Here is a 106037-nt window from a genome sequence, read left to right on the forward strand (position 1 = left end):
CTGCTGCCGTGGAACTACCGGCCCGTTTGAGGTGACGCCGTCACCGGACGCTTACTCTGCGCCGCGGTGGCGAGCGACTTCGGCTTCGATCCCTTGTGGCTGCGCCTCGCGATCGGGGCGGCGCTGATGTGGAACCTGGAAGTCGCGCTCGCCGCCTACGCGACATTGGGTGCCATCGTCCTAATCAGCCGGTTGGCCGCCCCGGATATGCGCGCTGACGCGCCGGTGGAAGCACCGGCGGCGGTGACCGCCGCATCGCAGCAGGACAATGCGACGATCGAGCTCCAGCGTGCCGCCTGAGCGGCGTTTAGGCCTCGAGCTGGTGGATCAGCGTGCGCACCGCACCGTCGACATCGCGGTCGGTGTCGCGCAGCTCCTCGATCCGGCGAACGGCGTGGATCACCGTGCTGTGGTCGCGCCCGCCGAACTTGCGGCCGATCTCGGGCAGCGAGCGCGTCGTCATCCGCTTGGCGAGGTACATTGCGATCTGGCGCGGGCGCGCGACCGCGCGGGCGCGGCGGGCGGAGAGCAGGTCGATCTGCTTGATGTCGAAATGTTCGGACACGAGCTTCTGGATCTCATCGATCGTCACGCGCCGCTGCGCGCCGCGCAGCGTATCGCCGAGCACGCTCTGTGCGAAGCCGAGGTCGATGACCTCGCCGGTCAGCGAGGCATAGGCGACGACGCGGTTGAGCGCGCCTTCGACCTCACGGATCGACGAGGCGATGCGGCACGCGATCATATCGACCACCTCGGCCGGAACGACCGCGTCGGGAAGTTCGGCGAGTCGCTGCGCCAGCACCGCGCGCCGCAATTCCAGCGTCGAGCCCTTCACGTCGGCCACCAGCCCTGCGCTCATGCGGCCGAGGATGCGCGTTTCGACCCCGTCGAGCGCCTGCGGCGCGCGGTCGGCGGAGATCACCAGCCGCTTGCCCGCGGCCATGATCTCGTTGATCGTGTGGAAGAACTCCTCCTGCGTCGCATCCTTGCCCGCGATGAACTGGAGATCGTCGATCAGCAGCAGGTCGCAGCCGCGCAGACGCGACTTGAACGCGTGGGTGTCGCGCGCGCGCATCGCGGCGACGAAGTCGAACATGAACCGCTCCGCCGACATGCACAGCACGCGCGCGTGGGGGCGTGCGTCGAGGAAGGCGTGGCCGATCGCGTGCATCAGGTGCGACTTGCCCTGTCCGGTTCCGCCGTGAATGAACAACGGGCTGAACCGCACCGGACCCGGTTCGGCGAGCGCGCGCGCCGCGTTGAGCGCGACGAGGTTCGACGGATCGGCCACGAAGCGATCAAAGGTGTAGCGCGGATCGAGCGGTGGGCGCTCGATGGGCGGCACCGCGTCAGATACGGCGGGGCGCGGGGGCGCTGCGGCTGGTCGCGCCGCGAGATCGAGCAACGGCGCGGCAGGCGCAGCGACGGTGCGCGGAGCGGATGTCGTGGAAGCGAGCGGGGCTGCCGCGATCGCCACGACCTCCGGTGCCGCACTGGCGCGGCGGGTCTCGATGGTCACGCTGCGCACGCGGGGCAGCAACGCACGGAATTCGTGCACCAGCCGCTCGGCGTAATGGTTGCGGACCCAGTCGGTCATGAACGCGGACGGCAGCGCCAGGCGCACGTCCTCGCCATCGCACGGCTCGACCAGCGACATCGGAGCGAGCCATTGATCGAACAAGCGCGCACCGGCGGACAGACGCAGGTTGGCGCGGACGCGGGCCCACGCCCGGCCCGTGTCGCTCAACCCCGTCTGATCACCGCCTTGCAGCACGCACACGTCTCCCGTTGCCGCAAACAGCCCGTTCACGGCGCACCATCTTCAAAGGTCAGAACTGCCCTACGCGGTCCCCACCACGTCGGGTCGCCAAGCTGATCCGTTTGCCCCAACCGAACGATCGTCGGCCTGGAGCGACAGGATTAGGAACATGGGCGTGAGTCGATCAAGCCCGCGCGCGGACACAAAAACGAAATAAAGCGGATTGACACGGATTTCGGCGCTGAAACGCGTCGAAAATCTTATAAGTCGTTGTCTCTACACGCTTTTACTTTGTCGTTTTGTGCCCGGCCGAACACGAATCGCGGACTTAACTGGCTTTTTCAAACCGAGCCAACAGCGTCGGCATTTATGTTGCTCAAGGTTCCCGCTGATCGGCGTCGGGCATGAAAAAAGGCCCGCCGGATTACCTCCGGCGAGCCTTTAACAGCGCGTAAACGATGCGTCAGGCGAGCGCGGACAAACGCTTAGTCAGGCGCGAGAACTTGCGCGACGCGGTGTTCTTGTGGAGCACGCCCTTGGCAACGCCACGCGCCAGCTCGGGCTGCACCGCCGCGAGCGCCGTCGTCGCCGCCGCCTTGTCGCCCGACGCGAGCGCTGCCTCGACCTTCTTCACGAAGGTGCGAATGCGGCTGACGCGGGCACCGTTCACTTCGGCCCGACGCTCGTTGCGGCGGATGCGCTTCTTGGCTTGCGGCGTGTTCGCCATGTAGGTCCTCTGATCTGCTGAAAACGTTGACAAAGGGCGCGGGAACAGCCCGCCACCCTCTTGAAGGTGACGCGCATAGCGATGCGGAGACGAAGCGTCAACTCTTGCGGCGACCCGGGCGCGGTCGGCCTTCCTGACACGCGGGGCACCAGAAGGTCGAACGGCCCCCTTCGGCATAGCGCGCAACAGTGCCGCCGCATCCGCACGGCTCGCCCTCGCGGCCGTAAACCGCGAACTGCTTGGAGAAATAGCCGAGCTCGCCATCGGGCCGCGCGTAATCGCGCAGCGTCGATCCGCCCGCCTCGATCGCTGCATGGAGAACGAGTCGGATCGCATCGACCAGCCGCGCCAGATGCACGACACCGATCTCGCCCGCCGCGCGATGCGGGTCGATACGGGCGTCGTACAGCGCTTCGCACACGTAGATGTTGCCAAGGCCCGCGACCACGCGCTGATCGAGAAGCGCGAGTTTGATCGACGTGCGTTTGCCCGCAAGCGCGGCGTGCAGATAAGCGGCATCGAATGAAAAATCGAGCGGCTCGGGTCCGAGCGACTGGAACGCGGGAAACGACGCCAGCGTGTCGGTCGCGACCAGGTCGACCGAGCCGAACCGACGCGCATCGTTGAGCGCCAGGCGCCTTCCCTCACCCGTCTCGATCACCAAATGGTCGTGGAGGTGCAGTTCCTCCGGATCGACCCGCCAGCGCCCCGACATGCCCAGATGAAAGATCATCGTGTCGCCGCGATCGGTCCCGATCAGCCCGTATTTGGCGCGACGGTCGAGATCGGTCACGCGCGCGCCGGTCAGCCGCTGGCGCAGATCGTCGGGAAAGGCGCGGCGCAGGTTCGCGCGGCGCGTCTCGATCGATGCGATCACTAGGCCTTGGAGGACAGGGCGCAGACCCCGCACGGTTGTCTCAACTTCGGGAAGCTCTGGCACGTCTGGCGAGCTAGGTTGGGTTTGCTCGCCCGGCAAGGCTTGGCTAGAGCGGCGACGCCTCCCCTGCCCCGCGCTGGGGCCGTGCGCTTGCCCGGACCGTCCGGGCGCCGCGGGTGATGAACGGAAGTGAAACGTTGAGCGAGCAAGAAACCGTCTCCTTCGGCTACGAAGACGTATCCCCGACCGAGAAGACGCAGCGCGTGCGCGGCGTGTTCTCCAACGTGGCGAGCCGCTACGACCTGATGAACGACGCGATGTCGGCTGGCATGCACCGGTTATGGAAGGATCGCTTCGTGCGTCGCGTGAAGCCGCGTTCGGGCGAGCAGATCCTCGACATGGCGGGCGGCACCGGCGACATCGCGTTCCGCATGGCTCCATCAGGCGCGGCGATCACGGTGGCGGACATCAACCCCGAGATGCTGGGTGTCGGCATGAAGCGTGCGCAGGAGCGCGGGCTGACCGGATTGGTGTGGACGGAGGCGAATGCCGAGACGCTGACCTTTCCGGACAAGTTCTTCGACGCCTACACGATCGCATTCGGCATCAGGAACGTGACCGACATTCCGAAGGCGCTGCGCGAAGCACATCGCGTGCTACGGCGCGGCGGGCGGTTCTTCTGCCTCGAATTCTCCACCACCACCTGGCCGGGCTTCGGCGAGGTGTATGACGCCTACTCGCACAAGGTCGTGCCGCAGCTCGGCAAGCTCCTGGCAAACGATCCCGACAGCTACCGCTACCTGATCGAGTCGATCCGGCGCTTCCCCGACATGCCCGCATTCGAGCGGATGATCGGTGAAGCCGGCTTCGTGCGCACACAGGTCGAGCCGATGCTGGGCGGACTGGTCGCGATCCACAGCGGCTGGAAGATTTGACCTCCGCACTCGTCCACACCTGGCGCCTGCTGACGTGGGGCCGCACGCTGGCACGACACGGCGCGTTGCGCGGGATCGAGCGTGATCCCAACACGCCCGCGCGGTTACGCCGGCTGCTCCGTCTCGCGCGGTTCGGTGCACGCGTGCCCGAGCAGCCGCGTTACGCGGACGCGTTCGAAGCGCTCGGGCCGGCGGCGATCAAGTTAGGCCAAACGCTCGCCACCCGGCCCGACATCGTCGGCGAGGATGCCGCAAACGGACTGCTGCGCTTGCAGGACGCGGTGCCGCCGATTCCCTTCTCGGTCGTGTGCGCGCAGATGAAGGCGAGTTTTGGCCGCCCGCTCGACCAATTGTTCAGCGAGATCGAGGAAGTGCCCGTCGGCGCCGCGTCGATCGCGCAGGTGCACCGCGCGCTGACCACCGACGGGCGCCGCGTCGCGGTCAAGGTGCTTCGACCGAACGTCGAGGAAGACTTCGCGCGCGCGATCGATACCTATGAATGGGCGGCGGCGCAGATCGAGCCGATGGGCGGCGAACTCGCGCGACTGCAGCCGCGGCTGGTGATCGAGACGTTCAAGCGCTGGACCGCGCGCGAACTCGATCTCAGGCGCGAGGCGGCATCGTCGTCCGAACTCGCGGAGAACATGTCGGCCGAACCCGGCTTCCTGGTGCCTGCGATCGACTGGCAGCGCACCACCGGCAAGGTGCTGACCAGCGAGTGGATCGACGGGATCAAGCTGTCGAACCGTGCGGCGCTGATCTCGGCGGGCTACGACCTACCCGGGCTGGCGCGCGTGCTGATCCACGCCTTTCTGCGTCAGGCGATCGCCGATGGCTTCTTCCACGCCGACATGCACCAGGGAAACCTGTTCGCGGTGCCGGGCAACCGCGTCGTTGCGATCGATTTTGGCATCATGGGACGGATCGACCGGCGCGCGCGGGTGTGGCTGGCGGAGATCCTCTACGGTCTGATTACGGGCAATTACCGCCGCGTGGCGGAGATCCATTTCGAGGCGGGCTACGTGCCGTCGCACCACGACGTGGGCGAATTCGCGACGGCGCTGCGCGCGGTAGGCGAGCCGATGCGCGGATTGCCGGTCAAGGAGATGTCGATCGGGATGATGCTCGATTCGCTCTTCTCGATCACGCGCGACTTCGACATGATCACGCAGCCGCACCTGCTGCTGCTGCAAAAGACGATGGTGATGGTGGAGGGCGTCGCCACCAGCCTCGATCCCGACATCAACCTGTGGGAAACGGCGGGGCCGTTCGTCGAGGAATGGATCCGCACCGAACTCGGGCCCGAGGCCGCGGTGGCGGACCGGATCGTCGCCGATGTGCGCACGCTCGCGCGCCTGCCCGACCTCGTTCGACGGATCGAGGCGCGTTACCCGGCACCCGGCGGCGCGCCACCTGCTCCGCCGCTGCCGCAGATCGAGGTGGTGCGGATCGGGTCGAGCTGGCGTTACGTCGCGGTCGCGGTGGTCAGTGCGGCGCTGGCGGTCGGCGCCACGTTGATCGGAACGGCGTGGTAGCAGTGGGCGAGCGCCGCTGGCTGCGCGTGGCCACGCGGGTCGCCTCGGTGCGGCGCACGACCGCGCGAGCGCTGCTGCTCGCCCTGGTGGTGCTGATGATCGCCGCTGCGCTGATCGCCGGTCCGCCCGTGGCGCTCGGCGATCAGGATCACGTCGCGTTGGTGGCAGCCATGCGCAACGGCAGCGATTATTACGGCCTGGTCGGCGGCATCGTACCCGCGGGTGCTTTTGCCGGGCGATTGATCCCGCTGCCGACCCTGGCGTTGATCGAGACCCGGATAGGCGTGCTCGGGATGATGATCCTGTTGTGCGGGGTGCTCGCGTCGATCCTGCTGAGCGGCTGGAACCGGATCGGTGAAACACTGACCGAAGTTCCGGCGCGGATCGGCGGTGCGCTGCTGCTGCTCGGCGGCGCGGCGGCGGGCGCCCTGCTGACGATCGTCGAACCTCATGCCGGCTGGATAGCGCTGCTCGCCGGCTGGTCGCTGCTGCTGCGGCAGCGCGGGCGCTGGATCGAGGCAGCGGCGATCGCCGCGGTGGCGGCGACGATCGATCCTGCGGCGCTGGTTCTCACCATCGTCATGGCCGCGGCAGCGCTGCGCGACGGCGACACGCCGGAGGCCGTGGGCTGGATTGCGGCAGCGGCGCTCGGTCTGGTGACGTGGCTCGCACACCGCATCGCGCTGTCGAGCATGGGCGTGGCTGCAATCGGGATCGGACCTGCGGCTTCGCCGATCGACGCGGCGGTGGCGGCGCTGCTGCCCGGCGTTTCCGCGCCGCTCGCCGCCGCCGTCTGGCTGCTCGCCATAGCAGGGTGGGCCTTCGGGCGTGGCGACCGGGCCGCGCGCATCGCCATCGCTTCGATCGCAGGCACAGCGACCGCATTCGTGCCGGGCATGCAGTCCGCCGCGACGCTCGCCATCGTGCTGCTCCCGCTGGGGCTGATGTTCGCGGTGGATGCAGTCGCATCGCTGACCCGCCACGCGACGAGTCGACGGCGGATCACGGTGACGCGGGTGGCGCGGTGAGGGCGATGACGGGTAGAACAACGACGTGAGCCGTATATTGCTGATCGTCGGCGGCGGGATCGCTGCCTACAAGGCCTGCGAGATCGTGCGCACCTTGCGCAAGCGCGGTCATTCGGTGCGCTGCGTGATGACCGAGGCGGCGTCGCATTTCGTCACCCCGATGACGCTCGCGGCGCTGTCCGAGGACAAGGTCTACACGACCTTGTGGGATTTGAAGGACGAGGCGGAGATGGGCCACATCCAGCTCAGCCGGGAGGCGGACCTGGTCGTCGTCGCGCCGGCCTCGGCCGATCTGCTGGCGCGCATGGCGAGCGGGATCGCCAACGATCTCGCAACGACCCTGCTGCTCGCGACCGACAAGCCCGTGCTCGCCGCCCCTGCGATGAACGTGCGGATGTGGCATCACGCCGCGACGCAGCGCAACGTCGCGCAACTGCGCGCCGACGGGGTCACCGTCATGGCGCCCGATGAAGGCGCAATGGCGTGCGGCGAATGGGGAGCAGGTCGCCTGCCGGAGCCCGACGCCATCGTCGCGGCGATCGAAGCGGCGTTGGCACCCTCCGGTGACCGGCCGCTCGCGGGCAAGCGCGTGATCGTCACCGCGGGGCCGACGCACGAGCCGATCGATCCGGTGCGCTACATCGCCAACCGATCCTCGGGCAAGCAGGGCTTCGCCATTGCGGCGGCACTCGCGACGCTGGGTGCCGAGGTGCGGCTGATTGCGGGTCCGGTCACGCTGCCGACACCGCCGGGCGTCACCCGCGTCGACGTGGAGACCGCGCGCGAGATGGCACAGGCCGTTGCCTCCGCCCTGCCCGCCGATGCGGCGGTGATGGTTGCGGCAGTCGCCGATTGGCGCGTCGACGCCAGCGCGGAACAGAAGATCAAGAAAGGCGACCGGCAACCCGCACTGACACTGGTCGAGAACCCTGACCTCCTCGCCGACCTCGCGCGCAGCGAGCATCGCCCGACGCTGCTGGTCGGCTTCGCTGCCGAAACCGAGCGCGTGGTCGAGCACGCATCGGCCAAGCTCACGCGCAAGGGGGCAGACTGGATCGTCGCCAACGATGTTTCGGGCGACGTGATGGGCGGCGACGCGAACACGGTCCATCTCGTGACCCGCGCGGGCGTGGAGAGCTGGACCAGATTGCCCAAGCATGATGTCGCGCTGCGGCTCGCACGAAAGATCGCCAATGCGCTTTGATCCTGTTCGCATTGCCGTGCAGCGCCTCGCGCATGGTGCCGGTCTCCCCCTTCCCGCCTACGCGACCACCGGCGCAGCCGGAATGGACGTCGTGGCGGCCGAGGATGCGGTGCTCGCGCCCGGCGCGCGTGCGGCGATCGCCACCGGTTTTGCGCTGGCGATCCCGGACGGCTATGAAGTGCAGGTGCGCCCACGATCCGGCCTCGCGCTGAAACACGGCATCACGTGCCTGAACACGCCGGGCACGATCGACAGCGACTATCGCGGCGAGGTGAAGGTTATCCTCGCCAATCTGGGTGCCGAACCGTTCGCGGTACGCCGGGGTGAACGGATCGCGCAGTTGGTACCCGCGCCGGTGCTCCGCGCCGAACTGAACGAGGTCGAGCATCTGGACGAAACCGCACGCGGCACCGGCGGGTTCGGCTCGACCGGGCGCTGATGCTGTTCGCGTTCGCCTTGCAGGTCGCGGCGACGATCGCCAGCCCACCCGCCGACTGGCGCGCGCTACCGCCGCTGCGTGCGCCGACGACGCCGGCGAGCGAACTCGTCTCGAACTATGTGCGCGACGAAGTGGAGGCCGGTCGCTGCGCGGCGCCGCGTCCCGGTGCGCTGTCGGTCGAGCTCGCGGTCTATGTCGCCGAGAACGGACGCGTGCGCCGGATCGTGCCGCGCGCGATCAATTGTCCGACTGTCGAGCAATATGCCTCGGGCGTGGCGCTTCGCAGCCTGCGCGGCCAGGTGGAACCGCCCGAAGTGGTCGGGTGGCACCGCATGACGATCTCATTCGCGTGGCAGTGACGCTGTCGACGGACGAGCTCGCGCGCTACGCGCGCCACGTCATCCTGCCCGAGGTTGGCGGCGGGGGGCAGATGCGGCTCAAACGCGCGCAGGTAACGGTGATCGGCGCCGGCGGTATCGGATCGCCCGCATTGCAATATCTCGCAGGCGCGGGCTTCGGGCGCGTCATCGTCATCGACGACGACCGCATTGACACCTCCAACCTGCACCGGCAAACCCTGTTCTCCGGCGACGAGCGCGGCGCGCCGAAGGCGGAACGCGCGGTCGCGGCGATCAGGCGGATCAACCCCCACGTCGACGCACGGGCAAGTGTGGCACGTATCGATGCCGATAATGCCGCCCAGCTGCTCGCCGACGCCAACGTGGTGATCGACGGCAGCGACAATTTCGCGACCCGCTTTGCGGTCGCCGATGCGACGCTCGCCAGACGCATACCGCTCGTGTCCTCGGCCGTAAGCCGATTCGAGGGACAGGTCGCCGTGTTTCGCGGCTGGGAAGCCGACAAGCCGTGCTACCGCTGCTTCGTCGGGAGTGATCCGGCGCGCGAGGGTTTGACGTGCGCGGAGGAAGGCGTGCTCGGCCCCGTCACCGGCGTGCTCGGCAGCATGGCGGCGTTGGAGGCGATCCGCGCAGTCACTCCGTTCGGTGAGGACAGCGCGGGCACGCTGCTCCTGATCGATCTGCTCGCACTGCGTTTCCGCACATTACGGCTGCCAAAGGACCCGGGTTGCCCGGCGTGCGGCGGCGCGATCGGGCGCGCCGCCTGACGCGTCAGCGCAGCAGCGTTTCCGCGAAGCTGCGCACCGCCGGGCCGATGTCGTCACGCGCGAGCGCGAGCGCCAGGTTCGCTTGGATGAAGCCGGCCTTGTCGCCGCAGTCGTAGCGTTCGCCATCGAAGGTAAAGCCGTGGAACGGCTGCTCGCCGATCAGCTGCGCCATCGCGTCGGTCAGCTGGATCTCGCCGCCTGCACCCTTTTCCTTACGATCGAGGATGCGCATGACCTCAGGCTGGAGAATGTAGCGGCCTGGGATCATCAGATTCGAGGGCGACGTGCCCTTTGCCGGCTTCTCGACCAGCGCGGTCACCTCGGTCAGGCGACCCTCGACCTTGCCCGGCGAGATGATGCCGTATTTGCTCGTTTCCTCGTCGGCGACCTCGAGCGCGCCGATGACGTTGCCGCCGACCTGGTTGTACGCTTCCACCATCTGCGCGGTGAAGTTGGGGCGGCCGACCATCAGTTCGTCGGGCAAGAGCACCGCGAACGGCTCGTCACCGACGATCTCGCGCGCGCACCACACTGCGTGACCCAACCCCAGCGGCTCCTGCTGGCGCACGTAGACGGGCGAGCCCGGCTGCTGGCGGATGCCGTCGATCAGCGACAGGCTCTTGCCGCGCTCGCGCATCGTCGCCTCGAGCTCGTAGGAGATGTCGAAATGATCCTCGAGCGCACCCTTGCCGCGCCCGGTGACGAAGATGATCTGCTCGATCCCCGCCTCCAGCGCTTCCTCGACCGCATACTGGATCAGCGGCTTGTCGACGACCGTCAGCATCTCCTTCGGCATCGCCTTGGTCGCCGGCAGGAAGCGCGTCCCCAGCCCCGCCACCGGGAACACCGCCTTGCGCACCTTCTTGATCGTCATCCGTGCCCCTCTCGGAAATCTGATCGGGGCGCTCTACCGACACGGCTCGCACCGGGCAAACGCGATATCATACAAAGTGATGCGCGCTGACGCTCGGGCTTGCTGATCGGTGCGGCAGCGACTAATCGCCTCCGCTTCGCCATCATGCTTCGTAAACTCTTCCGCGGCGCCCGCTCGACGGCTGCCACTCCGCCACCGATGATCCCGCCGGGCGAGCGCGTGTACGCGATCGGTGACGTGCACGGATGCGCGGCGCAGCTGGAACGCCTGCTGGCGATGATCGCCGACGACGAGGCTGGGCGCGGCCCCGCCGAGACGACCATCATCCTGCTGGGCGATCTCGTCGACCGCGGTCCGGCCTCGGCTCAGGCGATCGAGCAATTGATCGCGCTTCGTCATCGCGCGCCGAACACCCGCTTCATCGCCGGCAATCACGAAGAGGTATTCCTGCACGCGATCGACGGTGACGAGCAGGCATTGCGCATGTTCTGCCGTATCGGCGGACGCGAGACGATCATGAGCTACGGCGTGACCGGGCCCGAGTATGAGCGGCTGGATTACGCCGAACTCGCCGCGGAACTGGAGCGGATCGTCCCGGCAACCCACGTCGATTTCCTGAGGTCGTTCGAGGACGTGGTAACGGTAGGCGACTATGCCTTCGTCCACGCGGGCATCCGGCCCAATATTGCGCTTGCCTTGCAGAAGACCTCCGATCTGCGTTGGATTCGCGGCACGTTCCTCGATTTCGCTGGCCGGCACGAGAAGATGATCGTGCACGGTCACACGATCACGCCCGAGGTCGAGCGCAAGGCGGGACGCATCGGTATCGATACCGGTGCCTATGCCGGCGGCCCGTTGACCGCACTTGGTCTGGAAGGCGACGAGAGCTGGGTGTTGCAGGCGAGCGCCTGATCCTTTTTAGCCACGCCTATGTGCGAAATGTCACACCCACTGTCGTTGCGCTTGATTTCCGCGGATTGGCGCTATATCGGCGGGCGGGAAGCAAAGGGAGTTTCACATGCGTATTGCCAAGTACATGCTCGCCGCCGCTGCGGCGTCGGTTTCGGTTGCTCCGGCCATCGCCGCTCCGGTGAACGCCGCCAGCAGCCTGTCGGTCGCGCGCGCTACTGCGCCGTCGGCGAAGAAGAACGAGCTGGCCGGTGGCGGCTTCATCGTCGCGATCATCGCGGCGGCTGCCGTGATCGCGGGCATCATCGTTGTCGCCGACAACGACGACTCGCCCGACAGCAACTAAGTTCGGCGAACGCTGAAAAGAGATAGCGGCCTTCGGGCCGCTATTTTTTTGTCCGGGCTACGCTGTCCGGTGTCCTCCCAGCTCTGCAAACGCCATCAACACCGCCAGCAAGGGGCGGTGTGTCGCTAGGCCAAATGTTTGTTGCGCCTGGTGAACAAAGAAAAAGGGCAGAGTCGACATCGTCGACCCTGCCCTTTTCTGTACCAGTCGTTGCTGTGGCGGAGATCAGCGCCCCTGCGGTTCGCCTCCGGGGACGGCAGTGCCGCCGGGCATGCCGCCTTGCTGCTGCATCATCATCTGCTGCATGGCGCGGATCTGCGCCTCGGACATGAACTCGATCAGCTCGACATCGAACTGCAGCGTCGAATTGGCGGGGATCGGTCCCTTGTCCTCGGCGCCGTAAGCGAGCTCGGGCTTGATCCAGAAGCGGTATTTCGCGCCCTTGCTCATCAGCTTAAGCCCCTCGGTGAAACCGGGGATCATGCGCGCGACGGGAAGCGGGGTGGGCTGTTCCGATTTGTCGAAGACGGTGCCGTTCATCAGCCGGCCCTCGTACCGCACCAACGCCACGTCGCTGTCGGTCGGGTGCGGGCCGGTGCCCTGTTTCATGACCTTGTAGCGCAAGCCGCTGGGTGTCGTCTGAATGCCGGTTGAGCCAACCTTTGCAAGCGCGACACCCGCGACGAGCGCGAACGCCAGACCGAGCCACAGCCACAGAACATAGGCACGCTTGATCGGTGCGATCGGAACGGCGGTGACGGTCGACATGGATCAGCACACCTGCATTTGGCGCGGCCACACAGCGACCGCCATCACCCGTGGAAAATCACTAAAGTCACATCCCCAACGCGTACGCGCACGAGGGGGTGTGACCGGTACGCTTACCGTGCGCCGTCGCGCTCGGCACGCTTGCGCTCCAGCTTGCGCGCGCGGCGGACAGCGGCTGCACGCTCGCGTGCACGCTTCTCCGACGGCTTCTCGTAATGACGACGCAGCTTCATCTCGCGGTACACGCCCTCGCGCTGCAGCTTCTTCTTGAGCGCGCGAAGGGCCTGGTCGACGTTGTTGTCGCGAACGATGATCTGCATAAAACCAATGAACTCCGGGAAAACAGCTACAGCGGCGGCAGGCAGGCCTGCGCCGAACGCGACGCGTCTATCAGCTAGGTTGCTACTCCGCAAGCCGCGAAGGCGCGCCAATCAGGATGTTACGTGCACCGCACCGATCGCGCGACGGTGGCTGAGCGCCGGCACCCGCGCCTGCACGCGCGCGATCAGCCTGAGGTCGAGATCGACGTAGCCGAGCCCGGCACTCTCCCCCATGTCGAGCAGCACCTCACCCCAAGGATCGATGACGAGCGAATGGCCGTAGGTCTTACGTCCGTCGGCGTGACTCCCGGTTTGCGCCGCTGCGATCACGAAGGCACCGGCCTCGATCGCGCGGGCCCGCAACAGCACGTGCCAGTGCGCGGCGCCCGTCGGGCGGGTGAAGGCTGCAGGCACCGACAGGATGCGCGCCCCGGCATCGCTGAGTGCGCGGAACAGGTCGGGAAAGCGCAGATCGTAGCAGATCGTCATGCCCAGCCGGCCGAGCGGCGTGTCGATCGCCACCGCCCGCTCACCCGCGGCATAACTAGCCGACTCGCGCCAGCGTTCGCCGGTGGGCAGATCGACGTCGAACAGGTGCATCTTGTCATAGCGCGCGCGGACGTCGCCGTTCGCGTCGATCATTAAACCGCGATTGGCGAGCATGCCATCGGCGCGGCGAAGCGCGAGCGAGCCGAGATGAACCCAGATCCCGGCCGCGCGCGCCGCATCGGCAACCGCGGCGAGCACCGGATCATCCTGCTCGGCATGGATGTTCGATGCGGCACGTGCGCGGTCGCGGTCGAGCAGCCCCGACATTTCGGGCGTGAACAGCATCGCCGCCCCCGCCCGTCCCGCTTCCGTGATCGCTGTGACGAGCCCGTTGGCGTTGGCCGTGGGGTCGATCCCGGTGGTGGTCTGAGCGATGGCGATCTTCATGGCGTGCTTGTGCCACGCCGCGCGGGCGAACGCGCGCGCTTTCGTGCTTGAGCGTTCCCAGGCGAGTGGCTTGGCGCGCGCGCGCGGCTGCGGTTAAGAGGCCGCATGACCGGCGCTCCCCTCACCCTCTACAACAGCCTGACGCGTACGACCGAGCGGTTCGTGCCGATCGATCCCGACAACGTGCGCGTCTATTCGTGCGGGCCGACCGTCTACCATTATGCCCATATCGGTAATTTGCGCGCTTATGTGTTCACCGACACGCTATCGCGCGCGCTGACGTGGAAGGGCTGGTCGCTGACGCACGTCATCAACATCACCAACGTCGGCCATCTCACCTCGGACGCGGACGCCGGTGACGACAAGATGGAGGCAGCGGCGCGCGCGAGCGGACGCGACATCTGGGAGATCTCGCGGCACTACACGCAAGCGTTCAAGCGCAACCTGACCGACCTCAACATCCGCGAGCCGAGCCGCTTCCCGCTCGCGACCGATCACGTCGCCGAGATGATCGAATGGGGCGAAGCGATCGAGGCAAAGCATTGCTACCGCCTCGCCGACGGGCTCTACTTCGACGTGACGACGGTACCCGATTACGGCGCACTGGCAGGCGCGGCCGACGACGCGGCCGCCGGCCGAATCGACGCGGTCGCGGGCAAGCGGCACCCACAGGATTTCGCGATCTGGCGTACGACGCCTGCCGGCGAGACGCGGCAGATGGAGTGGGACTCGCCTTGGGGACGCGGTGCGCCGGGCTGGCACCTCGAATGTTCGGTGATGAGCCAAAAGTATCTCGGCGCGTCGTTCGACATCCACACCGGCGGGATCGACCATCGCGAGATCCACCATCCCAACGAGATCGCGCAGAACCAGGCTTACTGCGGCTGCGCCGACACTGGTGCGACCTTCTGGATGCACAACAACTTCCTCGTCGATCGCACGGGGAAGATGAGCAAATCGTCCGGCGAGACGCTGACGCTCGACGTGCTGGTCGCGCGGGGGTTTCATCCGTTGGCGTACCGGATGATGTGTTTGCAGGCACATTATCGCTCGGAGCTGGAATTCTCCTGGGACAATCTGGCGGCCGCGCAGGTGCGGTTGAAACGGCTGGTTCACGCGGTCGGTGCCCTGCGGGGCCGACCTGCGCAGGCGGGCGGCGCGTCGACCGACACGTACCGCGAGCAGCTCGACGCCGCGGTGTCGGACGATCTGAACACCGCGCGCGCGCTGCCGGTGCTCGACGCGCTTCTGGCTGACAAAAAGGTGTCGCCTGCCAATCGTCTGGCGGCGCTCGCCGACTTCGACGCGGTGCTGGGGCTCGGTTTGACCGACCTGACACGCGAGGCGTTGCGCGTGCGTCCTGCCGCTGCCACGATCGGGCCGGACGAGATCGAGGCGCGCTTGGCCGATCGACACGAGGCGCGCGCAGCGAAGGACTTTCCGCGATCGGACGCAATCCGCGACGAGTTGGCGGCGGCTGGGGTCGAGGTGATGGACGGCGATCCACTGGGTTGGGATTGGAAGGTGACGCTATGAAAGCCGTTCTGCCCGCGATCGCGCGACCGCTGCTCGAGGCCCGGTTGCCGAGCGACCTCGAGGTAAGCTGGTTCACCTCGCCCCAAGAGGCCAAGGCGATGATCGCCGATGCGGAGATCGCCTGGGTCGACATGCAGCCGACCGAGCATGTCGCGGATGCGATCCGCGCCGCCGGGCCCGAGCTCAAATGGGTGTCGACGATCTACGCCGGGCTTGATGCCTTCCCGCTCGACCTGCTGCGTGCGCGCGGCGTTACGCTGACCAACGGTGTCGGCATCAACGCGATCGCGGTGGCGGAATATGCCGTGATGGGCGTGCTGGTTGCGGCAAAACGCTACGACGAGGTCCTGCGGGCACAGGATCGGCGCGAATGGCCGAAGGATGCGCCCGGCAAGATCGAGCTCGCCGACACGCGCGCTTTGATCGTCGGGCTGGGCGCGATCGGTCGACTGATCGCGGATCGGCTCGGCGCGTTCGGGGTCGCGGTGACCGGCGTGACACGCTCGGGTCGCGACCGCACGCTAACGCCGGATGCGTGGCGCGCGCGGCTGGGCGAGTTCGATTGGGTGATTCTCGCCGCGCCCTCAACCGACGACACCAAGGCGATGATCGGCGCGGACGAGCTGGCGGCGATGAAGCGGGCCGCGTGGCTGATCAACATCGCGCGCGGTGACATGGTCGACGACGACGCGCTGCTCGCCGCGCTAAACGACCGGCGGATCGCGGGCGCGTTCCTCGATCCGACCAATCCCGAGCCGCTGCCATCGGATCACCCGTTGTGGAGCGCGCCCAATTGCATGATCACCATGCACCTGTCGGGCCGCAGCCAGACCAAGATGTTTCAGCGCGCCGCGGCGTTGTTCCTCGACAATCTGGCGGCGTATCGCGCTGGTCGCGCGCTGAAGAATGTCGCCGATCTCGATGCGGGCTATTGATTTCCCGCGGGCGGCAAACCGATTTTTCGATGCGACCGAAGGTTGATCGCTGATGAACGAACGCGCTTAGGTGATTGCGGCGCGCCAGTAATTTCCTTACCACGTTCTGGCTTTGAACCGGGAGTTTGGAGTTGGAAGCAAGATTGATGCTGGCTTACGGCCTGATCGCGGCGATCGCGCTGGTCGGAAGCGTGGTTGGGTTGGTGTGGTCAAAGAAGCGCAAGGCGCGCAAGCGGCGACTGCGTGGGATCAAATCCTATACGCCGGTCAGCGGTCGCTCCGCCGTGCAGTGAACGGCGCGGCACAGGAACGTTGAGCAGCACCGCATGGACCTGAACCTTCGCGGGCGAACGGCGATCGTCTGCGCATCGAGCCAGGGGCTCGGTCGCGGGTGTGCGCTGGCGCTGGCCGAGGCGGGCTGCACGGTCGTGCTGAATGGGCGCGACGAGGCAGCGCTGGCGCAGACCGCGGACGCGATCCGTGGCGCGACCGGCGGGCGTGTCGAACTGGTGGCGGGCGACATCGCCGAGGACATGACGCAGCAGGCGCTGGTCGCGGCGGCGGGCGGCGCGCCCGACATCCTGGTCAACAACAATGCCGGACCACCGCTGCGCGACTTTCGCGCGCTCGGCCGTGACGATCTGCACGCCGGGTTGGAAGCCAACATGGTTACGCCGATCCGGATGGTGCAGCGCGTGATCGACGGCATGGTGGAGCGTCGCTTCGGGCGGATCGTCTGCATCACCTCCGCGGCGGTCAAGGCTCCGGTCGGAGGGCTCGATCTGTCGAGCGGCGCGCGGGTCGGCCTGACCGGTTTTCTGGCCGGGGTGGCGCGTTCGGTCGCGCACGCCAATGTCACGATCAACTTCCTCTTGCCCGGCCTGTTCGAGACGCGGCGGCTCGCGGGCGTCCACGCCTTTGCGGCCAAGGCGCAGGGTGTGGACGTCGAGGAAGCGGCGCGACGCGCGCGCGAGCGGATACCGGCGCGCCGCTTCGGCGATCCCGACGAGTTCGGCGCTGCCTGCGCCTTTCTATGCTCGGACAAGGCAGGCTTCATCACGGGGCAGAGCCTGTTGATGGACGGCGGCGCGTTTCCCGGCGTGCTCTGACCGTTCCGGACGCTCGAACACTCTCGCCTCTACACTCGGTGTGCCAGGATCGGCTCATCACCCATTCAGCCGCGCCCCGATAGCGCCATGCACGCCGGGACGAGGAAGCGGGTGGTACATGCAGCGTCGCTGGCATTGGTTCGTCTTGTGGTTATTCTGTGCCGCCGGCTGGGCGCTGGCGATCGCCTATGTCGTGCAGGACGTGCGCGGCGGCGCGCTGGATCTGTTCTGATCGATTGTTCGAGCGGGGCGAACAGCGCAACATGGATTGCAAGGTTTCCTTCGTTGCGCGGAATGGCTAACGCGCGCACGGATTGTTGCTTCTGCTAGTTGATGGAATTTACCATGGCCGCTCACTGGGCCCCCGATAGCTGGACCCGCCACGAGGCGCGTCAGCTACCCACCTACCCCGATGCCGCAGCCTTGAAGGGCGCGACCGATCGCCTGTCGAGCTTTCCCCCGCTGGTGTTCGCGGGCGAGGCGCGCAATCTGACGACCGACCTCGCGCGCGTCGCCGAGGGCAAGGCGTTCCTGCTGCAAGGCGGCGACTGCGCGGAAAGCTTTGCCGAGTTCCACCCCAACAACATCCGCGATACCTTCCGCGTCCTCCTGCAGATGGCGGTGGTGCTGACGTTCGCCTCCAAGCTGCCGGTGGTGAAACTGGGGCGCATGGCGGGGCAATTCGCCAAGCCGCGCTCCGCCGATACCGAGACGATCAACGGCGTCGAACTGCCGAGCTACCGCGGCGACAACGTCAACGACATCGCGTTCACGTCCGAATCGCGCGTGCCCGATCCCGAGCGTATGGTGCGCGCCTATGCGCAGTCGGCGGCGACGCTCAACCTGTTGCGCGCGTTCGCGCAAGGGGGATACGCGAACCTGCATCAGGTCCATCGCTGGACGCACGACTTCATGGGCCGCAGTCCATGGGCGAAGAAATACGCCGAAACCGCCGACCGCATCGGCGAGGCGCTCGACTTCATGGAAGCGTGCGGGATCAGCCCGGATACGGTGCCGCAATTGTCGCAGACGACCTTCTACACCAGCCATGAGGCGCTGCTGCTGCCGTTCGAGCAGGCGATGGCGCGGCAGGACTCGCTGACCGGCGACTGGTACGACACCTCCGCACATTTCCTGTGGATCGGCGATCGCACGCGATTCGAAGGGTCGGCGCACGTCGAGTTCCTGCGCGGGATCGGCAATCCGATCGGGGTCAAGTGCGGACCGAGCCTGGAGCCCGACGCGCTGCTTCGCATGCTCGACACGCTCAACCCAGGTCGCGTGCCCGGGCGCATGACGCTGATCACGCGCTACGGCCACGACAAGATCGAGGTGCACCTGCCCCGACTCGTTCGCGCCGTGACGCGCGCGGGGCACCCGGTGATCTGGTCGTGCGACCCGATGCACGGCAATGTCGTGAAAGCGGCGAACGGCTACAAGACGCGGCCGTTCGACCGCATCCTGGCCGAAGTGCGCGGCTTCTTCGCGGTCCACCGTGCCGAGGGAACGCACGCGGGCGGCATCCATGCCGAGATGACCGGGCAGAACGTCACCGAATGTACCGGCGGCGCGATCGACGTGACCGAGCAGAGCCTGGCCGATCGCTACCACACCCATTGCGATCCGCGGCTAAACGCGGGGCAGAGCCTGGAACTCGCGTTTCTGCTCGCCGAGATGCTCAACACCGAGATGGCGGAGCGTCGCAAGGCAGCCTGAGGGGAGCAAGCGCGGGCCGGCTGCGCCGCAACCGGCCCGAAAACGCGGTAACGGCGACGATATCGTGCTTGACGCCGCACGCCCGGCCTCGTACCAGCGCGCCTCACACCGCACACGGCCCCTTCGTCTAGCGGTTAGGACGTCGCCCTCTCACGGCGAAAACACGAGTTCGATTCTCGTAGGGGTCACCAGGCGCTATATTCGCCTTCGTGCATGGTATGCCCACCAGCCACCTAGCGCTCTCCTTGCTCTGACGGGTTCATTCGGCTGCGGATTTTATCGCAGGAGCCGAATAGCGCAACTGTCAGCGGACCAAGCGAATATTGGCGATGGCCGGCGCATTTTGCGGTAGCTCGGCGACATGACCGATCTCGCCATCCTGTACGAACATCCGCAGTGGTTCGCGCCCTTGTTCGCCGCGCTCGACCGGCGCGGTGTCGATTACCGCGCCATTCATGCCGATGGTCTCGTCGTCGATCCCGCCGCGAGCGAGCCGCCCGCGCGCGTCGTGTTCAATCGTGTCGCGATGTCGAGCTTCCTGCGCGCACCAGAACACCCGATCTTTTTCGCCGCAGCAGCGCTGGCGCAGTGGCAGGCGTGCGGCGCGACCGTACTGAACGGAGCGAGCGCATTGGCGCTTGATGCCTCCAAGGCGCGGCAGCTCGCGCTCATCGCGCGACTTGGCCTGGGCATTCCAGCCACTCGCGTGGTGCATCGCGCCGCCGATCTGATCGCCGCCGCACGTACGCTGAGCTTCCCGATCATCGTCAAGGCCAACATCGGCGGATCGGGTGCCGGGATCGTCCGCTATGACGACTTGGGATCGCTCGGCGCCGCGGTGGCGGACGGGCTCGTTCCCGACAGCATCGACCGCGTATTGCTGGTGCAGGAATATGTGCAACCGCGCGACGGGACAATCACGCGGATCGAGACGCTCGGCGGACGCTATCTCTACGCGTTGGAGGTCGATGGCGGCGGCAGTTTCGACCTTTGTCCGGCCGATGCGTGTGCGCTTCCGGGCCGCCCGACGATCACGATGAAGGCAGTCGAGCCCGCACCGGCGCTGATCGCGGGCGCGGAGGCGATCGTCGCCGCGGCTGGCATCGACGTCGGCGGCGTCGAGGTGCTGATCGACCGTGACGGGACGCCGCGCTTCTACGACGTCAATGCCTTATCCAATTTCGTCGCCGATCCGTTGAACGTGCTGGGCTGGGACCCGCACGAGCGGCTGGTCGATTGGCTTCAACTGCGGATCGCGGAGGCACGCGCGTGAGATACGGTTACTGGATGCCCGTCTTCGGCGGCTGGCTGCGCAACGTTCCCGACGAGGGCATGGAAGCGACGTGGGATTACGCCAAGCGCCTGGCGCAGGCGTCCGAGCGCTGGGGCTATGATCTGACGCTGATCGCCGAGTTGAACCTCAACGACATCAAGGGTGTGGAGCAACCCGCGCTCGACGCTTGGTCGACCGCCGCCGCGCTCGCCGCGGTGACCGAGCGGCTGGAGCTGATGGTCGCGGTGCGCCCCAACTTCCACCACCCTGCGCTGTTCGCCAAGGCTGCCGCGAACATCGACCGGATCGCGGGCGGGCGCCTGTCGCTCAACGTCGTGTCGAGCTGGTGGGCGGACGAGGCACGCCAGTACGGATTGCAATTCGACCAGCATGACGATCGCTACGCGCGCACCACCGAATGGCTCGACGTCGTCGACGGCCTCTGGCGCGAGGACCGGTTCAGCTACCAGGGGCGCTTCTACACGACCGAGGACGCAATCTGCGCCCCCAAGCCGAAGAGCCCGCCGATCATCTACGCTGGCGGCGAGAGCGACGCGGCGAAGGCGATGATCGCCGCGCAGTGTGACGCTTACGTGATGCACGGCGACCCCGCCTCGGCGATCGCGCCCAAGATCGCCGACATGCGCCAACGCCGCGCGGCGGCGGGCGGCGCGGCGATGACGTTCGGCATGGCCGCCTACGCGATCGTGCGCGACAGCGAGGCGGAGGCAAAGCGCGAGCTCGAGCGGATCACCACGGTATCCGAACTGCCCGCAGGCTATGCCAATTTCGATCAATGGCTGTCGGGCACGCAATTGGAGCGCGAGCTGAAGCTCCAGGAATATTCGGTGTCGAACCGTGGGCTACGGCCGAATCTCGTCGGCACACCCGAGCAGTTGAAGGAGCGCATCGCCGAATACGAGGCCGCGGGGCTCGACCTGCTGCTGCTGCAGATGAGCCCGCAGGCCGAGGAGATGGAGCGTTTCGCCGCGCAGGTGATGGGAACGCACGTGGCCGAGCCCGCATGAGCGTTGACGACCAGCCCCAATCCTCTCGGCGGCACCCGCACGTGACACCCGCATCGTCGTGGCGGATTGAGCCGCCCGCGCGTTTGGACTAGCGAGCGCGGCATGAGCGCAACGATCGCCCTCGTCGACGACGATCGCAACATCCTGACCTCGGTGTCGATCGCGCTGCAGGCGGAGGGTTTCCTGACGCGGCTGTACCCCGATGGTGAGGCCGCATTGAAGGCGCTGATCGAGAACCCGCCCGATCTCGCGATCCTCGACATCAAGATGCCGCGGATGGACGGGCTCGAGCTGCTGCGACGCTTGCGCGAGAAGCAGACTACACCCGTCATCTTCCTGACCAGCAAGGATGACGAACTCGACGAAGCGTTGGGCCTGGCGCTCGGCGCCGACGATTACATCGCCAAACCGTTCAGCCAGCGACTGCTGATCGCGCGCATCCGCGCGATCCTGCGCCGCGCCGAGCTGTCCGCCGGACATGACGCCGACCAGGCCGAGGCAAGCGGGCCGATCGAACGCGGGCGGCTGGTGATGGATCCGGCGCGACACCGCGTGTCGTGGAACGGGACGCCGGTCACGCTGACCGTCACCGAATTCCTGATCCTGGAAACGCTGGCGCAGCGCCCGGGCATCGTGAAGACGCGCAACCAGTTGATGGATGCGGCCTATCAGGACGACATCTACGTCGACGACCGTACGATCGATTCGCACATCAAGCGCGTGCGCCGTAAATTCCGCGAGGTCGACCGCGACTTCGACTCGATCGAAACGCTGTATGGCGCCGGCTACCGTTTCTCCGAAGAGTGATCCGCTCGACCCGGCGCTGCGCTGGTCCGATCAGGTATCGCTGACCCCGCGTATTCTCGCGGTCAACGTCTTCGCGCTGCTGCTGCTCGGCGGCGGGTTCTTCTATCTCGATTCGTTCCGCACCCGCATCCTCGACAGCCGCGTCATGCAGGTGCGGCGCGAGGCGGGGTTGATGGCGGAAGCGTTGGCCGCGGCGCCGAATGCCGCGCGCCCCGCGCTGCTGACCCGGCTTGCGCGTGACACGGGCGCGCGGCTGCAATTACTCGACTCTCAGGATCAGGTGCTGCTCGACAGCGAGCAACTGGGCGGTCCCGCCTTCACCCTGATCGATCCGCGCACCGACGGGCTGAGCCAACGCGCCGCACGCTGGCTCGACGCCGGCATCGACTTCATCGTTCGAGCCCCCTCCTCGCCCAATTACGATCCGGCGCGCAACCGCATACCACCAGATCCCGATATGGCGCGCCAGACGCTTGCGCTGTCGGCGACGGTGTGGCGCGCGCCCGATCGCACCCCGGTGATCACTGCCGCCGCGGCGTTGCCCGATCGCTCGACCATTCTGTCGACGATCAACGCGCGCGACATCACCGAACGGGTGCGTGTCGAGCGCTATCGGCTCAGCCTCGTCGTGCTGACCGCGCTCGCGATCTCGGTCGCGCTATCACTATTCCTGGCGCGCACCATCGTCGGCCCGCTGCGTCGGCTCGCGCGCGCCGCGGTGCGCGTCCGGCTTGGCCGCGCGCGCGAGGTGGTGGTGCCGCGCCTGCCCGACCGCCGCGACGAGATCGGCATGCTGGCCCGCGCGCTGTCTGACATGAGCCTGGCGCTGCGCGCGCGGATCGACGCGACCGAGGCATTCGCCGCCGACGTGACGCACGAGTTGAAAAACCCGCTCGCCTCGCTGCGCAGCGCGGTCGACGTGCTCGCCCGCGTCGACGACCGGGAGGCGCAGGCGCGGCTGCTCGCGATCGTCGCCGACGACGTGCACCGACTCGACCGGTTGATCAGCGACATCTCGGAAGCATCGCGACTCGACGCTCAATTGAGCCGCGCCAAGTTCGAGCGGATCGATCTGGTCGCGATGATCGAAGGTCTGCTCGCGCAGCGCGCGCAACGCGGATCGACGCGCGGCATTCGTCTCCACCTCGACGTGCTACCAGAGGCGGACGCGCCGGTGATGGCGGAGGGTGCGCGATTGGAGCGGGTGTTCGACAACCTGCTCGACAATGCGCTGTCCTTTTCCCCCGACCGTGGCATCGTCTCGATCGCGGTTCGCCGCGTCGACGGCGACGTCGAGGTACGCGTTGAAGACGAGGGGCCGGGCGTGCCCGAGGAAGCGCGGGAAGCGATCTTCCGCCGCTTTCACTCGGTGCGCCCGCACGAGGAAGCGTTCGGCAAGCATTCCGGTCTCGGCCTCGCGATCGCGCGTACGATCGTCGAGGCGCACCAGGGCAGTATCGCGGTCGAGAGCCGCGAGGATCGGCTGAGCGGGGCGCGCTTCGTGGTGCGCCTGCCGATCGCCGACGATGAGACGCTGGCGTGAGCGATGAACCGACCAGCGCGCGTGTCCACGCGACCACGGTGGCGATCGACGGATGGGGCGTCATGCTGGTCGGCGCGTCGGGCGCGGGCAAGTCCGATCTGGCGTTGCGGCTGATCGATCGCGGGGCGGTGCTGGTCAGCGACGACTATACCGATCTCGCGCAGCGCGGCGACGCGCTGATCGCGACGCCTCCGCCAAACATCGCCGGACGAATGGAGATTCGCGGCCTCGGCATCGTCGACCAAGCGTTTGCCACCTCCATCCTGATCCAATTGGTGGTAAGCCTAGGCGATGAGATCGACCGGATGCCCGAGCCGCGCTGGCGCACGATCGCCGGAGTGCGCGTGCGCGAGATCGTGATCGATCCCCACCCCGCCTCCGCGCCGATCAAGGTCAAGCGCGCGTTGAAGCTGTTCGCCATGGGGGACGCGGCGTGACGATGCAGGTGCTGCTCGTCGTCGGCATGTCGGGGGCGGGCAAATCGACGGTGTTGAAGACGCTGGAGGATATCGGCTGGGAGACGGTCGACAACCTGCCGCTCACGCTGCTGATGCGCTTTCTCCACGGCACGCAGCCTGAGGCGGGAGCGGAGAACCGCCCGCTCGCGCTCGGCTTCGGTGCGCGCACGCGCGATTTCGATCCCGACGCGTTCATCACCCAGGTGACCGCACTACGCGAGCGTGCCGACTTGGACATCGGATTGCTGTTTCTCGATTGTTCAAGCGACGAACTCGCCCGCCGCTATGCTGAGACGCGCCGCCGTCACCCGATGGCGGAGGACCGCCCGGTACGCGACGGCATCATCGCCGAACGCGGGCTGCTCGCGCCGCTTCGGCGTTGGGCCAATCGCCTGATCGACACGACGGACCTCAACGCGAATGCGCTGGCGCAGCAAATCCGCACCCTGTTCGGCCGCCATGCCGAAGCCGCCACGACGCTGACGATCGAATCGTTCGGCTTCTCGCGCGGGGTCCCGCCCGAGGCCGATCTGATGTTCGACATGCGCTTCCTGCGCAACCCGCACTGGGAGCCGGCTTTGCGCCCCAGAACGGGACGCGATCCCGCGGTCGCTGCCTATATCGCCGACGATCCCGCCTACGAGGAAGCAGTGAGCCGGATCGAGGATCTGCTGCTGCTGCTGCTGCCGCGCTACCGGGCGGAGGGAAAGCCCTATGTTACGGTTGCGTTCGGGTGTACCGGGGGCAAACATCGATCGGTGCACGTGACGGAGCGAGTGGCGGCGCGGTTGCGCGACGCGGGATTTGCGCCCACCATTCTGCATCGCGATTTGGCGGCGGCGCCGCAGGACACGCTTGAGGGGCGACCGCAGGGTCAATGAACGGTAAGTCAATGCAGATCATCGGGCTGGTGCTCGTCACGCATGGCCGCCTGGCCGACGAATTCGTCACCGCGATGGAACACGTGGTCGGCCCGCAGAAGCAGGTGCAGACGGTCGCGATCGGCCCCGACGACGACATGGAGGCGCGCCGCGCCGACATCGCGCAGGCGATCGCCGACGTTGATGGCGGACGCGGCGTGATCGTGCTGACCGACCTGTTCGGGGGCACGCCGTCCAACCTCGCCATCTCCCTGATGGAGCGGGGTCGGGTCGAGGTGATCGCGGGCATCAACCTGCCGATGCTGATCCGGCTCGAATCAGCGCGCAAGGCGATGTCGGTCGTGGCGGCCGTGGCGGCCGCGCGCGAAGCGGGTCGCAAATATATCTCGGTCGCATCCGAAGTGCTGGGCGAGGCGGCGGCGTGAGCGCGTCGCGCACCGTCGAGATCACCAACCGCCGCGGGCTGCACGCGCGTGCCAGCGCCAAATTCGTGACGCTCGCCGCCGGGCAGCCGATCCCGGTCGAGGTGACGCGCGGCGGGTCGACCGTCACCGGCACGTCGATCATGGGATTGATGATGCTGGGTGCCGCCAAAGGCGACACGATCACGATCAGCGCCGAGGGCGACCAGGCCGAGGCGGTCGTCACGACGATGTGTGCGCTGGTGGAGGACAAGTTCGGCGAGGAGTGATCCCGCCGAGCCCGCGTAACATGCCGCGCACAATCACCGCTTATTCCAACCCGCTGATCAAGCAGGTCCGCGACCTGCGCGACAAACGCCATCGCCGCGAACAGGGGATGTTCCTGGCCGAGGGACTGCGCATCCTGACCGAGGCACGCGAGACCGGGCGTGTGCCGCGCTACCTGTTCTTCGCCGCGGCGTCAGCCGGACACCCGTTGGTCGGGGCGCTGATCGACGCGGTCGAGGCGTCGGGCGGTGAGGCGATCGAGACGACGCCGGATATCCTCTCCAAGTTGTCAGGCAAGGACAATCCCCAGGCGGTTGTCGGCGTGTTCGCGGCATTCGAGACGTCGCTGTCCGCGCTCGACCGGACGAGGTCGCCGATCTGGCTGGTGGCCGAGCGGTTGCGCGATCCCGGTAATCTCGGCACGATCCTGCGCACCGGCGATGCGGTCGGTGCCGGCGGGCTGATCCTCGTCGGCGAGTGCGTCGATCCCTTCTCGGTCGAGGCGGTGCGGGCGAGCATGGGAGCGCTGTTCACCGTGCCGATCGTGCGAACCGAGTGGGCGCCCTTCCTCGATTGGCTTCGCGCCGGGCCGGGACAGTTGGTAGGCTTGAGCCTGCAGACCGAACACGATTACCGCACCGCCGATTATGCCGCGCCGACGTTCCTGCTGACCGGCAACGAGGCGCAGGGGTTGCCCGGCGATTATGAGACGGCGTGCGATCTACTGGTCAAGCTGCCGATGCTGGGCAAGGCCGACAGCCTGAATGCAGCCGTCGCGACCGCGGTGATGGCTTACGAGGTGCTCGCCCGGCATCGTTGATACTGTTGGCGCGACATCGCGACGCGCTCGCCTAGTTGGACGGTCCACCGCCTGACCAACAAAGATCAGCAACGAAGCGCAAAGCCGTGGGTTCTGTGCGCCGTGACCACTGGCTTTCCGACCTTCCTTCGCCTTCCCGCCGCCACGCTCAACGACCTGCCCGACACGCATGTCGTGGTGTTAGGCGCGGCCGAGGCGACGCCGTATGATCCTGCCAAGCGCAGCCATTCCGCCGATGCGCCCGGTGCAATCCGAGCGGCATCGCAGCAGTTCGCCGGGCAGGTATCGCAGCACGACTTCGACCTGGACGCTACGTTGCTGGCCAAAGGTGGCGACCCGATAACGATCGGCGTCGACGTCGGCGATGTCGTCACCAAGGTACAGGACGCCGCGGGCAACCGCCACCGCATCGCCGCGGCAGTCGAGCAGGTACTGGCAGCGGGCGCGCTGCCGGTGGTGCTGGGCGGCGACGATTCGGTGCCCATCCCGGTGCTCGCCGCTTACGATCGCTTCGGTCCAGTGACGGTGGTGCAGATCGACGCGCACGTCGACTGGGGCGGGACGATCCAGGACGAGGACAACGGCTATGGCTCGCCGATGCGGCGCGCCGCCGAGATGCCGTGGGTAACGGGCATGCTCCAGGTCGGCATTCGGGGGCTGGGCAGCGGCGAGGCGTGGCAGCACGACGACGCGCGTGCCTTCGGCGACCAGATCGTGACCGCGCGCGAGTGGCACCGGCGCGGGGCCGAGGCGGTGCTGAGCGAACGGCCGGCGGGTGAGCGCTACGTCGTGTCGATCGATTGCGACGGGATCGATCTTGCCGCCTTTCCGGCGGTTGCGATGCCTACACCCGGCGGCCTTACCTATGAGGATTGCCTCGACCTGTTCCACGGGCTCGCGGCGCGCGGGCAGATCGTCGGACTGATCCTCGCCGAGTACGTGCCGAGCCGCGACGACCCGCAGCGGCTCTGCGCGCAGATCGCAGCGCGGCTGGTGACCGTCGCGATTGGGCTGATGCGGCGCTGAGCCCTTACTTCGCCGCGGCGTCGTAGCTGAGTTTGGTCAGTGGCCGCACCGCCTGCTCGCCGACCGGCAGCGACTCGATCGACTTGGTCCCGGTGTCGATGTTGAGCGCCTCGAAGCGACGCGCGCTGGTCAGCACCTGGCTCTCCAAGCTGCCGACGAACGAATTGTACGCACCCATGGCGGTGTCGAGGTTCTTGCCGAGCTTGGCGACGTGCCCGCCCATCACCGCCAGACGGCTGTAGAGCTCCTTGCCGAGCGTTGCGATCTCCTGCGCCTGCGCGGCCAGCTTTTCCTGCCGCCACACCGCCGAGACGGTGCGTGCGATCGCGATCAGGTTGGTCGGCGTCGCAAGCAGCACGCGGCGGTCGAACGCATCGTCCCACAGCTTTGGATCATGCTCCAACGCCGCGCCGAGGAAGTGTTCGCCGGGCACAAACATGATGACGTAATCGGGCGCGTCGTCGAACTGCGTCCAATAGGCCTTGGCGCCGAGCGCGTTGACGTGGTTGCGCATCGACAAGGCGTGCGCGGCGAGGCCGAGCTGGCGCTCGTTCTCGTCTACCGCGCCGAACGCGTCCTGATAGGCGTTGAGCGACACTTTGGCGTCGATGATGAGCGACTTGCCACCGGGAATTCGGACGATCGCGTCGGGTCGCAGCCGCGCGCCGTCATCGAGCGCGACGCTCACCTCCATCTGGAAGTCGGTGTGCTCGGCGAGTCCGCACGACTCGAGCACGTTGCGTAGCTGCTGCTCGCCCCAGCGACCGCGTGCCTTGGGCGCGTTGCGCAGTGCATTGACGAGCTTGGCGGCCTCGCTCGACACGCGTTCCTGACCCTCGCGCATCGCCTTGATCTGACCATCCAGCTGTCCGAACGCGCTGCGGCGCTCGGCCTCGATCCGCTGGACCCCTTCCTCGTACCGCAGCAGGCGGTCGTTGACGGGTTGCAGCAGCGCCTTGATCCCCTGCCCCGTCGCTTCCTCACTTTGGCGCAGGCGTGCCTCGGCGCGGTCGAGGAACTGCTTCTGCGCGTCGCCGAGCGCGGATTGCGCGACTTCCTTGAAACGCAGGCTCATCTCGTCGGCAGCAACCTTCAGATCGGCGATACGCTGCTCGGCGGCGCGGCCCTCCGCTTCCAACCGCGAGACGTGGAGGCGAGCGCTTTCGCGTTCGTCGCGCACCTGGGCAAGCTCGCTGCGGAGCTGTTCGGCCACGCGGGCGCGTTCCTCGGCCCCGGCGAGATCGGCGATGGCGCGGCGGAACTGCTCGGTCTGCGCGTCGCGTTCGGCACGGGCCGCATCGCGCTCGCTGCGGAGCTGATCGCGCTCGGCGGCGACGCCGGCGGTCGCCTGGCGGGTCAGGAACCAACCCACCGCGATGCCGACGACCAGTGCGATGAAGGCGATCAGCAGTGTCTCGGCCATGCGGCGCTCCGGTGGAAGGTCTGTAAAGTCACACCCTACGCGGCTGCGCGCGGGCCTGCGCGCGTGTGAGGGCGGCGCAGGCGGCGGAACATAGATCGAACGACCGGTATAGGATAGGGGTTATGTGCCGCGCGGGCGTGCCGCGCGAGAAGGACGCGGGCTTCTGGATCAGACCCGAGGTGGCGCTTGGTTCGGCGAGGCAAGACGCTTCGCACGCAACCTACCCACCCCCAGCCCCTGCCTTCCAGAGAGGGGAGCAGTGGCGTCAGCCGTTACGGCGCATTTTCTCAAGCTTCTTCATTAACATGCCGCGCTTCAATCGCGAGATGTGGTCGGTGAACAGCACGCCGTTCAGGTGATCAATCTCGTGCTGCATGCACGTCGCCATCAACCCGTCGAACTCCTGCTCGTGCGGCTGGCCGTCGGTGTCGAGCCAGCGGACGTGGCAGCGCGCGGGGCGGGTCACCTCGGCATATTGTTCGGGGATCGACAGGCACCCCTCGTTGTAGGTCGAGGTTTCCTCGCTGGCCGAAACCAGCTCGGGATTAATGAACGCGTGCGGATTGCGCGTACCACCTGCGTCGGCCTCCGCCTCGTTCTCGGCCGGCTCCTCGCCCTCGGGTCGCTCCTGCAGGTCGATGACGACGATGCGCTGGAGGATGCCGACCTGGCTGGCGGCGAGGCCGATGCCGCGCGCGTCGTACATCGTGTCGAACATGTCGGCGACGATGCCGCGCACCTCGTCGTTCACTTCCGTGACGGGCGCGCACACCTTGCGCAGGACGGGATCGGGAACCTCGACGATCGGGAGAATGGCCATGACGCGGGCAGCTAGGTCGCCGTTATTCGGGCGTCAAGCGACAGGGCGGCGCGCGCGCAGCGCCTGGGCGAGCGTCCCCTCGTCGAGATAGTCGAGCTCGCCGCCGACGGGCAGGCCGTGCGCGAGCTGGGTCAGCCGCACCGGATAACGCTCGAGCCGGTCGGCGACGTAGTGCGCCGTCGTCTGCCCCTCCAGCGTCGCGTTCATCGCCAGTACGACCTCGTCGATCTCGCCCTTGGCAACGCGCGCGACGAGCGGCTCGATCGCGAGATCCTCAGGCCGCACGCCTTCAAGCGCGGACAAACGCCCGCCGAGCACGTGGAAGCGACCGGGGAACAATCGCGAGCGCTCTAGTGCCCATAGGTCGCTCACATCCTCGACCACGCACAAAGATCGCGGATCACGGCGCGGATCGGCGCAGATCGCGCACGGATCGCTGGTGTCGACGTTGCCGCAGGTCGAGCAGGTCGACAGCCGCTCCTCGACCGCGGTCAGCGCGGCGCGCAGCGGCACCAGTGCATTCTCGCGCTTCTTGACCAGGTGCAGCACCGCGCGCCTGGCCGAGCGTGGACCGAAGCCGGGCAGACGGGACAGCGCCTGCGTCAGCGCCTCGATCTCGGGGGAAGCCATGCGTGGTATATGGCGATCCCCTGCCCTCGGCGCCAGCGTGGGGTGACGCGTGCTGCGCGATGTGGAAAAGGCGCAGCCATGCGGATCGTCTTCATGGGAACCCCCGACTTCGCGGTGCCGACGCTCGACGCACTGGTGGAGGCCGGGCACGAGATCGTCGCGGCGTACAGCCAGCCGCCGCGGCCGGGCGGGCGACGCGGGCGCGAACTCGTCGCCTCGCCGGTGCAGCGGCGTGCCGAAGCGCTGGGCATCGCGGTGCGAACCCCGGTGTCGTTGAAGGGCGCGGACGAGCGGGCGGCGTTCGCGGCGCTGAACACGGACGTCGGCGTGGTCGCGGCCTACGGGCTGATCCTGCCGCAGGCGGTGCTCGATGCGCCGCGGCTCGGGTGTCTGAATGTCCACGGCTCGCTCCTGCCGCGCTGGCGCGGGGCGGCGCCGATCCAGCGCGCGATCATGGCAGGCGATACGGAGACGGGCGTCGGGATCATGCAGATGGAGGCGGGGCTCGACACCGGGCCGGTGCGACTGGAGGGGCGCACCCCGATCGAGCGCAAGACTGCGGGCGAGTTGACCGCCGAGCTGGCGCAGATGGGCGCGCGATTGATGGTCGAGGTCCTCGCCGACGTGGACGCGCATCCGCCGGTGCCGCAGCCGAGCGACGGCGTCACCTATGCCGCGAAGATCAGCAAGGCAGAGGCGAAGATCGATTGGACCCGCAGCGCGCGCGAGATCGAGCGGATGGTGCGCGGGCTCAACCCGGCGCCGGGCGCGTGGTTCGAGGTCGCGGGCGAGCGCGTCAAATTGCTCGCCGCCGACGTGCTGCCCTTCACCTTTCCCGGCAGCGAGGGCGTGACGGTCGATGCGGCGCTGACGATCGGATGCGGCGACGGCGCGATCCGCCCGACGCTGGTGCAGCGCGCCGGGCGGGGGGTGACGAGCGCGGCCGAGATGCTGCGTGGCTTTCCGGTTCGGTCGGGCACCGAGCTCGCGTGACGCGCTTCGCGCTGACGGTCGAATTCGACGGGCGGCCGTTCATGGGGTGGCAGCGCCAGCCGCACGGTGCGAGCGTGCAGGGCGCGATCGAGGACGCGCTGCACACGATCACCGGCGAGGTGGCGACGGTGCATGCCGCCGGGCGGACCGACGCGGGGGTGCACGGTCTCGCGATGCGTGCGCACGTCGATGTGGCAAAGGCGATCACGCCGTTTCGGCTGATGGAGGCGCTCAACGCGCGGCTCAGGCCGCAGCCGGTCGCGGTGCTGGCGTGCGAGGAAGTGGCGGACGACTGGCACGCGCGTTTTTCGTGTCTGGGGCGCTCCTACGAGTACCGCATAGTCAATCGTCGCGCGCCGCTGACGTTTGAGCGTGGCCTCGCCTGGCAGGTGCCGCAGCCGCTCGACGCGGAGGCGATGCACGCGGGCGCTCAGATGCTCGTCGGTCGCCACGACTTCACCACCTTCCGCTCGGTCCACTGCCAGTCGGCGAGCCCGGTCAAAACGCTCGCGCAGCTGGGCGTGCAGCGCATCGGCGACCGCGTGATCGTGGAGGCGGCGGCGCGGTCGTTCCTTCACCATCAGGTGCGATCGATGGTGGGGTGTCTCGTCCTCGTCGGGCTTGGGCGGTGGAGCATCGCGCGGCTGCGCGAGGCGCTGGAGGCAGCGGACCGCGCGCAATTGGGCCTCAACGCTCCGCCCGACGGGCTGTTCTTCGTCGCCGCCGATTACTGATGACGCTTCACTGGCGCGAGAAGCGCGCGGCGAGCTCGGTGTGGGTCGACCAGCGGAACTGCCCGACCGGCACGATCCAATCGAGATGATAGCCACCTTCGCACATGATCTTGGCATCGCGCGCGAAGCTACTGGGATTGCACGAAACATAGGCGACGTGCGGAACGCGTGCGGCAGCGAGCGCGTCGATCTGCTCGCGCGCACCGGCGCGCGGCGGATCGAGCACGACCGCGTCAAAGCGGTCGAGCTCGGCGGTGGTGAGCGGGCGACGGTAAAGGTCGCGGTGCTCGGTGAAGACGAGCCGCTGCGCCCGGTCGGCGCCAGCCTTCAATGACAGGATCGCGTCGCGCCCGCCCTCGGCGGCATAGACGCGGCCGGGCAACGAAAGCGCGAAGGTGCCCAGCCCGGCGAACAGGTCGGCGGTGATCCGCGGCGTGCCGATCGCCTCGTGCACCGCGGCAACCAGCGCCGCTTCGCCCTCGCGAGTCGCCTGGAGGAAGGCGGCGGGGGGTAGCGGTACCGGCGTGTTGCCGAGCGTGATCGTGACCGCGTCGGGCTCCCAATGCGTCTCGGGCCCGAGCCCATCGTCGAACGCGATCCGCGCGACGCGGTGCGCCTGCGCGAAGTCGGTGATCGCATCGGCGTGGCTAAGGCCCGAAGGCGTCACGCCGGTGATCAGCACGTCGACGCCCTGATCGGCGAGGATCAGGTGGACGTCGAGCCGGCGCTTGGGTTTGAACACCGGCAGCAGCCGCTTGAGCGGACGCACCAGCGCGAACAGCTCGGGCGCGAGCACGTGACACTCGTGCAAGTCGATCAGCTGGTGACTCTTCTCGGCCGCAAAGCCGAGCCGGCCGGCGGGGTCGTAGTGGAGCGTCGCGCGACGACGCGTCCGCGGCGGGGAAAGCTGCGCTGCGCGTATCTCGGTCGTCAGCCCCTGCGCGGAGAGCGCCCCGGCGATGCGGTCGGTCAGGAAGGCGGACCAGCTCTCGTCGTCCAGGTGCTGGAGCTGGCACCCGCCGCACTCGGGAAAATGGCGGCAGGGCGGCGTCTGGTGGTGCGGGCCGGGGGTGATCGTACCGTCGGGCGCGAGGTGGTCGCCGGGGGCGGCCAGGCGCACGTGGCGACCGTCGTCGGCCACGCCTTCGCCGCGCGCCGCAACACGTGTAATGATGCTCATCACCGCGCCCTAGAGCGATTTGCGCGGTCCGTCACGACGCTGCGGCGCGCGCACCCGCCAGCGCGCGGGCGAGCTCGTCAGCGATGAAGGCCGCGCCGCACGCGCGCGCTGCTTCGCCGTGAAGCCAGACGCCCGCGGCGGCGGCATCGAGCGGGTCAAACCCGGCGGCGAGACGCGCCGCGATCGCGCCCGCGAGGACGTCGCCGCTGCCGGCGGTCGACAGCCAGTTGCTCGCGGCGGGTGCAAGGCGAGCCCGGCCATCGGGCGCGGCAATCACGGTGTCGGCGCCCTTGAACACGACGACCGCACGCGCCGCCTGCGCGGCGTCGCGCGCGCGGTCGAGCTTGCTGCCCTGCCCTTCTCCGAACAGCGCCGCGAATTCACCCGCGTGCGGGGTCAGGATTACCGGCTCGGCGCGGGCGCGGATCAGCTCGGGCGTGACGAGATGCAGCGCATCGCCGTCTATAATCAGGGGGTGGCGGCACGCCAGCGTGCGTTCGACCAGCACGCGCATCGCCTCATCGCGGCCGAGCCCCGGCCCAATCACCAATGCCCCGATTCGCCGATCGTCGAGCACCTCGTCGCTGAGCGCGCGACGGACGAGCGCGTGCGGCGCGGCGGGGATCGTCGCGCCGAGCAGTACGACATAGCCCGCGCCCGCGTGCATCGCCGCGCTCGCCGCCAGCTCGGCCGCGCCCGCCATTCGCCCCTTGATGATCGCGACCATGCCGCGGTTGAACTTGTGCGAAGACGGGCCCGGCGCTGGCAGGCGCGGTGGCGCGACAACGCACGTCCGGTCGCCTGCCTCCACGCCGATCTCGATCAGCCGCAACGCGCCGCAGACCTGCGCGGCGGGTTGCAGCAGGTGCGCGGGCTTGAGCGCGCCAAGCGCCAACGTGATGCTGGCGTGATAGGGGCAACCCAGCAGCGCGCCGCTGTCGCCGTCCATCCCGCTCGGCAGATCGATCGCAACCGTCAGGTGCGCCGCCGCAGACAGGCGCTCCAGGCGCGCCGCTGTTGCATCGTCAAGCGCGCGCGACAGGCCAATACCGAACAGCGCGTCCACCAGAACGGGCGCGGGCTCAGCCGTTGCGAATGACTCGACCGTGCCCTGCCAGGCACCGCGGGCGAGACGAGCCGCATCGGTCCGGGGCTCGGCCAGTGCGGCGACGCGCACCGGATGGCCGAACGCGGCGAGCGTGGCCGCGATCACGTAACCGTCGCCGCCGTTGTTGCCGGGGCCGCACAACACCAGCACCTCGCCCCCGGCGGACAGGCGACGGATCGCGTGCGCGCAAGCCTCCCCTGCGCGCCGCATCATCGCTTGCGGACTGTCGCCGCCCGCGAAGGCGCGTGCCTCCGCCGCGCGCATCTCGGCGACGGTCAGGACGGCGGCATCCGCGATCGGCGTCACTTCGCCGCCGCACCCCTCACGGTCGCGGGCAGGCGATAGATGTCGTCGCCGAGCGCGACCTCGATCTCGTTCGCGCCCACCAGCGTCACCTGCGCCGGCAGCGCGCCATCGGCGGCGACCACGCCGCGACCGTCCTTGGTGACGAGCAGGCGGCGAAATCCCCCGTCGGGATGCCGAACGGTCAACACGAGCCCGCGGTCGCTTTCCTGCCGCTCGACGCTGCACACGCGCGACAAGGTGGCGGCGGCACCGACCGCGCAGTTGAGCAGACCATCGTCCGCCGCCTCCTGGTCCTGCACTGCCTCGACGTTCGCCAGCACCTGCGTGTTCGCGGTCTGCTCGGGCGAGCAGGCGGCGGCGAGGCAGGCGAGCACGATCGCGCTAGATGTCCGCGTAGACATGCGTCTCCGCTCGCGCGCCGGGATGAGTGACAGCGCCCTTGTAGGCAGGACCGACGTTCTGAGCATAACGCCACAATGCGCCCGAGCCATAGTCGTTGCGCCGCGCCTGCCAGCGCGCGCGGCGATCAGCGAGCACGTCGTCGGCGACGGCGAGGTCGATCGTGCCCGCCTCGGCGTCGATGCGGATGGTGTCGCCATCCTCGACCAGCGCAATCGGGCCACCGTCCGCCGCCTCGGGCCCCACATGGCCGATGCAGAAGCCGCGCGTCGCGCCCGAGAAGCGCCCGTCGGTGATCAGCGCGACCTTCTCGCCCATGCCGAGCCCGTAGAGCGCGGCCGTGGTCGACAGCATCTCGCGCATGCCCGGACCGCCTTTTGGCCCTTCGTAGCGGATGACAACGACCTCGCCCTCGCGGATCGCGCGCGCCTCGACCGCGGCGAAGGCGTCCTCCTCGCAGTCGAAGCAGCGCGCCGGACCTTCGAACTGCAACCGGTGCATGCCGGCGACCTTCACGATCGCACCATCGGGAGCGAGTGTGCCGCGCAGGCCGACGACGCCGCCGGTCGGGGTGATCGGCGCGCGCGCGTCGTAGATCACCTTCTGATCGGGGTTCCACGTCACCTGCTCGATGTTCTCGGCGAGCGTTCGGCCGGTGACGGTCAGGCAGTCACCGTGGAGCAATCCTTCCGCCAGCAACGTCTTCATCAGCATGTAGACCCCGCCCGCCTCGTACATGTCCTTGGCCACATATCGGCCGCCGGGTTTCAGGTCGGCGATGTAGGGTGTCGTCTTGAAGATCTCGGCGACGTCGAACAGGTCGAAATCGATCCCCGCCTCGTGTGCCATCGCGGGCAGGTGCAGCGCGCCATTGGTCGACCCGCCAGTGGCCGCGACGATACGCGCGGCATTCTCGAACGCCTCGCGCGTGCAGATGTCGCGTGGGCGGATGTGGGCGGCGAGCAACTCCATCACCTGCGCGCCGGCCGCGACTGCAATCTGCTCGCGTGAGGTGTAAGGAGCTGGCACCATGTTGCTGTTCGGCAACGACAATCCGATCGCCTCGCCGACGCAGGCCATCGTGTTGGCGGTATACTGCCCGCCGCATGCGCCATGACCGGGACACGCTACCTTCTCGAGCGCGTGCACTTCGCTGATCGGGCAGGTACCCGCGGCATAGCGGCCGACGACCTCGAACACGTCGACGACGGTCACGTCGCGGTCCTCGAACCGGCCGGGCAGGATCGACCCGCCATAGACGAAGATCGAGGGCACGTTGAGCCGGAGCATCGCCATCATCATGCCGGGCAGCGACTTGTCGCAGCCCGCGAAGCCGACGAGCGCGTCATAGCAGTGGCCGCGTACGGAGAGTTCGACCGAGTCGGCGATCACCTCGCGGCTGACCAGGCTCGACTTCATGCCTTGGTGGCCCATCGCGATCCCGTCGGTGACGGTGATGGTGTTGAAACGGCGCGGCATGCCCCCGCCCTGCTCCACGCCGCGCCGCGCCGCATCGGCCTGCGCATCGAGCGTGGTGTTGCACGGCGCGCTGTCGTTGCCGGCGGACGCGAGCGCCACGAAGGGACGTGCGATCTCCTCCTCGGAGAGACCCATCGCGTAATAATAGCTGCGGTGCGGCGCGCGCCCGGGACCGACCGAGACGTGGCGGCTCGGCAGGCGGTTCTTGTCGAAACGGGTGGTCATGTCGCGCGCTATGCTGCGCGTGCGCAAGCTATGGCAAGGCTAGAAGCAGCCGATTGTCAGAAAAGATCGCGCAAACCCCTCAGCAGCCGATCAGCCGAGCTGCGCGAGCGCCTGCTGGACACCTTCCATCGTGTAGGGCTTGGGCAGCATCGGACGATCGCGGTATTCGGGCGCGATGTCCTCGCCGCCGCCGCCACTCGCGAAGACGAACGGGATGTTCTTTGCCGCCAGCGCCTCGGCGATGGCGAAGCTCTTCTCGCCGCCGCGCAGGTTGACGTCGAGGATCGCGGCATCGAGTGCGCCTTCCGCCACCATCGGCAGCGCCGCCGCCACGCTGTCGGCGGTGCCGGCATGCTGGCGATCGAGTGCGTCGAGGAAGTCCTCTAGCATCATCGCGATCAGCGGTTCGTCTTCGACCAGGAGCACGCGCATCGTCATCCCGCCCCGCAATAACGCGCGTGCCGGGGAGCGCAACCTCGGGTGCCGACGACTTGATCCACGTCAACCATTCGCCAGCGCGTCGCGCGCCGCCTCGGCGAGCTGCTGAACCGAGAAGGGTTTGGGCAGGAAGGCGACGTGGTCGAGGTCAATCGAGCGCCGCAATTGTTCCTCGGCATAGCCCGACATGAACAGGATCGGGATATCGGGGTAACGCTGCCGCACCGCACGCGCGAGCGTCGGACCGTCCATCACCGGCATCATCACGTCCGACACGATCAGGTTCGGTCGATCGGCGGTATCGAGCAGTTCGAGCGCGGCCTCGCCGTGATCCGCGGCGAGCACCGTATAGCCCTGCCGCGTCAGCGCGCGCTCGGCAATGGCGCGGACCATGTCCTCGTCCTCGACCAGCAGGATGGTGCCGCTACCCCAGGTGTCGGTCGGCTTGGCACGCGTCGGCGCCCGCGGCGCGGCGCTCTCCTCACCCGCGGCATGGACTGGGAAATAGATGGTGAAGGTCGCGCCCTGGCCGGGGCGCGAATCGGCGAAGATATACCCGCCGGATTGCTTGACGATGCCGTAAACCGTTGAAAGGCCGAGCCCGGTACCCTTGCCGACCTCCTTGGTGGTGAAGAACGGCTCAAAGATCTTCGGCAGCACCTCGGGCGGAATGCCGGTGCCGGTGTCGGTGATCTCGAGCGCGGTGTAATCGCCCAGCGGCATGATGTCGGTACCGCGCGCGCGCAGTTCGGCGATCGTCGCGGCGCGCGTCTGGATCGTGACGCGTCCGGCACCGCCGGTCGCACTTGCGCCCTTGGCGAGCATCGCGTCGCGCGCGTTGACCGCGAGGTTGACGACGACCTGTTCGAGCTGGCCCGGATCGGCGCGCACCGCGCCGAGATCGCGGCCGTGCTTGACCTCGAGCACCACCGTCTCGCCGAGCAGCCGGCGCAGCAGCGTCGACACTTCCGACACCACGTCGGGCAGTTGCAGCACCTGCGGGCGAAGCGTCTGCTGGCGCGAGAAGGCGAGCAATTGCCGCGTCAGGCTGGCAGCGCGGTTCGAATTGGCGCGAATCTGCTGGATGTCGTCGTAATCGCTGTCGCCGGGCGAATGGCGCATCAGCATCAGGTCGCAGTGGCCGATGATCGCGGTCAGGATGTTGTTGAAATCATGCGCGACGCCGCCCGCTAACTGGCCGACCGCCTGCATCTTGGTCGCCTGCGCCACCTCGCGCTTGAGCCGATTCTCCTCGCCATTTTCCTTGAACGACAGCAGCACCGAGGCGCCGCCGAAGCCGCGCGTCGCCGCGATCGACAGCGCGACGGGTTCGTCCGGATGATCCTTCAGGCGGATCGCGAGATCGGCCGATTGCGCGCCGCCGGTGGTGAAACGGCGCACCGCGTCGGCGACCGCGGCCTTGTCCTCGCGGACCACCAGGTCGCCGGGATAGAGCGGCGGCGCGGCGGGCTCGACACCGGCCATGCGCGCGAACGCGGCGTTCATGGCGATGAAGCGCCCTTCGCGGTCCACGAGCGCGAGGCCGAAGGGGATCACCGACAACAGGGTCTGCACGTCGTGCGGGTCGCCGACCGCGGGCGCGGTGCCGAGATCGTCGACCAGCGCGACGAGCACGGGCGACTGATCGCCGCTGCTGAGCGCGACCTGGAGCAGGCGCAGCGGCCCTGCTTCCTCGTCACGGGCGAAATGAACGGTCCCATGCGCGTCGCCGACGAGCAATTGCGCGAGGTCCTGTCCCGCAATCGGTGCATTGGGCTGGCCGAGCGCGCGCGCGCAGAGCACACGATTGCCCGCGATCACCTCGCCGGACGGAGTCATCAGCGCGGCCATGATCCCCGCCGCGCCGAGCCGATCGCCCAGAGCGCCGTCGATCTCGCGCGCCAGGCCGTCCACCGTGTCGACCGCGCGCTGCCCGGCGAAGCGCCAGACGAGGTGATCGCCCGCATGCCCCGAGCGCGTCACCTCAACCGACAGCGGCGCACCGGCGACCTCGATCCGCGCGAGCACCGCCTGCCCGTCGCGCCACGCGTCGCGCCCGGCGGCGGTCAATCGCGCGAGGTCGGCGTCGGACACGGCGAGCGCGGGTGGCGTCGGGAACCCGCCGCACAACGTCTCATACACCGGGTTGGCGCAGACGAGATGCCCGTCCCGTCCCGTGACTGCCACTGCGTCGGCATTGGCGCCCGCCAGCGCGGCGGCCAGCGACCAGTCAGGGGTCGGCTCTGGCGCAGGCGTTTTCGCGAATGCCACCCGCAAGCCGATCGCGACGCCCGCGATCACCACCGTCGCGGCCACGAAGCCCGCCGCGACGATGACGCTGCCGATCATCCACAGCACCACCCCGCCCGCGATTGCCCCGGCGGCAAGCGCGATCAGCAGCCCGGCGCGTGGGCCGCTCGTTGTTCCTGTTCCCCCCAGCCGCATCGACGCGAGATCGTCACCAGATCTTCACGCGCGCATCGGGCGCCAGGTAGAGCTTGTCGCCCGGCTTCGGCTGGAACGCCGCATACCACGGGGCCATGTTGCGGACGATGTCGGTGCGCTGCTGCGACGGCGCGTGCGGATCGGTCAGCAGCCGCTGGCGCAGGTTCGCCTCGCGGTAATTGCGCCGCCACACCTGCGCCCAGCCGAGATAGAAACGCTGATCGGCAGTGTAGCCGCCCAGCACCGGCGCGGGTTTGCCGCCGAGCGAGGCGTGATAGGCATCATAGGCCGCCGACAGGCCCGCCAGATCGGCCGAGTTCTCGCCCAGCGTCAGCGCGCCCTTCACGCGCATGCCGGGCAGCGGTTCATAGGCGTCATATTGATCGACGAGACGCTGGCTGAGTGCATTGAAGCGCTGCACGTCGGTGTCGGTCCACCACTGCGTCAGCCGGCCGTGCGCGTCGTATTTCGCACCCTGATCATCGAAATGATGGCTCATCTCGTGGCCGATGACGGCGCCGATGCCGCCATAGTTGATCGCGGGATCGGCCTTCGGGTCGAAGAACGGCGGCTGCAGGATCGCGGCTGGGAAGGTAATCGCGACCAAGCCGAAGTTCGCCTGCGCGTTGACCGTCATCGGGGTCATACCCCATTCCCAGCGATAGATCGGGCGGCCGAGCTTGGTCACGTTATAGTCGTGGCGCCACTGGTTTGCGCGCAGGCTGTTGCCGAACGCGTCGCCCGCCTTGATCGTCAGCGCGGAATAATTGCGCCATTTGTCGGGATAGCCGATCCGGGGCGTGAAGGCGGCGAGCTTCGCGTGTGCCTTCACCTTGGTTTCGGGCGCCATCCAGGTCAGCGTGTCGATGCGGCGGTTCATCGCCTGGATGACGTTCCTGACCAACTGGTCCGCCGACGCCTTCGTCTCGGGCGGAAAGTAGCGTGCGACATAAACCTTGCCGACCTCGTCGGCGAGTGCGGCGCTGGTGAAGTCGACGCTGCGCTTCCACCGCTCCTGCTGCTGCGGCGTGCCGCTCAGAACGGTGCCGTAGAAGGCGAAATTCTCGGCGTCGAAGGCGCGCGGCAGCACGTCGGCGAAGCCGTCGAGGCTGCGCACCAGCAACTGGTCGCGCAGCACCGCGATCGGTGCGGCGCCGATCTCCTGCGCGATGCCGGTGATCGCGGTCGGCTGCGCGACGATCAGCGTGTCGGCCGCGGTCTTGTTGGCGCGCATGAAGGTCGCGAAGTCGAACCCGGGCGCCGATTGCTGCAACTGCGCCAACGTCATCTTGTTGTAGGTCTTGTCGGCATCACGGCTGTCGATGCGCGTCCAGCTGGCCCGGGCGATCTGCGTCTCGAACGCAACCAGCGCAGCGGCGCGCGCCTCCGCATTCGGCTCCCCCGCCAGCGTCAGCAGCCGCGCGAGATGCGCCTGGTACGCCGCCTTGGTCTGCGCGAGCTTGGCGTCGGTGCTGAGGTAATAATCGCGGTCGGGCATGCCGAGCCCGGCCTGCGATACATTGACCGCGTAGGTGTCGGGGTCTTTGTCGTCCTGCCCGACGTACACACCGAAGGGAATGTCGACGCCGTTGCGGTCGGCCTCCGCGAGCAACGCGGCATAGCCCGCCTTGTCGACCGCCTTGATCTTGGCGAGCCACGGCTGGATTGGCGCGAGCCCGGTGCGGTCGATCGCACCGGTGTCGAGATAGGTGGCATAGGCCTGACCGATCTTCGAGCCACGATCGCCGTGCGCCGCCTCGAGCAGTCCGCGCGTCCGCTCACGCGAAAGGTCGGCCAGGACCGAGAACGCGCCGTAATTGGCCTCGTCGGCCGGGATCTGCGTCGTCTTCGCCCAGGTGCCGTTGGCGTAATCGTAGAAGTCGTCGCCCGGCTTGACCGAGCGGTCCATGCCCGCGGTGTCGAAGCCGAACGTGCCGTAGCGCGGACCCGCGCGGGAGATCTCGTCCGTCTTGGCGGTTGGCTGCTGCGCCGCCGTCTGAGCAACGAGCGCCGCGGGGATCAGCGCGGCGACGGAGAGTGCAGGAAACAGGATCGAACGACGCATGAACAATCACCCGTACGAGGAATGATCATTCCTTAGGCGGCGCCGCGGAAGCGCGCCAGCCTGCCGATGACGCTTATCCCAGCGGTCGATCACCCGCCGGAACGAACCGTCAATCGTGCTGGTGCCGGTGGCGCCACTTGCGCGCGATCCACGAGCGCCAGCCAAGCGCCGCCAGCGCGTAGCCCAGCAACGCGCAGACAGTGGTGATCAACAGCAGCCCGAGCACCAGCGGCGGACCAGCGTTCCAGAGCCACTGCAGCCAGCCGGTCGCCGCCTCCGTCACCGGCTGCGCCACTGCGGGCGCGTTGGTGCGCAGCAGCCACGCGCCGATCTGATAGGCGGCGAACAGGATGAACGGCGTCGTCAGCGGGTTGGTGATGAAGGTGGTGAGCGCGGCGACCGGCACGTTGGCGCGGAACGGCAGCGCGATCAGCGCGGCGATCGCGATCTGTCCGACGGGAAACAGGATGCCCGCGACCATGCCGAGGGCGACGCCGCGCGGCACCGAACGGCGCGTGAACCGCCACAATTCGGGCGCGAGCACACGGTGCGCGACCGGGCGGAGCAGCCGGCTCTTCTCCATCGATTCGCGCGTCGGCAGGTTGCGCCTGCTCCACGCCGCAAACCGGTCCCACGCCGTCATCGGCCGAGACGCCATCAGCCGTGGTCGCGCATGATGCGGCCGGCGTCGCGCTTCCACTCGCGCTCCTTGATGTGTTCGCGCTTGTCGTGCGCTTTCCTGCCCTTCGCCAACGCCAGCTCCACCTTCGCCCGCCCCTGCCCGTTGAAATAAACGGTCAGCGGGACCAGCGTCATGCCCTCGCGCGCGACCGCGCCGTGCAGCTTGTTAATCTCGCGCTCGTGAAGCAGGAGTTTACGCGGGCGCTTGGCCTCGTGGTTGAAGCGGTTGCCGTGGCTGAATTCGGGCACGTTGGAATTGACCAGCCACACCTCGTCGCCGCGCACCTCGGCGTAGCTTTCCGCGATCGACCCTTCGCCGAAGCGGAGCGATTTCACCTCGGTGCCGGTCAGGACGATGCCGGCTTCGTACACGGTATCGACCGCGTAATCGAACCGCGCGCGGCGGTTTTCGGCGACGATCTTCTTTTTGTCGAAGGTGGCAGGCTTGGGACGCGACATGGCCGCGATGTAGGCACACTGGCGGGCAGCGGCAAAGGGCGATCGTTACGATTGGGCGTGAGCCGGGGGCGATCCGCCCGATCAGAACGGTCGTTTGAGCCGCAGCATGATGCGGTTGGTGGCGACGCCGCCGACATTGCCCTGCTCGGTTTCCGCGCCAACGGTGTTGCCGCCGATGGTGGTCTGCGCCTTTGGCAGCGCCTGCGGATCGGACGAATACCGCTCCGGTGTCGCGCGAAGGCGGAACTGCTCCTGTCCGCGCCCGCACACGACCACGTCGGTGTCGCCCGGCTGCGCTTTCGGGCATTCGCGCGGCAGGATCGATCTGGGTTGCGGAAGGACCGGGCCCGCGACCGCGGCCTGGAGGAGCAGTGCCGCGATCATCATTCTTGCCTCCGGCGGGCGGGTTCCGTCTCATGGTTCCCGCCCGGCACCGTTACAGCCCCGCGTGGGCAAGACCGGCGTCGACCGCCGCCCGCGCCGCTTCGCCGGGCCACGTCATCGGCAACCGCAATCCGCGCGGGAAACCGGGTCGTGCCTTGCCCACCGCATATTTGACCGGGCCGGGCGAAGCATCGGTGAACAGCGACGTGTGAAGCGGGAACAGCCGGTCGTGGAGCGTGCGCGCCTTCGCGTAATCGCCGCCCGCGCACGCCGCCTGAAAGTCGGCGCACAACCGCGGCGCGACGTTCGCGCTGACCGAGATGCAGCCCGTACCCCCTGTCGCATTGAAGGCGAGTGCCAGATCGTCGTTGCCAGAGAGTTGGCAGAACCCGTCGCCCAGGCTCGCACGGTGTTGCGACACGCGCGTGATCACCCCGCTCGCGTCCTTCACCGCAACGAACACCTGAGGGAACGCCTGCACGATCCGCGTCAGCGTCTCGGGCAGGATGTCCGTCACCGTCCGCGCGGGCACGTTGTAGAGTACGATCGGCAGCGGTGCGTCCGCCCCCAGCGCCTCGAAATGGCGGAAGATGCCCTCCTGCCCCGGACGGTTGTAATAAGGCGGAACCATCAGCGCAGCGTCGGCGCCGGCCTCCTTTGCGGCGATCAGATTGGCGCGCGCGACACGGGTATCGTTCGACCCCGCCCCCGCGATCACCGGCACGCGCCCGCGCGCCTGATCGGCGCAGACGCGGACGATTGCGAACTGCTCCTCCTTGGTCAGCGTCGCCGCCTCGCCGGTCGTGCCGCACGGCACCAGCGCCGACGAACCCTCGGCAATCTGCCACTCAATGAAGTCGCGGTAGATTTGCTCGGCGAACGCACCATCATCGTCGAACGGTGTTACCAGCGCGGGGATCGAACCTGTGAACATGGGGTAGACGCTCTCTCCGGCGCGGTGAAAATGTGAAGTCGTTCAGGACAGATACGGGTTGGATCGCTATCCTGTCCACCGATCTGGAATGGTGATGAAGGCGGGCGCATTGATCGGTATCGTGGCGGGTGTTGGGGCGGCGCTGTTGCTGGCGCAGAGCCAGGTTGGTCCGGTGGCGCCATATTCGGGTCAGGCAGGCGTGCAACCCGATGCGCAGGCGCAGGCCGCGGGCCTCGCGCAGGCGCTCGCGCAATGGAAGGTCTTGCAGCAGAGCGATTCGCTGCCGTTCGACACCTACGCCTCCTTCCTCCTCGCGCATCCCGGCTGGCCCAACCAGACCGCCAACCGCCGCGCGGCGGAGAAGCAGGCGGCGACCGGTTACGCCACCCCCGCGAATGTCATCGCCTTCTGCCGCCGTTTTCCGCCGCTGACTGGCACCGGCTGGCTGGCGTGCGCACGGGCGTATCAGGCGAGCGGCAGTACGAGCGAGGCCTATGCCGCCGCGCGCGCGGCCTGGCGCAGCGGCGCGCTGTCGCCGACCGACGAGAGCGCGGTGCTGACGGGCTTCGCCGGCGCGCTGACCCCGACCGACCATGACGCGCGCATGGACACGCTGCTGTGGCAGGGTCAGACCGGCGCGGCGGCGCGGCAGATCGCGCTGACGAGTGCGGGCGCGCGGCCGCTGTTCGAGGCGCGGCTGGCGTTCCGCACCGGCGACGCGAACGCCTCCGCACTCGCCTCGGTCAACGATGCCGCTGGCGCGAGCGACGCGGGCTACATCGCCGACAAGGCCGTGTGGCTGCGCAACAGCGGTGCGTCGCCGAGCGCGCGCGGCTGGCTGGCGCGTACGCGCTCGGCGCTGATCCGCCCGGGCAATGTCGAGAAATTCTACGAGGTGCTGCTGACCAACGCGCGCGGCGCCGCGGCGGACGGGCAATGGCAGACCGCCTACGACATCGCGCGGCAGATCGACGATGCCTATCCGCCAGGCACCGACATTTCGGCCAAGCCCTACGGCGAGCGCGACGATTACACGAGCCTCGCCTGGCTCGCGGGGCAGACCGCGCTCACCAAGCTCAACCGGCCCGCCGACGCCGCCTTCCTGTTCCAACGCTACGGCGAGGCGAGCCAGTCGCCGCAGACGCGCGCCAAGGGGTTCTATTGGGCGGCACGCGCGGCGGAAGCTGCCGGCAAGCCCGAGGCGGCGGGCCTGTTCACGCGCGCCGGTGGCTACCGCGACCAATATTACGGCCAGTTGGCGCTGGAGCACCTGCGCCAACCACTGGTCGCGCCGCCCGCGCTGCCACCGCGCGCGATCGACCCCGCGGTGCGCGCCGCCTTCTTCAACCGCGAAACCGTACGCGCCGCACAATTGCTGGGGCGAACCGGACAGCGGCAGGACCAGACCGCGTTCGTTCGCCTGATCGCGGGCGACGCGAAGAGTGACACCGACCATCTGCTGACCGAGGAGCTATCGCGCCAACTCGGGCGCCCCGATCTGGCGGTGCTGGTTGGGCGCAACGCGATGCAGAACGGGCTGACCGAATATAGCGCGGTCGCCTTCCCGACCGTGCCGGTACCGGGCGGTTACGAGAGCCAGTGGACGATGATCCACGCGGTCAGCCGGCAGGAAAGCCAGTTCGACCGCGAGGCACGCAGCCCCGTCGGCGCGAGCGGGCTGATGCAGTTGATGCCCGCGACCGCGCGCGAGCAGGCGGGCAAGCTCGGCCTGCCCTATGACGCCGCGCGGCTGACCGCAGATACGAGCTACAACGTGATGCTGGGATCAAGCTATTTCCAGCGCATCTTCGGCCTGTACGGCAGCTATCCGCTCGCGATCGCGGCGTATAACGCGGGGCCGGGCAACGTGAACAAGTGGCTGCGCGCCAACGGTGACCCGCGCACCGGCGGGGTCGACATGGTCGATTGGGTCGAGGCGATCCCGTACAGCGAGACACGCAACTACGTGCAGCGCGTGCTGGAGAATGCTGTCGTCTACGACCTGATGAACCCGGCGCGTGCGAAGAGCCGTGGCCCGGCCAACCTCAGCTGGTATCTCGGGCGCAGCCGCCCGGGTTGATCGACGGGGTGACGGGCGCAACTAGGTTCGGCTAGTCGCACTCGCATGGATCGACCCAATTACATCACCCCGGCGGGTTACGCGGTGCTGCGCCGCGAATATGAGCAATTGTTCGCGACCGAGCGCCCCAAGCTGGTCGAGACGATCGCCTGGGCGGCCGGCAACGGCGATCGCAGCGAGAACGGCGATTATATCTACGGCCGCAAGCGGCTGCGCGAGATCGACCGCCGGCTCGGCTGGCTGTCCCGGCGGATGAAGGCGGCAAAGGTGGTTGATCCCGCCGCCGCGCCCGATCGCTCGCGCATCTATTTCGGCGCGACCGCGCGTATCGTCGACGAGGACGATCACGAGCGCGAACTGACGCTGGTCGGCGACGACGAGGCCGACGCCGGCAAGGGCTTGGTCGGCTGGAACGCGCCGCTCGCGCGCGCGCTGCGCGGTGCGGCGGTCGGCGACGTACGCCGCGTTGCGCTACCTGCGGGCGAGCGTGAATATGAGGTGATCGCAATCTCTTATCCCGGCGCGTGAGGAACGCGGGCGCGGGCCTGTCCGTTCGTGCCGCGAAGGAGAAGCAACCATGACCGAGCAGACCCGCACCGATAGCGCGCGCGACCACGATGACAAGGACCTGATCGAGGGCATGATCCCCGGTGGCGAGGCGCAGACGGGCACCAGCGGCGGCGCGCTCGCGCGCGATGTCGGGTCGCAGGCCGACATGAAGTCGGTGACCGACCCCGATGGCGAGACGCGCGCGACCAAGCAGGACGACATCAACGCGGGCGTCGCCTACGACAGCGACCGTCGCGGCTCGAACGGCTGACTCAGCGCTTCCTGCGCGCCGTGCTAAGACAGGGCGCGCAGGGACGATAACACCGGCGCGCGGCTTGACGCCGCCGCCGTCGCGGTCGACACCCGCGCCATGCCGACCGACGACACGCCCACCCGAAACATCGCGCTGCTGATCGACGCGGACAATGCGTCGTGGCACGCGCTCGATCCGGTGCTGACCGTGCTGGCGGAGCTCGGCACCGTCAACATCCGCCGCGTTTACGGCAATTGGTCGAAGCCCGGGCTGAAGGGCTGGCGCGACATGAGCGTGCGCCACGGGATCGAGCCGCAACAGCAGTTCGACCTGACCAAGGGCAAGAACGCGACCGACATGAAGATGACCATCGACGCGATGGACCTGCTGTTCCGCGGTCGCGTCGAGGGCTTCGGGATCATGTCGTCGGACAGCGACTTCATGCCGCTCGCCACCCGCATCCGGCAGGATGGGCTGCCCGTTTACGGCTTCGGCACCGCCAAGACGCCGCAGGGGTTCCGACAGGCGTGCAGCCGCTTCATCGACGTCGCGGCACTCTTGACCGACAATGGCGAAGCGGCATCGCCGGCCGCACCGGTGGCGACGAGCGACGTCCCGCTCACCGACACGCTGCCGCCCGCGATCGGCACGCGCACATCGTCGGGCTCCGCCGCCCCCGCCGCGCCGCGCAAGACCAAACCGCCGGTCGACCAGGAATTATTGAAGCTGCTGATCGACGCGTACGATGCGTCGAAGCGCGATGAGAAGGGCTATGTCAGTCTGTCGGCGATGGGGCAGCTCGCGGCCAATCGCTCGTCGTTCGACGTGCGTAACTACGGGTTCAAGCGCTTGTCCGACTTGGTCGAGTCGGTACCCAATTTCCAGATCGAGCGGCGCGAAGGCCGCGCCCTCGTGAAAAGGCTTCGTTGATGCGCTCCCTCCTCCTCGCCGGCGTCACCGCGGCATTGTTGTCGACCGCGGCTGCTGCGCAGACCGATCCGGCGCGGCTGTCCCAGACGGTCAAGACGCTCGCCTCGGACCGCTTCGGCGGTCGCGCGCCCGGCACCGCGGGTGAGAAAGTGACGATCGACTGGCTGGTCGCACAGTTCAAGGCGCTGGGGCTCGAGCCCGGCGGCACGAACGGCGCGTGGACGCAAACGGTGCCGATGATCCACACCCGTATCGGCGCGGGCGCGACGATGCGCGCTGGGACAACCGTGCTGACGCAGGGCAAGGAGATCGCAGTCACGACCGTCGGCGCCGCCCCGCGGATCGCGATCAAGGACGCACCGATGGTGTTCGTCGGCTACGGCGTGTCCGCGCCCGAGGCGAAATGGGACGACTTCAAGGGACAGGACCTCAAAGGCAAGGTCGCGGTGTTCCTGGTCAACGATCCCGATTTCGAGGCGCAGCCGGGCGAGGACGCCAAAGGCCGCTTCGGCGACCGGCGGATGACCTATTACGGGCGCTGGACCTACAAGTTCGAGGAAGCCGCCAGGCGGGGCGCCGCCGCCGCGCTGATCGTCCACGATACCGGCGGCGCGGGTTACCCGTGGTCGACCGTCAACGCATCGAACGGCGAGAATTACGACATCGTGCGCGCGGCCGGTGACGCTCGCGTGCCGTTACAGGGCTGGATCGAGCACGACACCGCCGACCGGCTGTTCAAAGGTGCAGGGCTCGACCTCGCGCGCTTGCGCGTGCAGGCGCGTTCCGCCTCGTTCCGCCCGGTCGACATGAAGCTCGCCTTCTCCGCCGACGCGCCCGTCTCGGTCGAGCGGATCGAGAGCGCCAACGTGCTCGCCAAGATTTCCGGCGCCAAACGCCCGCGCGAGAGCGTGATGTTCGGCGCGCACTGGGACGCTTACGGCGAGGGTCCGGCGGATGCGAGCGGCGCAACGCTGCGCCCGGGTGCGAACGACGATGCGCTCGGCGTCGCGGGCGTCATCGAGCTCGCGCGCCAGTTCAAGGCGGCGCCCGCGCCCGAGCGGACGATGGTGTTCGCGCTCTGGACCGGCGAGGAACGCGGGCTCCTCGGCTCCGAATATTATGCGACGCACCCGATTTACCCGCTGAGCCTGACGGCTGCGAACCTGACGCTCGACATCCTGCAAACCGCCGGACCTGCGCGCGATATCATCCTGGTCGGTAAGGGGCAGAGCTCGCTCGACGATCTGCTGACCGAGGCAGCCGCCAAGCAGGGTCGTACGATCACGCCCGAGACATTCAGCGAGCGCGGGCTGTTCTACCGCGCCGACCATTTCTCGGTCGTGCGCCGCGGCGTGCCGTCACTGCTGCTGATGGCGCTGGGCGGCGCGCCCGACCTGCGCCAGGGCGGCACGGCGGCGGGGCAGCGATGGCTCGACGGCTATATGGCCTGCTACCACAAGACGTGCGACCGCTGGTCGGCCGACTGGAATCTAACCGGCGCGGCGCAGGACGTCGACCTGTTCCACGACATGGGTGAGCGATTGAGCCACGCCGGCGTCTGGCCGACGTGGAGCGCGACGTCCGAATTCACCGCGACGCGCGGCAGGACCAAAGCGGAGCGGCGCTGACGATCAGGCGGCCTGCAAGGTCGCCTGCACCGCCTCCAACTCGCCCAGCGTGTCGAGCGCGCAGCCCGGCAATTCCTGTGCGTGCGCGACGATCGCGTCGTCGCCGGCATGTTCGACCGTATCGGCCAGCAGCGCGATCCGGCGCGCACCGACGCTGAGCGCGGCACCTTTTAAAAAGTGCGCCGCCGCGCGTGCGTTCGGCAAATCACCCTGTCGCGCGAGGTGCAGCACCATCGACGGGCGCGTCTCCATCTCCTTGCTAAAGGTACGAATGAGCTGAAGCACCTGCGCACCCGGCAGGAAGTCGGCGAATTCGCGCAACTGCGCGGGGTCGATCAGCGGGGCGGCATGTTGGTCGGCAGTCACGACTGGGCTCGCTGTTGCATGAGGATGGCCTGCGTGCGGTTGGGCACCGCCAGCTTCTTGAGGATCGCCTTGACGTGCGCCTTCACGGTGATCTCCGACAGACCGAGATCGAACGCGATCTGCTTGTTCAACCGCCCGCTCTCCATCGCGTTCAGCACCCGCGACTGCGCCCCGGTGAGCGAGGATAATCGCGCAAAGTCGCTGTCGGCGGGCAGAGCGGCCTCGTCGATCGCGAAGGAAAACCACGTGCCGCCCGCGATCACCGCGCGCATCGCCTCGACCATCACCGAGATTGGTGTCGCTTTGGACAGGTAACCATGTGCTCCGGTGGCGGCGACCTGCTGCTCGATCTCGGGATTGAGCGCGCCGCTGATCACCAGCATGCGCAAGTGCGGAAAACGATCCAACAAGGCAGGCACCCCCAGCACCGAACGATTGTCGGGTAGCGCGAGATCGAGCGTCATCAGCGTCGCCTCCCCTGCCCGCTCGCTCGCCTCGGCCAGTGACGCCGCCTCCACCACCGTCAGCTCGGGTGCGGCCACTCCCAGCGCCATCGCGGTTGCCTGACGACACATCGGATGGTCATCGACCACGATGGCGAGCGCGGAGGCTGCGGCGGGGGCGGGGGCGGACATGGTGGCTAGGCTCCGATCAGTTCGCACCCGTGCCGGGGTGCAATTCATCGGCGCTTACGACGGCAATGGTAAGCAAAGCGGTAACGACGTTCGATCGCGTCGGTGTGGCTGCTCAGTTGATGCTGGCGATCAGCGCACTGAGCTGGCGCCGCCCAAGGTCGTTGACCGAAATGTTTGTGCGCGCCGCCGCCGCCCTCTGCCCGACGGTGCGCAGCAGCGCCGCCTGGTAATTGGCGCATCCCGCGCTTGCCGCGGTGTTGAGGCAGACGGTGCTGCCGTCCATCGCGGTGCGCACGACGACCGGGCGCAAGGGATTGGCGCGGCCGGTGTCGGCCTGCGCGGTGCCCGCCAGCGCGGTCATGGCAGCGGCGGCGATCAGAGTATGGCGGATCATGGTTCGGCTCCGTGGTCTGTTCGTGGCGGGGCGGGTCGACGCCCTCTCGATGATCCGCTTCTGCCCGCTTCCGCAGGTCGGCGGTATCACTCCTTGGGGTGAGAGCCGCGTCGATCAGGCAGCGCGGTTGAGCCGGGTCAGCCCTTGCTCCAGCACCGCCGGCAGGTCGTCGCCGACGCAGCCCGACACGGCGTGCGCGACATCGGCGGCGGCGGCGGCGAGCGGGGACGCACCGCTGGCAGCGAGCGTGCGCAGGTGCGCGGCGATCTCGATCAGCGTCGCTTCCTCGAACGCGCCGCGCCGGATCAACGTCGACAGCGCTTCGAGCACGGTGCGGCAATCGGGCGTGGCGGCGCGTCCCCAGCGGTCGAGCACCTGCTGCAACTCCGCGAGGCGCAGCGGCTTGGCAAGGTGCGCCTGCATGCCGGCAGCCAGGCACAGATCGATGTCATCGGCGTAGGCGTTGGCGGTCAGCGCGACGATCGGCAGCGCCGCGGCCGAGTGCCCCGCGCTGCGCAGGCGGCGCGTCGCCTCCAACCCGTCGACCTCGGGCATCTGCATGTCCATGAGCACGAGGGCGAAGGGATCGCCCGCCGCCTCTGCCTCGGCGACCGCAGCGACCGCCGCCGCGCCATCGGCCGCGACGACGCAGCGCGCGCCCAGTCGTTCGAGCATCGCCGACGCGAGCATCTGATTGATCTCGTGATCCTCAGCCAGCAGCACGCGTAGATCGCGCGCATCTGCGCGCGTCGGCAATGCGGCGGGCAGCGGCGCGACCGTGGCCGCGCCCGCCGCGGCGATCAGCGGCACGCGCAGGAAGAAGCTGCTACCGGCACCGGGCACGCTCGTCATCCGCAGCGATCCGTTCATCAGCCGCGCGAGCTGCGCGCCGATCGCGAGGCCGAGCCCCGATCCGCCGTAGCGGCGCGCCGTCGACTCGTCGGATTGCATGAACTTGTCGAAGATGGCGGCGTGGCGCGCGGGCTCGATGCCGATGCCGGTGTCGCGCACCTCGATCTCCAGCCACGCGCCGGCGTCGTCAGTCACCGCCTCTGCCCGCAGCGTGACCGCGCCTGCGGCGGTGAACTTGACCGCGTTGCCGAGCAGGTTGAGCACGATCTGGCGCAGCCGCAGCCCATCCCCCTGGATGCGTGGCGGAATGGCGTCCGCGACCTCGCAGGTGAGCGCCAGCCCCTTCTGCTCGGCCAGCGGCGCCATCAGCTTGGCGCAACCGCGCAGCGCGTGGCGCAGGTCGACCGCCTCGCTCGCGATCTGCATCTGCCCGGCGTCGATCTTCGAGAGATCGAGAATGTCGTTGAGCAGCCGCATCATCGCACGGCCCGAATCGGCGATCACCTGCACGCGCGCGCGCTGCTGCGGTTCGAGTTCGCCGTCGAGCAGCAGCTCGGTTGCGCCGATCACGCCGTTCATCGGGGTGCGGATTTCATGGCTCATGTTGGCGAGGAAATTGGCCTTTGCCGCACCGGCGATCTCGGCCGCGTCGCGCGCCGCAGCAAGCTGGAGTTCCAGCTCCTTGCGCGCGGTGACGTCGCGGATCGACACGATGATCTCCTGCGCGGCGCCGCTCGCCGGATTGCGGACCAGCCCGCAATTCGCCTCCAGCCAGCGCCACGTGCCGGGCCGGTCGACCGGTTCCGAGCGATAGCTGACAACCATCTTGTCGATGATCCCGCGCGCCAGATCCTGGTAGGCGGCGCGCACGATTGCGTCGTCCTCGGGATGGAAGCGCGACAGCATCGACGCGCCGAGCAACTGCTCGGGCGCGGCACCGATCACCTCGCGGACCGAGGGCGAGGCGTAGAGGCAGGTGCCGTCGAGCGCCAGGCGGAACACCGCGTCGGTCGCGTTGCTGGCGAGCAAGCGCAACTGCGCCTCGCTGTCGGCGAGCGCGGCGGCGGCAAAGGTGCGCTCGCTGATGTCGATCGTGACGCCGATGTGCCCGACCGGGCAGGCGAACAGGTCACGCTCGACCGCGGTCATCGCATCGGCCCAGATCAGCGTCCCGTCGGCATGAACGAAACGGAACTCGCCGCGGTAATTGCCGCCGCTCGCGGCAGTTGCCTGCCAGTCGGCAAAGACGCGCGCACGATCAGCCGGGTGGACCGCATCGCTCCACCCGTCGCCGGCCGCCTGCGCCGGGGTCAGACCCGACAGCACGTACCAGGCGCGGTTGGCGTAGGTCAGCCCACCGTCCGCGTCGGTGCGGAAGATGCCCACCGGCGCCAGATCGGCGAGCGTCTGGAAACGATGCTCGCTCTCGCGCAGCGCCTGCTCGAAGGCGAGCCGATCGGTCACGTCGTGGAGCGAGCCGACGGTGGAATACCCGCTGCGCTCGTTGTCAGGCAGCATGCGCGCGCTGACGTCGACGTGGCGGATCGCACCGTCGCGGCGGATGATGCGCAACCGGCCGACCTGCCCCTCCAGCGTGCGCGCGGCGTGGCGCTGCTGCAGATCGGCGAGGATCGGCATGTCGGCGGGGTGGATCACGTCGCGGACGTGCGTGCCGAGCGCGTCGGCGACGGGTGTCCCGGTCAATCGCTCCCATGCCGGGTTGAGGAACGACCAGCAGCCGTCGGTGTCGACGCGGTAAAGCACCTCCTGCATGTTCGCGAGCATCGCCTGCGCGTTGTCGTTGCGGGTGCGCAGGTCGTTGCGGACGCGCTCCAACCGGCGCAGGATCACCGCGACGGGCAGCCCCATGCAGAAATTGGCGGCGAGGAACAATTGCAACACCAGCATCTGGCCGTGCACGCCGCCCCGCGTCAGGGTAATCGGACCCGACCCGTGATAGGTTGCGACAGAAGCAACGAGCGCCAGCACGACGACGGTCACCGCCGCACCCAATTGACCGAGGCGGAGCGCGGCGAGCATCACCACCGGTCCGGTCAGGAACAAGAGCGGGTAGCTCGATTGCGAGAACAGCAATACGGCGAGCACCAGCGCAACGACCGAAAATGCCGCTGCCTCGTTCGCGCTCGTCCGGCATTCGTGCCGCGTGCCCTTGCTGAGACCGTAGGCGATCGAGACGAGCGGCGCGACCAGCAGCAGGCCGAGCGTATGCGCGCCGCCCCAGCTCAGCCCGATCGCGATCGCGAACGCCGAACCGCGCGACCAGAACGCACCCATGACCAGCACCGACAAGGCAAAGGGCACGATCAACGACAGCAGCGTGAACCGGCCGAGCCGGCGCAGGCTGTCGAGCCCGCGGTGCGATCCGGCACCCTGCATCCCGATTGCGACGATCAGCACCTCCGCCATGTTGACGCTCGCGCGAATCGCGATCTGCGTCGCGGTCAGGTCGCTGCTGCTCAGCGCGGCGGCGAGCAACGTCGCGCTGCACAGGCCGATCAGGCGGAGACGTAGGGTCGGTGTCTGGATCAGCACGCCGACGAGCAGCGCGTTCGGCAACCATACCAGCGCGATCGGCGAATGGTTGCGCGCATAAGCCAGGCACAGCCACGCGAGCACGCCGAACACGGCGGCGAAGGCGAGGTCGAAGCGGAGCGAGCGCGATAACCGGAGCGTGGTCATGCTGCCCGGCGTAGGCCCGGCTGGTTAATGCCCGGCTAACGCTCTCTATTCACTCACGCATATGCGTAAGGACCGCCCTCCTCCAGCGCCTTCTGGTAGGCCGGGCGCGCATGAATCTTCTCCAGCCAGGCAATCGTGTTCGGCCGGCTTTTGTCGAGCCCGGCACGGCTGCGCGCGGCTTCCAGCGGAAAACTCATCATGATGTCGGCAGCGGTCAACTGGTCGCCGGCGAACCACGGACGATCGGCGAGCGATCGTTCAACGAAGTCGAGGTGGACATCGATCATCGGCTGGATACGCTTGGTCGCGGGCTTGCCCATCAGCGGGATGCGGCCGAGCACCAGCTTGAGCAGCAGCGGCGGCATCAGCGAGCCTTCGGCATAATGGAGCCAGAACCGGTAGGCGAGCGCGTCATCGCGCTTCGCGGGCGCGCCGAGCTTGCCGTCCGCTTTGTCGACGAGATATTCGACAATCGCACCAGTCTCCGCGATCACGCGGTCGCCGTCATCGGTGTCCTGGATCACCGGCGATTTGCCGAGCGGATGGACGCGGCGCAGCTCGGGAGGAGCGAGCATCGTCTTCTTGTTGCGCTCGTACCGCTTGACCTCGTGCGGCAGGCCGAGCTCCTCCAGCATCCACAGCACGCGCTGCGAGCGGGAATTCTCCAGATGGTGGACGATGATGGTCATGCGGCTTCCCCTGCGGCGCGTGCGGTGCATATCCAGGCGGCCGCCGGCATGGCGACGCGCCCGTTCGCTGCATAACGCGCGAGCCGGCTTCCGATCCGCTCCAGCAGCGCGACGCGCGCGTCGCCGCTCACTGCCCGGATCGCCGCTGCGGCAGGGCCGATGCGGGTGAAGAAGGTGAGCGCGTCGGCGATCGCCGCGTCGTCACGCTCGCCCACGCCGGCGACATAGTCGAAGTCCACCGGCTCGACTGCGTCGACCCGCCAGCCCGACCGGCTCAACACCGCGCGAACATCGTCCATGTTCGCGTAGCCGAACGGGCCGGGCACGTAGCCAGCATCGTCATCGAGCGACTGATCGGTCGCCGCGGCAAGTTCGCGCATCCACGCGTTCGCGCGCCGTGCGCGGAAGCAGGAAAACACCAGCGGCGCCCCCGGCCGCATCGCGCGGCGAAGCTGGGTGAAGGCGGTATGCGGATCGGCGAAGAACATGACGCCGTGGCGCGAAAAGGTGAGGTCGAAGGCCTCGGGCGCGACGTGCTCCAGCGCGTCGCCGGCGACGAAGCGAAGGTCGGGGAAATGGTGACGCTCCCGCGCGATCGCGGACGAAAGATCGACGGCGGTGATTGTGGCACCGACCCGCTCGGCCGCGACGTGTGCGGCGGTGGTGCCGACGCCGCAGCCCAGATCGAGGAAATGGCCGGCGCGTGGCGCAACGTCCAGAATCGCGCGGCGCAGCAACGGTTCGAGATCGGCGAAGCTACGCTCGGTGCGCCGCCACTCCCGCGCCCACACGTCGCCGACCTTGCCGGTCCAGTCGCTTGCCGCCGTCATCAGCGTGGCTCGGCTGTGTTACAACCGAAGGTCGGACCGACGCGCTGATGGAGGCGCGCTCGACACGATTGCGCCCGCTTGGCAGCGTCGAGCTTCAGCACCACAGGACGTGCATGTGCGGCTCGGCGTTCGGTTGATAAGCTCGTCACATACCCCTCCTCGGACCTGACAGGATGGCATGCAGCGCGAGGTGCGCAAATAACGAAATTTCCTGCCGCTACGCACAGGGCAGTTCATACAAGACAGCTTCGGCCAACCGCGCTTCTGAAGCTTTGCGCCGGACGCCAACTTCGAAATGCGGGGCCGACGTAAAGCCGCTACGCCTCGTTTTCCCGCAGTCGCCAAACGAACACGGCCCGCCGTTGCCGGCGGGCCGCGCTGCGCATCGTGAAGGACCGATGCCCCGATCAGATGTCGTCGTCTTCGGACGGACCCGCCATCATCTCCTCCGCAACCGCGTCGGTGCGCGCGCGGATCGCCTTTTCGAGCCGGTCGGCCATTTCCTTGTTCTCGCGCAGGAAGTTCTTGGCGTTCTCACGCCCCTGCCCGATCCGCACGCTGTCGTAGGAGAACCACGCGCCCGATTTCTCGACCAGCCCGGCCTTGACGCCGAGGTCGAGGATCTCGCCGATCTTGGAGATGCCCTCGCCATACATGATGTCGAACTCGACCTGCTTGAACGGCGGCGCGACCTTGTTCTTCACCACCTTCACGCGGGTGGCGTTGCCGGTCACCTCGTCACGGTCCTTGATCGCGCCGGTACGGCGGATGTCGAGGCGCACCGAGGCGTAGAACTTGAGCGCGTTGCCGCCCGTCGTCGTCTCCGGGTTGCCGTACATCACGCCGATCTTCATGCGCAGCTGGTTGATGAAGATCACCATGCAGCGCGAACGGCTGATCGAACCGGTCAGCTTGCGCAAGCTCTGCGACATCAGACGCGCCTGGAGGCCGACATGGCTGTCGCCCATCTCGCCCTCGATCTCCGCGCGCGGAACGAGTGCTGCGACCGAATCGACCACCAGCACGTCGATCGCGTTCGAGCGCACCAGCGTATCGGTGATCTCCAGGGCCTGCTCGCCGGTGTCGGGCTGCGACACGATCAGTTCGTCAATGTTGACGCCCAGCTTCTTGGCGTAAACGGGGTCGAGCGCGTGTTCCGCGTCGACGAAGGCGGCAGTGCCGCCGTTCTTCTGCGCTTCGGCGATGACGTGGAGCGCGAGCGTCGTCTTGCCCGAGCTTTCGGGGCCGTACACCTCGATCACGCGCCCGCGCGGCAGGCCGCCGACACCGAGCGCGATGTCGAGCCCTAGCGAGCCGGTCGAGATAGCCTCGACCTGCATCGCTTCCTTTTGCCCGAGCTTCATCGCCGAGCCCTTGCCGAATGCGCGGTCGATCTGCGCGAGGGCGGCGTCGAGCGCCTTTTGACGGTCGTTAGTCGCGGTTGCCATGCCGGTATCGATCACCTGAAGTTTGGCGGCCATTGCCGATCCCTTTCGCTAGAGCACCCGCGCGTGACGTTCAACGCGTTCCTGCTCGTGTACACACTATGTTCCGTTAGAACAAGTGGGGAACATGGCTGTCAAATCAAGGTCGACGATAGCGCGACACGCCTTGGGCGAAGCACGGCGCGGCGAATGAATCCTCGAACGCGCGGTCGTGTGCGGGGTCCGCAGGGTCGCGCAGGATGCGCTTGAGCAAGCGGAGCGCGTCGGGGTCGTTGGCGGCGATCGTCGCGGCGATGGCTTGCGGATCGGCGATCACGTCGGCGAGCCCGATGCGCCGCGCTTCGTCCGCATCGATCGGCGCGGCGGTGAACAGCAGCCGGGCGGCCTGCCCACGACCGACCCGCGCGACGAGCCGCGCCACGTCAGGCCCGGGATAACCGATCCCGAGCCGCGCCGGCGGGATCGCGAACCGCGCCTGCGGTGCCGCGACGATCATGTCGCAGGCGAGCGCGAGCGCGACGGCAGCACCGTGACAGCCGCCCTCGACCGCGGCGACGACGGGCATCGGTAGCGCGGCAACTGCCTCGATCCCGTCGCGCATCGCCCGGCGAAACTCCCCGCGCGCGGGCACGTCGTCGCTGAGCCGTGCCAGGTCGGAGAGGTCGGCGCCGGCGGAGAAGATGCCGGGCACGTCGGACGCGAGCACGACCACGACCGTGTCGTCGGGCACCTGCGCCACCACGCCGGCTAGGTCGCGCCACGCGCGCGTCGCCAGCGCGTTTCGGGTCGCCGCACGGTCAAGCGCGATGCGCGCGACCCCGGCCTCGATCGACAAACGGATCATGCGATCACGGTGGAGAGCTGCCACCATTCGGGGTGCCGAGCCGCCATGTCGCGCGCCGCGGCGTCGCGGTCGCCAATCGTGTCGAACAATGCGAAACAGGTCGCGCCCGATCCGGACATCCGCGCGAATCGCACGCCGGCCTGACGCTTGAGGAGCGCGATCACCTCGGCGATGACGGGCGCGACCGCTTCGGCGGCGGGTTGCAGGTCGTTGCGGCCGGCGATCGCGCGGTCGAGCGCGCTGCCACCCCCGGCAATGCCGCCGCGGTCCACACCGTCCCACGCCGCGAACACTCGCCCGGTCGGCACGGCGACGCCAGGATTGACGAGCAGCGCAGGCACGTCGCCCAGCTCCGCGATCGGCTCCAGCGCATCGCCCTTGCCGGTGCCGAGGCTGGCACGACCGAGCAGGCACGCGGGCACGTCGGCACCCAGACCGGCGGCGATCGCGAACAAGCGCGCGTCGTCGGGGGCAACGCCGTGCAGCCGCGCGAGCGCGCGCAGCGTCGCCGCCGCATCGGCCGACCCGCCGCCGATCCCCGACGCGACCGGCAGATGCTTGTCGAGCATGATCGCATGCGACGTCGCAACGCCGAACGCCGCGGCAAAGGCGCGCTCGGCGCGGATCACCAGATTGTCGTCACAGGGTTCGAACCCGCGCGCGAACGGCCCGGTGATCTGAAACGCGGCGGGTCCGGTGGACACCGTCACGCGGTCGCCGTCGGCGGCGAACACGAACAGCGTTTCCAGGTCGTGATAGCCATCGGCGCGACGTCGCCGAACGTGGAGCGCGAGGTTGAGCTTGGCCGGCGCGGCCTCGGCGATCGCCGCATCTGCCCGTAGCACCTGCTCTGACACCGACACTCCTTACATTCCGTTGGCGATCTTTCCCGACAGGCGCGCGGCGACCTCGGGCGTCTCGGCCGTAGCGCGCGCCGCGGTCCAGGCATAGCGTGCCTCGTACCGGCGGCCGGCGGTCCAATAAACGTCGCCCAGATGCTCGCCGATCTCGGCATTGGTCGGATCGGCCGCGGCGGCGCGCTCGATCAGCGCCAGCGCCCGCGCCTGCTCGCCAGCGCGGAACAGCGACCAGCCAAGCGAGTCGGCGATCGCGGCATCGTCCGGCCGCAGCCGGTTGGCGCGCTCCAGCATCGCGCGTGCGTCGGCCAACCGCTCGCCGTGTTCGGTCAGCGCATAGCCGAGATAGTTGAGCACCAGCGGCTGATCGGGCGCGCGCGCATAAGCCTGTTCGAGCGCCACGCGCGCCGCGGGCCAATCCCCTGCCCGGTCGAGCGCGGCACCATATTGCAGCCAGTCGGACCAGTCCGCCCCCGCACGTTCGGCAAGACGACGGTAGATCGGCACCGCTTCACGCGGACGATCGAGCCGCAGGTACAGGTCGGCGAGCTGCTGCTGCGCACCCGGCGCGGCATCACGCGCGGCGGCGAGGGGCTTCGCCAGACGGAGCGCCTCCTCGCTCCGCCCGGCCTCGGCCAGGATCTGTACGCGTCCGGCGGACGCCGGTTCGGCGTAGATGCCGCGGCGATCGACCTGGTCGAGCACCGCGAGCGCGCGATCGGTTGCGCCCTCCTTGAACAAGGCACCCGCGAGCAGCAGCCGGGCGCGGTCGTTACTGAAATCGGCGCGCAACGCCGCCTGCACCAGCGTGTAGCCGATCCCGCTGGGCTTCCCCGCGGCAAGGTCGGACGCGACCCGCGTCAGCAGCCACGACAGTCCGAACGCGAGCCCAGGCGTGACCCGCGCGCGAGGCCGCTCGCGCAGCGCAACGATCGGCGGCGCATCCCCGACGAGCAGCGCGCGCGCCGATGCTTTCTGCCCCCGCGCGATCAGCAGCCGCGCAGCCGCGATCCGCGTATCGTTGCTCGATTGGTCGTTGCCGAGCAGCGGGCGAAGCGCGGCCAGTCCGTCCTGCGTTCGCCCTTGCACGAGCAGGATCAGCGCGCGCGTTTCCTGCGCGAGACGACGGGCGACGGTATCCGCAGGCTGCGCGGCGAGCGCCGCCAAGGGGTCATCCCCGCCATCGAGCGCGGCCCAGGCCCTGAGCGGCGCGGATAGGATCTTGAGCGGGGTGGCATCGAGCGCCGCGAGCGCACGCGCGATCGCCGCACGATCGTTCGCGCGCGCCGCAGCAGCGAGGGCCAGCAGCGGCGCGTCGCTCGGCAGCACGTCACGTGCGGCGAGTATCGCCGCCGCATGATCGGCGAGCGGGTAATCGCCCGCGCGCACCGCCTCGCGATAGGCGCGGATGGCGACGATCGGGTCAGCCGCCGTACCGCGAAGCGCGGCGTCGTAATCGCCTGCGGCCAGTACCACTCGGCCGTCCGCATCGGCGGCGCGCGCGCGCAGATAGGCAGCGACGGCGTCGTCGCTCGGTTGAGTAGCCGATTGTTCGACTTCGCTCGTGTCGGCGACATTGGCCTGCGCGGCGAGCGGCGCGGCCAGCAATGAAGCGGTGATAATCGTCAGGCCCGCCGCCGCGCGGTGGCGGCGGCGACGGGAAGGTCGAATGAAGTCACATGTTCGGGTAATTGGGTCCACCACCGCCTTCGGGCACGACCCAGTTGATGTTCTGCGTCGGGTCCTTGATGTCGCACGTCTTGCAATGGACGCAATTCTGCGCGTTGATCACCAGCCGGGGATCATGCGTATCTTCGCCCACGATCTCGTAAACGCCCGCCGGGCAATAACGCTGTGCGGGTTCGTCGTAGAGCGGCAGATTGTGTTCGACCGGCACCGACGCGTCCTTGAGCGTCAGGTGAACGGGCTGATCCTCCTCGTGGTTGGTGTTCGACAGGAACACCGAGGACAATTTGTCGAAGGTCAGCACGCCGTCGGGTTTGGGATAGTCGACCTTCTTGACCATGTCCTTGCGCCACAGCGTCTCATGGTCGGGATGGTGGTGCATGGTGAACGGCATCTTGAGCCCGAGATACTCCGACCACATCGTGATGCCGGCCAGCCCCGAGCCCATGAGGTCGCCGAACTTCTTGACCAGCGGCACGACGTTGCGGACGATCGACAGCTCTTGTCTGACCCAGCTCGTCTCGAAGGCTTGCGGGTATGCGGTCAGCTCGTCGCCCTGCCGCTGCGACAGGATCGCGTCGACCGCGGCCTCTGCCGCCATCGTCCCCGACTTCATCGCGGTGTGCGTGCCCTTGATCCGCGGCACGTTCAGGAAGCCTGCACTGTCGCCGATCAGCGCGCCGCCGGGGAAGACGAGCTTGGGGATCGATTGCAGCCCGCCGTCGGAGATCGCGCGCGCGCCATAGCTGACGCGCTTGCCGCCCTTGAGCAGTGCGGCGATCTCCGGATGGGTCTTCCACTTCTGCATCTCCTGGAACGGAGAGACGTAGGGGTTGGTGTAGTTGAGCCACGTGACGAAGCCGATCGAGACCTGCCCGTTGGCCTGGTGATAGATCCAGCCGCCGCCGTTCGAGCCGTCGGTTTCGCTCAGCGGCCAGCCCTGCGTGTGGATCACCTTGCCCGGCGTGTGGAGTTCGGGATCGATGTCCCACAATTCCTTGATGCCCAGACCATAGACCTGCGGGTCGCAGTTGGCGCGCAGGTCGAAGATGCGCATCAGCTCCTTCGACAGATGTCCGCGGCACCCTTCCGAGAAGAAGGTGTATTTGGCGTGCAGCTCGAGCCCAGGCTGATAATCGCCCTTGTGCGTGCCGTCGCGCGCGACGCCCATGTCGCCGGTCGCGACGCCCTTGACGCTGCCGTCTTCGTTGAACAGCACCTCGGCAGCGGCGAAGCCGGGGAAGATTTCGACGCCGAGTTCTTCCGCTTTGCCCGCCATCCAGCGGCACATATTGGCGAGGCTGCCGGTGTAGGTGCCCTTGTTGTGGAGGAACGGCGGCGTCCACAGGTGCGGCAGGTTGACCTTCTTGTTCTTGGTCAGCACCCAGTGGATGTTCTCAGTGACCGGCACCTCGGCGAGCGGGCAGCCGTCGTCGCGCCAATCGGGCAGGAACTCGTCGAGCGTGCGCGGATCGATGACCGCACCCGACAGGATATGCGCGCCGACCTCCGAGCCTTTCTCGAGCACGCAGACCGAGATGTCGGCTTCCTTTTCGGCGGCGAGTTGTTTGATGCGGATCGCCGCCGACAGGCCGGCCGGGCCGGCGCCGACGATCACCACGTCGTACGGCATGGACTCGCGATCGCTCACTTCACTCTCTCCTTGTGGCGCGGACGTCCGCTCCTAAATTCACCCGGGTCGTCGTACCCAGGCAACATCCTGACCGTGCTGCGGTGCCAGCAACTTGACCTTCGCGTCAACCATCCATCCTATGCGGGCACAGATGGGGGCAGATCAGAATCTCGATTGGAGCGCAGCAACCGCGAGCGCTCTTGCCTGGTGGCGTGACGCCGGGGTCGACGTGGTGGTGGGCGACGATCCCGTCAACTGGTTAGAAGCAAAGAATTTAGCTGCCGACACGATGCCGCTGACGGACACCGCAGCACCGGCGATCGCGCACGTCGAGGCGGCTGCGTTGCCGCCGAGGCTGGCCGACTTCGTGGCGTGGCGACTCGGCGGCGAGGCACCCGACGCACTGTGGTCGGGTGAGGCGATCGGCTGGGCTGGCCCCGACCAGCCCGATTTGATGGTGCTGGTCGATTGCCCCGAGCGCGACGACCGCGGGCAATTGCTCGGCGGCGAGGTCGGGCGTCTGTTCGACAACATGCTGCGCAGCATCGGGCGTACGCGCGCCGACGTGCTGCTCGCCTCGGTCTGTGTCCGGCGCCCGACGACGGGGCGCGTCCCGCGCGATCTGGAGCAACGCTTGGGCGAAGTAACGCGACATCACCTGTCCTTGGTCGCGCCGCGCGCGCTGCTGGTGCTCGGCGATGCGGCGACCCGTGCGGTTCTGGCGACGAACGTCGCGCACGCCAGAGAGCGTTTGCACGCCTTTAACCATAAGGATGGAACAAGCACGCGCGTCATTGCGAGCCATCACCCCCGCGTCCTCCTGGACCGGCCGGCCTGCAAGTCCGAAGCGTGGAAGGACCTGATCTTGCTGAACGAAGGACTGGCGCTGAACAAGGAAGCGGCGAAGTGACCGGGTTGAAGCGGCTTCTGCTCGCGGGTCTGTGCTGTGCCGCCGCGGTGACTCCGGCGATCGCCGCACCCGCCCCGCCGACGCCGAGCGCCGGCATCCCGAAGCAATTGAGCCCCGAACAGCGCGACGGTTATCGCACCGTATTCGCCGCGATCCGGGAAAGCCGCTGGAGCGACGCGCAGATCGCACTCGACAGCATGGCGCCGGGTCCTTTGCACGCCTATGCGCGCGCCGAGCTCTACACCGCCAAGGGCAGCCCCAAGGTCGAGGCCGACGCGCTGCTGAAACTCATCAATGAAGCTCCCGAGCTGCCGCAGGCAGACCAGCTCGCGCGCATCGCCAAGCTGCGTGGTGTCACCGACCTGCCGCCGCTTCCGGTGCAGCAGCGCTTGATCTGGAACGACGGCGCGCCGATCCGCGCGCGCGCCAAAGCAACCAAGAGCGACCTGATCGCCGCCGACCTCGCCACGCGGATGCAGCCGTTCATCAAGGCCGATTTGGGCGCCGAGGCGGAGGCGCTGCTCGATCAGACGCAGGGCCTCACCCCCGAAGCGCAGACCGAGTGGCAGGCGCGGATCGCGTGGATCTACTTTCTCCAGGGGCTCGATCGCGAGGCGCGCGCGCTGGCGATGAAGGCGGAGAACGGCGCCGGCGACTGGACGATCCAGGCGCGCTGGACCGGTGCGCTCGCGGCCTGGCGGCAGAAAGATTGCGGCGCGACCAGCACGGCGTTCGAGAATGTCGCAGCGCGCGCGCCCGACACCGACCTGCGCGCAACCGCGCTTTATTGGGCCGCGCGCGCCGACATGATGTGCGGCCGCCCCGACAAGGTCGAGGCGCGGTTGAAGCAGGCGTCGCAATTCGGCGAAACCTTCTACGGCCTGCTCGCGCGCCAGGCGCTGGGAATCGATCTCGCCAGGTCACGTCCGCAGCGCGTGACCAGCGACTGGGCCGCGCTCGAGCGTCGCCCCAACGTCCGCGTTGCCGCCGCGCTGATCGAGATCGGCGAGGACGAGGAAGCCGACAGCGTGCTGCGCCAACAGGCGCGGATCGGCGCCCCGGCCGAGTTCGCCAGCCTGACCAGACTCGCCGAGCAGCTCGATCTGCCCGCGACCACCGTGTGGATGGCGCACAACATGCCGCAGGGCGTCACCGCCACCGCCGAGGCGCGCTACCCGCAACCGAGCTGGACCCCCGACAGCGGCTGGCGGATCGACAAGGCGCTGGTCTACGCGCACACGCTGCAGGAATCTGGTTTCCGCGCCAAGGTGAAGAGCCCCGCGGGCGCTTATGGTCTGATGCAGATCATGCCGGCAGCGGCAACCGATTACATGCGCGAGCGCGGGATGACGGTCGATCAGGCCGCCCTCACCCGTCCCTCCACCAACATCGACATCGGGCAGCGCCACATCGAGCGGCTGCGCGACATGGGCATGACCGGCGGGCTGCTGCCCAAGGTGATCGCCGCGTATAACGCCGGGCCGCAGCACGTCGGCGAGTGGAACGGCGTCGTCCGCGACGGGGGCGACCCCCTGCTCTACATCGAGAGCATCCCGTATTGGGAGACGCGCGGCTATGTCGTGACCGTGCTGCGCAATTACTGGATGTACGAGGCGCAGGGCGGCAAGGCGGCGTCGCCCAGCCGATCGGCGCTGGCGCAAGGCATGTGGCCGCGCTTCCCCGGCCTGCCGGGCGCTACCGCGGTGCGGATGAATGCGCAGGCGCCGAATACCGCGATCGCGATCAACGGCACCGTCAGTCCGACCTCCTCGACCCGGTCCGAGTAAGCGGATGCCGATCGACGAGACGCGTGACTTCCTGCCCGTGCGAATAGCGGTGCTGACCGTGTCCGACACGCGCGGACTGGCCGAGGATCGCTCGGGTGACACGCTGGTCGGGCGTTTGGAGGCGGCGGGTCACGTGCTCGCCGACCGCATGATCCTGCGCGACGACGCCGATGCGATCGTCGCGCAGCTCGACCGCTGGATCGATGACACTTCGGTCGACTGCGTCATCACCACCGGCGGCACCGGCGTGACCGGGCGCGACGTGACGCCCGAGGCGGTCGAGCGGGTCGCGGACAAGATGATCCCAGGCTTCGGCGAGTTGTTCCGCTGGTTGTCTTACCAGACGATCGGCACCTCAACCGTGCAGAGCCGCGCCTGCGCCTGCGTCGCGCGCGGCACCTACATCTTTGCGCTGCCGGGCTCGACCGGCGCGGTGAAAGATGCGTGGGACGGCATCCTCAAGGACCAGCTCGACAGCCGTCATCGCCCCTGCAATTTCGTCGAACTGATGCCCCGCCTGCTGGAGCGCTGACCCGCAAACGTTCTTGCTATGTTCTCGCGCACCGCTTAGCGTTCGGGCATGGCAGCGCAGAAGAACCGGGCGATCAGGGGTGCGACGCTCAACGCACAGAGCCGCCGCTTCAACCTGCCGCAGACCGAAATGGACGGCGATTGGCTCGACGCACGCGAGGACATCGACGGCGCCGCCCCACCGCTCCGCACCACGGTGACCGTCGAGCATCCGCGCACGATCATCACCCGCAACACCTCACCCGACGTGCCGTTCGATCGCTCGATCAACGCCTATCGCGGATGCGAGCACGGCTGCATCTATTGTTTCGCGCGGCCGAGCCACGCCTTTCACGACCTCTCGCCCGGGCTTGATTTCGAAACCAAGCTGTTTGCCAAGCCCGACGCCGCCGAACTGCTCAAGGCCGAGTTGCGCAAACCTGGTTATTCATGCGCGCCGATCGCGATGGGCACCAACACCGATCCCTATCAGCCGATCGAGCGTGACTGGCGGATCACGCGTGCGCTGCTCGAGGTGCTCGCGGCATGCGAGCATCCGGTGGTAATCACCACGAAGTCGGACCGGGTCGTGCGTGACCTCGACCTGCTGGCAGCGATGGCGGCCAGGAACCAGGCCGCGGTCGCGATCTCGATCACCTCGCTCGATCCGCGCGTCGCGATGACGGTCGAGCCGCGCGCGCCGACGCCCGCACGGCGGCTAGCGGCGGTGCGCCAACTGACGCAAGCGCGGGTGCCGACCTACGTCAACATGGCGCCCGTGATCCCGGCGGTCACCGATCACGAGGTCGAGGAGATCGTCGCGGCTGCGGCGGAGGCGGGCGCGCTCGGCGTATCACACATCCCGGTGCGACTGCCCTGGGAGGTCGCGCCGCTGTTCCGCGCCTGGCTCGACGAACATTTCCCCGACCGCGCGGGCAAGGTGATGGCGACGATTCAGTCGCTGCGCGGCGGCAGAGACAACGATCCCGGCTTCTTCTCGCGCATGCGGGGTCAGGGCGTATGGGCCGAGCTGCTGCGCACCCGGTTCCGCATCGCGCGCACGAAACACGGGTTCAGCGACGATCGTCGCCGCCTGAACCTCGACTGCTCGCGCTTCCGCCCGCCCGCCGGCACGCAGGGCGAGTTATTCTAGCCCCGCCGAGCGAGTTGTTCTAGCCGACGGCGCGCAGGCGGACTTCCTCCACGTCGAACCTGACCGAGGCGACGCCCGGCAGTGCCTCGATATGTTCGGCCAGTTCGGCGTCGAGCGAGAAATCGTGCCCAAGCAACACGCGCGCGGTGCCGCCGTCGGCGATCGGCAAGGTCAGCGTCACCTTGCCGCGCTGCCCGCGCCGCTCGCCGATCAGCGCGGCGAGCGCCGGGATCGCGGCAGCGTCGCTCACCGTCACCTCGAGTGCGAAGCGCGTCGTTGCCGCCAGCGTCTCGAACGGCTTGATCGCCTTGACGCTGACGCGCGGCGTTTCCTCGCCCGGCCGGCGATCGAGCTCGACCGTCAGCAGCCCGCACCCGCCGACCCGCGCCGCCTCCTCCAGATCGGCGGTGGTGCCGTCCTCGAAACAGGTCGCGGCGAACTGCCCGGTCGCGTCCGACAGCGTCACCATCAGGTAACGGCGCCCGCGCGCCGAGGTACGCCAGCGCGCTTCCTCGACCAGCACCGCGAGCGTCGCGCCGACGCGCGCGCCATCGGCGATGTGAAGCTCACCGAGCGATGCGAACGTGCGTGCGCCATGCATCTTGGCAAGCATGCGATGCCGGTCGACCGGATGCGCCGAGAAATAGAAGCCGAAGGCGTCTTTCTCCTGCTCCATCCGCTCGCTTAGGCTCCAGCGCGCCGTCGCGGGCAGCTTGATCACGTCGCCGGCGTGGCTTTCCTCGCCGAACAGCCCGCCCTGCCCGCTGGTGCGGCCGTGATGCGCGCTCGCCGCCACCGCTAGGATCGTCTCGGCCACCGCGTGGACGCCCGCGCGGTTGGTTTCGAAACCGTCGAATGCGCCCGCGGCCGCCAGCGTCTCCAACTGCCGCTTGTTGATCAAGCGCGGGTCGACCCGTTCGGCCAAGTCGGACAGGCTCTTGAACGCGCCGCCCTGCGCGCGCGCCTCGACCAGCCGCTCCATCGCGCCCTCGCCGACCGACTTGAGCGCCGCCAGCGCGAAGCGCACTGCGAGGCCGCCGTCGGCGGTCGGCTCGACGTCGAACTCGGCCTGGCTCGCGTTGATGCACGGCGGCAAGAGCTCGACGTTCATCCGCCGCGCATCCTCGACGAAGATCGCGAGCTTGTCGGTCAGGTGCAGGTCGTAACACATCGACGCGGCGAAGAATTCGTGCGGGTGATGCGCCTTCAACCACGCGGTCTGATAAGCGAGCAGCGCGTAGGCGGCAGCGTGGCTCTTGTTGAAGCCGTAGCCCGCAAACTTGTCGATCAGGTCGAAAAGTTCGTTGGCCTTGGCCTTGGGGATGCCGTTCACTTCCTGGCAGCCGGTCACGAAGATCGAGCGCTGCGCGTCCATCTCCGCCTTGACCTTCTTGCCCATCGCGCGACGCAACAGGTCCGCGCCGCCGAGCGAATAGCCCGCCAGCACCTGCGCGGCCTGCATGACCTGTTCCTGGTAGACGAAGATGCCGTAGGTTTCGGCGAGAATCGGCTCCAGCAGCGCGTGCGGATATTCGATCGGCTCGGTGCCCTGCTTTCGGCGACCGAATGACGGGATGTTGTCCATCGGTCCCGGGCGGTAGAGCGAGACGAGTGCGACGATGTCGCCGAAATTGGTCGGGCGCACCGCCGACAGCGTGCGGCGCATCCCTTCGGATTCGAGCTGGAACACGCCCACGGTGTTGCCGCTCTGGAGCAATCGGTAGACCGCCTCATCGTCCCAGGCGAGCGCGTCGAGGTCGATCGAAATGCCGCGCTTCGCAAGCAGTTGCACCGCTTTCTTCAGAACCGACAGCGTTTTCAGGCCGAGGAAGTCGAACTTCACCAGCCCTGCGCCCTCGACATATTTCATGTCGAACTGCGTCACCGGCATGTCGGAACGCGGGTCGCGGTAAAGCGGAACGAGCTGCGCCAATGGCCGGTCGCCAATCACCACGCCCGCCGCGTGGGTCGAGGAATGGCGCGGCAGACCCTCCAGCTGCGTCGCCAGGTCGAGCAGGTGCCGGACCTGATTGTCGTTGGCATATTCCTTGGCGAGTTCGGGCACGCCGTTCAGCGCGCGCTTCAGGTCCCAGGGATCGGTCGGGTGGTTGGGCACGAGCTTGGCGAGGCGGTCGACCTGGCCGTAGCTCATCTGCAGCACGCGGCCGGTGTCCTTCAACACCGCGCGCGCCTTCAGCTTACCGAAGGTGATGATCTGCGCCACCTGATCGCGGCCGTATTTCTCCTGCACGTAGCGGATCACCTCGCCGCGCCGCGTTTCGCAGAAATCGATGTCGAAATCGGGCATCGACACGCGCTCGGGGTTGAGGAAGCGTTCGAACAGCAGGCCTAGCTTGATCGGGTCGAGGTCGGTGATCGTCAGTGCCCAGGCAACCGCGCTGCCCGCACCCGATCCGCGCCCCGGACCGACCGGGATGTCGTGCGATTTCGCCCATTGGATGAAGTCGGCGACGATCAGGAAATAGCCGGGGAAGCCCATCTGGATGATGACGTCGAGCTCGAATTCAAGCCTGTCGCGGTAGCCCTGCTTCCAGTCGGGCGCGAGCGGCGCGGCGGCGTCGCCCGCCGCCTGCGCCAGCTCCTCGATCCGCACCAGGCGGGCTTCCAACCCCTCACGCGCGCGGTCGCGCAGCATCGCCGCCTCGCCCTCGCGGTCACCCGCCAGGCTGGGGAGGATTGGCTTGCGCTTGGGTGCGGCCACCGCGCAGCGCTGCGCGACAACCAGCGTGTTGTCGATGGCCTCGGGCAGGTCGGCGAACAGCGCACGCATCTCCGCGGCGGGCTTCATCCATGCCTCGGGCGAGCTGCGCGGGCGATCCTCGGTCTCGACATAGGTCGAGTTGGCGATGCACAGCATCGTGTCGTGCGCTTCGCCGAAGCTCGCTTCCTCGAAGCACGACGGATTGGTGGCGACGAGCGGCAGGTCACGCGCGTAGGCGAGATCGATCAGCGCCTCCTCCGCTGCTTCTTCGACCGCGTCACCGCGGCGGACAAGCTCGACGTAGAGCCGGTCGGGGAACAACGCCTGCAGGCGATCGGCATAGGCCGCGGCGCGCGCGGGCTGATCCTCGGCGAACAAACGCGCGAGCGCTCCCTCGCCGCCCGCGGTCAGCGCGAGGAGACCCGCGGTATGCCGTTCCAGCGTCTCGAATGTGACGTGCGGCGCATGTTCGAGCGGTCGGTCGAGATGCGCCTGGCTGACCAGGGCGCACAGATTGTCGTAACCGGCCGCATCCTGCGCGTAGAGCGCGATCCAGTCGACCACCGGTGTGCCGCCCTCCGGCATGTCGGAGCGGCAGATGCCCAGCATCGTGCCGATCACCGGCTGCACACCAGCGGCAAAGGCACCGTCGGAAAAAGCCATCGCAGCGTACAGGCCGTTGCGATCGGTCAGAGCGGCGGCGGGAAAGCCGAGCTTTGCCGCACGCTTGGCGATCGCCTTCGGATCGATCGCGCCGTCGAGCATGGTGTAGCAGGAAAAGATGCGGAGCGGCACGAACCCGGAATGCGGCATCGCTGCAACCTAGGGGTGCGCGAACGATTCGACCAGCGCCGAACCGGCTGAGCTGAACCGACAAGGCGGAACCGGCGCGCGCGGCACCCGTTCGGCGGCGCAACCAGGAGATAGTGCGATGACGGACCTACGCGGCGACGGACGGGCGAACGGTGGCGAAACCGGCGCCGGCTGGGGCTGGATCATGGCCTACGGCATCGTGTCGGTGCTGCTGGGCGTGGTGGCGTTCGCCGCACCGTTCGCCGCCACCTACGCCGCGACGATCGTGATCGGCGCATTCTTCTTCGTGGCGGGCGGGTTCGCGATCGCGGCGTCGCTGTTCGGCCGCGGCTCGGCGCATCGCGGCTACACGATCCTGTTCGGCGCGCTGTCGGTGATCGTGGGGCTCATCATGCTGCTCGAGCCCGCGACCGGCGCCTTATCGCTGACGCTGATGGTCGCGGTGTGGCTGGGCGTGCGCGGCGTGTTGGAGTTGGTATACGGTTTCCGACTGAAGCGCGGCCGTGGCATGCTGATCGCGCTCGGCATCATCAACATCCTGCTCGCGCTGTTCATCCTCGCAACCGTGCCGTTCTCCGCGCTGACCTTGCCGGGTTACATCCTCGGCATCAGCTTCGTCTTCGGCGGCGTGACCTCGATCACCGCCGCCGCCGATCACCGCAAGGGGGCGAGCGCCTTCGCGGTACCCGGCTGAGCGATCAGAGCAGCGCCTCGATATCGCGGCGAATGTCTTCGGGTTTGGTGGTGGGTGCGTAGCGGCGAACGGTGTTGCCGCCGCGATCGATCAGGAACTTGGTGAAGTTCCACTTGATCGCCTTGGTGCCCATCACCCCCGGCGCATCGGCCTTCAACCGCTCGAACAGCGGATCGGCGCGCTCGCCATTGACGTCGATCTTGGCAAACACGGAAAAGGTCACGTCGTAGGTCAGCGAGCAGAAGTTCGCGATCTCGGCCGCGTCGCCTGGCTCCTGCGCGCCGAATTGATTGCACGGGAACGCCAACACCTCGAACCCGCGCGGAGAGAGTTCACGGTGGAGCGCCTCCAGCCCCTCATATTGCGGGGTAAAACCGCATTTGGACGCGGTGTTGACGATCAGCAGCACCTTGCCGCGCCACTGGTCGAGTCCGATCGGCGTGCCATCGGCGGCCCTGACCGTCATGTCGGTGATCGCGGTCATCGTGCTTCCCCTCGTAGCAGCAGTTGGTCGAGATTGCGGCGCACCTGCGGCCACTCGTGCGCCATGATCGAGTAGACTGCGCTGTCGCGCACCTCGCCTTCGGGCGTGACCATGTGCCCGCGCAGGACGCCGTCGAGCCGCGCGCCGAGCCGCTCGATGGCGACGCGTGAGATGCGGTTGAGGACGTTGGTGCGTAGCTGCACGCACTGACAGCCGAGCGCGTCGAACGCATGGGTGAGGAGCAGCCGCTTCGCCTCCGTATTGACGCCGGTCCGCTGGACACGCGGCGCGTAGACGGTGCCGCCGATCTCGACGCGGCTATGCGCCTCGTTCATTCGCAGGAAGCGCGTGACACCCGACACTGCGCCCGCCGCGTCGAGCACCACGAAGGGAAGCGCGCGACCCGCCGCGACCTGCTGCTCGATCGCGTCGTACCAGCCGTCGATTGTGGCAGCGTCGGGCACGATCGTCGCGAAATTCGGCCCCACGTCGGCGAGTGCGGCGAGGATCGCGTCGCGGTCGTCGCGCGAGAGGGGGCGAAGCGTGACGTGTCGGCCCGAGAGCGTCACCGCCTCGCGCCACGCGCTCACTGCAACTGGCCCTCGTGCAGCCGCACCACCCGGTCCATCCGCGCCGCCAGCCGCTCGTTGTGGGTCGCGACGAGCGCGGCGGAACCTTCCTCGCGCACCAACCGCAGGAATTCGGCGAACACCACGTCGGCGGTATGTTCGTCGAGGTTGCCGGTCGGCTCGTCCGCCAGGATCAGCGCGGGACGGTTGGCGAGCGCGCGCGCGACCGCGACGCGCTGCTGCTCGCCGCCCGAAAGCTGCGACGGGCGATGCGTGAGGCGATGGCCGAGCCCGAGCACCGTCAGCAGATTGGTCGCGCGCGCCTCTGCCGCGGCACGCTCGTCGCCATGGACGAGTTGCGGCAGGATCACGTTCTCGATCGCGTTGAAATCGGCGAGCAGGTGGTGGAACTGGTAGACGAAGCCGAGCCGGTCGCGCCGGACAGTGGTTCGACCCTTGGCATCGAGCCGCGCCGCTTCCTCGCCCGCGATGCGGATCGAGCCCTCGAATCCGCCCTCCAACAGGCCGATTGCCTGGAGCATCGTCGACTTGCCCGAGCCCGAAGGCCCGAGCAGCGCGACGATCTCGCCGGGCGCGATCGACAGGTTCACGCCGCGTAGGACGTGGATCGTCTCCGAGCCTTGCGTGAAGCTGCGCGCGAGGCCCTTAGTCTCCAACACCGGATCGCTCGCCTTGTGCCCGCCGCCGTCGGACGCGGCGAAGCCGCCACCTATGGCGGCTCCGATGCGCCGGCCGATAGCGTCTTCGCCGCTATTCATACCGCAACACCTGCACCGGATCGGTACTCGCCGCCTTGTAGGCGGGATAGATCGTCGCGAGAAAGGTCATGACGAGCGTGATGACGACGATGGCGATGATCTCCACCGGATCGGGTTTAGACGGCAGCTCGGTCAGGTAACGGATCGAGGGATCCCACAGATTCTGCCCCGTCACGAACTGGACGAAATTGACCACTGCCTGACGGTAGAACAGAAATACCGAACCCAGCACCAGCCCCGCGATCGTCCCGAGCACGCCGATTGTCGTGCCAACGGTCATGAAGATACGCAGCATCGCCCCCCTGCTTGCCCCCATCGTGCGCAGGATCGCGATGTCGCGCGTCTTGGCGCGCACCAGCATGATCAGCGAGCTGGCAATGTTGAACGCGGCGACCAGGATGATGATGCACAGGACGACGAACATCGCGACTCGCTCGACCGCCAGCGCATCGAACAATTCGGCGTTCAACTGCCGCCAGTCGCGGATGATCGCGTAGCCCTGCATCTTGGGTGCGAGCGGGGCGAGGATCTCACCCACGCGGTCGGCATTCTGCGTCTCCAGCTCGATCATGCTGACCGAGTCGCCCATCAGCAGCAGCGTCTGCGCATCCTGGATTGGCATGATGACGTACGCCTTGTCGTAGTCGTAGATCCCTACCTCGAAGATCGCGCCGACGGTGTAGCTGACCTGACGCGGCACGGTGCCGAACGGGGTCGATTGCCCCTGCGGGTTCCAGATCGTGATCTGCGACCCGATCGTCGCGCCCAGCGCCTCCGCCAGCCGCGCGCCGATCGCGACGTTGTTGCTGCCCGGCGTGATCGACGACAGGCTGCCGACCACCACCTTCGACTGGATCGTCGCATTCTGCCGAATGTCCTGCGTGCGCATGCCGCGCAGCAGGATGAATTCGGCACGGCCATTATAGGTCGCGAACAGCGGTTGCTCGATCAGCGGCGTCGCTTGCGTGACCCCCGGCGTCGCGCGCGCCTCGCGCACCACCTGCTGCCAGTCGGGCAGGCGCCCGCCTACCCCCTGCACCACCGCGTGACCGTTCAGCCCGACGATCTTGTCGAACAGCTCGGCACGAAAGCCGTTCATCACGCTCATGACGATCACGAGCGCGGCGACACCCAGCATCACCGCGCCCAGGCTGAACCCGGCGACCAGGACAATGAAGCGTTCACCGCGGCCGGGCAACAGGTACCGGCGCGCGATCATGCTCTCGTAGCGCGACAGCAACATGGCGGCCGCTCTAGGATGCGGGCGGCGCGCTGGCAACGGGCAGGAGCGCGGCGGCGGCGCAACCGGGCTGTGGCGAATACGACACAGCGCCGCCACATTCGGTTTCTCGCCCGTTCATAACAGTCGACACGTGAGCGGGCGTCACCTAGCAATCATCGCACTGGCACACAGGCAGAAGCCGTGGTTCGGGGAAAGCAGACCAGCCCCGCTTCGTGAACAACGAAGCGTGCGGGCGGAATGCAGGATTAGGGGGCTGACGAGTTCATCGTCACGCAGGCGCCCGGGTCGGAAACGGCCCGGGCGTTTGCTTTGTAACAACTCTGGAACACTTGAACGTCGTTGCGAGCGGTTTGACGCCGTGCGGCATGGTCCGGCTCAGGCATCGCCCGGGCCGGACTGCATGTCCTAGAACGACGCCGAGAAGGTGACACCATAGGTGCGCGGATCACCCGGCTGCCCGACCACCAGACCGGTGTTGCCCGACTGGGTCGCGAGCAGCTCGAAATAGTCCTGGTCGAACACGTTGCGCACCCAGCCGAACACGTTGAGGCGGCTGCCCTCGCGGTAACCGACGCGGACGTTCGAGATCGAGTAGCCGTCGATCTGCGTGTAGATCGACTCGGACGGGTTGGACGAGAAATTGGACCGGTAGCTACCGTCGTAGCCGAAGTAGACGTTGCCCTCGGTGCCGCCGAAGCTGGTCGGCACGCCGTATTCGGCGCCGTAGGAAAACGCCCACTTCGACACGCCCGGAATACGCTGCCCCGACACGTTGCAGAACGGCAGGCTGTTGCCCGGCGTCCCGGCCGCCGCCGGCGTGCCGACGATTTGGCCATTGACGATCGGCAGCGCGGTGCCGCCCGACAATTCGGGCGGGCACGGCGCATCGATGAAGCGGACGTATTTGGCGTCGGTATAGGCCGCGTTGGCGTAGACGTTCAGCCGGCTGGTCGGGCGGAACGCCGAATCGATCTCGACCCCGCGGGTGCGCACGTGCCCGGCGTTCGCCAGATAGCCGCGCAGCACGCTCAACTGGCTGTTGGTGACGGTCGCCTGATAATCGAAGATGTCGGTCCAGAACGCCGCGACGTTGACGGTCGCGCGGCGATCGAAGAACTGGTTCTTCAGACCCAGCTCATAGTGGTTGACCGTCTCGGGCTTGACCGTCGCGGTCGCGAGCAGCGGCAGATTGTCGGCGCCCAGCGGCAGGCCCGACAGATTGATCCCGCCCGATTTGTAGCTGCGCGCATAGGTCGCGTAGAAATGATTGTCGGGCCTCAGATCATAGGCGAGCGTCACGTCGCCCGACACGTTCCAATCGTCGAATTTCGGCTGGTAACTCTGCGGCGCGAGCACACCGCAGCGGTCGCGCGTCACGCCGCTCGCCGCCTGGGCGGTGGCCGAGCAATCGAGCGTCGCGCCGGTGCCCGTCGTCACCACCGACCCGTAATCGCCGCTTTTCCGGTCGTAATTGACGCGCAGGCCCGGCGCGATCGAGAGCCGGTCGGCGATGTGCCACGTCAGCTTGCCGAACGCGGCCGCGCTGGTGTTGCTGAACCCGATGGTGTTGCGCGAGGTCAGCCCGTTCAGCACCGCGGGGTTGCACGCATTAGCGGTGCTCGCAGCGGTGCAGCCGCCAGCGGGGGGAGCAAGCAGGAAACGGCTCGCCGCCGATCCCTGCACCTGCAGGCCCTGCGTATCGATCGTTTGGTGAAAGTAGAACAGCCCGGCGACGTAATCGACCGTGCGGCGCCCGTTCGAGGCGATGCGCAACTCCTGGCTCACCTGCTCCTGCTGCGACGGATTGGCCGACACGGTGGTGATCGGCAGCCCGATGAAGTCGCGGTCGTTCGACGGCTTCCAGTCCCATTTGCGCCACGCACTGACCGAGGTGAGCGACGCGCTGCCCAGGTCGAGCTCACCGACCAGCGACACGCCGCCCAGTTCCTGCCGCGCGCGCAAAGGCGTGTCGAGATCGGTCACGCGATCGAACGGATCGCGCGACGGCGGCTGGTAGCCGAAGGCGGCGGCGAGCGCTTCATACTGCCGCGCGACCGGCCGCTGCGTCGCGCCGACACGGACGAAATATTGCGCGCAGCAATCGGGATTCTGGTGGTTGTAATCGCCCGACAGCGTCAGATCGAGCGTGTCGGTCGCGTGCCAGTAGAGCTGACCGCGCAGGCTCTGATTGTCCTGCGCGTTGACGCGCACGCCCGTGCGCACATTGTTCACCGTGCCGTCGCGCCGCGTCACCGACGCCGACAGCCGCACCGCGAGCTTGTCGTCGACGAGCGGCCCCGACGCCGACGCCTTTGCCTGGACGAAAGCGTAATTGCCCGCGGTCAGCTCGACCCGCGCTTCGGGCGTGAAGCTGGGCTTGCGCGTCGTGATGTTGATCGCCCCCGCGGTCGTGTTCTTGCCGTACAGCGTCCCTTGCGGCCCGCGCAGGATCTCGATCCGCTCGGTATCGGTGAAGTCGAACGTCGCCGAGGCGATACGGCTGTAATAGACCTGGTCGACGTAGATGCCGACGCCCTGCTCGATCCCGTCGTTGGTGAGGCCGAACGGCGCGCCCAATCCACGGATGTTGGCGGCCGAGTTGCGCGGGTTGGTGGAGTAGAATTGCAGGCTCGGCTGCAATTGCGTCAACCGGTTGACGTTGTACGCGCCCGTGTCGGCGAGCGCCTGTCCACCGATGACCGAGATCGCGATCGGCACCTGCTGCACCGTCTCCGCGCGGCGCCTGGCGGTCACGACGATGTCGCCGCCGCCCTGCTGCGCGGTGCCGAGCCGCCCCGCCTCGTCCGCGCCCTCCTCTGCCCCCTGCGCGGCGCTCGACGGCGCCGGTGTGGTTGACGGATCGGCCGGCACCTGGGCGGCGACTTGCGCGAGCAACGCGAGCGTGACGGACATGGCGATGATCCCCTTTGCTTCGCCGCGCAGCGTAGAAGGCGACGGGAAAACCGATCAATCAAGTAGATGTTTAGCGAAGGCTTGAAACGCTTCGCCGGGCTACCATCTCATCAACCGTGCGGTGCCGCGCAGTCGGGCCGCGCAATGCCGGCGTCGCGGGCACCCGGACGCCGCTTTTCAACTCGCTTCTTTTGGAGGATTTGAGATGCGTTTCGACCTTACCCCTTATCGCCGCTCGACCATCGGGTTCGATCGTCTGTTCGACATGATCGAGGCCAATGCGCGCGGCGCATCCGAGAATTATCCCCCGTTCAACCTCGAACGGATCGCTGACGACCGATATCGCATCACACTGGCGATCGCCGGGTTCAGCCGCGACGAGATCGAGATCACCGCGCAGCAGAATCTGCTGCTGGTCGCGGGCAAGAAGGACGACAAGGCCGAAGGGCCAAGCTTCCTTCACGTCGGCATCGCCAACCGCAGCTTTGAGCGCCGCTTCGAGCTGGCCGACTTCGTGTTCGTCGAGGACGCGCGGCTCAACGATGGTCTGCTGGTGATCGATCTGGTCCGCGAAGTACCCGAAGCGATGAAGCCGAAGAAGATCGCGGTCCGTACCGGCGCGCCGCTCGCCGCGGTCGAGAACAAGCCCGCAGCGGACGAGGCGCAAGCCGCCTGATCGTCTTAGCGGGCCGATCGGTTCGGCGCCTCTTTGCTCCCTTTCGAGGCGTCGTGGAGGCGTCCGGGCATTCGCCCGGGCGCCTTTGATTTCGTTATCTCGGCGTGGGTCGGCGCTCAGCCGGTGATGACGCGCAGCACCGCTAGCCCAGCGGCGGTCAGCACGACATGCCCCATGAAGTGGCGCGTCAGCCCCAGGTCGAACAGCAGCGACAGGATCGATCGGTCGGTATCGGGCGGCAGGAAGTGGCGCGGCCCGGCTTGTCGTGCCGAGCGGATCGCTGATCGCGCGGGTTGCGGCAGGCCGGCGGCCGCCGTTGCTGCAAATGACATGGATTCGATCCCCACCGGTCCCAATACGCCGGGTACAGCATGGTCACTGCACCCCGATCAAGGTGTCCGATAGCGCGAAGCGATGAACGACAGCTTGACCGGGATGGGTTGAATTCTACTCGGCGCCAGGCCCTTAGACGAGCCGGCTCTGCTTGACCGCGGCGGCGATGAAGCTCGCGAACAAGGGATGCGGATCGAACGGTTTGGACTTCAATTCCGGGTGGAACTGCACGCCGACGAACCAGGGGTGATCAGGCCGCTCGACGATCTCGGGCAGCATGCCGTCGGGCGACATTCCCGAGAAGACGAGCCCGCCCGCCTCCAGCCGCTCGCGATAAGCGGTGTTGACCTCGTAGCGATGGCGGTGCCGCTCCTCGATCTCGTTCGCCCCATAGACCGAGGCGACGACGCTGTTGCCGTCGAGCTTCGCCTGATAGGCGCCCAGCCGCATCGTGCCGCCCATGTCGCCGTCCGCCGCGCGCTTCTCCAGCCCCCGCTCGCCCATCCACTCGGTGATCAGGCCGACGACCGGCTCGGGCGTCGGACCGAACTCGGTCGAGGACGCGTCGGCGATCCCGGCCAGATCGCGTGCGCCCTCGACGCACGCCATCTGCATTCCGAAACAGATGCCGAAATAGGGCACGCGACGCTCGCGCGCAAAGCGCACCGACTCGATCTTTCCTTCGGCGCCGCGCGACCCGAACGCACCGGGCACGAGGATCGCGTGGCACGGCTCCAGGTGCGCGGCGATTTCCGCCTCGTCGCCCTCGAACAGTTCGGCGTCGATCCAGCGGATGTTGACCTTGACCCGGTTGGCGATGCCGCCGTGGACCAACGCCTCGTTCAGCGACTTGTACGCATCCTGCAGCCCGACGTACTTGCCGACGACGCCGATCGTCACCTCGCCCTCGGGATGCTCCAGCCGCGCGACGATCTCTTCCCAGCGGCTGAGGTCGGGCGCCGACGACGGCGTGATGCCGAACGCGCGCAGCACTTCCGAATCAAGCCCCTCGCCGTGATATTGCAGCGGCACGGCATAGATCGACTTGGCGTCGAGCGCCGGGATCACCGCACTCTCGGGCACGTTGCAGAACAGCGCGATCTTGGCGCGCTCCGAGATCGGCAGCGGCTGCTCGCACCGGCACACGATCACGTCGGGCTGAACGCCCAGCGCGGCGATCTCGCGAACCGAATGCTGCGTCGGCTTCGTCTTCAACTCGCCCGCCGCGGCGATATACGGCACCAGCGTCACGTGGATCGAGATTGCGTTGCCGCGGCCCAGCTCATTCTTGAGCTGGCGGATCGCCTCGATGAACGGCAGCGACTCGATGTCGCCCACCGTGCCGCCGATCTCGCACAAGACGAAGTCGACATCGTCGGTTTCCGCCAGCGCAAACGCCTTGATCGCGTCGGTCACGTGCGGGATCACCTGCACCGTCGCGCCCAGGTAATCGCCGCGCCGCTCACGCTCGATGATCGTCTTGTAGATGCGGCCCGAGGTGACGTTGTCCGACTGACGCGAGGCGACGCCGGTGAACCGTTCATAGTGGCCGAGGTCGAGGTCCGTCTCCGCGCCGTCGTCGGTGACGTAGACCTCACCGTGCTGATACGGGCTCATCGTACCCGGATCGACGTTCAGATACGGATCGAACTTGCGGATGCGAACGCGGTAGCCGCGCGTCTGGAGGAGCGCGGCGAGGCTCGCCGCCATGAGACCCTTGCCGAGCGAGGAAACCACGCCGCCGGTGATGAAGATAAACCGCGCCATGGGGATAAACGCCTAACCCTGAAATACGAACGACCACAAGCGCGCGGTCACCCACGCGCGGCGAAAATCACGATGAACCGAGTGCCGACCCCGGACGCGGTGTCGACAGCTATACAATCAGACGCTGATCAGCGTGCGAGCGGCACGCCGTTGTCGGCGGGCGCCGGCGCGGCGACAGCGGCGGCGTTGCGCGCCGCGTCGGACAGCGCATCCTGACCGGTCGGAGCGGGCGCCGCGGCGGCGGCAGGCGCGCGCCGTTGGAGCGAAGTGTCGACCGACGTCGCGTTGCGGTTCGCCGCCAGAAACGCGAGCAGGATCGACAGAAGGATGAACGCCCCCGCTAGCACCGATGTGGCGCGGGTCAGGAAATCCGCCGCGCCGCGCGCCGACATCAAACCCGACGGGCTGCCGCTCGACGTCAAGCCGCCGCCTTCCGAGCGCTGCATCAGGATAACCGTGACGAGCGCGGCGGCGACCACCGCGTGGATGACGAGCAGAAAGGTGAACATGGAGCGAGCGCGCACTTCTTTGGACGGGAGCGCCATGCCGGCGCGACGCGCGGCGACATAGGCGAGCGCGCCCGTTCAATCAACTGCGTCGCCCCGCTCGCCCACGCGGCCAATCGGCTGCGGCCGATCCACGCCAAATTCATGACGATGCTGAAACCAGTGCGTGGACAGGACGTTAAGCATCGCGACAGACCCGGACCCTTCCGGGGCCGCGAACGATCGGGACGAGGGAAGTGGCAAGTCTTATTCAGCCCGAACTTGGTCAGTGGATGAACGCGCTGGTCGATTATGTGCGCTCGGGGGAACCCGATCTCACCAACCGTCAAATGGCATTGCTGCTGGTCGTGTACCTGCGACCGGGCCCGCATACCGTGCGCGGACTGGCGCGTGCACTCAACGTGTCGAAACCCGTCGTCACTCGCGCCTTGAACAGGCTGGGGACGCTCGGCTATCTGCGCCGCCAACGCGACGACAGCGACAAGCGCAACATCTTCGTCGCACGCACATCCGAAGGGGCAGATTTTCTTGAGGAGTTCGGGCAGTTCATCGGCGACGGCGACAGCCATGCCGGACCCGTCAGGGCCGCAGTCAACGCCTGACCGGTCGTCAAGGCAGCCCACGCCCGCCGCGTCCGATACGCCCGTCACACCCGATGGTACCGGGCGGGTCGCGCGCCGCACCTTCGCGCTCGACGGCCCGTCTCGCCCGCTCGATCCACGCACCCATGCGGTGCGTGCCGACATTGCCGACGTTCGCTTGGCCGATCGCGTCTTTGCGCCGCATTATGCCGCACCGCTTCGCCGCACGATCACGCGCGATGCCGATCTGCGCGCGGCGCGCGGACACGATGCGGCCGTACTCGCCCCGCTTGCGGCTGGCGCGGCGTTCGACCTGCTCGACCTGACCGGCGATGTCGCCTGGGGGATCGCGATCGACGCCGATCTGGTCGGCTACGTCGACGCCGACGTGGTCGCGCCTGCGTGAGCGTCTCGGTCTTCATCGACGGCGCGGTCGGCACCACCGGCCTCGAGATCCGCGAGCGCCTGTCGGGGCGCGGCGACGTGTCGCTGCTGATCCTCGACGAAGCGCGCCGCAAGGAAGCCTCGGCGCGTCGTGAAGCGCTCAACGACGCCGACATCGTCATTCTCTGCCTGCCCGACGATGCCGCGCGCGACGCGGTGACGATGATCGAGAACGGCACGACTCGCGTCATCGATGCTTCAACCGCGCACCGCGTCGCGGACGGCTGGACCTACGGTTTCGCCGAGCTCGAACCCGACCAGGCCGAGCGGATCGCGCAGGCGCGCTTCGTCGCCAATCCGGGCTGCTACCCGACCGGTTTCCTCGCGCTCGTCCGTCCGCTGATCCGCGCCGGGCTGCTGCCCGCCGACGCGCTCGTCACCGTGAACGCGACCTCGGGCTATTCGGGTGGCGGCAAGTCGATGATCGCCGAGTTCGAGGGCGGCGCGGCAGCTACCGCCTTCCGCCCCTACGCGCTCGCGCTCGGTCACAAGCACGTGCCCGAGATGACGCGCCACGCGGGCCTCCTGCACGGGCCGGTGTTCCAGCCCGCAGTCGCCAACACCTATCGCGGCATGGTGGTCGAGGTACCGCTTCACCTAGCGCAGCTCGCGCCCGGCGCGGATCGGTACGCGGTCGAACAGGCCCTGCTTGATGCCTATGCCGCGTGCGACCTCGTCCGCGTGTCGACCGACGCACCGTCGACGATCGCGATCGAGGATGACGCTGGCACCGACCGCATGACGCTCCACGTCTTCGGCAACGCCGACCTGCGCCAGCTTCGCCTCGTCGCGACGCTCGACAATCTCGGCAAGGGCGCGGCGGGCGCGGCGGTGCAGAACCTCAATTTGATGGCGGGGCTGGACCCGCTGGCAGGTCTCGCGCGCTAACGCCGTCAACATCGGTCAACCCGCCCCCGCGTGCCGGCTCGGCTACGTCGGGGCCAATGTCTCGGAGCCAACATGCAGCGCAATCCAGTCGGAAAGCTCCTTCTGTTCGGGGCGACGGGCGACCTGTCGAAGCGGATGCTGCTTCCCTCGCTCTACGGCCTGCACGCCGACGGGCTGCTGCCCGAAGGTCTGACAATCACCGGCTCGGCGCGCGGTGATGAGAATGACGACAGCTTCCGCGAGATCGCGCGCGCCGCGCTCGACGCGCATCTGAGCGACGATCGCAAGGACGAGGAGAAGATCGCTTCCTTCCTCCAGCGGCTCGCCTTCCAGCCCGCCGATCTGTCGGACGAGTCGACCTTCCAGGCGCTCGCCGACAAGGTCGGCGACGTGTCGGGCGGGCTCGCGATCTTCCTGTCCACCGCGCCGTCGCTGTTCGAGCCCGCGGTGAAGGGCCTGGAAAAGGTCGGCCTTGCCGGTGACACGGTGCGGATCGGGCTGGAAAAGCCGCTCGGCTACGACCTCGCTTCCAGCCGCGAGATCAACGACACCGTCGCGGCAGTCTTTCCCGAAAATCGGATCTTCCGCATCGATCACTATCTCGGCAAGGAGACGGTGCAGAACATCCTGGCGCTGCGTTTCGGCAACAGCTTCTTCGAGCCGGTGTGGAACGCGCAAGGCATCGACAACGTCCAAATCACGATCGCGGAAACGGTCGGGCTCGAGGATCGCGCCGGCTATTACGAGGGCGCGGGCGCGCTGCGCGACATGATCACCAACCACATCCTGCAATTGCTCGCGCTCGTCGCGATGGAGCCGCCCGCGCGCTACAGCAAGGACGATATCCGCGACGAAAAGGCCAAGGTGTTCCGCTCGCTCCGCGTGATGACACCGGCCGAGGTGCCGCAGAACACCGTTACGGGCCAGTATGAGGAAGGCGCGGTCAGCAGCAAGGTCGTCAAAGGCTATGACGACGAGCTCGGCTACGATTCGGACGTGGAGACGTTCGTCGCGATCAAGGCGCACATCGATAATTGGCGCTGGCAGGGCGTGCCCTTCTACCTGCGCACCGGCAAGCGGATGGCGAAACGCCGCAGCGAGATCGCGATCCAGTTCAAGCCGGTGCCGCACTCGATGTTCTCTGGCCGCGGCGGGCTGCTCCAACCCAACACGCTCGTCATCCGCCTCCAGCCCGAGGAATATATCGAGCTGCTGGTGATGGCGAAGGAACCGGGGCTCGACCGCGACGGCGTGCGGCTGCGCGAGGTTCCGTTGAAGCTCAGCCTCGACGCCGAGTTCGCCGGTACCCGCCGCCGCATCGCCTACGAGCGCCTGCTGCTCGACCTGATCGAGGGCGACCAGACCTTGTTCGTCCGCCGCGACGAGGTGGAGGCGCAATGGGTGTGGACCGACGCGATCCGCGCCGGTTGGGCGGCGAACGGCACCAAGCCGAAACATTATCCCGCGGGCACCTGGGGGCCCTCGGCCGCGATCGCGCTGACCGAGCGCGACGGTGTTACCTGGCAGGACGATTGAGCGCGCACGCCTTCCCTTTCCCAATTTCATGTAAGTGAGAGTGTATGACGACCGAGATCGAATGGTGGGAATATGACGACGCGGCCGAGCTGGCCGACGCGGTCGCGGGCGACATCCAGTTCGTGATCGAGAGCGCGATCGACGCGCGCGGTTCGGCCGTCATCGCGCTCGCGGGCGGCAAGACCCCGCTGCCCGCATACGAGAAGCTCGCCAAGGCGAAGCTCGACTGGAAGCGCGTGACGATCATCCCCAGCGACGAGCGGATCGTGCCGCTGGGCGACCCGCTGTCGAACGTCACCGCACTCGGCAAGACGTTCATCCCGAAGGGCGCGCGCGTGATCCCGGTCGTCCCCAAGGCGACCGACGACTATAAGGCTGCGGGCCGCTCGGCCGACGCGCTGATGCAGGACCTGCACTGGCCGCTCGACCTCTGCATGCTGGGCGTCGGCGGCGACGGCCATACCGCGTCGATCTTCCCCGGCCCCGACTTCGACGAAGCGCTGAACGGTCCGCGCGAGCGCCGCGCATTGGGCGTCATGCCCGATCCGCTGCCCCCGGAGGCGCCCGTCGCGCGCGTGACGCTCAGCCGCGCCGGCATCATCACCGCGCGCGCGCTCTTGATCGCGGTGACGGGCGACGCGAAGCGCAAGGTGATCGAGGACGCGATCAGCGAAGGCGCGGGTTCGCCCTACCCGATCGGCCGCGTCCTCGCCGACGTCGAGCTGCCGGTCGACATCCACTGGGCCCCGTAATTGGGCGCCATAACACCACGTAGTAGATTGCCCTGCCGCCCTGAGCCACTAGAAGCACGCTTCGATCAGCTCAGGGCGAACGGAAAACCGCAACGATGAACCCCGCCGTACAGGCCGTCACCGATCGCATCGTCGCGCGCTCGCAGCCCACCCGCCGCGCCTACCTCGACCTGATCGAGCGCGAGCGCGACACGTGGATCGGTCGCCCGCGGCTCGGCTGTGCGAACCTCGCCCACGCTTATGCCGGGACGCCGGAAGACCGCGCCGCGATGCGCGGCGGCGATGCGATGAACATCGGCATCGTCACCTCGTACAACGACATGCTGTCCGCGCACGCGGTCTATTACCGTTATCCCCAACAGATGAAGGTCTGGGCGCGCGAGGTCGGCGCGACGGCGCAGGTTGCGGGCGGCGTGCCTGCGATGTGCGACGGGGTGACGCAGGGCTATCCCGGCATGGAGCTGTCGCTGTTCAGCCGCGACACGATCGCGCTGTCGACCGCGATCGCGCTCAGCCACGGCACGTTCGAGGGCGCGGCGCTGCTCGGCATCTGCGACAAGATCGTGCCCGGGCTGCTGATGGGCGCGCTGCGATTCGGGCATCTGCCGATGGTGATGGTGCCCGGCGGCCCGATGCCCTCGGGCCTGCCCAACAAGGAAAAGGCCGCGGTGCGCGAACGCTTCGCGGTCGGCGAGGCGGGGCGCGAGGAACTACTCGAGGCTGAGATCGGCGCTTATCACAGCCAGGGCACCTGCACCTTCTACGGCACCGCCAACACCAACCAGATGATGATGGAGGTGATGGGCCTCCACATGCCCGGCGCCGCCTTCGTCAATCCGGGCACCAAGCTGCGCCAGGCGCTGACCCGCGCCGCCGTCCACCGGCTAGCCGCCATCGGCACGTCGGGTGAGGACTATCGTCCGCTGGGATTGTGCGTCGACGAAAAGGCGATCGTCAACGCCGCGGTCGGCCTGCTCGCGACAGGCGGATCGACCAACCACCTGCTCCACGTCCCCGCGATCGCGCGCGCGGCCGGCATCGTGATCGACTGGGAGGACTTCGACCGCCTCTCTGCCGCCGTCCCGCTGCTCGCGCGCGTTTACCCCAACGGGTCGGCCGACGTAAACGGGTTCGAGGCGGCGGGCGGGATGCCCTACGTCATCGGCGAACTGCTATCGAGCGGGCACCTCCACCGCGACATCATGACGGTCGCGGGCGACGACCTGTCGGCTTACGCGAACAAGCCCGTGCTCGACGGCGACGCGCTCGGTTGGGCTCCGCCGGGCGTGAGCGGCGACGACACGATCCTGCGTCCTGCCAGTACCCCCTTCTCGCCCGACGGCGGGATGCGGATCCTCCAGGGCAACGTCGGTCGCGCCTGCATCAAGGTGTCGGCGGTGGAGCGCACCCGCTGGATCGTCGAGGCGCCCGCGCGCGTGTTCGACGACCAGCTCGACGTCATCGAAGCGTTCAAGGCGGGCGAGCTCGACCGCGACGTGGTGGTCGTCGTCCGCTTCCAGGGCCCGCGCGCGAACGGCATGCCCGAACTCCACAAGCTCACCCCGCCGCTCGGCGTGCTCCAGAACCGTGGGTTCAAGGTCGCGCTCGTCACCGACGGGCGCATGTCGGGCGCGAGCGGCAAGGTGCCGTGCGCGATCCACGTCAGCCCGGAGGCGCTGCCCAACGCGCAGGGCGTCGGCGGGAACATCGGCCTGATCCGCGACGGCGATATGGTTCGCGTCGATGCAGTAGCGGGCGCGCTCGACGTGCTGGTCGACACCGCGACGCTGACGGGGCGCGAGCGGCCGACGCCCCCGCCTCCACCCACCGGAATGGGACGCGAGCTATTCGGCATGTTCCGCGGACAAGCGGACGAGGCGGAAAAGGGAGCAAGTGCGATGCTGGCGGGAGCGATGCTGTGAGCGAGGTCGTCTCGGTCGATATCGGGGGAACCCACGCGCGCTTCGCCATCGCCGAGGTCGACGCCGGACAGGTCGTGGCGCTCGGCGACGTCGTCACGCTCAAGACCGCCGACCACGCCAGCCTGCAGACCGCTTGGCAGGCGTTCGCCGCCGGACTCGGGCGTCCGGTGCCGAACGCCGCCGCGATCTCGGTCGCCTCGCCGATCACCGGCGACGTCATCCGCCTGACCAACAATCCCTGGGTGATCCGCCCATCGTTGATCCCGGAGCGGCTGGGCGCGGACACCTGGACGATCATCAACGATTTCGGCGCGGTCGGTCACGCCGTTGCGCAATTGCCGCACGCGGATTTCGAGCATCTCTGCGGGCCCGACATGCCGCTCCCGGCCGAGGGGGTCACCACCGTCTGCGGCCCCGGCACCGGTCTGGGCGTCGCGCAGGTGTTCAAGACCGACGGGCGCTACCTGGTGCTGCCGACCGAGGGCGGGCACATGGATTATGCGCCGCTCGACCCCATCGAGGACGCGATCCTCAAGCGCCTGCGCCGCACCTTTACGCGCGTCTCGACCGAACGGATCGTCGCCGGCCCAGGCATCGTCGCGATCTACGAAACGCTCGCCAGCCTGGAAGGCCGCGCGATCCGCGAGCGGACCGACAAGGAGATCTGGACCGACGCGCTCGACGGCGACGATTCGCTCGCGCTCGCGGCACTCGACCGCTTCTGCCTCGCGCTCGGCGCGGTGGCGGGCGACCTCGCACTCGCGCACGGCGCGAAAGGCGTCGTGATCGCGGGCGGGCTGGGCCTGCGCATCAAGGACAAACTGCTCCGCTCCGGCTTTGACCAGCGCTTCGTCGCCAAGGGGCGCTTTCAGCAACTGATGGCCGCGATCCCGGTCAAGCTCATCACCCATCCCCAGCCCGGCCTGTTCGGCGCCGCGGCCGCCTTCGCGCAGGAGCACACATGAACATCCAGGACATCATGCAGACCGCGCCGGTCATCCCGGTGCTCGTGATCCACGACGTGGCGCAGGCCCGTCCGCTCGCCGAGGCGCTGGTCGCCGGCGGCCTGCGCGTGCTTGAGGTGACGCTGCGCACCCCCGCCGCGCTCGACGTGATTCGCGAGATGAAGCAGGTGCCGCGCGCGATCGTCGGCGCCGGTACCGTGATCGCCCCCGATCAGTTCGATCAGGCGATCGACGCCGGCGCGGAGTTCATCGTCTCCCCCGGCCTGTCGCATCGTTTGAGCGAGCGGATCATCGACAGCAAGGTCCCGTATCTGCCCGGCGTCGCGACCGCGGGCGACATCATGCGCGGGCTCGACCTCGGCCTCACCCATTTCAAGTTCTTCCCGGCCGAGACGTCGGGCGGGGTCAAGGCGTTGAAGGCGCTCGCCGCGCCCTTCTACCAATGCAAGTTCTGCCCGACCGGCGGGATCAGCGCGAAGAACGCGCCCGACTGGCTCGCGCTCGATCCCGTGCTGTGCGTCGGCGGCAGCTGGGTGAACGAAGGTACGCTGCCCGAGGTGACCGAGCGCGCGAAAAAGGCGGCCGCGCTCGCGAAGTAGAACATCGCCGCGCATACATGGACGCTTATTCCGCGGGCTAGGTCACGTCAGGCGGATACTGTGTCAGCTTGGACACCCACTCTGCGGGTTGAGAAAAGGCCGGTCGTGATCGCGATGCCGATCGCGAGCACGACCACCGACTCGGCGGCAAACGAGTCGCCTTAGACGACGATGAACCCGATCGATGCTCGCCACGCTCGTTGGTTGGGGAGCACCTTCGGCACGACGAGCAAACCCGCGATCGCGAGCGTCGCGAACAGGGCTGACTAAGCCCCATCATCGGCAGCGTGAACGATCCACGCAGCCACATGCACCACCGCACCGGCCAGCAGCACCAGTTCCGCAGCATCGACCACCGAAGGCCGCGTCTATCGTGTATTGCCCATGCGCCGCACGCTCCACGCGAGCTGAAAGGGTGGAAGCGGTAACCCGCACCTGCCCCTACCGATAGGCCGCGCTACATCTCCCCGCGCGCGTGGCGGATCGCGTACCATTTCTTCACGTTGGCGTTATGCTCGGCAAGCGTGTTCGCGAACACGTGCCCGCCGGTCCCGTCCGCGACGAAGTACAGCGCCTTGGTCTGCGCGGGGTTCAGCACCGCGTCGATCGACAGCCGCCCCGGATTGGCGATCGGCCCCACCGGCAGCCCCGGCGAGGCGTAGGTATTGTACCCGTTCTTCGCGCGCAGTTCAGACACGCGAATGCGCCGGCCGAGCGGGCGGCCCTTGGTGATCGGATAGATCACGGTCGGATCGGCCTGGAGCGGCATGCCGATACGCAGACGATTGGAATAGACTGCCGCGACCATCCGCCGCTCGGACGGCTTGCCCGTTTCCTTCTCGACTACCGACGCGAGGATCACCGCCTCCTGCGGCGTCTTCGCGATCGTCGTCGGGCGGCGCTTCGCCCAGGCTTGCGCGACGTAAGCCTTCATCGCCGCCTGCATCCGTGCCAGCACCGCCGCGCGCGTCTCGTCGCGCTCGAACGAATAACCGTCGGGCAGCACCGACCCTTCGGCGGGCACGCCGACGCTGCCGGTCAGCGCGTCGGCGGCCATCAACTTGTCGCGCACCATCACCGAGGGCAGTCCTTCGGGGATGACGACGAGACGCTGAACCGCCTTGCCGCCCTGCAGGATCGACAGGATCGTCGATTCGCTCGCGCCCGCGGGGATCGCGAACTCGCCCGCCTTGATCGATCCCGTGCCGCCGAACAGCCGCGCGCGCAGCCGGAAGCGCGAGGCGGAACGGATCGCGCCCGCCTTCTCCAACTGCGTCGCCGCGCTCGCCAGGCTGGAGCCTTGCGCGATCTCGACATTCATCGGCTTCGCGGCCGGCCCGCTGCCCGACCAGCCGAGCAACACCCACGCGCCTGCGGCGATGATGACCAGCCCGGCGATCAGCGCCAGACAACCGGGACGGCGCATGGGTGTCAGTTCCTCAGACCGGCTTCATCACCAGGCTGGCGTTGGTGCCGCCGAACCCAAACGAATTGTTGAGCACCGCACGCACCTGCCGCTTCTTCGCGGTGTGCGGCACCAGGTCGACGCCCGCGCAACTGTCGCTCGGGTTGTCGAGGTTGAGCGTCGGCGGCACGATCTGGTCGCGCATCGCCAGAATGCAGAAGATGCTCTCCACCGCGCCCGCACCACCCAGCAGGTGGCCGATCGCCGACTTGGTCGAGCTCATCGACAAACCGCCGATCGCGTCGCCGAACAGGCGGCGCACCGCGCCCAGCTCCAGCTCGTCGCCGAGTGGGGTCGAGGTGCCGTGCGCGTTGATGTAATCGATGTCGTCGAGGCTGAGCCCCGACTTGCGCAGCGCCATCTCCATCGAGCGATACGCGCCCGAGCCTTCGGGGTGCGGCGCGGTGACGTGGTAGGCATCGCCCGACAGGCCGTAACCGATCACCTCGGCGTAGATCTTCGCGCCGCGAGCCTTCGCGCGCTCATATTCCTCCAGCACGACGACACCCGCGCCCTCGCCCATCACGAAGCCATCACGGTCCTTGTCGTACGGGCGGCTCGCCTTTTCCGGCTGGTCGTTGAACGCGGTCGACAACGCGCGCGCCTGCGCGAAGCCGGCAATGCCGAGCGGACAGATCGCGCCCTCGGCACCGCCCGCCAGCATGACATCCGCGTCGTCCATCGCGATCATCCGCGCGGCGTCGCCGATCGAGTGCGCGCCGGTCGAGCAGGCGGTCACGACCGCGTGGTTCGGCCCCATCAGCCCGTATTTGATCGTCACCTGACCGGTGATCAGGTTGATCAGCCGCCCATGGACGAAGTGCGGCGAAACGCGGCTTGGCCCCTTTTCGTGCAGCACGATCGACTCGCTCTCGATCCCCGGCAGGCCGCCGATCCCCGCGCCGATCGAGGCACCGGCACGGTAACGCTCGGCCTCGCTCATGTCGGTGAGGCCAGCGTCTTCCAGCGCCTGGCACGCCGCATCGATGCCGTAGACGATGAAGGGGTCGACCTGGCGCTGCACCTTGTGGTCGACGCGTTTGTTGGGATCGAAGCCGTATTCGTGGCCCGCGGGCTTCACCTCGCACGCGATGCGGCATTTCTGGTTCGACGCGTCGAAGCGCGTGATCGGGCCCGCTCCCGACTTGCCGGCGATGAGATTGGCCCATGCGGTTTCCACGTCCGCACCGAGCGGGGTGACGAGGCCGAGACCGGTGACGACGACGCGACGCATAGGCATTCCTTCTTCACCCCTGGCGCGCGAGCGCTGACGCACGCGGGTGTCTTCTCAAACCGAAACGGCTCCCCGCCCTCTGGACGAGGATGGGGAGCCGCTCAAATCTCGACTCTCCGAGTTAAGGGATCAGCCCTTATGCTCGTCGATGTAGGTGATCGCGTCCTTGACGGTCGTGATCTTCTCGGCGGCGTCGTCGGGGATCTCGACCCCGAACTCTTCCTCGAACGCCATCACCAGCTCGACGATATCGAGGCTGTCCGCGCCCAGATCGTCGATGAAGCTGGCATCCTCGGTCACCTTGTCGGCTTCGACGCCCAGGTGCTCGACGACGATCTTCTTCACGCGGTCGGCAGTCTCGCTCATGGTAATCCCTCTTCTTCTTGGGGGGTCAGTAACTTCCTGAACGCAGGTAGAACGGGGAGCGTTTCGTGACAAGTGCGACGTTTACCGGGTGAACGGCCCGTCCCGCCGCATCGCTGTCACATGGATCATACCATCGCCATGCCGCCGTTGACGTGCAGCGTCTGCCCGGTGACGTAGCCCGCCTCCTTGGACGCGAGATAGACGACCGCCGCGGCGATGTCCTCTCCGGTACCCAGATCACCGTTCGGGATGCGCGCCGTCAATGCGCTCTTCTGCGCCTCGGGCAGCACGTCGGTCATCGCCGAGCGGATGAAGCCCGGGGCCACGCAATTCACCGTGATGTTGCGGCTGGCGAGCTCCTGCGCCAGCGCCTTCGACATGCCGACCAGCCCCGCCTTCGATGCGGCGTAATTCGCCTGACCCGGATTGCCCGTCTGCCCGACGACCGAGGTGATCGAGACGACGCGGCCGAAGCGCTGCTTCATCATCGGCTTGGCCGCCGCGCGGATCAGGCGGAACGCGGCCTCCAGGTTGACGCGGATCACTGCGTCCCATTCCTCGTCCTTCATCCGCATCGCGAGATTGTCGCGCGTGACGCCGGCGTTGTTGACGAGAATGTCCAGCCGCCCGCCCAGCGCCTGTACCGCGGCGGGCACGAGCCCGTCGACCGAGGCGGCGTCCGACAGGTTCGCCGGCACCGCGACATGGTCACCGTCCAGCGTCGCACGGAAAGCCTCAAGCTTGTCGGCATTCGAGCCCGACACCGCCAGCCGCGCGCCCTGCGCCGCCAATCCGCGCGCGATCGCCGAACCAATCCCGCCCGACGCGCCGGTCACCAGCGCGGTCATGCCTGAAAGATCGAACATGCTTCTTCTCCTCAGCTTGCCGGTCAGAGCGTCTTGGTCAGCGCTTCGACGTCGTCCATCGTCACCACGCTGGTGACGGTCGCGTCGGGCACGATCCGCTTGACCATCGGACCCAGCACCTTGCCGCCGAACTCGACGAACTCGGTCACGCCCGCCTCCGCCATCGCCAGCACCGATTCGCGCCAGCGCACGCGCCCCGTCACCTGCTCGACGAGCAAGCGCCGGATCGCGCCGGGATCAGCGACGGCTGCCGCATCGACGTTGGCGAACACGGGGACGAGCGGTGCGCGGAGATCGGCCTCGGCGAATGCCGCCTCCATCGCAGTCGCGGCATCCGCCATCAGCGCGCAGTGGAACGGTGCCGACACGGGCAGCAGCACCGCGCGCTTCGCGCCCATCTCCTTCGCCAGCGCGACCGCGCGCTCGACCGCGGCGCGGTGGCCGGAAATGACCACTTGGCTCGGATCATTGTCGTTGGCGACCGTGCAGACCAGCTCCGCACCGCCCTCCGCCAGGATCGAATCGACCGCGGCGCCCGCGATCACGCTCGCCTTTTCCACATCCGCGCCGAGCAGCGCGGCCATCGCCCCCTCGCCGACCGGCACCGCCGCCTGCATCGCGCGCCCGCGCAGCCGGAGCAGCCGCGCGGTGGTCGCCAGATCCAGCGCCTCGGCCGCGCACAAGGCGCTATATTCGCCCAGCGAGTGACCCGCGACATAATCGGCCTTGTCGGCCAGCCGCACGCCACCTTCGTGTTGCAGCACGCGCAAAGTCGCGATCGCATTCGCCATGATCGCGGGCTGCGCATTCTCGGTCAGCGTAAGGTCGTCGGCGGGACCGTCCCACATCACGCGGCTCAGATGCTGGCCGAGCGCGTCGTCGACCTCCTCGAACACCGCGCGCGCCGTCGGCGACGCGTCGGCGAGTGCGCGACCCATGCCGACCGCCTGGCTGCCCTGTCCGGGGAAAATGAATGCGCGCATCGCCCTCTCCATGCGTGAAGGGCTGCGCTGCTAGGCGCGAGGGCGGAAGCGGTCAACTGGAGCGGCGGACCAGCACGGCCTCCGGACTGGGCGCGAACATCCGCCGGGCGACCGCACCGGGGACGAGCGGTTCGAGCCCCAGCGTACGCAGCATCGCCCCGACCCGCGTCGGCGGCGAAGGATAGCGCGCCAGCACCTGCCCCGCGGGCGCACGGTCCGCCTCCGCGATCTCCAGCCCACCGGCGCGCGCGGGTGCGTAGCGCAAATTCTCGCGCCCCGCGTACAGCATCGGGATCAGCGCGCGGCGTACCGTTTGCGGATCGGCCGCGATCACTTCGCGCGGGTGTGCGGCGGACGCCTCGACCATCGCCTCCATCACCCAGCGCGGATGCGCGTTGCCGACGCCCATCAGCAGCAGGTTGCTCGACACCAGCACGGTCAGCAGTATCACCCGCCAGACGGCGGCGAGCCGCGCTACCCAGGTTGCGACGATCACAACCGCGGCAAGCGCGGGCAACGTGAAGTAGCGTGGGTTGAGCACCAGCTTGCCGTAGAGCACCGCGACCAGCACGAACATCGCGCCCGCCATCGCGGCGAGCACCACCATCCGCGGACGCTGCGCGCGCGGCACAAGGCCCCACGCTCCCAGCGTCATCGCCGCGCCCGCGATCCAGAACAGCAGCCCGAAATCGTCGTTGATTATCAGCACCAGCAGCGGATCGATCGGCGGCCACAGCAGGAAATTGCCCTCCATGTTCGCCGCGCGGTCGATGTGATCGTCGTGATTGAACGCGATGGTGTAGCGCCGCAGCGGATCGCCGGTCAGCGCCCATTGATACAGCGCCTCGCCGCCCAGCACGACCGCGACGCCGACGCCTGCCGCGATCAGCACGCCGCGCGGCACCGGGCGCCCGAGCACGAACAACGGCACCAGTCCAACGAGCGGCAGCACGCTCGTCTCACGGCACAGCACCGCCACCCCGAACATGATGCCAGCCGCCACGCCGCGCACGTAACCCGCGCGGTCCGCCCGCGCGCCGCCCAGCAGCATCACGCCGAGCACCAACGCCGCCGCCTCGATCAGATCGACCGACACGGTCGTCGCGTGACTGACGATCACCGGCAGCGTCGCGGTCAGCAGCGCGGCGATCCATCCGGCGCGCGCCCCCACCACCTTCGCCGCAAACGCGCCCGTCACCGCGACTACAACCGCGTAGAAGATCATCGCCGTCACCGCGAACGCCGCGAACCCCTCCCCGATCGTACGCAGCACCGCGGCAAAGGTCAGGGTCAGCGGAAAACGCGTGGTCCAGTGATTGTCGCCCGCGAACGGCGGCTGCGTCATCACCTTCATCGCGCCCTGCCAGTAGAGCGAGTCGTCCGACGCCTCGAACCCGATCCAGCCGATCCACAGCGCGGCCGCGGCACAGGCGAGTAGCACCAGCAGCCACGGCAGCGCGCGCGCGCGGTCGGTCGCTTCGATGCGATGGAAGGTGTGATGCATCTTCATGCGCGCGGGCCTAGTCCCGCGCCGCTTGCGATTTGGTTGAAGCGCGTAAAAACGCAGGGTTGCTGACACCCCGTTCAGGAAGCGCGCCGATCCGCGACAATTTGCGACCAATTGGCGCGGCCTGCGACACGGGAACGCGACACGCGCTTCCTAATTTAGCTCTCGAGGGCGGGTGACGCCGCCGCGAACAACGGGAGCCACGATCATGTTCAAGAAGATCATCCTTTCCGCCATTTCCGCTTCGGTCGCGCTGACACCGATCGTCGCTGCCTCGGCCGAGGCGCAGACCCGCACCGTCACCACGGTGAAGGAGCGTCGCAACGGCACGGTGGTCCAGCGCACGGTGACGACGCAGGCGAACGGACGCAACTGGCGCGCCGGCCAGCGCTTCGACCGCCGCTATGCGCCCAATTACGCGCAGATCGACTATCGCCAGTTCCGCGGTCGCGGCCTCTACGCCCCGCCGCGCGGTTATCGCTGGGTCCGCTCGGGCCGCGATGCAGTGCTCGTCTCGGATCGTGGCGGCACGGTCCGCACGGTGGTGACGCGGATTTACCGCTGAGCCGACGAACACCCGCCCCGGCTTGCGTCACGACGCAAGCTCGGGTATCGGACAACCCGCTTCGGGCGGGATGGCATGGCCGTCCCGCCCTTCGCTTGTTTCAAGACGACAGCCGGAGGGGCGGTGCGCATGGGGCGTCCGTCAGCGATCGGCCAACATAGAAGGTAGCACATGGCTCTCTACGAGCACGTGTTCCTTGCGCGCCAGGATCTGGCACAAGCGCAGGTGGACACGCTGGCTGAAAACGCCAGCAAGATCGTGACCGACCACGGTGGTCGCGTCGTGAAGACCGAGAATTGGGGCCTACGCAGCCTCGCGTACCGCATCGCGAAGAACCGCAAGGCGCATTACGTGATGCTCGAGATCGACGCACCCGGCGACACCGTCGCCGAGATCGAGCGTCAGGCGGGCATCAACGAAGACATCATCCGCTACATGACCGTTCGCGTCGACGAGCTGGAGCAGGGTCCGACCGTCATGATGCGCAAGCAGGAGCGCGACCGTGAGCGTCGTGCCGACCGCGGCGAGCGTGGCGGCGACCGCGGTGAGCGTGGTGGTGATCGCGGCGATCGTGGTGACCGTGGCCCCCGCCGTGAGGAGGAGTTCGCGTAATGGCCCGTCCGTTTTTCCGTCGTCGCAAGTCGTGCCCGTTCAGCGCCAAGGATGCGCCCCGGATCGACTACAAGGACGTCCGTCTGCTCCAAGGCTTCGTGTCCGAGCGCGGCAAGATCGTGCCCTCGCGCATCACCAGCGTGTCGGCCAAGAAGCAGCGTGAGCTCGCGCAGGCGATCAAGCGTTCGCGTCACCTGGGCCTGCTGCCCTACATCGTGAAGTAAGGAGTAGCAGACATGGACGTCATTCTGCTCGAGCGCGTCGAGAAGCTCGGCGCCATCGGCGACGTGGTGAAGGTAAAGGACGGGTTCGCCCGCAACTTCCTGCTGCCGCGCAAGAAGGCGCTGCGCGCCAACGAAGCCAACCGCAAGGTGTTCGAGGCCAACCGCGCTCGCATCGAGGCCGACAACGCGGCGCGCCGCGGCGACGCCGAGAAGGAAGCCGGCAACTTCAAGGACGCGCAGATCACGCTGATCCGCCAGTCGTCGAACACCGGTCAGCTCTACGGCTCGGTCGCGGTGCGCGATCTGGTCGAGTCGCTGGTCGCCGAAGGCTACAAGGTTTCCAAGAGCCAGGTCGTGCTCGATCGTCCGATCAAGGCGATCGGCCTGTACGACGTCAAGGTGCAGCTGCATCCCGAGGTCGTGGTGAACGTCAAGGTCAACGTCGCACGCTCGCCCGAAGAGGCCGAGATGCAGGCGTCGGGCGTCGACGTCATGCAGCAGGTCTTCGAGGAAGGCCGCGACCAGGGCGGCTTCGTCGAGGCGTATGATCCGAATGCAGAGCCCGGTGCCACTGCCGAGGTCCAGCAGGATCAGGCGCAGGGCTGACGCCTACGCCGCTCCGGCAACAAGAAAGGCCGCCCGGGCAACCGGGCGGCCTTTTCTGCTTTGGACGGTCGCGGCCGTGACCGGCGACCAACGCTTACGGGTTCATCAGCACCGCCGACACGACGGCCGAGAACGGGATCAGCGCGAGGATCACGGGGAAAAGCTGTTTCATGGCATCACCTTGCGACGACGAGAACGTGTTGCGAGGTAGAATGCACGAAGCGGATCAGGGTTTCCCGTAAGTTAACAAGCGCGGCGTTCCGCCGTGACACACCACTTGGGCGCGACAGCGGCGGCCGGCCGATGTGCGGCTCCACCTCGCCCGGATCGGCGCGCTACAATCCTTGCACCGCGCGGAACTGGACGCGCGCTTCCTCGCCCATCAAGTGCTGCAACACCACCCACAGGCCCGCGACCGCCTCACCGCCCGCCGCCTTGTAGGCGCGCGCGACATTGTCGTGGAGATTGTCGAAGATCGCCTTTTCCAGCTTCTCGCCTTCGGGCGTTAGCTTGAGCAGCCGCTGGCGCCGGTCGCGGTCGCCGGTGTGCTGTTCCATCAATCCCTTCGCGATCAACTGCTTGGCGACGCGTCCGAACGACTGCTTCGTGATGCCGAGGATCGCGAGCAGCGCGGTCACGTTGATGCCCGGCTGGCGGGCGACGAAATACATAATCCGGTGGTGCGCGCGTCCGAGCCCGAGCGCGGCCAGCGTATCGTCGGCGTGCCGCAGATGCCGCGTGTTGCTGAGAAAGAGCAGGTCCATGCCACCACGAATGGTTTCTTCGCGCAGGAATTGGTCGCGGGGCGGCATCACGATCTCGCTCATGCGACAAATGATGCCGCGGTAATCTAGGTTACGCTAGACCCAAGTTGCACCATGCCGCGTCCTACAATCGGGCGGTTACTCAAGGACCGGCTGGTCATCGGCGTCCGAACAGCTTCTCGATATCGCCGTGCGCCAGCTTCACCCAGGTCGGCCGCCCATGGTTGCACTGGCCCGAGTGCGGCGTCGCCTCCATCTCGCGCAGCAACGCGTTCATCTCCGCCACCGCCAGCACGCGTCCCGCCCGCACCGAACCGTGGCACGCCATCGTTCCCGCGATCGCGTCGAGCCGCTCGCGCAACGACAGCGCCTCGTCGAACGCCGCCAGCTCGTCGGCCAGATCGGCGACCAGCCCGGTCGGGTCGGCGCTGCCAAGCAGCGCGGGCGTGGCGCGCACCAGCATCGCACACGGGCCGAAGCGTTCCAGCACCAGTCCCAGTTCGGCCAGCTCGCCGATCCGCGCCTCCAATCGGTCGCATGCCGGCTCCTCCAGCTCGACCACCTCGGGCAGCAGCAGCGCTTGGCTCGCGACGGTGCCGCCCGCCAGCGCGCGGCGCATCCGTTCGAGCACGAGCCGTTCGTGCGCGGCATGCTGGTCGACCAGGACCAGACCGTCGGCCGCTTCGGCGACGATATAGGTCTTGCTCACCTGCCCCCGCGCGACGCCGAGCGGATGGTCGGTCGTCGCAGGGATCGGCGCCCAGGCGGGCTCGGCACGCGCCAGCGGCGGCGCGGCGATGAAGCTGGAGCGCCGTTCGTTGACGAACGACGATGCGGTCGCGGCCGTCCGTTCGAGCAAACTCGTCTGCGCGTCAGCCGCAGCAACGGGAGCGACTGGTTCGGGCCGCCACATCGCCAGCGCGTCCTCGCTCGGTCGCTGCACCGCGCGGTGACCCGCCTCGTCGAGCGCACGGCGAAGGCCCGAGACGATCATGCCGCGGATCATCGCCGGGTCGCGGAACCGCACCTCGGTCTTGGCAGGATGGACGTTCACGTCAACCAGATCGGCGGGCAGATCGAGGAACAGCGCCACCACCGCGTGACGATCGCGCGGCATCATTTCGGCATAGGCACCGCGCAGCGCACCGAGCAGCAGGCGATCCTTCACCGGGCGCCCGTTGACGAACAGATATTGATGGTCGGCCACCCCGCGGTGAAAGGTCGGCAGCCCGGCGACACCGCCCAGCACCACGTCCTCGCGCCGGAAGTCGATCGCGACCGCATTGTCGGCGAGCGCGCGGTCGGTCAACGCCGCGACGCGCGCGGGGCGGTCGTGCTGCGCGGGGACACTCAACACCCGGCGGCCGTCATGCTCCACCGCAAAGGCGATCTCCGGCCGGGCGAGCGCGAGCCGGCGCACGACGTCGAGACACGCGCCATATTCGGCACGCGGACTACGCAGGAACTTGCGCCGCGCCGGCACGCGCGCGAACAGCGCCTCCACCACCACGCGCGTGCCCGGCGGCAGCGCCGCGGGCCCTTCGCGCACCACCACGCCATTGTCGACGGCGCGCGCCCAGCCTTCCGCGCCCGGCGGGCGGCTCTCGATCGTCACCCGCGCGACGCTCGCGATCGAGGGCAGCGCCTCGCCGCGAAAGCCGAGCGTCTCGACCCGGTCGATATCCTCGTGCGGCAGCTTGGAGGTGGCGTGCCGCTCCAGCGCCAGCGCGATCTCGGCGGCCGTCATGCCGCACCCGTCGTCCGCGACCGCAATCCGCTCCACCCCGCCTGCCGACAGCTCGACCGCGATGCGCGTCGCGCCCGCGTCGATCGCATTCTCGACCAGTTCCTTCAACGCACTGGCCGGTCTTTCCACCACTTCACCGGCGGCGATACGGTTGACCAAATGCTCGGGCAGACGACGTATTGACACCGCGCAGGCACTAGCCCAAGCGGCGGCATCCCGCGACCCGAAAGATTGCTGTCGCGAAGCCGCATCGGTGGCTTCGAGGGCCGGGCACAGGCAAGAACCGCCGGCCAACGGCGACACACGGAAACGCATCTCACATGGTCTTCTCGCGCTTGTTCAAGATGTCCTCGCACGACATGGCGATCGATCTCGGAACGGCGAACACCGTCGTCTACGTCCGCGGTCGCGGCATCGTGCTCAACGAACCGTCGGTTGTCGCGGTTGAGACGATCAACGGGCAGAAGCGCGTCAAGGCAGTCGGCGACGACGCGAAGCTGATGATGGGCAAGACCCCCGGTACGATTGAGGCGATTCGCCCGCTTCGCGACGGCGTGATCGCGGACATCGATGTCGCCGAGCAGATGATCAAATATTTCATCGAGAAGGTGCACGGGCAGCGTCGCTTCATGCGCTGGCCCGAGATCGTGATCTGCGTTCCCTCGGGCTCGACCAAGGTTGAACGCCGCGCGATCCGCGATGCCGCGCAGAATGCGGGCGCGAGCCAGGTGTGGCTGATCGAGGAGCCGATGGCGGCGGCGATCGGTGCCGACATGCCGGTGACCGAACCCGTGGGATCGATGGTGGTCGACATCGGCGGCGGCACCACCGAGGTTGCGGTGCTCAGCTTGCGCGGTCTCGCCTACACCACCTCGGTGCGTGTCGGCGGCGACAAGATGGACGAGGCGATTGTCTCCTACGTGCGTCGCAACCACAATCTGCTGATCGGCGAGGCGACTGCCGAGCGGATCAAGCAGGAACTCGGCTGCGCGAAGCCCCCCGTCGACGGCATCGGCAAGACGGTGTTCGTCAAGGGCCGCGACCTCGTCAACGGCGTGCCGAAGGAGATCCCGATCACCCAGGCGCAGATTGCCGAAGCGGTCAGCGAGCCGGTGGCCGCGATCGTCGACGGCGTGCGCATCGCACTGGAAAACACCGCCCCCGAACTCGCCGCCGATATCGTCGACCAGGGAATCGTTCTGACCGGCGGCGGCGCGCTGCTGCAAGGGTTGGACGAGGTGCTGCGCGACGAGACGGGCCTGCCGGTCACGATCGCCGACGATCCGCTGATCTGCGTCGCGATCGGCACCGGGCGCGCGCTGGAGGACCCGATGTTCCGCGCCGTGCTCCAGAACGGTTGATCGGACCCGCATCGACATGGCGCCGCCGCGGGATCGGCGCCCGGGTTTCTCGCGACGGGCGCAAAATGGTGTGTTCTTCGGCTACATCCTCGCCATCGCCGGCGGGGTTGTGGGTGCGGTGCTGCTCGCGCTGTCGCAGTTGAACCCGACCGCCTTCTCGGCCGCGCGCGCAAGTGTCGCGGAGGTGACGGCGCCGATCTCCAGCGCGCTGGCGGTCGCGGTCGACACCGTGTCCGGCATTCCCGACGCCGTCGCGTCGTGGTGGGACGTGCACAACAAGAACGCCGACCTGAACGCACGGCTGGCGCGTGCCCGGCCCGCACTCGTCGCCGGGCATCTGGCGCAACTGGAGAATGCGCGCCTGCGCCGCTTGCTCGCGGTGCGCGACCTCGAGCAACGCCTCGTCGTCACCGCGCGGATCGTCAGCACCAGCGCGACCAGCACGCGGCGCTACGGCCTGCTCAACGCTGGCACCTGGCAGGGCGTGCGCGAAGGCCAGCCGGTACAGGGGCCCGAGGGGCTCGTCGGCCGCGTGCTGGAGGCAGGGCCCAATACCGCGCGCGTGCTGCTGCTGACTGATCCGCAGAGCATCGTGCCCGTTCGTCGCCTGCGCGACGGCCTGCCCGCGCTCGCCGCCGGCCGCGGCGACGGGCTGGTCGACGTGCGCGTGATCGACACCGACGACGCCCACTTCAAGGCGGGCGACGTGTTCGTCAGCTCGGGCAGCGGCGGCATCTTCGGTCCCGGCGTGCTCGTCGCACGCGCGCTGCGCGGCGGGGCCGAGGCTGCGCTCGCCAAGCCGTTCGCGCGCCCCGACGCGTTCGACATCGTCTCGGTGCGCAGCGTCTACGCGCCGCCGCCGCTACCCGCGCCCGCGCCGACCCCCGGCGCAGTGCCGCAACCCACCGCGTCCGCCGCGCCTGCCCGCCCCTGATGGCCAGCGCACCACTCTTTCGCGAACCGCTACCGCTCGGCAGTGCGCGGCTACTGCCGTGGGCGACCGTGATGACGGGTTCGCTGCTGACGATCCTGCCACTCGGCGCCAACCTCTCGCTCCTGCCGCCGTTCGGGCTCTTGGCGCTGCTGTCATGGCGGCTGCTCGCGCCGTTCGCGATCCGGCGCTGGGCGCCCGCCTTTCTCGGTCTGTTCGACGATCTCGTGTCCGGGCAGCCGGTCGGCAGCGCGATGCTGCTGTGGACGCTCGCCTATTTCCTCGTCGGCGCACTCGAGGCGCGGTCGGGATTGCGTGATTTCTGGCAGAACTGGCTGATCGCCGCCGCTGCGATCACGCTCGTGCTCGTCGGCGGGCGCGTGGCCGCGACCCCGCTCGCCGCCCACGTCGACGTGGCGCTCGCCGCGCAGATTGTGCTGTCGGTGCTGCTCTTCCCCGCGGTCGCGTTCCTGATCGCCCGCGTCGATGCGCGGCGGGTGCGCTGATGCTACGCGGCCCGCGTGTCCTGACCGAGTCGATGCAGGCGTTCAGCTTCTCGCGCCGTGCGTGGTTGCTGGGCGCGGGGCAACTCGGCGTCGGCGGGCTGCTCGTCGGCCGCATGGCGTGGCTGTCGGTCGCGGAGAACGAGCACTACAACCTCCTGTCGGAAAGCAACCGGGTCAACAACACGATGATCCCGCCGCGCCGCGGCTGGATCGTCGACCGTCACGGCCAACCGATCGCCAACAACCGCACCGACTTCCGCGTCGACCTGATCCCCGATCGTCTGGTCGACAAGGACAAGACGCTCGCCGCGCTACGCAAGCTGCTCGCGCTCACCGACGAGGATATGCTGCGGATCGAGGCCGATCTGAAGAAGGCGGCGGGGTTTCAGCCGGTGCCCGTGGCCGAAAACATCGACTGGGACCGGTTCGCCGCGGTCTACGTCCGCCAGCCCGAGATGCCCGGCGTCGCCCCGACACGCGGCTTTGCGCGCAACTATCCCGCCGCCGCCGCCGTCGCGCACCTGACCGGCTACGTCGGTGCGCCGACTGCGGAGCAATATCGCGCGACGCGCGATCCCCTGCTGGTCACGCCCGGGTTCAAGCTCGGCAAGGATGGCCTGGAAAAGACGCTTGAGCCGCTGCTGCGCGGCAAGGCAGGCGCGAAGCGTGTCGAGGTCACTGCGCGCGGCAAGCTGGTGCAGGAACTCGCGACCCGCAAGGACGAGCCCGGCCGTACCGTGCGCCTGACGATCGACGCGGGGCTGCAGGAATATGCCGCGCGCCGCCTTGGCACCAATTCAGGCTCGTGCGTGGTGTTCGACTGCCTAACCGGCGAAATGCTGGCGATGGTGTCGATGCCCGCCTACGATCCCAACAGCTTCTCCGAAGGGATCAGCCATCTCGAATGGGACATGTTGTCAAAGGACGACCATGTTCCGTTGATGAACAAGGCGACGCAGGGGCTTTATCCGCCCGGCTCGACCGTCAAGCCGATGAACGGCCTGGCGCTGATGGCCGCGGGGGTAAACCCCAACGAGCGCGTGTTCTGCTCGGGCGCGATGCGGCTGGGCAGCAGCGTGTTTCACTGTCACAAGCGTCACGGCCACGGCCCGCTCGATCTCAAAAACGCGATCATGCAGAGCTGCGACATCTACTTCTACGAGATGGTGCGCCGTGTCGGCTACGATAAGATCGCACCGGTGGCCCGCGCGCTGGGACTGGGCGAGAAGTTCGACCTTCCCTTCGCGACGCAGCGTTATGGCACCGTACCCGACAGCGCGTGGAAGCGCCGCAAGTACAAGACCAACTGGACCGCGGCCGACTCGGTCAACGCCTCGATTGGTCAGGGTTACGTGCTCGCCAATCCCCTACAGCTCGCAGTGATGGCGGCGCGGATGGCGTCAGGAAAGGCGCTCGTCCCGACGATCCTGCGCGATCCGTTCAAACCTGCCGCCAAGCCGCTCGCGATCGACCCCGACCATTTCCGCATCATCCGCGAGGCGATGAACGGCGTCGTTAACCTCGGCGGCACCGGCGGCGCGGCGAAAATGCAGGTGCCGGGCGTCGGGCTGGCCGCGAAGACCGGCACGGCGCAGGTGCGTCGCATCACGATGGCGGAGCGTCGCTCAGGCGTGCTCAAGAATGGGCAGTTGCCGTTCAAGCTCCGCGACCACGCGCTGTTCGTCTGCTTCGCGCCCTATGACAACCCGCGTTACGCCGCGGCGGTCGTGCTCGAACACAACGGCCACACCGTGCGCAACCTCGACACGCCGCTGATCGGGCGCGACATCATGACTTATTTGTTCGATCGCGACCGCGCGATGAAGGCGCTGGCCGAAGTTGAACCGACCTGGGGGGGTGACATTCGCACCCGCATGGCCGCGCAGGAGGCCGCCTACCGCGCCGCGCACACCACCCCACCCGCGCAGGCCGCCGCGACCGAGACCGACGCTCCGGCCCCCACCGAGGCGCGCGCCGTAGAGGCCGAAACCGACATCCAGAACGCGAGCCAGGCCGCGGTCGAACGCGATATCGCTAACGGCGCCGGCCCGGCGCAGACCGGCTCGCCCGAACCGGACGATGACAGCGGTGCTCGCAACCTCCCTTCATCGTCGCAGACATTGCCGCAGACCGCTGCGACCCCGCCAGCAGGCCAGCCGCAGTGAGATCCGTTGTTCCATCGTCGTTGACGAGCCTGCCCTGGCGTGCGTTGCTGCTTGTCGTGGCGATCGGCTGTTTCGGGCTGGTCGTGCTCTACTCGGCCGCGAACGGCAGCATTCGTCCATGGGCGCTGCCGCAGGGCATACGCTTTTTCGTCTTTCTAGCCGGCTCGATCGTGTTGTCGCGGGTGCCCTTGTCGTGGTGGCGCAATCTCGCCTTCCCGGCCTACGGCGCGCTGGTGGTCGCGCTGCTGCTCGTCGAACTGCTTGGCGCGGTACGCGGTGGCAGCCAGCGCTGGCTCGATCTGGGCTTCATTCGCCTGCAGCCATCCGAGCTGATGAAGATCGGCATCGTTCTCGCCGCAGCACGCTTCTACGAGATGCTGCCGGCGGCCGAGACGCGGAAGTTTGTCGCGATCTGGCCGGTTGCGGTCCTGATCGGCGTGCCGGCCGCCTTGGTGATGCTCCAGCCCGATCTCGGCACCGCGCTGATGATCTGCGCGGGTGGCGCGACCGTCATGTTCCTGGCCGGTGTGCCGCTGCGATTGTTCGTGGGCGGCGCCGCCGCGCTCGCCGTCGCGGCTCCGCTCGCCTTCATGTTCGCGCTCCACGATTATCAGCGCAACCGCGTGCTGATCTTCATGGACCCGGAAAGCGACCCGCTCGGCACCGGTTACCACATCAGCCAGTCCAAGATCGCGATCGGATCAGGCGGTATCTTCGGCAAGGGGTTCATGCACGGCACGCAGAGCCATCTCGATTATCTGCCGGAGGGTCAGACCGACTTCGTCTTCGCGACCATGGCGGAGGAATGGGGTCTGATCGGCGGCGTGTTCATCATCGCCGCTTTCCTGCTCGTGATCCGCTGGGGCGTGGGCGTCGGCGTCCGCGCGGAGAGCCGCTTTGCCAAGCTTGTGGCGGCGGGATTGTCGACCACGATCTTCTTCTACGTCGCGATCAATCTGATGATGGTGATGGGCCTGGCGCCGGTTGTCGGCATCCCGCTGCCGCTCGTCAGCTTCGGTGGTTCGGCGCAGATGACCGTGCTGATCTCGCTCGGCATCCTGATGGGGATCGATCACACCAATCGTCGCAAGACACTCTGGTAATCGAGCAAGAAAAGGCACGAAAAGCAAAAAAGGGGTTTGCAGAATCGAACAGCCGATGTAGAGGCGCGCTTCCCGATCGGAAGCGACACACCAAGTCGCTTCTTCTCACCGGTCATGGACGCATAGCTCAGTTGGTAGAGCAGCTGACTCTTAATCAGCGGGTCCTTGGTTCGAGCCCAAGTGCGTCCACCACCCTTACCGTTGTAAACGCTGGCTTTTATCGGATGCTCGGATTTGTTCTCCGACACTGAGCTGCCCCCTTCTGAGTGGTCCATCGACTATGACAGTCTGGATCGAGGAAGGGACGACGAATGCCAGCGAAGAAGCACAAGCCCGAGGAGATCATCGGCAAGCTGCGTGAGGTTGAGATCATGCTGGGCCAGGGCGGCACGACGGCCGAGGCATGCCGGCGCATCGCAGTCAGCGAGCAGACCTATTACCGATGGCGCAAGGAATATGGTGGTCTGAAGACGGATCAGGCGCGGCGGATGAAGGATCTGGAGAAGGAGAACCTCCGGCTGCGTCGCGCGATCTCGGACCTGACATTGGACAAGCTGATCCTGCAAGAGGCGGCGCGGGGAAACTTCTGAGCCCCGCACGGCGCCGGCGGTGCATCGACCAGGTGCGTGAGGTGCTGGATGTGTCCGAGCGACGGGTGTGCCGCGTCCTCGGGCAGCATCGGTCGACGCAGCGCAAAGTGCCGTGTGGGGCAGATGACGAGGAGGCGCTGACCGACGACATCGTCGCGCTGGCCAGGCAGTACGGGCGCTACGGCTATCGCCGGGTAACCGCACTGCTGCATGCGGCC

At 67.9% G+C, this 106037-nt stretch carries 104 protein-coding genes, 2 tRNA genes and 1 pseudogene; 58 read left to right on the forward strand and 49 right to left on the reverse strand.

The genetic code is table 11. The features are described 5' to 3' along the window. Positions 1-66 precede the first annotated feature (66 nt). Positions 67-300, forward strand: coding sequence for a hypothetical protein (locus Q0579_RS05345; protein WP_298809962.1), 234 nt, complete (start codon positions 67-69; stop codon positions 298-300). Positions 301-307: 7 nt separating this feature from the next. On the opposite strand, the gene dnaA is transcribed toward Q0579_RS05345, so the two are convergent. From dnaA to mutM, 3 genes are all read right to left on the reverse strand, one after another. After that, entirely contained in the window at positions 308-1780 is a 1473-nt protein-coding gene (gene dnaA, locus Q0579_RS05350) for a chromosomal replication initiator protein DnaA (RefSeq protein WP_298810187.1), read from the reverse strand. Between the two features lie 442 nt (positions 1781-2222). Continuing rightward, positions 2223-2486 carry a 30S ribosomal protein S20 gene (gene rpsT, locus Q0579_RS05355; protein WP_019514925.1) on the reverse strand — a complete coding sequence of 88 codons (264 nt, stop codon included), beginning with the start codon at positions 2484-2486 and terminating at the stop codon, positions 2223-2225. 97 nt (positions 2487-2583) lie between these two features. Next, complete coding sequence (gene mutM, locus Q0579_RS05360) at positions 2584-3426, reverse strand: bifunctional DNA-formamidopyrimidine glycosylase/DNA-(apurinic or apyrimidinic site) lyase (RefSeq protein WP_298809971.1); 843 nt, start codon at positions 3424-3426, stop codon at positions 2584-2586. A 116-nt stretch (positions 3427-3542) separates the two neighbouring features. Here mutM and Q0579_RS05365 point away from each other — a divergent pair, with 116 nt between their 5' ends. From Q0579_RS05365 to Q0579_RS05395, 7 genes are read left to right on the forward strand one after another with little or no spacing between them, the layout of a single operon-like run. Beyond that, positions 3543-4298 carry a class I SAM-dependent methyltransferase gene (locus Q0579_RS05365; RefSeq protein ID WP_298809974.1) on the forward strand — a complete coding sequence of 252 codons (756 nt, stop codon included), beginning with the start codon at positions 3543-3545 and terminating at the stop codon, positions 4296-4298. After that, positions 4295-5833 carry a 2-polyprenylphenol 6-hydroxylase gene (gene ubiB / locus Q0579_RS05370; RefSeq protein WP_298809975.1) on the forward strand — a complete coding sequence of 513 codons (1539 nt, stop codon included), beginning with the start codon at positions 4295-4297 and terminating at the stop codon, positions 5831-5833. The genes Q0579_RS05365 and ubiB overlap by 4 nt, the downstream gene beginning before the upstream one ends. Positions 5834-5835: 2 nt before the next feature. After that, positions 5836-6861, forward strand: coding sequence for a hypothetical protein (locus Q0579_RS05375; protein ID WP_298809977.1), 1026 nt, complete (start codon positions 5836-5838; stop codon positions 6859-6861). A 25-nt stretch (positions 6862-6886) separates the two neighbouring features. Continuing rightward, a complete protein-coding gene (coaBC, locus tag Q0579_RS05380; protein ID WP_298809980.1) occupies positions 6887-8065 on the forward strand; it encodes a bifunctional phosphopantothenoylcysteine decarboxylase/phosphopantothenate--cysteine ligase CoaBC in 1179 nt (392 codons plus the stop codon). Beyond that, a complete protein-coding gene (gene dut, locus Q0579_RS05385) occupies positions 8055-8504 on the forward strand; it encodes a dUTP diphosphatase (RefSeq protein WP_298809982.1) in 450 nt (149 codons plus the stop codon). The genes coaBC and dut overlap by 11 nt, the downstream gene beginning before the upstream one ends. Further along, a complete protein-coding gene (locus Q0579_RS05390) occupies positions 8504-8863 on the forward strand; it encodes a hypothetical protein (RefSeq protein ID WP_298809985.1) in 360 nt (119 codons plus the stop codon). Before dut ends, Q0579_RS05390 begins: the two co-directional genes overlap by 1 nt. Continuing rightward, positions 8860-9630: a HesA/MoeB/ThiF family protein gene (locus Q0579_RS05395; RefSeq protein WP_298810189.1), complete on the forward strand. Its 771-nt coding sequence runs from the start codon at positions 8860-8862 to the stop codon at positions 9628-9630. The genes Q0579_RS05390 and Q0579_RS05395 overlap by 4 nt, the downstream gene beginning before the upstream one ends. 4 nt (positions 9631-9634) lie before the next feature. Here Q0579_RS05395 and galU read toward each other — a convergent pair whose 3' ends face one another. Beyond that, positions 9635-10504, reverse strand: a complete 870-nt coding sequence (galU, locus tag Q0579_RS05400) for a UTP--glucose-1-phosphate uridylyltransferase GalU (protein WP_298809988.1) — start codon at positions 10502-10504, stop codon at positions 9635-9637. Between the two features lie 144 nt (positions 10505-10648). On the opposite strand from galU, the gene Q0579_RS05405 reads away from it, so the two are divergent. Then, positions 10649-11416 carry a metallophosphoesterase family protein gene (locus Q0579_RS05405; RefSeq protein ID WP_298809991.1) on the forward strand — a complete coding sequence of 256 codons (768 nt, stop codon included), beginning with the start codon at positions 10649-10651 and terminating at the stop codon, positions 11414-11416. Between the two features lie 106 nt (positions 11417-11522). Further along, positions 11523-11759 (forward strand): hypothetical protein, encoded by a 237-nt coding sequence (locus Q0579_RS05410; RefSeq protein WP_298809994.1) that lies wholly within the window; start codon positions 11523-11525, stop codon positions 11757-11759. 225 nt (positions 11760-11984) lie between these two features. On the opposite strand, the gene Q0579_RS05415 is transcribed toward Q0579_RS05410, so the two are convergent. The 3 genes from Q0579_RS05415 to Q0579_RS05425 all read right to left on the reverse strand — a co-directional run bounded on the left by Q0579_RS05415 (position 11985) and on the right by Q0579_RS05425 (position 13783). Further along, positions 11985-12527, reverse strand: coding sequence for an FKBP-type peptidyl-prolyl cis-trans isomerase (locus tag Q0579_RS05415; protein ID WP_298809997.1), 543 nt, complete (start codon positions 12525-12527; stop codon positions 11985-11987). A 113-nt stretch (positions 12528-12640) separates the two neighbouring features. Further along, positions 12641-12847 carry a 30S ribosomal protein S21 gene (gene rpsU / locus Q0579_RS05420; protein WP_007404630.1) on the reverse strand — a complete coding sequence of 69 codons (207 nt, stop codon included), beginning with the start codon at positions 12845-12847 and terminating at the stop codon, positions 12641-12643. A gap of 111 nt (positions 12848-12958) precedes the next feature. After that, positions 12959-13783 (reverse strand): carbon-nitrogen hydrolase family protein, encoded by an 825-nt coding sequence (locus tag Q0579_RS05425; RefSeq protein ID WP_298810000.1) that lies wholly within the window; start codon positions 13781-13783, stop codon positions 12959-12961. A 105-nt stretch (positions 13784-13888) separates the two neighbouring features. Between Q0579_RS05425 and cysS the strand changes: the two genes are divergently transcribed. The 16 genes from cysS to Q0579_RS05505 all read left to right on the forward strand — a co-directional run bounded on the left by cysS (position 13889) and on the right by Q0579_RS05505 (position 27604). Beyond that, positions 13889-15319: a cysteine--tRNA ligase gene (cysS, locus tag Q0579_RS05430; protein ID WP_298810002.1), complete on the forward strand. Its 1431-nt coding sequence runs from the start codon at positions 13889-13891 to the stop codon at positions 15317-15319. Continuing rightward, a complete protein-coding gene (locus Q0579_RS05435; protein WP_298810003.1) occupies positions 15316-16254 on the forward strand; it encodes a D-2-hydroxyacid dehydrogenase in 939 nt (312 codons plus the stop codon). Before cysS ends, Q0579_RS05435 begins: the two co-directional genes overlap by 4 nt. 146 nt (positions 16255-16400) lie before the next feature. Continuing rightward, positions 16401-16547, forward strand: coding sequence for a hypothetical protein (locus tag Q0579_RS05440; RefSeq protein ID WP_298810004.1), 147 nt, complete (start codon positions 16401-16403; stop codon positions 16545-16547). A gap of 33 nt (positions 16548-16580) precedes the next feature. Then, complete coding sequence (locus Q0579_RS05445; RefSeq protein WP_298810007.1) at positions 16581-17363, forward strand: SDR family oxidoreductase; 783 nt, start codon at positions 16581-16583, stop codon at positions 17361-17363. A 345-nt stretch (positions 17364-17708) separates the two neighbouring features. After that, on the forward strand, positions 17709-19079 hold the full coding sequence (locus tag Q0579_RS05450; protein WP_298810009.1) for a class II 3-deoxy-7-phosphoheptulonate synthase: 1371 nt from the start codon (positions 17709-17711) through the stop codon (positions 19077-19079). A gap of 116 nt (positions 19080-19195) precedes the next feature. Continuing rightward, positions 19196-19270 (forward strand) — tRNA-Glu (locus Q0579_RS05455). A 170-nt stretch (positions 19271-19440) separates the two neighbouring features. Continuing rightward, entirely contained in the window at positions 19441-20352 is a 912-nt protein-coding gene (locus Q0579_RS05460; RefSeq protein WP_298810010.1) for an alpha-L-glutamate ligase, read from the forward strand. Continuing rightward, positions 20349-21380 carry an LLM class flavin-dependent oxidoreductase gene (locus Q0579_RS05465; RefSeq protein ID WP_298810012.1) on the forward strand — a complete coding sequence of 344 codons (1032 nt, stop codon included), beginning with the start codon at positions 20349-20351 and terminating at the stop codon, positions 21378-21380. The genes Q0579_RS05460 and Q0579_RS05465 overlap by 4 nt, the downstream gene beginning before the upstream one ends. Before the next feature lie 102 nt (positions 21381-21482). After that, a complete protein-coding gene (locus tag Q0579_RS05470) occupies positions 21483-22187 on the forward strand; it encodes a response regulator transcription factor (protein ID WP_298810014.1) in 705 nt (234 codons plus the stop codon). Further along, positions 22156-23730 carry an ATP-binding protein gene (locus Q0579_RS05475; RefSeq protein ID WP_298810017.1) on the forward strand — a complete coding sequence of 525 codons (1575 nt, stop codon included), beginning with the start codon at positions 22156-22158 and terminating at the stop codon, positions 23728-23730. Before Q0579_RS05470 ends, Q0579_RS05475 begins: the two co-directional genes overlap by 32 nt. Further along, on the forward strand, positions 23727-24167 hold the full coding sequence (locus Q0579_RS05480) for an HPr kinase/phosphatase C-terminal domain-containing protein (protein ID WP_298810018.1): 441 nt from the start codon (positions 23727-23729) through the stop codon (positions 24165-24167). The genes Q0579_RS05475 and Q0579_RS05480 overlap by 4 nt, the downstream gene beginning before the upstream one ends. Before the next feature lie 2 nt (positions 24168-24169). Continuing rightward, on the forward strand, positions 24170-25069 hold the full coding sequence (gene rapZ / locus Q0579_RS05485; RefSeq protein WP_298810191.1) for an RNase adapter RapZ: 900 nt from the start codon (positions 24170-24172) through the stop codon (positions 25067-25069). Positions 25070-25086: 17 nt separating this feature from the next. Further along, the gene (locus Q0579_RS05490) at positions 25087-25494 is read left to right on the forward strand and encodes a PTS sugar transporter subunit IIA (RefSeq protein WP_298810193.1); all 408 of its coding nucleotides are present in this window, start codon (positions 25087-25089) and stop codon (positions 25492-25494) included. Continuing rightward, positions 25491-25760: an HPr family phosphocarrier protein gene (locus Q0579_RS05495; protein ID WP_298810021.1), complete on the forward strand. Its 270-nt coding sequence runs from the start codon at positions 25491-25493 to the stop codon at positions 25758-25760. Before Q0579_RS05490 ends, Q0579_RS05495 begins: the two co-directional genes overlap by 4 nt. A 20-nt stretch (positions 25761-25780) precedes the next feature. Then, positions 25781-26578, forward strand: a complete 798-nt coding sequence (locus Q0579_RS05500; protein WP_298810023.1) for an RNA methyltransferase — start codon at positions 25781-25783, stop codon at positions 26576-26578. Between the two features lie 102 nt (positions 26579-26680). After that, on the forward strand, positions 26681-27604 hold the full coding sequence (locus tag Q0579_RS05505; protein WP_298810026.1) for an arginase family protein: 924 nt from the start codon (positions 26681-26683) through the stop codon (positions 27602-27604). 4 nt (positions 27605-27608) lie between these two features. On the opposite strand, the gene rmuC is transcribed toward Q0579_RS05505, so the two are convergent. From rmuC to recR, 3 genes are all read right to left on the reverse strand, one after another. Further along, positions 27609-29027, reverse strand: coding sequence for a DNA recombination protein RmuC (gene rmuC / locus Q0579_RS05510; protein ID WP_298810029.1), 1419 nt, complete (start codon positions 29025-29027; stop codon positions 27609-27611). 265 nt (positions 29028-29292) lie between these two features. After that, positions 29293-29847 (reverse strand): peptide deformylase, encoded by a 555-nt coding sequence (gene def, locus Q0579_RS05515; RefSeq protein WP_298810031.1) that lies wholly within the window; start codon positions 29845-29847, stop codon positions 29293-29295. 33 nt (positions 29848-29880) lie between these two features. After that, on the reverse strand, positions 29881-30477 hold the full coding sequence (recR, locus tag Q0579_RS05520; RefSeq protein ID WP_219769072.1) for a recombination mediator RecR: 597 nt from the start codon (positions 30475-30477) through the stop codon (positions 29881-29883). Between the two features lie 78 nt (positions 30478-30555). Here recR and fmt point away from each other — a divergent pair, with 78 nt between their 5' ends. Together fmt and truA are read left to right on the forward strand one after the other, a co-directional pair. Beyond that, entirely contained in the window at positions 30556-31470 is a 915-nt protein-coding gene (gene fmt / locus Q0579_RS05525) for a methionyl-tRNA formyltransferase (RefSeq protein WP_298810036.1), read from the forward strand. Beyond that, entirely contained in the window at positions 31467-32204 is a 738-nt protein-coding gene (gene truA, locus Q0579_RS05530; RefSeq protein WP_298810039.1) for a tRNA pseudouridine(38-40) synthase TruA, read from the forward strand. The genes fmt and truA overlap by 4 nt, the downstream gene beginning before the upstream one ends. Before the next feature lie 7 nt (positions 32205-32211). Here the strand turns inward: truA and Q0579_RS05535 are convergent, their stop codons facing one another. From Q0579_RS05535 to dapA, 11 genes are all read right to left on the reverse strand, one after another. Further along, a complete protein-coding gene (locus Q0579_RS05535; protein ID WP_298810042.1) occupies positions 32212-33384 on the reverse strand; it encodes a class I SAM-dependent RNA methyltransferase in 1173 nt (390 codons plus the stop codon). A 31-nt stretch (positions 33385-33415) separates the two neighbouring features. After that, positions 33416-34798 carry an NAD(P)H-hydrate dehydratase gene (locus tag Q0579_RS05540; protein WP_298810045.1) on the reverse strand — a complete coding sequence of 461 codons (1383 nt, stop codon included), beginning with the start codon at positions 34796-34798 and terminating at the stop codon, positions 33416-33418. Next, positions 34795-35199: a hypothetical protein gene (locus Q0579_RS05545; protein WP_298810047.1), complete on the reverse strand. Its 405-nt coding sequence runs from the start codon at positions 35197-35199 to the stop codon at positions 34795-34797. The genes Q0579_RS05540 and Q0579_RS05545 overlap by 4 nt, the downstream gene beginning before the upstream one ends. Further along, positions 35180-36901 (reverse strand): dihydroxy-acid dehydratase, encoded by a 1722-nt coding sequence (ilvD, locus tag Q0579_RS05550; RefSeq protein ID WP_298810050.1) that lies wholly within the window; start codon positions 36899-36901, stop codon positions 35180-35182. The genes Q0579_RS05545 and ilvD overlap by 20 nt, the downstream gene beginning before the upstream one ends. Positions 36902-36991: 90 nt before the next feature. Next, on the reverse strand, positions 36992-37339 hold the full coding sequence (locus tag Q0579_RS05555; protein ID WP_298810053.1) for a response regulator: 348 nt from the start codon (positions 37337-37339) through the stop codon (positions 36992-36994). A 63-nt stretch (positions 37340-37402) separates the two neighbouring features. Beyond that, positions 37403-39784, reverse strand: a complete 2382-nt coding sequence (locus Q0579_RS05560) for a response regulator (protein ID WP_298810056.1) — start codon at positions 39782-39784, stop codon at positions 37403-37405. 13 nt (positions 39785-39797) lie between these two features. Further along, positions 39798-41849, reverse strand: a complete 2052-nt coding sequence (locus tag Q0579_RS05565; RefSeq protein ID WP_298810059.1) for a M13-type metalloendopeptidase — start codon at positions 41847-41849, stop codon at positions 39798-39800. Positions 41850-41958: 109 nt separating this feature from the next. Then, positions 41959-42492 carry a DUF2062 domain-containing protein gene (locus Q0579_RS05570; protein ID WP_298810062.1) on the reverse strand — a complete coding sequence of 178 codons (534 nt, stop codon included), beginning with the start codon at positions 42490-42492 and terminating at the stop codon, positions 41959-41961. A gap of 14 nt (positions 42493-42506) precedes the next feature. After that, the gene (gene smpB / locus Q0579_RS05575; protein WP_093002347.1) at positions 42507-42989 is read right to left on the reverse strand and encodes an SsrA-binding protein SmpB; all 483 of its coding nucleotides are present in this window, start codon (positions 42987-42989) and stop codon (positions 42507-42509) included. Between the two features lie 81 nt (positions 42990-43070). Beyond that, on the reverse strand, positions 43071-43373 hold the full coding sequence (locus tag Q0579_RS05580; RefSeq protein WP_298810069.1) for a hypothetical protein: 303 nt from the start codon (positions 43371-43373) through the stop codon (positions 43071-43073). A gap of 52 nt (positions 43374-43425) precedes the next feature. After that, positions 43426-44307, reverse strand: coding sequence for a 4-hydroxy-tetrahydrodipicolinate synthase (dapA, locus tag Q0579_RS05585; protein WP_298810070.1), 882 nt, complete (start codon positions 44305-44307; stop codon positions 43426-43428). Positions 44308-44395: 88 nt separating this feature from the next. On the opposite strand from dapA, the gene Q0579_RS05590 reads away from it, so the two are divergent. From Q0579_RS05590 to Q0579_RS05610, 5 genes are all read left to right on the forward strand, one after another. Continuing rightward, a complete protein-coding gene (locus Q0579_RS05590) occupies positions 44396-46387 on the forward strand; it encodes a lytic transglycosylase domain-containing protein (RefSeq protein ID WP_298810072.1) in 1992 nt (663 codons plus the stop codon). 45 nt (positions 46388-46432) lie between these two features. After that, positions 46433-46915, forward strand: a complete 483-nt coding sequence (gene greB, locus Q0579_RS05595; protein ID WP_298810074.1) for a transcription elongation factor GreB — start codon at positions 46433-46435, stop codon at positions 46913-46915. 49 nt (positions 46916-46964) lie between these two features. After that, positions 46965-47207 (forward strand): hypothetical protein, encoded by a 243-nt coding sequence (locus Q0579_RS05600; protein WP_298810077.1) that lies wholly within the window; start codon positions 46965-46967, stop codon positions 47205-47207. Between the two features lie 99 nt (positions 47208-47306). Further along, complete coding sequence (locus tag Q0579_RS05605; RefSeq protein WP_298810079.1) at positions 47307-48119, forward strand: NYN domain-containing protein; 813 nt, start codon at positions 47307-47309, stop codon at positions 48117-48119. Next, on the forward strand, positions 48119-49747 hold the full coding sequence (locus Q0579_RS05610) for a M28 family peptidase (RefSeq protein WP_298810081.1): 1629 nt from the start codon (positions 48119-48121) through the stop codon (positions 49745-49747). The genes Q0579_RS05605 and Q0579_RS05610 overlap by 1 nt, the downstream gene beginning before the upstream one ends. Positions 49748-49750: 3 nt before the next feature. Here the strand turns inward: Q0579_RS05610 and Q0579_RS05615 are convergent, their stop codons facing one another. From Q0579_RS05615 to Q0579_RS05665, 11 genes are all read right to left on the reverse strand, one after another. Then, positions 49751-50113: an Hpt domain-containing protein gene (locus Q0579_RS05615; protein WP_298810082.1), complete on the reverse strand. Its 363-nt coding sequence runs from the start codon at positions 50111-50113 to the stop codon at positions 49751-49753. After that, positions 50110-50748: a response regulator transcription factor gene (locus Q0579_RS05620; protein ID WP_298810084.1), complete on the reverse strand. Its 639-nt coding sequence runs from the start codon at positions 50746-50748 to the stop codon at positions 50110-50112. Before Q0579_RS05620 ends, Q0579_RS05615 begins: the two co-directional genes overlap by 4 nt. A 112-nt stretch (positions 50749-50860) precedes the next feature. After that, positions 50861-51142: a hypothetical protein gene (locus Q0579_RS05625; protein ID WP_298810085.1), complete on the reverse strand. Its 282-nt coding sequence runs from the start codon at positions 51140-51142 to the stop codon at positions 50861-50863. Between the two features lie 114 nt (positions 51143-51256). Next, positions 51257-54694 carry a PAS domain S-box protein gene (locus Q0579_RS05630; RefSeq protein ID WP_298810086.1) on the reverse strand — a complete coding sequence of 1146 codons (3438 nt, stop codon included), beginning with the start codon at positions 54692-54694 and terminating at the stop codon, positions 51257-51259. Positions 54695-54747: 53 nt separating this feature from the next. Beyond that, complete coding sequence (locus tag Q0579_RS05635; RefSeq protein ID WP_298810088.1) at positions 54748-55383, reverse strand: glutathione S-transferase; 636 nt, start codon at positions 55381-55383, stop codon at positions 54748-54750. After that, positions 55380-56213: a class I SAM-dependent methyltransferase gene (locus Q0579_RS05640; RefSeq protein ID WP_298810090.1), complete on the reverse strand. Its 834-nt coding sequence runs from the start codon at positions 56211-56213 to the stop codon at positions 55380-55382. Before Q0579_RS05640 ends, Q0579_RS05635 begins: the two co-directional genes overlap by 4 nt. Positions 56214-56620: 407 nt before the next feature. Beyond that, positions 56621-57694 (reverse strand): recombinase RecA, encoded by a 1074-nt coding sequence (recA, locus tag Q0579_RS05645; RefSeq protein WP_294191585.1) that lies wholly within the window; start codon positions 57692-57694, stop codon positions 56621-56623. Positions 57695-57797: 103 nt separating this feature from the next. Next, positions 57798-58502, reverse strand: coding sequence for an enoyl-CoA hydratase/isomerase family protein (locus tag Q0579_RS05650; RefSeq protein WP_298810092.1), 705 nt, complete (start codon positions 58500-58502; stop codon positions 57798-57800). Beyond that, entirely contained in the window at positions 58499-59359 is an 861-nt protein-coding gene (locus Q0579_RS05655; RefSeq protein WP_298810095.1) for a 4-(cytidine 5'-diphospho)-2-C-methyl-D-erythritol kinase, read from the reverse strand. The genes Q0579_RS05650 and Q0579_RS05655 overlap by 4 nt, the downstream gene beginning before the upstream one ends. 9 nt (positions 59360-59368) lie before the next feature. Further along, on the reverse strand, positions 59369-60967 hold the full coding sequence (locus Q0579_RS05660; RefSeq protein ID WP_298810097.1) for a tetratricopeptide repeat protein: 1599 nt from the start codon (positions 60965-60967) through the stop codon (positions 59369-59371). Between the two features lie 67 nt (positions 60968-61034). Beyond that, on the reverse strand, positions 61035-62696 hold the full coding sequence (locus Q0579_RS05665) for an electron transfer flavoprotein-ubiquinone oxidoreductase (RefSeq protein ID WP_298810099.1): 1662 nt from the start codon (positions 62694-62696) through the stop codon (positions 61035-61037). Between the two features lie 133 nt (positions 62697-62829). Here Q0579_RS05665 and Q0579_RS05670 point away from each other — a divergent pair, with 133 nt between their 5' ends. Genes Q0579_RS05670 through Q0579_RS05685 form a run of 4 tightly spaced genes read left to right on the forward strand, consistent with a single transcriptional unit; the run spans position 62830 to position 67038 of the window. Beyond that, positions 62830-63588, forward strand: a complete 759-nt coding sequence (locus Q0579_RS05670) for a uracil-DNA glycosylase family protein (protein ID WP_298810101.1) — start codon at positions 62830-62832, stop codon at positions 63586-63588. Then, positions 63585-65375, forward strand: coding sequence for a lytic transglycosylase domain-containing protein (locus tag Q0579_RS05675; RefSeq protein ID WP_298810103.1), 1791 nt, complete (start codon positions 63585-63587; stop codon positions 65373-65375). Before Q0579_RS05670 ends, Q0579_RS05675 begins: the two co-directional genes overlap by 4 nt. A gap of 4 nt (positions 65376-65379) precedes the next feature. Further along, positions 65380-65907 (forward strand): molybdenum cofactor biosynthesis protein B, encoded by a 528-nt coding sequence (gene moaB, locus Q0579_RS05680; protein ID WP_298810105.1) that lies wholly within the window; start codon positions 65380-65382, stop codon positions 65905-65907. A 48-nt stretch (positions 65908-65955) separates the two neighbouring features. Further along, positions 65956-67038, forward strand: a complete 1083-nt coding sequence (locus Q0579_RS05685) for a PA0069 family radical SAM protein (protein ID WP_298810108.1) — start codon at positions 65956-65958, stop codon at positions 67036-67038. A 19-nt stretch (positions 67039-67057) separates the two neighbouring features. Here Q0579_RS05685 and dnaE read toward each other — a convergent pair whose 3' ends face one another. Further along, complete coding sequence (dnaE, locus tag Q0579_RS05690; RefSeq protein WP_298810110.1) at positions 67058-70573, reverse strand: DNA polymerase III subunit alpha; 3516 nt, start codon at positions 70571-70573, stop codon at positions 67058-67060. A gap of 118 nt (positions 70574-70691) precedes the next feature. Here dnaE and Q0579_RS05695 point away from each other — a divergent pair, with 118 nt between their 5' ends. Next, positions 70692-71267: a DUF308 domain-containing protein gene (locus Q0579_RS05695; RefSeq protein WP_298810112.1), complete on the forward strand. Its 576-nt coding sequence runs from the start codon at positions 70692-70694 to the stop codon at positions 71265-71267. A 4-nt stretch (positions 71268-71271) separates the two neighbouring features. Here Q0579_RS05695 and Q0579_RS05700 read toward each other — a convergent pair whose 3' ends face one another. From Q0579_RS05700 to Q0579_RS05720, 5 genes are all read right to left on the reverse strand, one after another. Continuing rightward, a complete protein-coding gene (locus Q0579_RS05700) occupies positions 71272-71751 on the reverse strand; it encodes a glutathione peroxidase (RefSeq protein ID WP_298810115.1) in 480 nt (159 codons plus the stop codon). Beyond that, complete coding sequence (locus Q0579_RS05705; protein ID WP_298810118.1) at positions 71748-72341, reverse strand: GNAT family protein; 594 nt, start codon at positions 72339-72341, stop codon at positions 71748-71750. The genes Q0579_RS05700 and Q0579_RS05705 overlap by 4 nt, the downstream gene beginning before the upstream one ends. Continuing rightward, entirely contained in the window at positions 72338-73099 is a 762-nt protein-coding gene (locus Q0579_RS05710) for an ABC transporter ATP-binding protein (RefSeq protein ID WP_298810120.1), read from the reverse strand. Before Q0579_RS05710 ends, Q0579_RS05705 begins: the two co-directional genes overlap by 4 nt. Further along, positions 73092-74342, reverse strand: a complete 1251-nt coding sequence (locus Q0579_RS05715; RefSeq protein ID WP_298810123.1) for a lipoprotein-releasing ABC transporter permease subunit — start codon at positions 74340-74342, stop codon at positions 73092-73094. The genes Q0579_RS05710 and Q0579_RS05715 overlap by 8 nt, the downstream gene beginning before the upstream one ends. A 405-nt stretch (positions 74343-74747) precedes the next feature. Then, positions 74748-77255: a TonB-dependent receptor gene (locus Q0579_RS05720; protein WP_298810125.1), complete on the reverse strand. Its 2508-nt coding sequence runs from the start codon at positions 77253-77255 to the stop codon at positions 74748-74750. A gap of 205 nt (positions 77256-77460) precedes the next feature. On the opposite strand from Q0579_RS05720, the gene Q0579_RS05725 reads away from it, so the two are divergent. Next, complete coding sequence (locus Q0579_RS05725) at positions 77461-77931, forward strand: Hsp20 family protein (protein ID WP_298810127.1); 471 nt, start codon at positions 77461-77463, stop codon at positions 77929-77931. A gap of 116 nt (positions 77932-78047) precedes the next feature. Here the strand turns inward: Q0579_RS05725 and Q0579_RS05730 are convergent, their stop codons facing one another. The 3 genes from Q0579_RS05730 to secG form a co-directional block, all read right to left on the reverse strand. Continuing rightward, entirely contained in the window at positions 78048-78263 is a 216-nt protein-coding gene (locus Q0579_RS05730) for a hypothetical protein (protein ID WP_298810128.1), read from the reverse strand. A gap of 133 nt (positions 78264-78396) precedes the next feature. Next, positions 78397-80031 carry a CTP synthase gene (locus tag Q0579_RS05735; protein ID WP_298810130.1) on the reverse strand — a complete coding sequence of 545 codons (1635 nt, stop codon included), beginning with the start codon at positions 80029-80031 and terminating at the stop codon, positions 78397-78399. 128 nt (positions 80032-80159) lie between these two features. Next, on the reverse strand, positions 80160-80540 hold the full coding sequence (secG, locus tag Q0579_RS05740) for a preprotein translocase subunit SecG (RefSeq protein WP_298810132.1): 381 nt from the start codon (positions 80538-80540) through the stop codon (positions 80160-80162). 269 nt (positions 80541-80809) lie between these two features. Between secG and Q0579_RS05745 the strand changes: the two genes are divergently transcribed. From Q0579_RS05745 to eda, 8 genes are all read left to right on the forward strand, one after another. After that, on the forward strand, positions 80810-81139 hold the full coding sequence (locus tag Q0579_RS05745) for a MarR family transcriptional regulator (RefSeq protein WP_298810134.1): 330 nt from the start codon (positions 80810-80812) through the stop codon (positions 81137-81139). After that, a complete protein-coding gene (locus Q0579_RS05750) occupies positions 81105-81524 on the forward strand; it encodes a hypothetical protein (RefSeq protein WP_298810135.1) in 420 nt (139 codons plus the stop codon). The genes Q0579_RS05745 and Q0579_RS05750 overlap by 35 nt, the downstream gene beginning before the upstream one ends. After that, on the forward strand, positions 81521-82450 hold the full coding sequence (argC, locus tag Q0579_RS05755) for an N-acetyl-gamma-glutamyl-phosphate reductase (RefSeq protein ID WP_298810137.1): 930 nt from the start codon (positions 81521-81523) through the stop codon (positions 82448-82450). Before Q0579_RS05750 ends, argC begins: the two co-directional genes overlap by 4 nt. Before the next feature lie 72 nt (positions 82451-82522). Beyond that, a complete protein-coding gene (zwf, locus tag Q0579_RS05760; RefSeq protein WP_298810139.1) occupies positions 82523-83986 on the forward strand; it encodes a glucose-6-phosphate dehydrogenase in 1464 nt (487 codons plus the stop codon). A gap of 44 nt (positions 83987-84030) precedes the next feature. Next, entirely contained in the window at positions 84031-84738 is a 708-nt protein-coding gene (gene pgl, locus Q0579_RS05765; protein WP_298810141.1) for a 6-phosphogluconolactonase, read from the forward strand. 95 nt (positions 84739-84833) lie between these two features. Then, entirely contained in the window at positions 84834-86660 is a 1827-nt protein-coding gene (edd, locus tag Q0579_RS05770) for a phosphogluconate dehydratase (protein ID WP_298810144.1), read from the forward strand. Beyond that, on the forward strand, positions 86657-87625 hold the full coding sequence (glk, locus tag Q0579_RS05775) for a glucokinase (protein WP_298810146.1): 969 nt from the start codon (positions 86657-86659) through the stop codon (positions 87623-87625). Before edd ends, glk begins: the two co-directional genes overlap by 4 nt. Next, positions 87622-88224, forward strand: coding sequence for a bifunctional 4-hydroxy-2-oxoglutarate aldolase/2-dehydro-3-deoxy-phosphogluconate aldolase (gene eda, locus Q0579_RS05780; protein WP_298810150.1), 603 nt, complete (start codon positions 87622-87624; stop codon positions 88222-88224). The genes glk and eda overlap by 4 nt, the downstream gene beginning before the upstream one ends. Positions 88225-88681: 457 nt before the next feature. On the opposite strand, the gene mltG is transcribed toward eda, so the two are convergent. From mltG to Q0579_RS05810, 6 genes are all read right to left on the reverse strand, one after another. Next, the gene (mltG, locus tag Q0579_RS05785; protein WP_298810154.1) at positions 88682-89650 is read right to left on the reverse strand and encodes an endolytic transglycosylase MltG; all 969 of its coding nucleotides are present in this window, start codon (positions 89648-89650) and stop codon (positions 88682-88684) included. A 13-nt stretch (positions 89651-89663) separates the two neighbouring features. Next, on the reverse strand, positions 89664-90923 hold the full coding sequence (gene fabF / locus Q0579_RS05790; RefSeq protein WP_298810157.1) for a beta-ketoacyl-ACP synthase II: 1260 nt from the start codon (positions 90921-90923) through the stop codon (positions 89664-89666). A 129-nt stretch (positions 90924-91052) separates the two neighbouring features. Continuing rightward, positions 91053-91289, reverse strand: a complete 237-nt coding sequence (locus tag Q0579_RS05795; protein ID WP_019515010.1) for an acyl carrier protein — start codon at positions 91287-91289, stop codon at positions 91053-91055. Between the two features lie 125 nt (positions 91290-91414). Then, positions 91415-92155 (reverse strand): 3-oxoacyl-[acyl-carrier-protein] reductase, encoded by a 741-nt coding sequence (gene fabG, locus Q0579_RS05800; RefSeq protein WP_298810164.1) that lies wholly within the window; start codon positions 92153-92155, stop codon positions 91415-91417. A gap of 23 nt (positions 92156-92178) precedes the next feature. Further along, positions 92179-93138: an ACP S-malonyltransferase gene (gene fabD, locus Q0579_RS05805; RefSeq protein WP_298810166.1), complete on the reverse strand. Its 960-nt coding sequence runs from the start codon at positions 93136-93138 to the stop codon at positions 92179-92181. 52 nt (positions 93139-93190) lie between these two features. Continuing rightward, positions 93191-94648, reverse strand: a complete 1458-nt coding sequence (locus Q0579_RS05810; protein WP_298810168.1) for a glycosyltransferase family 39 protein — start codon at positions 94646-94648, stop codon at positions 93191-93193. Between the two features lie 205 nt (positions 94649-94853). Between Q0579_RS05810 and Q0579_RS05815 the strand changes: the two genes are divergently transcribed. From Q0579_RS05815 to rplI, 4 genes are all read left to right on the forward strand, one after another. Then, a complete protein-coding gene (locus tag Q0579_RS05815; RefSeq protein WP_298810170.1) occupies positions 94854-95210 on the forward strand; it encodes an RcnB family protein in 357 nt (118 codons plus the stop codon). A gap of 171 nt (positions 95211-95381) precedes the next feature. Continuing rightward, positions 95382-95822, forward strand: a complete 441-nt coding sequence (gene rpsF, locus Q0579_RS05820; protein WP_219768897.1) for a 30S ribosomal protein S6 — start codon at positions 95382-95384, stop codon at positions 95820-95822. Then, on the forward strand, positions 95822-96046 hold the full coding sequence (gene rpsR / locus Q0579_RS05825; RefSeq protein WP_010163758.1) for a 30S ribosomal protein S18: 225 nt from the start codon (positions 95822-95824) through the stop codon (positions 96044-96046). Before rpsF ends, rpsR begins: the two co-directional genes overlap by 1 nt. Before the next feature lie 12 nt (positions 96047-96058). Next, positions 96059-96652, forward strand: a complete 594-nt coding sequence (rplI, locus tag Q0579_RS05830) for a 50S ribosomal protein L9 (protein WP_298810174.1) — start codon at positions 96059-96061, stop codon at positions 96650-96652. A 335-nt stretch (positions 96653-96987) separates the two neighbouring features. Here the strand turns inward: rplI and Q0579_RS05835 are convergent, their stop codons facing one another. Together Q0579_RS05835 and mutL are read right to left on the reverse strand one after the other, a co-directional pair. Beyond that, positions 96988-97479, reverse strand: coding sequence for a MarR family transcriptional regulator (locus Q0579_RS05835; protein ID WP_298810176.1), 492 nt, complete (start codon positions 97477-97479; stop codon positions 96988-96990). Positions 97480-97573: 94 nt separating this feature from the next. Beyond that, on the reverse strand, positions 97574-99349 hold the full coding sequence (mutL, locus tag Q0579_RS05840) for a DNA mismatch repair endonuclease MutL (protein ID WP_298810177.1): 1776 nt from the start codon (positions 99347-99349) through the stop codon (positions 97574-97576). A gap of 134 nt (positions 99350-99483) precedes the next feature. On the opposite strand from mutL, the gene Q0579_RS05845 reads away from it, so the two are divergent. From Q0579_RS05845 to Q0579_RS05875, 7 genes and pseudogenes are all read left to right on the forward strand, one after another. Further along, positions 99484-100524 (forward strand): rod shape-determining protein, encoded by a 1041-nt coding sequence (locus tag Q0579_RS05845; RefSeq protein ID WP_298810179.1) that lies wholly within the window; start codon positions 99484-99486, stop codon positions 100522-100524. A 16-nt stretch (positions 100525-100540) separates the two neighbouring features. Continuing rightward, positions 100541-101458, forward strand: a complete 918-nt coding sequence (mreC, locus tag Q0579_RS05850) for a rod shape-determining protein MreC (protein ID WP_298810180.1) — start codon at positions 100541-100543, stop codon at positions 101456-101458. Positions 101459-101529: 71 nt separating this feature from the next. Next, positions 101530-101961, forward strand: a complete 432-nt coding sequence (locus Q0579_RS05855; RefSeq protein ID WP_298810182.1) for a rod shape-determining protein MreD — start codon at positions 101530-101532, stop codon at positions 101959-101961. Next, positions 101961-104126, forward strand: a complete 2166-nt coding sequence (gene mrdA / locus Q0579_RS05860) for a penicillin-binding protein 2 (RefSeq protein WP_298810183.1) — start codon at positions 101961-101963, stop codon at positions 104124-104126. Before Q0579_RS05855 ends, mrdA begins: the two co-directional genes overlap by 1 nt. 20 nt (positions 104127-104146) lie before the next feature. Continuing rightward, the gene (gene rodA, locus Q0579_RS05865) at positions 104147-105229 is read left to right on the forward strand and encodes a rod shape-determining protein RodA (protein WP_298810185.1); all 1083 of its coding nucleotides are present in this window, start codon (positions 104147-104149) and stop codon (positions 105227-105229) included. A gap of 116 nt (positions 105230-105345) precedes the next feature. Next, positions 105346-105421 (forward strand) — tRNA-Lys (locus tag Q0579_RS05870). Positions 105422-105540: 119 nt separating this feature from the next. Continuing rightward, positions 105541-106037 (forward strand): annotated as a pseudogene (locus Q0579_RS05875) (transposase); the annotation flags it as partial.

It is taken from the genome of uncultured Sphingomonas sp. (assembly GCF_936927845.1).
Classification (GTDB): domain Bacteria; phylum Pseudomonadota; class Alphaproteobacteria; order Sphingomonadales; family Sphingomonadaceae; genus Sphingomonas.

Coding starts and splice junctions, on each gene's coding strand:
- mreC (WP_298810180.1), top strand. CDS start 100,541: ATGGCGCCGCCGCGGGATCGGCGCCCGGGTTTCTCGCGACGGGCGCAA.
- Q0579_RS05815 (WP_298810170.1), top strand. CDS start 94,854: ATGTTCAAGAAGATCATCCTTTCCGCCATTTCCGCTTCGGTCGCGCTG.
- Q0579_RS05410 (WP_298809994.1), top strand. CDS start 11,523: ATGCGTATTGCCAAGTACATGCTCGCCGCCGCTGCGGCGTCGGTTTCG.
- Q0579_RS05570 (WP_298810062.1), bottom strand. CDS start 42,492: ATGACGGCGTGGGACCGGTTTGCGGCGTGGAGCAGGCGCAACCTGCCG.
- Q0579_RS05470 (WP_298810014.1), top strand. CDS start 21,483: ATGAGCGCAACGATCGCCCTCGTCGACGACGATCGCAACATCCTGACC.
- Q0579_RS05745 (WP_298810134.1), top strand. CDS start 80,810: ATGAACGCGCTGGTCGATTATGTGCGCTCGGGGGAACCCGATCTCACC.
- Q0579_RS05670 (WP_298810101.1), top strand. CDS start 62,830: ATGGGGGCAGATCAGAATCTCGATTGGAGCGCAGCAACCGCGAGCGCT.
- fmt (WP_298810036.1), top strand. CDS start 30,556: ATGCGGATCGTCTTCATGGGAACCCCCGACTTCGCGGTGCCGACGCTC.
- galU (WP_298809988.1), bottom strand. CDS start 10,504: ATGACGATCAAGAAGGTGCGCAAGGCGGTGTTCCCGGTGGCGGGGCTG.
- Q0579_RS05610 (WP_298810081.1), top strand. CDS start 48,119: ATGCGCTCCCTCCTCCTCGCCGGCGTCACCGCGGCATTGTTGTCGACC.
- Q0579_RS05725 (WP_298810127.1), top strand. CDS start 77,461: ATGCGTTTCGACCTTACCCCTTATCGCCGCTCGACCATCGGGTTCGAT.
- Q0579_RS05390 (WP_298809985.1), top strand. CDS start 8,504: ATGCTGTTCGCGTTCGCCTTGCAGGTCGCGGCGACGATCGCCAGCCCA.
- rmuC (WP_298810029.1), bottom strand. CDS start 29,027: ATGGCCGAGACACTGCTGATCGCCTTCATCGCACTGGTCGTCGGCATC.
- Q0579_RS05625 (WP_298810085.1), bottom strand. CDS start 51,142: ATGATCCGCCATACTCTGATCGCCGCCGCTGCCATGACCGCGCTGGCG.
- Q0579_RS05845 (WP_298810179.1), top strand. CDS start 99,484: ATGGTCTTCTCGCGCTTGTTCAAGATGTCCTCGCACGACATGGCGATC.
- Q0579_RS05460 (WP_298810010.1), top strand. CDS start 19,441: ATGACCGATCTCGCCATCCTGTACGAACATCCGCAGTGGTTCGCGCCC.
- Q0579_RS05700 (WP_298810115.1), bottom strand. CDS start 71,751: ATGACCGCGATCACCGACATGACGGTCAGGGCCGCCGATGGCACGCCG.
- Q0579_RS05685 (WP_298810108.1), top strand. CDS start 65,956: ATGGCAGCGCAGAAGAACCGGGCGATCAGGGGTGCGACGCTCAACGCA.
- Q0579_RS05605 (WP_298810079.1), top strand. CDS start 47,307: ATGCCGACCGACGACACGCCCACCCGAAACATCGCGCTGCTGATCGAC.
- dnaE (WP_298810110.1), bottom strand. CDS start 70,573: ATGCCGCATTCCGGGTTCGTGCCGCTCCGCATCTTTTCCTGCTACACC.
- rpsF (WP_219768897.1), top strand. CDS start 95,382: ATGGCTCTCTACGAGCACGTGTTCCTTGCGCGCCAGGATCTGGCACAA.
- Q0579_RS05565 (WP_298810059.1), bottom strand. CDS start 41,849: ATGCGTCGTTCGATCCTGTTTCCTGCACTCTCCGTCGCCGCGCTGATC.
- Q0579_RS05620 (WP_298810084.1), bottom strand. CDS start 50,748: ATGTCCGCCCCCGCCCCCGCCGCAGCCTCCGCGCTCGCCATCGTGGTC.
- Q0579_RS05855 (WP_298810182.1), top strand. CDS start 101,530: ATGACGGGTTCGCTGCTGACGATCCTGCCACTCGGCGCCAACCTCTCG.
- Q0579_RS05555 (WP_298810053.1), bottom strand. CDS start 37,339: ATGACGATGCGCGTGCTCCTGGTCGAAGACGAACCGCTGATCGCGATG.
- Q0579_RS05750 (WP_298810135.1), top strand. CDS start 81,105: ATGCCGGACCCGTCAGGGCCGCAGTCAACGCCTGACCGGTCGTCAAGG.
- rapZ (WP_298810191.1), top strand. CDS start 24,170: ATGCAGGTGCTGCTCGTCGTCGGCATGTCGGGGGCGGGCAAATCGACG.
- Q0579_RS05440 (WP_298810004.1), top strand. CDS start 16,401: ATGCTGGCTTACGGCCTGATCGCGGCGATCGCGCTGGTCGGAAGCGTG.
- mrdA (WP_298810183.1), top strand. CDS start 101,961: ATGCTACGCGGCCCGCGTGTCCTGACCGAGTCGATGCAGGCGTTCAGC.
- Q0579_RS05545 (WP_298810047.1), bottom strand. CDS start 35,199: ATGTCTACGCGGACATCTAGCGCGATCGTGCTCGCCTGCCTCGCCGCC.
- dut (WP_298809982.1), top strand. CDS start 8,055: ATGCGCTTTGATCCTGTTCGCATTGCCGTGCAGCGCCTCGCGCATGGT.
- mltG (WP_298810154.1), bottom strand. CDS start 89,650: ATGCGCCGTCCCGGTTGTCTGGCGCTGATCGCCGGGCTGGTCATCATC.
- Q0579_RS05795 (WP_019515010.1), bottom strand. CDS start 91,289: ATGAGCGAGACTGCCGACCGCGTGAAGAAGATCGTCGTCGAGCACCTG.
- fabG (WP_298810164.1), bottom strand. CDS start 92,155: ATGTTCGATCTTTCAGGCATGACCGCGCTGGTGACCGGCGCGTCGGGC.
- pgl (WP_298810141.1), top strand. CDS start 84,031: ATGACGACCGAGATCGAATGGTGGGAATATGACGACGCGGCCGAGCTG.
- secG (WP_298810132.1), bottom strand. CDS start 80,540: ATGTTCACCTTTCTGCTCGTCATCCACGCGGTGGTCGCCGCCGCGCTC.
- Q0579_RS05835 (WP_298810176.1), bottom strand. CDS start 97,479: ATGAGCGAGATCGTGATGCCGCCCCGCGACCAATTCCTGCGCGAAGAA.
- Q0579_RS05715 (WP_298810123.1), bottom strand. CDS start 74,342: ATGTTGCTGTCGCGCTACGAGAGCATGATCGCGCGCCGGTACCTGTTG.
- fabD (WP_298810166.1), bottom strand. CDS start 93,138: ATGCGCGCATTCATTTTCCCCGGACAGGGCAGCCAGGCGGTCGGCATG.
- dapA (WP_298810070.1), bottom strand. CDS start 44,307: ATGTTCACAGGTTCGATCCCCGCGCTGGTAACACCGTTCGACGATGAT.
- Q0579_RS05580 (WP_298810069.1), bottom strand. CDS start 43,373: ATGATCGCGGCACTGCTCCTCCAGGCCGCGGTCGCGGGCCCGGTCCTT.
- rpsU (WP_007404630.1), bottom strand. CDS start 12,847: ATGCAGATCATCGTTCGCGACAACAACGTCGACCAGGCCCTTCGCGCG.
- greB (WP_298810074.1), top strand. CDS start 46,433: ATGGATCGACCCAATTACATCACCCCGGCGGGTTACGCGGTGCTGCGC.
- Q0579_RS05475 (WP_298810017.1), top strand. CDS start 22,156: ATGGCGCCGGCTACCGTTTCTCCGAAGAGTGATCCGCTCGACCCGGCG.
- Q0579_RS05435 (WP_298810003.1), top strand. CDS start 15,316: ATGAAAGCCGTTCTGCCCGCGATCGCGCGACCGCTGCTCGAGGCCCGG.
- rplI (WP_298810174.1), top strand. CDS start 96,059: ATGGACGTCATTCTGCTCGAGCGCGTCGAGAAGCTCGGCGCCATCGGC.
- Q0579_RS05425 (WP_298810000.1), bottom strand. CDS start 13,783: ATGAAGATCGCCATCGCTCAGACCACCACCGGGATCGACCCCACGGCC.
- recR (WP_219769072.1), bottom strand. CDS start 30,477: ATGGCTTCCCCCGAGATCGAGGCGCTGACGCAGGCGCTGTCCCGTCTG.
- recA (WP_294191585.1), bottom strand. CDS start 57,694: ATGGCCGCCAAACTTCAGGTGATCGATACCGGCATGGCAACCGCGACT.
- Q0579_RS05630 (WP_298810086.1), bottom strand. CDS start 54,694: ATGACCACGCTCCGGTTATCGCGCTCGCTCCGCTTCGACCTCGCCTTC.
- cysS (WP_298810002.1), top strand. CDS start 13,889: ATGACCGGCGCTCCCCTCACCCTCTACAACAGCCTGACGCGTACGACC.
- def (WP_298810031.1), bottom strand. CDS start 29,847: ATGGCCATTCTCCCGATCGTCGAGGTTCCCGATCCCGTCCTGCGCAAG.
- Q0579_RS05560 (WP_298810056.1), bottom strand. CDS start 39,784: ATGCGGCTGGGGGGAACAGGAACAACGAGCGGCCCACGCGCCGGGCTG.
- Q0579_RS05445 (WP_298810007.1), top strand. CDS start 16,581: ATGGACCTGAACCTTCGCGGGCGAACGGCGATCGTCTGCGCATCGAGC.
- fabF (WP_298810157.1), bottom strand. CDS start 90,923: ATGCGTCGCGTCGTCGTCACCGGTCTCGGCCTCGTCACCCCGCTCGGT.
- Q0579_RS05640 (WP_298810090.1), bottom strand. CDS start 56,213: ATGACGGCGGCAAGCGACTGGACCGGCAAGGTCGGCGACGTGTGGGCG.
- Q0579_RS05650 (WP_298810092.1), bottom strand. CDS start 58,502: ATGATCCGTTTGTCGATCGAGGCCGGGGTCGCGCGCATCGCGCTTGAC.
- Q0579_RS05590 (WP_298810072.1), top strand. CDS start 44,396: ATGGTGATGAAGGCGGGCGCATTGATCGGTATCGTGGCGGGTGTTGGG.
- moaB (WP_298810105.1), top strand. CDS start 65,380: ATGCCGATCGACGAGACGCGTGACTTCCTGCCCGTGCGAATAGCGGTG.
- Q0579_RS05695 (WP_298810112.1), top strand. CDS start 70,692: ATGACGGACCTACGCGGCGACGGACGGGCGAACGGTGGCGAAACCGGC.
- eda (WP_298810150.1), top strand. CDS start 87,622: ATGAACATCCAGGACATCATGCAGACCGCGCCGGTCATCCCGGTGCTC.
- zwf (WP_298810139.1), top strand. CDS start 82,523: ATGCAGCGCAATCCAGTCGGAAAGCTCCTTCTGTTCGGGGCGACGGGC.
- ilvD (WP_298810050.1), bottom strand. CDS start 36,901: ATGACCACCCGTTTCGACAAGAACCGCCTGCCGAGCCGCCACGTCTCG.
- Q0579_RS05535 (WP_298810042.1), bottom strand. CDS start 33,384: ATGAGCATCATTACACGTGTTGCGGCGCGCGGCGAAGGCGTGGCCGAC.
- Q0579_RS05735 (WP_298810130.1), bottom strand. CDS start 80,031: ATGGCGCGGTTTATCTTCATCACCGGCGGCGTGGTTTCCTCGCTCGGC.
- rpsR (WP_010163758.1), top strand. CDS start 95,822: ATGGCCCGTCCGTTTTTCCGTCGTCGCAAGTCGTGCCCGTTCAGCGCC.
- Q0579_RS05810 (WP_298810168.1), bottom strand. CDS start 94,648: ATGAAGATGCATCACACCTTCCATCGCATCGAAGCGACCGACCGCGCG.
- Q0579_RS05405 (WP_298809991.1), top strand. CDS start 10,649: ATGCTTCGTAAACTCTTCCGCGGCGCCCGCTCGACGGCTGCCACTCCG.
- Q0579_RS05365 (WP_298809974.1), top strand. CDS start 3,543: ATGAACGGAAGTGAAACGTTGAGCGAGCAAGAAACCGTCTCCTTCGGC.
- Q0579_RS05415 (WP_298809997.1), bottom strand. CDS start 12,527: ATGTCGACCGTCACCGCCGTTCCGATCGCACCGATCAAGCGTGCCTAT.
- Q0579_RS05710 (WP_298810120.1), bottom strand. CDS start 73,099: ATGAATAGCGGCGAAGACGCTATCGGCCGGCGCATCGGAGCCGCCATA.
- Q0579_RS05730 (WP_298810128.1), bottom strand. CDS start 78,263: ATGTCATTTGCAGCAACGGCGGCCGCCGGCCTGCCGCAACCCGCGCGA.
- Q0579_RS05450 (WP_298810009.1), top strand. CDS start 17,709: ATGGCCGCTCACTGGGCCCCCGATAGCTGGACCCGCCACGAGGCGCGT.
- smpB (WP_093002347.1), bottom strand. CDS start 42,989: ATGTCGCGTCCCAAGCCTGCCACCTTCGACAAAAAGAAGATCGTCGCC.
- edd (WP_298810144.1), top strand. CDS start 84,834: ATGAACCCCGCCGTACAGGCCGTCACCGATCGCATCGTCGCGCGCTCG.
- Q0579_RS05720 (WP_298810125.1), bottom strand. CDS start 77,255: ATGTCCGTCACGCTCGCGTTGCTCGCGCAAGTCGCCGCCCAGGTGCCG.
- rpsT (WP_019514925.1), bottom strand. CDS start 2,486: ATGGCGAACACGCCGCAAGCCAAGAAGCGCATCCGCCGCAACGAGCGT.
- Q0579_RS05600 (WP_298810077.1), top strand. CDS start 46,965: ATGACCGAGCAGACCCGCACCGATAGCGCGCGCGACCACGATGACAAG.
- Q0579_RS05635 (WP_298810088.1), bottom strand. CDS start 55,383: ATGACCATCATCGTCCACCATCTGGAGAATTCCCGCTCGCAGCGCGTG.
- Q0579_RS05500 (WP_298810023.1), top strand. CDS start 25,781: ATGCCGCGCACAATCACCGCTTATTCCAACCCGCTGATCAAGCAGGTC.